The organism is Gordonia heveisoli, from assembly GCF_030315745.1.
Classification (GTDB): domain Bacteria; phylum Actinomycetota; class Actinomycetes; order Mycobacteriales; family Mycobacteriaceae; genus Gordonia.
Map to the genome: position 1 here is coordinate 1 of NZ_JASXSH010000016.1, position 110,392 is coordinate 110,392.

Consider the following 110,392-nt stretch of genomic DNA (forward strand, 5'->3'; position numbering starts at 1 on the left):
CCACCGGTGTGAAACCGGTGGTTCTGTCCAAAAGTGGTGGTTTTGCCGGATCACAGCACCCCGGCCGCACGCAGCCCCCTGAGCAGAACGGCTCGAAACCGGCGCGGGTCCATCAGATCGGCCCACGTCCAGCGGATCACCATGTACCCCGCGGCGCGCAGACGATCCTCGCGTTCCTTCTCCTTGACCACCACCGCCGACGGCGGGTCGTCGCCGAAGATGCCGCTGTACTTGACCATTCCGTCGAACTCGCCGACGACACGATCGGCGAACAGGAAATCAACTCGGGCGATGAAGCGTCCGGCCGCATCGTCGACGGCGACCTGCAGACGCGGGGCAGGAATGTCGGGCCATTCGGAGATCAATGCGCGGCTGAGGGATTCGCCGACACTCTCCGACCGAGCATCGGCCAGCGGCAGCGCCGCACGCAGAATTTCGACGCCCTTGCGGCGCGCCGACCCGTGCAGGATCGATTCCAGTTCGTCGGCGCCGACCCCAGCCCGCAACACGGCGTCGAGGATCACCAGAGCTTGACGATTGTCCCCGAGCCGCGCGACATCACCGGCGGTACGGGCGAGATCGGTGACCCAGAGTCCGTCGATGCAGGTGACCTCGTCGGGCCGCAGCACGCCGAAATGCCGAGCCACCCGCTTCGTTCGGCGGCTCTCGATCGGCATCGTGACGTGGACCCTGGACAGATCCGGGGACAGCATCGGCAGGCGGTGCACCACAGCCGCCGACGTATGGCTGATGACCCGGCCGGCGCTGGCCCGGCGCGCGGCGGCGACCACGGTCGACCGGTGCAACTCCACCGCGTCGAGCGACTCCAGATCGGCGAAGTCCGCGAACGCCCCCGGCCACAACCTCGCGAGCTTCTCAGCCTTGACCAGGCGTTGCAACTGCTTGTCGGTGCCACGGCGGCCGACCACCTCGGATCGATAGATCGTCATGCCAGAAATGACGCACCGACCCGCCACCCGGATCCCCCGTCAACCCAAAACCACCACAAATGGACAGAACCACCGGTTTGAAACCGGTGGTTCTGTCCAAAAGTGGTGGTTCTGCCGTTGAGCAGAGACCCAGATCAGCGACGATCGAGGTCGATGATGCCCGCGCGCGCGGCCTTGACGAGGCGACGCGGAATACGCTGCGACACGCCGTTCACTTTTTCTTCCTGGAGGGCGGGGTTGTCCGCCTTCCACTGCGCACGACGGCTACGGGTGTTCGCCCGCGACATCCGACGCTTCGGTACAGCCATGGTTGAGCCCTTCTCCTACGGTGGTCTGTAGAGTGCGCCTGCAGCCACCAGGCGCGGCACACAACCATGCCAGACTACCCGGCGACGACCTCAAGCTCCAAAACGAGCCGCCTGAGTCACATTCGAGCAGGTCGGACGCCGAGCCGCCACCCACCGACCCTTACCCTCGACGGGTGTCAGGCGTCATCTCCGGGTTCACCGTCATATTCATCGTGGTGGGTATCGGCTATCTCCTCGGACGCCTGCGAGTACTCGGCGACCACGCCCACGAAGTGCTGTCGCGGCTGGTGTTCTTCGTCTGCACACCCGCCCTGCTCTTCTATTCGCTGGTGACTTCCGACCTGGCCGTCATCTTCTCCTCGACCCTGGTCATCGCCGGTGGCAGCGCCGTCATCATCGGCGTCGCATATCTGCTGATCGCCCGCTTGTGGCTGCGTCGCGACGTCCCGGAACTGGTGATCGGCGCGTTGTCGTCGTCGTACGTCAACAGCGTCAACCTGGGGCTGCCGATCGCGATCTTCGTCCTCGACGACGCCACCTTCGTCGCGCCGCTACTGCTGTTCCAGATCCTCATCTATTCCCCGATGGCGCTGCTGGCGCTCGATCTCACCGCCCTAGACCGCAACTCGGGCCGATCGGTGCTGCGCGATGCCCTGATCACACCACTGACCAACCCGATCGTGCTCGGCGGTATCGCCGGTCTGGTCGTCTCGCTGATCGGCTGGCTACCGCCGAAGCCAGTCCTCGAACCACTCAAGATGCTGGGTAACGCGTCGGTGCCAGGTGCCCTGCTCGCCTTCGGCTTGTCACTGACCGGCGTCGCAGTGTTCAAGAAGGGCGAAAGCCCGCGCCGCGACATCGCGCTGGCCGCCGCCCTCAAGATGCTCGTGATGCCCCTGGTCGTCTACGCGATCGCCCGCTACGGCTTCGGCCAGACCGGCCACGCACTCTTCGCGCAGGTCGTCATCGCCGCGCTACCCACCGCACAGAACGTGCTCGTCTACGCCACCCGATATCGGCGCGGGCAGATCCTCGCGCGGGACACTGCACTCATCACCACCCTCGCCTCGATCCCGGCGATCATGGTCATCTCACTGCTGCTCGCCTGACGTCACTTCGCGTCGCGGGGCTTCGGTTTGGCATCCACCCCGCCCATCAGCGCCACCCCGACGACCCGCACCACCGGGGCACCCGGCCGTCCGACCTGTTCGCGCTGACGCGGGAAGCCGCCCATGATGCCCACGCCGTCGATCTCCAACGTCACATCATCGGGCACGATGATGTCGATCCCACCCATCAGTGCAAAGCACCGGATCGTGAGCTCCGCGGCAGTGAACTCGACCGAGCGCAGATCGATCTCGACCCCACCCATGACCGCGGTGGCAGTGAGGTGATCGCCGACCGCCGCGGTGGCACCGATGTCGGCCCCCGACAGCACCGCCACACACTGGCGGGTGACACGCCGACCCGACGCCGGGTTGACCCCGGTCCGGCCGACCCCGGTATCGGGGGCCGGTGGCCACGACGGCAGCACGACGTCGAGCTGGGCGACCGGCAAATCGTCGACGAGCTCGTCGAGATCGCCGAAAGTCTTTGCCATCACCGCTTTTTCCGAGCGCTCGGAGAACTCCGACGGCGAAAGACTGCCGTTGGTCATGGCCGCGGCCAGTATCGAGGCGACGAGTTCACGGTCGGCGTCGGCGGCCCGGAGACGAGCACGACGATCGTCGGGGACAGGGAGGTCGGCGGAGTTGGTCACATCTGCCGACACTAGTTCGTCGCCGCAGCACCGACTACCCCGAAATCCCCGATATTCGCCCCGATTTCTGGGCCTCGCCCACCCCGATCAGCGGGCGGTGCGCCGCCCGAATACCAGCCACATGAGTAGCCCGACGACGATCAGCAGCATCCCGAATCCACCACCGAAGATGGCCAGCAGAAGTCCGACGACGCCCATCAGGATCTGACCCGACTTCAGCGCAGGCGCGGCGAAGGCCGGACCGTCGCACACGATCGTGTACGTGCCCGCCACCGGGAATCGCACCACGTCGAAGGTGCGTAGCTGCCTGCCGTGGTAGCCGAAGCTGGTCTCCACGTTCGGTCCGGCCATCACCTGGCCGGGACCGCGGTAGGAACAGTGCGGATCCCGTGCGGCGTCGTCGAAGGTGAACATCTGCAACGAATCACCCGCCGCCACGACGTGCCGCGCCGTCGGATCGACGGGGAACAATTCGTCGACCTGCCCGGCGATCTTGCTGAACCCGATGATGGCCAGGGTCGCGCCGACGGCGACACAAACCACCAGCAGAGTCACCCCGATCCAGGTCATCCACTTACCCGCGTTGCGCAATCGGGTGCGATCACGCCGCTGCGGCGGCCCGGGCGGCGGATAGTGCCCCGGCGGCGACTGCGGCTCATACGAATACGGCTCATACGAATACGGCTGGGACGAATACGGATACGGCTGGGATGGGTACGGCTGGGCAGGCGCGGCCCCCGGGACCGCATCGGGCAGGCCGTCGCGATCGGATGCTCCCGGCGTGCTCATGACTCTCCTCGGCCGGCTCGTCGGCAATGTCTGGGTACGCCCCTGATTATGCCTGCGCGCACCGACATCGCAGCCGATCGCCGACATCGCGCCGCGAACCCTCACCACGACGCCGAGCCGACCGTCCGCCCGACGACGACGAGGGCGAAGGCGAAGGCGAAGGCGACAGCGACAGCGACGACTAGCGACGTTGGCCGCGCCGCGCACGGAGATAGTCGCCGACGACGGCGGCGCCGAGCCCGTCGATATCGGGTGCGACGACCCGCCCGCCGATCCGGCGGGCGATCTGGTCCATGAAGTGGGCCAGGCCCGGATCGTCGCCGAGCCGGAAGAACGTGACCTGCGCGCCGATGCGCGCCACATGGTCGAGTTCCCGGACGGTCAGCGCGATGGTCTGCGGATGCGGCGGATAGAAGAAGAACGGTTCGCCACTCGGGTCGAGGTGGGCGGTGGGCTCACCGTCGGTGACGACCAGCACCACCGGCTGTGCATTCGGGAATCGACGCAGATGACGCTGCGCCAGCAGTAGGGCGTGATGCAGGTTGGTGCCCTGCTCCATCCGCGGCTGCAGCCCGGTGAGTTCGGCGATATCGATGGCCCGCGCATACCGGCCGAAGGCGATCAGATGTAGTTCGTCGGTGCGGAAGCGGGTGGAGATCAGGTGGTTGAGGGCGATCGCGGTCCGCTTCATCGGGGTCCAGCGGCCCTCCATCTCCATCGAGAACGAGGTGTCGACGAGCAGCACGACGGCGGCCTGCGTCCGGCTCTCGGTCTCGGCGATCTCGACATCGCGGACGTCGATCCGCACCCCGTCGCGGGCCACTGCGGCCGCGGCCAACGACGGTTCAGCACTCTCGGAGACCGTGCGCAACACGGCATTCGACACCGTTCGGGTGACATCCCACGGGTCGGTGTCGCCGAACTCCCACTCCCGCGTCCCGCCGCTCGGCTCACCCAGCAGGCCGAGCCGCCGGGTCTGCCGGTTGCCGCTGCGGCCCGACAGTTGCTCGGCGATGTCCCGGAAGATCGACTGCCCCAACTGCCGCATCGCCTTGGGGCTCAACCGGAGTTGGCCGTCGGCGCTGCGATCGAAGAAGCCCTCTTCCGACAGCGCCCTCTCCAGCTCGGCCAGGGTGCGGGCATCGACTGCGGCCTGTTCGCCGAGTTGGCGGGCGAGCGCATCCAGATCGATGTCGTCCATCTGCGCACCCGCATACTGCTGTGACAGTTGTTCGGAGAGCTGGTCGAGTTCGGACAGATCCCGCAGCGCGGCCGCGCCGTCACCGAAACCCATCGGCTGGTCGCCGGTGAACTCGCGGCCACCGTCCCAGTCGAGCCCCGGACGGGCCTGCCGCAACGACGAATCCATCTGCGCCAGTTTGGCCATCAGGTCCGGTGAACCAAAGGCACGATCGGCGAGAGCGTCGAGTTCGGCCCGCTGTGCATCGGTGAGCGAGTTGTAGAACTGTTGCGCCGCGGCCGAGCGCTGGGCGAGCGAATCGATGAGTTCCTCGGTGTTGCGCGGGTTGTCGCCGAAGAAGTCGCCGTGCTTGTCCATGAACTCGTCGAACTGTGCACTGGTGTCCTCGCCGCGGTTGTGTGCGTCGAGAAGCGCGTTGAGATCGGAGAGCATCTCCGAAACCCGTTGCCGGTCCTCGTCGGTCGCTCCCTCCAGGGTCTGCTTGATGCCGGCGAACCGCTGCTCGAGCAACTCTCGTCCGAGGAGATCTTCGATCTTGTCGTAGTCCGCACGGGCCGCCGGGCTGCGCCAATCGTATTCGGCAAGCTCTTCGACCGCCTGCGCCGTCGACGCGGGTAGGTTGCCGATCTGCATCTCGGCGAAGCGCGCATCGTCGTCGAGATCGCGCGCGAGTTGCTTGCGCTCCTCGAGGACCGCCCGATCCAGCAGTTCCCGGATCTCGGCGAAGGTCCCGTCCAGATTGCGCCTGTTGAGCAGTTCCTGCCTGCGCCGGTTGACCTCTTCCCGCAGCTTGTCCAGGCCACGCATGTTCTGGGTGCCCCGGCGCAGCAGTTCGCGTAGCGCACTCTGCGGCGACGCCCCGGCCATCACGTCGTCGCCGATCTCGGCCAGCGCCTCGGCGAGGTCGACGGGCGGCGCCAACGGATCGGGTCCGCCGGTGTAGCGCTGGTAGCGCGAGCGATGAAAGGTGTTGCGCGCCATGTGTACGCCCCTACTCCAACGGCAGTCAGCCGTAGATCGTCTGGCCTTCTTCGTCGGCCTCCTTGCCGATCCGGCGGGCGAGGAACAGTCCCTCCAACGCCAGTTCGACGGCACTGGCCCGCTCACCGTCGACATCCGCTTCGAGGCGGGTCGAGATCTCTTCGATCACCTCGTCGGTGCCGGCCGGCAACGAACCCAGGAAGTCGGTCGCGGTGACCCGGTCCCCGGTGACGACCGGTTCGCCGTTCTCCAGCGCGTCCACCAGCGGAGCCATATCGATGCCGCCCAGGTGAGCGCGTACCGCGTCGGCCACGGATTTGCGGAGCAGATGTTCGAGGATCTCCAACTCGCGCCCCTCCTCCCCCGACTCGAATTCGATCTTGCCGCGCAGCACCTCGATGACCGACTCGAGATCGACGATCCGCGCCACCGGCACGTCCTCGCCGGTCACGGTCGCCCGGTGCAGGGCTGCCGCCGCGACGGTTTCGGCGCCGGCGATCGAGAACCGCGCGGAAACCCCCGACCGCTGATCGATCGAAGGATGGTCGCGCAGATAGCGGGTGAACCGCGCCAGGATCTCGGTGATGAATCCGGGCACCGTCGCGGTCAGGTCTGCCTCCTGCTCGATGACCGACACCTCGTCGTCGAGTTCCAGCGGGTAGTGGGTGCGGATCTCCGCCCCGAACCGATCCTTGAGCGGGGTGATGATGCGCCCGCGGTTGGTGTAGTCCTCCGGGTTGGCACTCGCCATGACGAGGACATCCAGCGGCAGACGCAGTGTGTAACCGCGGACCTGGATGTCGCGTTCCTCCATCACGTTGAGCATCGACACCTGGATCCGTTCGGCCAGGTCGGGCAACTCGTTGATCGCCACGATCCCGCGATGCGCACGCGGGATGAGGCCGAAGTGGATGGTCTCCGGGTCACCCAGGCTCCGTCCCTCCGCAACCTTCATCGGGTCGATGTCACCGACGAGGTCGGCCACCGAGGTGTCCGGGGTGGCCAGTTTCTCGCTGTACCGCTGGCTGCGGTGCCGCCACTCGATCGGCAGATCGTCGAGGAGGTTGGCTGCGCGCCGAATCGAGGCCGGGGTGATCGGCTCATAGGGATGTTCGCCGAGTTCGGAGCCGGCGATCACCGGGGTCCACTCGTCGAGCAGGCCGACCAGCGTGCGCAGGATGCGCGTCTTGCCCTGGCCGCGTTCGCCGAGCATCACCACGTCATGGCCGGCGATCAGCGCACGTTCCAGCTGCGGGATGACCGTGCCCGAGAAGCCGACGATGCCCGGCCACGGGTCTGCGCCCGCCCGCAGTGCGGTCAGCAGGTTGTGTCGGATCTCGTCGCGCACGGTGCGCTGGATATGGCCACTCGCGCGCAGCTCACCCACGGTTCGCGGGGAGGGATGGCGGGTTTCGGTGGTCTGCGAGGCGGGGTTGTCGAAGTTCTCCTCTGGCACCTGCTCCACGCTACTCCGTCATCGGCAGGTTGCGGACCCGCCGATCACCCTTCGAGACGTTCTTCGCGATCGCTCCGAACCACTCAGGGAGCCGCAGCCCGCCAGTTCGGGTCCCGGCCGATGAATCCGACGAGCCGGGTCACCGGATCGGCGTCGGCGGCCACCGGCACCGCCGGTCCGTACTGGCCCGAGGATCGCAGCAGTTCCTCGATCCCGGCCATCCCGTCGGCCAGTTCGGCGGCGAAGCCGGGATCGAGATCGGCTCGACGACCGGCCGCCGCGGCCAGGTCCCAGGTGTGCATGAAGACGTCGGCGGTGTAAAACTGGTCGACCGCGTCGGCCAGAACGTGGGTACCGGCCATCGGATGGCGAAACGACGTCTGCGCGGCATCCCCGTCGAGCAGTGCCTGCACCGCATCGGTCTGCGCCCGCCAGGCCCGCAGCGGATCGTCGGCGACCGGCGGCGATGCGGGCAGTGAGACACCACCGGCGGCGAGGAAGGCGGGAAACCAGTCGACGAGATGTCCGACGACGTCCCGCGCCACCCACCCGTCAACCGGCGTCGGCGCATCCCAATCGGTCACGGCGCCAACCTGTTCGGCGAATCCCTCGGCCACCACCCGGTGACGACGGGCCGGGTTCAGGCCGGTCAGTCCGGGCGGCATCTACAGTTCCCCGGCGCCGAGCAGGGTGTCGAGTTTGGCGTAGCCCTCGTTCACCCCGACCTCCATCCCCGACGCCAGCCAGCCGTCACGGGCCGCGAAGGAATCGCACAGGGATTGGGCTTGCAGGCGGGTGACGCCGTCACCGAGGTCCTCGAACCACAGCGTCTCCAGGGACACCGCATCCGGCATACCGTCGAAGGTGAAGGTCTGCACGATCCGGTCCGCGGACACCGTGTGGAAGCAACCGTGGAATCCGTAAACCGCACCGTCATGGGTGGATTCGTACCGCCAGCTACCGAGGTCCCGGGCGTCCCAATGGATCACGCGACTGCTGATGGCGTCCGGTCCGACCCAGCGGACGAACAGCTCGGGATCGGTGTGCGCCTTCATCAATTGAGCGGGCGTGCCCTGGAAGTCGCGGGTGATCCGGATGATCGGCACCTCGGCGTCGGCCTCGATGACGGCCTCCGAATAGCGGGTCTGCGTTGCGCTCATGACGCCCTTCCTTTCGTGTTCGAGTTGTCGCCGGCGACATCGTCGTCGGCCTCCGACTGCGGATTCATCTCTGCCAGCAGGTCATCCAGGCGCAGATATCGCGCCTGCGCCCGCTTCTGATACCGCTCGATCCACGCAGTCATGAGGTCGAACACCTCGGCCTCCAGGTGGACCGGCCGAGTCTGGGCCGCGCGGGTACGAGTCACCAGCCCGGCATCGCCGAGCACCTTCAGGTGTTTGGACACGGCCTGGATGCTCACGTCGTACGGTTCGGCGAGTTCCCCCACCGTCGCGTCACCGACCGCCAGCCGGGCGACGATGTCGCGCCGCGTGGGGTCCGCCAGCGCGGCGAACACCTTCGAGAGGCCGTCGTCGGTCATCACATCCGCCTTCCTCAACCTTCCGGTTGAATACGACGATCCTCGCCCCCGACGTCGTTGTCAACCCTTTGGTTGAATTACCTGGTGTAGCGGTTCCCCGACCGACGAAAGCACGACGCCACCGGCCGAGACCAGTGGCGTCGTGAGGGTGCGGCAGCGTTCGTGCGATGCCCAGGTCAGGCCGGCCCGACCGGGACATCGCCGCGCAGCGTGATGCGGTGCATCACGCGCCGGTTGTCCCCGTAGTCGCGGTTGGCGTAATGCAGCGTGTTCCGGTTGTCCCACAGCACCAGATCGCCCGGCCGCCAGCGATGCCGCACAATATGTTCGGGCTTGGTCAGATGCGCGTAGAGCAGGTCGAGGATGCCGCGGCTCTCCGCCTCCGACACCCCCTCGATGTGGGAGGTGAAACCCGGGTTGACGAAGAGCGACCGCCTGCCGGTCTCCGGATGCACCCGCACCACCGGGTGGGTGACCGGCGCCAGTTCGGTGACCTCGCGTCCGTCCCAGCGGTTCCCCGATCCCCCGCGCCGATGTTTGAGGTAATAGCCGAACTCGCGGTTGCCGTCGTGCACCGCGGTGAGCCGGTCAGCCAGTTCCCGAACCGGTTGGGACAAGGAGTCGTAGGCCAGTACGGCGTCGGCCCAATTGGTGTCACCGCCGTTGCGCGGCAACACCACCGGACGCAGGATCGATCCCAGCGGCGGCCGCGCCATGAAGGTGACATCGGTGTGCCAGACATCGGCGAATCCATTGTCGGCGCTGTCGAGTTCGTACACCTCGTCGGGGACGTCGCCACTGTCCCAGACCGGGTGTCCGGTGGTCAGTTCCCCGAGCCGCGCACCGAAGTCGATATGGGCGGCGTCATCGAGATGCTGATCGCGCAACACGATCACCTTGTAGTCGATCAACGCCCGGCGGATCGCCGCGACCTCGTCGTCAGAGGCCTGTGCGACCCGCAGACCCCGCAATTCGGCACCGAAGTGCGGGCCGAACTCCTCGACGTCGAGTTCAACGCCGGAGCGCAGCACACCGGCCATCGGTGCGGCCGGAGTTGTTGTCGCGGTGGACATGTGGTCACCTACCTTCTGATGGTCAGCCGCAGCGATGCTCAGTCCGCTGCGGCCTCTTTGACCGCGGCACCCACCTGGGCTCGCAGTTCGGCGAATTCGGTTGAGGCGCGCAGTTCGTCGGGGTCGACGCCCGACCGCGGGAGCGTGGAGCGGATGTCGAGGGCGATCCGGCCCGGTCGCCGACTCAGGACGATGATGCGTGATCCGAGAAAGGCAGCCTCCTCGGCACTGTGGGTCACGAAGACATTGGTACGGCCGAGATCGCCACTGACCGCACGTACATCGTCCTGGAGCCGCTCACGGGTCAGCGCGTCCAGCGCGGCGAAGGGTTCGTCGAGCAGGAGCAGGGATGTCGGCGCGGCCAGCGCGCGCGCGATCGCCACGCGTTGTTGCTGGCCGCCGGAGATCTCCCAGATCCGCCGCCCGGACGTGCCGGTCAGGCCGACGCGTTCCAGGAGATCGTCGCGCCGTCCCGCCCGCTCGGCACGCGGCACGCCCGCGTACTTCAGCGCGAGTTCGACGTTGCCGCCGACGGTCCGCCACGGAAACAGGCGCGGCTGCTGGAAGACGACCCCAGAACTCACCCCGGGTACCGGCGGCGCGCCGCCGACGAGCACCTCCCCCGTCGTCGGCGGTTCGAATCCGCCGATGAGTCGCAGGAGCGTCGACTTCCCGCAACCCGACGCCCCCACCAGGACAAGGAATTCCCCAGCCGGAGCCGTCAGGTCGATCGGTCCGACGGCGGTGATCTCCTCGGCACCGGCCCCGTAGCGACGGCTGACGTCACGCAGGACGATCGCCGCATCGTCACCGGCCGCCCCACCGGCGTCCGCCGGCGCCCGTTCAGGGCTGCGTAAGGACACCGGGCAAACCCTTCGTGTAGATCGCCGACTGGAAAGCCGACAGCGGCGGGGCCGACGGGATCTGTTGCTGCTCGGCGAGGAACACCGCGGCGCTGTGGAGATTCTCGGCGACGTTGCCGACCTTGCCGTCGACGCCGAGCCAGGTCGGCGACGTCAGTTCGTCAATCGTGAGGTAGGTGCCCTGGCTTAGTTGGTTAGCCGCATCCTCTTCCGAGGTATTCAGCTGCGCCGCAACAGCCTTCGCCGCTGCCGCCGGATCGTCGTGGATCAGGGTCAGCGCCCGGGCCTGCACCTGGCGCCAGATGTCGACGACCTCGGGATGCTGACCGGCGAAGGCGGTGGACACGACACCGAGATCGAGGGTGGGTTTGCCCGCGGTGGACAACTGACGGCTGGTGATCAGCGTCTTGCCGTCCTTGCGCAGCTGATCGAGCGTCGGCAGCCAGGTGTAGACGGCGTCGACGTCGCCACGCTGCCAGGCGGCGAGCGACGCCTGCGGCTGCAGGTCGATGATGTCGACATCCTTGGCCGCCACCCCGGCCTGCGCCAGCGCCGCGAGCAGACTGTAGTGCGCGGTCGAGGCGAAGGCGGTGGCCACGCGCTTGCCGCGCAGACCCGCGACCGACTCGATCCCGGTTCCGTTGCGCGCCACCAGCGCCTCGTTGTCGCCTGCGACGTCGAGGACGAAGGCCACCTGGTACTTGATGTTCAGCGGGCCGGACAGGCCGCGCGCAACGGGACTCGAGCCCAGCGCTCCGAAGTCGACCTCACCCGCCACGAAGGCGGTGTTCACATCGGCACCGGAATCGAATTTGGTCCACTTGATGTTGTAGTCCGGCAGAGCCTGCTCGAGCCACCCGTTGTTCTTGACGATCAGGTCACCACTCGGAAACGCCTGGTAGGCAAGACGGATCGTGGGTTTGGAGTCGTCCTGCCCGGAATGGTCCACCGAGCAGCCGGTCATCACGAGCACGAGCGCGATCAGTCCGGCCACGACGCCGGTGGCGCCCCGGATCAGCCGCAACAGCGCACCGACCGGAACCCCGGATGTATTCGCCTTCATCAATTCTCAGACCTTTCCTCGCCACGGCACCACACGATGCTCGATTACTCGCAGAACACCGTCGATGACCAGTCGGGAGAAGCCGATGAGGGCGATACCGACCAGGACGACGGGAGTGTTGTTGTAGTTGCTGGCATCTTTGACCACACCACCGATGCCGGGAATGCCGTTGAACAGTTCGGCGGCCACCACGGACGAATAGGCGATGCCAACCGAAAGCCTTATGCCGGTGAAAGTCTCGGGTAGAGCCGACGGGATGACCACGTCGGTGAGTACCTCGCGCCGGGAGGCGCCCAGCGCGCGAGCCGCCTCGGTCAGGGCAATCGGCGCGGCGCTCACCGCCGTCGTGGTCGCCACGGCAGCCGGCGGTAGCGCGGCGAGAGCCAGCAGAGTGACCTTCGGTGCCTCGTCGATGCCCAGCCAGATCACCAGCAGGAAGAAGTACGCCAGCGGCGGCAACGCCCGCAGGAAGGTGAGCCACGGCTCCAGAAGCCGTCGGAGCCAGCCGACCGTCCCCATCGCCAGACCCAGTGCCACCCCGAGCACGACGCCGATCAGCACACCGGCGAAGACCCGGCGCAGCGTCATGTACAGGTGTTCCCACCAGAAGTAGTCGGCGTAGCCGCGCACACCGTTGTGCACCGTCGACATGTCGACGAAGGCATCCCACACCGCCCCGAGCCGGGGCACGAACAGTTCGTCCCAGATCCCGCTGACCGCGGCGAGTTGCCACAGCACGAGGAAGCCGAGGAGCGACGCCAAGGGAAGGCCGATCTGCCCGGCCAGGCGTCGGGCCGTCGACCGGCGGGAAGCGGATGTGCGCGTGGGCGCCTCACCGCTGCGCGCGGGTGTCGGGTCGGTAGTCAAGCTCACCGCACAGATTTAGCCAGTATCGCGCCCGTACCGACAGACTTTGTCTCGCGACGATCGAAACCCGCCGCCCGCCGGAATCACTTCAGGGCCAGCCACAACGCCAGCCCGAGCCCACCGATTCCCACCACGATGCGGAGAGGATCGGCGGGTAGTCGTTTCACCACCGGCGGTCCGCACCAGCCGCCGAGTAGACAGCCGAGTCCCATCGCCAGGGCCGCCCACCAGTGCACCGGACCGAAGATCATGAAACCGATCGCGGCGACGACGTTGGCGATGCCCAGGAAGACCGACTTCGTCAGCGTTGCGCGCCACAGGGATTCGTTGGTGACCAAGAGCATCAGGGCCAGCACCATGATTCCGGCGCCTGCCCCGAAGTAGCCGCTGTACACCGAGATGACCAGCACCCCGACGATGAATGGTCCGGGCCGGTCGACATGACGGGTGGCCCAGGCACGCAGGAGCGGCTGGCCGAGCAGGGCGAGAGCGGCGATGGCGACGAGCACCGGCACGACGGCCTCGAAGCTCGACGCCGGTGAGATCAGCAGGATTGTCGCGCCGATCGCGCCACCGACGAGTGCGGCCACCGCCCCGACCGCCAACCGGCGACGATCACCGTCGAGCAGCACCCGCCCGGATTGTGCGGTACTCCCGACGCCGACCGCGACGAGGGCCACCGTGTTGGTGACGTTCGCCGCGACCGGACCCAGGCCGACCGCGAGCAGCGCCGGGAAACTGACAATCGAGGCCATCCCGGTGATGTAGCCGATCAGTCCGGCGCCGTACCCGGCGACGAACAGCAAGCCGAGGTCGGCCGGGGTCACCGGCCGACCGCCGGTAGCCGCGGCCGGTGACCGGTGGCAGTCGAATCAGTGGGCGAAATGCCGTGCACCGGTGAGGTACAGGGTCACACCGGCCTCGCTCGCGGCCGCGATGACCTCGTTGTCGCGGATCGAACCGCCCGGCTGCACCACGGCCTTCACGCCCGCGGCGAGCAGCACCTGCAGTCCGTCGGAGAACGGGAAGAACGCATCGGACGCACCCACGCTGCCCGCGGCACGATCACCTGCCCGGTTCACCGCCAGGTGCGCCGAGTCGACCCGGTTGACCTGGCCCATACCGACCCCGACGGAGGCGCCGTCAGAGGCCAGCAGGATCGCGTTCGACTTGACCGAACGGCAGGCCCGCCATGCGAATTCGAGGTCGGCGAGGGTCGCCTCGTCGGCGGGCTCACCGGCTGCGAGCGTCCAGTTCGCCGGGGTGTCGCCGTCGGCGTCGAGGACGTCGCGCTGCTGCAGGAGCAAACCGCCGGACACCGGCCGGGTCTCGATCCCGGCGCGCTGCGGTGCAACCGCACGCAGGATGCGAATATTCTTCTTGCGCTGTAGAACCGACAGTGCTCCGTCGGCATAACCGGGCGCGATGATCACCTCGGTGAAGATCTCGGCTACCTGCTCGGCCATCTCCAGCGTGACTTCCCGGTTGGCCGCGATGACGCCACCGTAGGCGCTGACCGGGTCACACGCGTGCGCCTTGCGGTGCGCCTGCGCGATATCCTCACCGACCGCGATGCCACAAGGGTTGGCGTGCTTGATGATCGCGACCGCCGGAGCGTCGAAGTCGAACGCACTGCGCCACGCGGCGTCGGAGTCGGTGTAGTTGTTGTAGCTCATCTCCTTGCCGTGCAGCTGCTCGGCCGAGGCCAGCCCACTCGGATCGGAGGTGGACAGGTACAGCGCCGCCGACTGATGCGGGTTCTCGCCGTAGCGCAGCACCGCCGAGCGGGTCCAGGTGGCTCCGGCCCACTCCGGGAACGTGGTCGGCGCCTCCCCCTCGGTCGCCTGCGGCGGCGCGACGACACTCGACATCCATGAGGCGACGGCCACGTCGTAGTCGGCGGTATGCCGGAATGCCTTGGCGGCCAGTTCCTGTCGCTGTGCGAGGGTGAAGCCGCCCGCCGTCGCGGCCGCCACGACCTGCGCATAGTCGGCCGGATTGACGACGACCGCGACCGTCGGGTGGTTCTTGGCGGCGCCGCGGACCATCGACGGCCCGCCGATGTCGATCTGCTCGATGCATTCATCCGGGCCGGCACCCGAGGCGACGGTCGCGGTGAACGGATAGAGGTTGACCACCACCAGATCGAAGGCCGCCACCCCGAGTTCGGCGAGCTGCTCGACGTGGGCAGGCTTGCGACTGTCCGCGAGGATGCCGGCATGCACCTTCGGGTGCAGGGTCTTCACGCGTCCATCGAGGCATTCGGGGAAGCCGGTCACCTCGGACACCTCGACGACCGGTACGCCTGCGGCCGCGATGGTCTTGGCCGTCGAACCGGTGGAGACGATCTCCACACCGGTCTCGTGCAGCGCGGTGGCCAGGTCCGCGAGTCCACTCTTGTCGTAGACACTGATCAGGGCACGACGGATGGGTCGAGTCGTTGCGTTCACGGAATACGGGCCTTTCGTCCGTCGATGACTACTCCTTGGGTGACGAGGGCCGTCACCACGTCGGCGAGCAACACACGCTCCACCGACTTGATTCGCTCATGCAACCCGGCGACGTCGTCGTCGGGTTCCACTGCGACGACTTGTTGCGCCAGGATCGGTCCGGTGTCCACCCCGGCGTCGACGAGATGCACCGTCGAACCGGTCACCTTGACCCCGTAGGCCAGTGCGTCGTCCACCCCGTGCGCGCCGGGGAAGGCGGGCAGCAGCGCGGGATGGCTGTTCACGACCCGGCCACCGAATCGGGACAGGAAAGCCGGACCGAGGATCTTCATGAAGCCGGCGGTCACCACCCACTCCGGGGCAATGGCGTCGACTGCGTCGGTCAGCGCCTGATCCCACGCGGCGCGGTCGGCGTGATCGCCCAACCGGCAGCGGATCAGCGGAATGTCGTTGGTGCGGGCGATCTCCTCGGCACGACACTCCCGGTCCACCACGATCGCGGCAACGGTGAACGGCGAGCCGGTACCGGTGGACCGCTCCAGCAGCGCCTCGAGCAGGGAACCAGTTCCCGACGCCATCACGACGATCGGGACACGGACGCCGGATACTCCGCCGGCAGGTACACCTGCGCGCGGCACGGTCGAATCCGGGTCGGTCGTCACGGTTAGAGGGTAATCGCCCGGCCGGTCGCGGTTTGCGTCAGGTCAGGAGGAATGTTCGTCCTCGTAGTCGATACGCGGGCTCGGCTGATTTCGTCGGCCACGTTCGTCGGTGTCGAGATCGTCGGTGTCGAGATCGTCGGTGGCATCCGCGCCATCGGCGTCGTACTCATCTGGGTCGTACTCATCTGGGTCGTACTCGTAGTCGGCACCGTCGTCCGCGTCGTCGTCGGCATAGCCGTAGTCGTCGAGTTCGGCGTCGGTGACGATGACGTAGTCGTCGTCCCAGTCGGCGTCGTCATCCCAGGCGTCGTCGGCGGTCTCGCGGGCCGCCCGCGACGACGGTGCGAAGGCGTAGATCAAGGTGCCGAGCAAGCCGACGACGACCACCCAGCCCAGGGTGTACACCGCCGTCGTGGACACCGCAATGCCGACCGTGCCGAATTCGCCGAGTTCACCACCCGCCATCGTGGTCAGCAGTGCCATCCCGGTCGCGGCCACCGCACCCGCGACCCCGATCGACCGGACCTGCGCCAGCAGGTCACGATTCCGGCTGCGCCACATCACGACCGCGGCCACCGCGACGGGCACCACAAAACCGAGCGCACCGATCCGCCCGGCTCCGGGGACGTCGGGCAGGATCGCCAGCACCGGCAGCGGCGGGAGCGGCCCGCCCTGCACGGTGAACAGATCCATCGTCGCCATCCCGATGTGCGCGTCCGAACCGACGAGCATGGCGGCGGCACCGACGATCAGGTTAGGGATGTAGAGCACCGACAGCAGGGTCAGGCCGAGGTAGCCGTCGAAGTCGTTGCCGGTGGCGATGAGTTCGCCGATCTGTCCGTGTCGCATGATCACCCGCACCACGACCAGCAGGGTGGCCGCAGCGAGCAGGCCGACGATCGCCGCGCACCCGAGGACCACGCCGCGGGTGTCGGCAGGCAGCCACCGGCGCCCGGTCCGACGACGCATCGTCCACGCCACCCCGGCGAACGCGGCACCGAGATGAATTCCGGCGGTGTATCCGAAGGCGGTCAGCGCATTCGGCGACTGGATCGGCAGCACCGTCGACCCGTCCATCACCACGGCCAGCGACATCGCGGTGATCAGCGTCGGGCCGGCCACCGCAGCACCGACGACCGGCAGCACGTCACCGGCCCCGGCCCCCGTCGAACGCGCCGCGCGGGCCGCCAGCCGAGCCGTCGCCACCGCCACGAGGAGGGTGGGCAGCAGGGGCAAGACCCCGATGGTCACCCCGGTGATGGTGACCGGTACCTGATGGATCGCCAGCCAGCAGGACGCGACCGCGGTCCCCACCCCGGACAGTCCGCTGTCGGCCATCAGCAGCACTGTCAGTACCACCACACTGCAGACGACCAGGGCCACGGCCGGAACCGCGAATGCCACCAGTACGAGCTGTCGGCCCGTCCCCTCCGGCGCCGACCGCTGGGCACGATGCGAACGCCGCAGCCTGCGCAGCTGCGACGCCAGGTTCTCGGTGGTCGGGGTTCCAGTGAAGGTGGGCATCGTCTACGAGCGTGGCACGCGGTGCGGCGTACCGGTCGGCGGCGCGCCGCCCACGACCGAGAATGCGCGCCCCACCACATGGCGAACCCCCGGCAGCGCGTCGTCGAAACGCGATGCCGGGGGCGGTGTCAGTGCGGTGGGCGGTCAGTTGCCCTGCGGCGGTTCCGGGATCTTGTGCACGGTGGTCTTCGATTCCGAGTCGGCGACGGATGCCTCACCCGCCGATGCCGAAGCACCCCCGGCGTAGCCCGACGGTGCCGCGCCCGCCCCGGCGCTGCCGGAGGCACCTGCGGATTCACCGGCCGACGGATAGGAGGCCGCGGCTTGTCCGTAGGACGGCTGCCCGTAGGAGCCGTACGAACCCGGCGCATAGGACGGCGACGCGTAGGACCCGCCCGTGGACGCCTGAGCCTCGGTGGCCGACTCCCCGGCCGACGACGCCGACTCCTGCGGGGTGGCGGTTGCAGCCGAGTAACCACCGGCCTGCGACGAGCCGTACGCATCGCCATAACCGGAAGCCTGGCCGTAGCCGCCTGCCTGCACACCCGCTGCCGGGGCAGCTGCGGCGGCCGAGTACCCGACCTGCTGCGGCGTGGCGGCGGGCTGGGCGACAGCGGCGGTCGCCGGTGCGGCCGGCGCGACCTTCACCAGACCGGCATCGATGACCAGCCAGAAGACCGACAGCAGCGCGATCAGGATGCCCACGATGAGCAGGATGTAGGCACCGGCACCCAGGTCACCGTCGATCGTCGAGACCTGGAAGATCGTCAGGAAAGCACCGGTCACCGATGCGGCGACCGCGATCGGTGCGGGACGGAAGTCGATGTTGGGTACCAACGACAGGAAGGCGAGCAGACCGGTGAAGACGAGCAGTGCCTGCGGGCCGACGAACTGGGCGTTCCAGACTTCGAGGTCGAGGCCGTCGACCACGGATCCGAAACCACCGAACAACGCCACCAGGCCGAGGACGCCGATGGCGGCCGAGACCACCAGCGGGGTGAAGGGCGGCAGACCCGCCGACGGCGTCGGCTGCGCGTAGCCGTACCCCTGCTGGCCGTACCCCTGCTGGCCGTAGCCCTGCTGCGGGTAGCCCTGCTGGTACCCCTGCTGCTGGTACCCCTGCTGGGCCGAACCGCCCTGGTTCGCATAGCCCTGCTGCCCCTGCTGCGGGTAGCTCTGGCCGTACTGTGCGCCGGTTGCCTGGCCGCTGGAATCCTGGCCGGCATCCGGCTGCTGTCCATAGCCCCCGGATTGGTAGGTCATGTGAGTTCACTCCTGATCGGGTGTCGGTGACGCACCGTCGAGCGGAGGTGGAAACCCGCCCCGGTGCGGCGTGCACCGCAGCGACGGTCAGCACACCTGCGACCACGCTACCGCCGCACCGCGCGACGAGCGAAGGACACTCCGCAGTTGCCGTCGGCCAATCGGTATAGCCCCTGGTCGTGGCCCCAGGTCACCAGCGGTGGTCGCGCCCACGTGTGGCATACCAATCGACGAGCGCATAATCGTCGACCGACTTCGGGTCGATGTTCACCTCAGCGTGCCCGGCCAAGATCGCCGTGACGGGCACTTCCAGCTTCTTTCCGGTCCGCGTGTGCGGAATCCCCGGTGCCTCGATGACCTCGTCGGGAACGTGGCGGGGCGACAGTCGCTGACGCACGTCGGCCGCGATCCTGGTGCGCAGGTCGTCGTCGAGATGATGACCGGGCACCAGCGTGACGAACAGCGGCATCCAGTACTTGCCGTCCGGACCGTCAACACCCAGGACGAACGCCTCCGCGACCGCGTCGATCGCCTCGACGATCTCGTAGATGTCCGCCGACCCCATCCGGATGCCGTGCCGGTTGAGGGTCGCGTCACTGCGGCCGTGGATGACCAGCGAACCGCGATCGGTGACGGTCACCCAGTCGCCGTGCCGCCACACCGCGCGACCCGGGTCGACATCCCACACGTGTTCGAAATATGCTGCGCGATAGCGTGATCCATCCGCATCGTCCCAGAACGCGACCGGCATCGACGGCATCGGCGCGGTGATGACCATCTCGCCGACGTCGCCGGTCAGCGACGTCGTATCCGACGCCCAGCTCTCCAGCGCCACACCGAGATAGCGCACCGACAGCTCACCGGCGACCACGGGTACGCCGACCGAACCGCCGGCGAAGGCAGTGACGACGTCGGTTCCGCCGCTGATCGACGAAATCGGAAGCCCCGCAGACACATTCTCGTCAACCCAGGTGAACAGATCGGCGGCCAGCGACGACCCGGTACTGCCGAGCGCACGCAATGCGGACAGGTCATGGTCACGGCCGGGCACCAGTCCGGCCTTGCGGGAGGACTGCAACTGGCCCGGGCTGGTGCCGAAGTAGGTGACGCCCTCATCGGCGAGGACCTGCCACAGCCGGTCGGCGTCGGGATACAGCGGAGATCCGCTGTAGCAGACGATCTCGGCGCCGACGAGCAGTCCGGCCAGCTGATAGTTCCACATCATCCAGCTCAGCGCGGTCTGCCAGAAGAACACATCGCCGGGCTGCAGGCAGGCGTGGAGACCGGCGGCCTTCAAATGTTCGACGAGGACACCGCCGTGACCATGCACAATGCCTTTGGGCCGTCCGGTGGTTCCCGAACTGAACAACACCCAGAGCGGATGGTCGAACGGAACCGGAATCGGCGCCGGCCCGGCGCCCTGCCCCTCGGGGGCACGGGCGGCCACCGCATCCGAATAGGCGATCAACGGCGGCGCCGCCGTGGGGTCGGTGGCCGGCTCGTCGGCGCCCGGTGCGCCGACGACGATCCGCGCCCGTATCCCAGGCAGCAGAGTGGCGAGCGCAGCACTGTCGGCCCGCTTGTCCACCGCTGTGCCGTTGTAGCGGTAGCCGTCCGCGGTGATCAGCACCTTGGGTCGCAGTTGCGCCAGCCGACCGGCTGCACCCTCCGGGGCGTAGTCCTGACCACATCCCGACCAGATCGCCCCCAGGCTCGCGGCGCCCAGGAAGGCGATGACCGCCTCCGGAATGTCGGGGAGGTAGGCGGCCACCACGTCGCCCGCACCGACGCCACATCCGGCGAGGGTGTGCGCCATGGCGGCCACCAGCTCCGGTATTCGCGCCCAGGAGATCTCGGTGCGCCGACCGTCCTCGTCGAGACCGACGATCGCGGGTCCGGGTTGGCCGGCATGCCGCAGCACCTGGTCGACATAGTTGAGCGCGATGCCAGGAAACCATCGGGCGCCGGGCATCTCGGTGCTCGCACACACCGCTTCGGGTCCGGCACCCAGCGGTTGTGTCGCAATGGCATCGAGATCGAAGAACTCCCACACCGCACGCCAGAAGGCGGCAGGCTCGTCGACCGACCACTGCCAGAGCTCCGGGTAGTCGTCGGTCGCCGGACCACCATGTGTCGCAACATGATCGGCGAAGGATCGGAATCGGGACGGTTCGCCGATGTGCGCCCCCATCTCAGCGCATCCCATCCAGGATCGAGATCGCCTCGTCGCGCATCGCCACCTTGCGCACCTTTCCGGTCACCGTCATCGGGAACTCCTCCACCACATGGACATAGCGCGGAATCTTGTGCCGGGCGATCTTGCCCTGCGCGAACTCCTGCACGTCGTCGGCGGTGAGGGTTTGGCCGGGATCCCGCAGCCGCACCCAGGCCATCAGTTCCTCACCGTATTTCTCGTCCGGCACGCCGATCACCTGCGCGTCCAGAATCGCCGGGTGGGTGTAGAGGAATTCTTCGATCTCGCGCGGATAGATGTTCTCGCCGCCGCGGATGACCATATCCTTGATCCGGCCGGTGATCTGCACGTATCCGTTGTCGGCCATGGCGGCCAGATCACCCGTGTGCATCCAGCCGTCGGCGTCGATGGCCTCGGCGGTCTTGTCCGGCTGGTCCCAGTACCCGGTCATCACCGAATAGCCGCGCGTACAGAATTCGCCGGTCTCGCCACGCCCGACGGTGTCGCCGCTGACCGGGTCGACGACCTTGATCTCCAGGTGCGGCCCCACCCGGCCGACGGTGGCGACCCGTAATTCCAGCGGGTCGTCGACGCGGGTCTGGGTGGACACCGGCGACGTCTCGGTCATGCCGTAGCAGATGGAGACCTCCGCCATGTGCATCCGCTCGATGACCTGCCGCATGGTGTGTTCGGGGCAGGGCGATCCGGCCATGACCCCGGTTCGCAAGGAGGAGAGGTCGTAACCACCGGCGGCAGAATCGGCTTCGTCGAGCAGGGCCAGCTCGGCGATGAACATCGTCGGCACCCCGTACAGGCTCGTACACCGATATTCCGAGACCGCCGCCAGCGTGGCCGCCGGGTCGAAGGCCGGCGCCGGAATCACCATCGCCGCACCGTGACTGGTGGCTGCCAGGTTGCCCATGACCATCCCGAAGCAGTGGTAGAAGGGCACCGGAAGGCAGATCCGGTCGGCGTTGGTGTAATTCAGCAACTCGCCCACCAGGTAGCCGTTGTTGCCGATGTTGCGGTGCGAGAGCGTTGCCCCCTTGGGGAATCCGGTGGTTCCCGAGGTGTATTGGATGTTGATCGGATCGTCCGGGTGCAACGATCTTCCGATCTCGTCCACCCCGGCGAGTTCGTCTGGGCCCGGATCGGCCAGCAGCGCATCCCATTCCGGGCTGTCGAACAGCACCACCGCCCCCAGCTGCGGGCAAGCGTCGCGGGCGGTGTCGAGCATCGCCGCATACGCCGAGTCCTTGAAGCTCGCCGCGGCGATGACTACCCCGATCCCCGCTTGGGTCAGTGCGTATTCGAGTTCGTTCTGCCGGTAGGCCGGGTTGAGGTTGACCAGAATGATGCCGACCTCGGCGGTGGCGTACTGGGTCAGCACCCATTCGAACCGGTTCGGCGACCACAGGCCGACCCGGTCTCCCGGCGCCAGCCCCATGCGCAACAACCCGGCTGCCAGCGCCCGCACCTCGCGATGGAATTCGGTGTAGGTCCACTGCCGCCGGATCGTGGCGTCGATGAGTGCGACGTCGTCGCCGTGAGCGGCCACGGTCGCTGCCAGGGTGGCGCCGATCGTCGTGGTCAGCAGCGCCGGGAAATCCTCGCCCTTACTGAATGCCGGTTCGCTCATCGTTGAACTCCGCTTTCTCCCAGTTGGTTACGGGTCGGACTGTCGGCTACCGGGCTCGTATGGCGAGTCGATCAGGCGTCGTCGGCGGGTGCCGGTGCGGTCGGGGTGACGCGCGCCAGAACGACCTCCGCCTGCCGGAGGACCGGGCCGTCGATCATCTTCCCGTCCACACTGAACACACCGGTGCCGGCTTGCGCGGCGGCATCGAGAAGACGACGCGCCCACGCCACCTCCTCGTCGGAGGGCCGGTACCCGTCCCGGATGTGTTCGACGTGAGATGGATGAATACACGCGGTCGCCGTGTATCCCAGCGCCACCGCGTCGCGGACCTCGGCTTTCAGCCCGGAGATGTCGGGGATGTCGAGGTGCACCGAGTCGACGGCGAACTTCCCGTGCGCGGCGGCGGCGATCCGGGTCAGCGACCGCACCCACCTGGCCACGTCGCGGTACTGCCCCGGACGATCCTCGTCGGGACCGAATCGGCTCGACTTGCCACCCAACCCGGCAACCAGATCCTCGGCACCCCACATCAACCCGATGCAGTTCACGGCGGCGGCGATCTCGTGGGCCCGGGTGGCGCCGAGCGGGGTCTCGATGAGCGCCACGGTCTGCAGTGCGGTGTCGATGATGGACTGCGGGTCCTCGGCCTTCGCCTGCATGACCACCCGGTAGTTAGTCTCGGCGATCGCGGCGAGATCACGCCGGTAGTCGCCGGTGCCGGCCGGGTTGATGCGCACGATGACCCGATCCGGATCGATCGGGTTGGCGATCAGCGATTCGCGGGCGGCGGCCCGCGATTCCGGTGCGACCGCGTCCTCGAGGTCGAGGATCACCACATCGGATCGTTCCAGGGCCTTCTGGTAGCGCTCGGGGCGGTCGGCCGGACAGAACAGCAATGCCGGTCCCGGCGGCATCCAGGCGTTGGTGAACTGCGGTTTGTCGGGATTCATCATCACTCCACTGGCTTCTTGCGCACCAGCGTGGCCCGCGCTGCCCGAGCGACGACCTCGCCGTGCTGGTTCCGTCCGATGTGGGTCAAGTTGACCACGCCCTCCCCCGGCCGCGACCTCGACTCACGCTTTCCGGTGCATTCGGTCTCGGCGTACAGGGTGTCACCGGCGAACAGCGGTGCCGGGAAGGCCACCTCGGAGAAGCCGAGATTGGCGACCAGCGTCCCCTGGGTCAGTTGCGACACCGACAATCCGACGATCGTCGACAGGGTGAACATCGAGTTGATGAGGCGCTGCCCGCCGAAGCCGGGCTGCTGGGACGACCACGCCGCGTCGAGGTGCAGTGCCTGCGTGTTCATCGTCAACGTGGTGAACAGGACGTTGTCGGCCTCGGTCACGGTGCGGCCGGGACGATGCTCGTAGATCGTGCCCTCGGCGAACTCCTCGAACCACAGTCCTCGTTGGACGACACGCACCGGCTCGCCGGTGCTCATGCGAACCCCAGCGACCGTGCGATCAGCATCAGCTGGACCTCGGTGGTGCCCTCGCCGATCTCCAGGATCTTCGAGTCGCGATAGTGGCGGGCCACCGGATACTCGTTCATGAAGCCGTATCCACCGTGGATCTGGGTGGCCGTGCGCGCGTTGTCCATCGCGGCCTCGCTCGCGACCAGCTTCGCGATCGCCGCCTCCTTCTTGAACGGTTTGCCCGCCAGCATTCTCGCCGCCGCGTCGTAGTAGGCGGTACGAGCCACGTGGGCGCGCGCCTCCATACGGGCGATGGCGAACGACACCGACTGGTACTCGCCGATCGCCTTGCCGAAGGACTTCCGCTCGGAGGCATACTTCACGCTCTCGTCGACGCAGCCCTGTGCGGCGCCGGTGGCCAGCGCCGCGATCGCGATCCGGCCCTCGTCGAGGATCGACAGGAAGTTGGCATAGCCGCGGCCGCGGTCGCCGAGCAGGTTCTCCTTCGGCACGCGCGCGCCGTCGAAACTCAGCGGATGGGTGTCCGAGGCGTTCCAGCCGACCTTGTTGTAGGCCGGTTCGGCGGTGAAACCGGTTGTGCCCGACGGAACCACGATGGTGGATATCTCCTTCTTGCCGCCGTCGCCGCGACCGGTCACCGCGGTGACGGTGACCAGCGAGGTGATGTCGGTGCCGGAGTTGGTGATGAATTGCTTGCTGCCGTTGATCACCCAGGTGTCGCCGTCGTCGGTGGCGGTGGTCGCGGTCGCGCCCGCATCCGATCCGGCACCCGGTTCGGTGAGACCGAACCCGGCGAGGGCGCGTCCGGCGGTCAGGTCGGGCAGCCAGCGCTGCTTCTGCTCCTCGGTGCCGAAGCGGTAGATCGGCATGGCACCGAGGCTCACCCCGGCCTCCAGCGTGATCGCCACCGACTGGTCGACCTTGCCGAGTTCTTCCAGCGCGAGAGCGAGGGTGAAATAGTCGCCACCCATGCCGCCGTATTCCTCCGGGAACGGTAGGCCGAACAAGCCCATCGCCCCCATCTGCTTGACGACCTCGTAGGGAAAGCTGTGCTCGGCATCGTGTTTCGCCGCCACCGGGGCGACCACCGACTGCGCGAAATCGCGCACGGTGGCGATCAGGTCGTGGTGGTCCTGCGTCAGTTCCATCAGTTCTCCTCTTGCACGTGGGCCAGGGCCTGACCGGCCGATACCCGATCGCCGACCCGCACCGCGACCGACACCACCCCGGCCAGCGGCGCGCTCAGCGAATGCTCCATCTTCATCGCCTCGACGACGACCACCGGACTACCCGCGGCGATCTGCTGGCCGTCGGCGGCGGGCACGGCGACCACGGTGCCCGGCATCGGCGCGACGATCTCACCGGCATTCTCGTCGGCCGCCTCGTCGAGTCGCGGCCGGGCCAGTTCGAGCTGCCAGGTGCCATGCGGTCCGGCGACCCACCAGTTGTCGCCGACCCTGGCCGACGACCAGGACTGACTGACGCCGTCGACGATGAGCCGCGCGGTGCGGTCACCGGACTGTCGCACCGGACGATACGCGATGTCGGCACTCCACCCCGGTGCGCGATCGCCGTGCGTCGGGTCGACCTCGCGCTCGACCCTGGCACGGCCGGTGATGGTGTGCTCGTCGGCATGTTCGACATCGATACCGACCGTGTAATGCGTTCCGTTACTGACGAATCGGCTCACCACCGGCACACGGCCACCGACCCGCCAGCCGACCGCCGACTGCCAGACGTCGCCACGGTCGCGGGTTCCCACCCGGTCCAGCGCGGCGAGCACCAGCGATTCGGGCACCGGCGGTCCGACCGCGTAGTCGACGACCAGCCGATCCAGCAGCGCGGTGTCCAGGTCGGCGGCGACCACCGCAGGTTGGGCCAGCACATGGCGACAGAAGTCGATGTTGGTGACGACACCGAGTACCCGGGTATGGGCAAGCGCCTGATCGAGCCGTTCCAGCGCCTCCGCCCGATCGGAACCGTGGGCGATCACCTTCGCCAGCATCGGGTCGTAGTCGCTGCCGACGACCAGTCCCGGCAGCATGGCCGAGTCGACACGAATCCCGTTGCCCGCGGTTACATCCGGATGGACCAGCACCTCGATGCGGCCACCGGTCGGCAGGAATCCGTTGGCCGGGTCCTCGGCGTAGACCCGCGCCTCGATGGCATGACCGGTCAGGACGATGTCGTCCTGGGTCAGCGACAACCGTTCACCGCGTGCTACGCGGATCTGCTGCTCCACCAGGTCGACGCCGGTCACCATCTCGGTCACCGGGTGCTCGACCTGCAGCCGGGTGTTCATCTCCATGAAGAAGAACTCGTCGGGGCGATGGGCGGAGACGATGAACTCCACCGTTCCCGCACCGGTGTAGCCGACGCTGCGCGCGGCATCGCAGGCCGCAGTACCGATGCGGGCACGGGTCGCCGCGTCGAGCAGCGCCGACGGCGCCTCCTCGATGACCTTCTGGTGCCGTCGTTGCAGAGAACATTCGCGCTCACCGAGGTGGACGACGTTCCCGTGGTCGTCGGCCAGGATCTGGACCTCGATATGGCGCGGCGTGTCCACGAAATGTTCGAGGAACAGCGCGTCGTCACCGAAGGCCGAACTCGCTTCCCGCCGGGCGCGGGCCAGGGCATCGGCGAGGTCGTCGGGATCCTCCACCCGATGCATACCCTTGCCGCCACCGCCCGCACTCGGCTTGATGAGTACCGGGAACCCGATCTCGGGTGCGGCGGCGATCAGGTCGTCGTCGGTGAGGCCGGGTCTCGACAGTCCCGGGACCACCGGCACATCGCGTTCGGTGACCGCGGCACGTGCGGTGATCTTGTCGCCCATGGTGGCGATGGCCTGCGCGGGGGGTCCGATGAAGACGATGTCCGCGTCGGCGAGTGCGGAGGCGAATTTCTGGTTCTCGGAGAGGAATCCATATCCGGGATGGACGGCGTCGGCACCGGTCTGCACGGCCGCCCGCACCACCGCGTCGATGTCGAGGTAGCTCTGGGTGGCGGCGGCCGGGCCGATCCGCACCGCGACGTCGGCCTCCCGGACGTGCCGTGCCGTGCTGTCGGCGTCGGAATACACCGCGATCGAGCGGATACCGAGGCGTCGGAGGGTGTCGATCACCCGGCAGGCGATCTCGCCTCGGTTGGCGATCAGCACACTGCGGATCGGCCGGGCGACCTGGGTAACCGTCTGGGAGGCAAGGGTTTCGGTCATATCGTCACATCCGGAAGACGCCGTAGCGCGGGTCGGTGAGCGGTGCATGGCGGCAGGTCTGCAGGGCCAGACCCAGGATCGTGCGGGTGTCGGCGGGGTCGATGATGCCGTCGTCCCACAGCCGGGCCGTCGAGTAGTAGGCGTCGGATTGCCGTTCGAACTGCGCACGAATCGGTTCCTTGAATGCCCCCTCGTCGTCGGTCGACCACTCCTGCCCAGACCTTTCGATCTGGTTGCGGCGCACGGTGGCCAACGTGTCGGCCGCCTGCGGCCCACCCATCACCGAGATCCGGGCGTTGGGCCACATCCACAGGAAGCGAGGCGAATAGGCGCGTCCGCACATGGAGTAGTTGCCCGCACCGAACGACCCGCCGATCATCACGGTCAGCTTGGGAACGCGGGCACAGGCCACGGCGTTGACCATCTTCGCGCCGTTCTTGGCGATGCCGCCCTCCTCGTAGGCACGCCCGACCATGAATCCGGTGATGTTCTGCAAGAACACCAGCGGGATGCGGCGCTGGTCGCACAGCTCGATGAAGTGTGCCCCCTTGAGCGCGGATTCACTGAACAGCACACCGTTGTTCGCGACGATGCCGACCGGATGGCCGTGGATCCGCGCGAAAGCGGTGACCAGGGTGGTTCCGTAGTTCTCCTTGAACTCGGTGTATTCGCCGCCGTCGCTGATGATCTCGATGACCGATCGCACATCGTAGGGGGTCCGCGGATCGGTGGGGACGACGTCGTAGATGTCGGTCTGCGCCCGGAGCGGGTCTCGGGCGGGCACCGTCTCCCACTGCGCCGGATCGCGCGGCCCGAGGGTCGCGACGATATCGCGAACCTTCGCCAGCGCCTGCTGGTCGTTGTCGACGAGATGGTCGGTGACGCCGGAGACCGACGAATGCATCGCGCCGCCACCGAGCTCCTCCGCGGTGACATCCTCCCCGGTCGCCGCCTTCACCAGCGGCGGTCCCGCCAGGAAGATGGTGCCCTGGTTGCGCACGATGACAGTTTCGTCGCTCATCGCCGGCACGTAGGCACCGCCTGCCGTGGAGGAGCCCAGCACCGCCGAGATCTGCGGGATACCGGCGGCACTCATGGTCGCCTGGTTGAAGAAGATCCGTCCGAAGTGGTCGCGGTCGGGGAAGACCTCATCCTGCGCGAGCAGCATCGCTCCCCCGGAATCCACCAGGTAGATACACGGCAGCCGGTTGTCGGCGGCGATCTCCTGCGCACGCAGGTGCTTCTTCACCGTGATCGGGTAATAGGTGCCTCCGGAGACGGTCGCGTCGTTGGCGACGATCATGCATTCGCGGCCGGCCACCTGCCCGACCCCGGCCACGACACCGGCCGCCGGCGCCTTGCCGTCGTACATCTCATAGGCCGCGAGCGGGGCCACCTCGAGGAACGGGGATCCGACGTCGAGCAGGCCGTCGACGCGTTCGCGTGGCAGGAGTTTTCCGCGGGCCGCGTGGCGTTCGCGTGCCTTGACACCCCCACCGATGGCAGCCTCCCCCAGCCGCCGCCGCAAGGTCGCGACGTTGTCCTCGTGCACCGCACGGAATCCGTTGAGGGTACCGGTCACCGTCGACCTCTCGTCCGAGTCTCAGTTAGTGTCCATTAACTGAAATGTGAGACTACACCAGCCGCCCGCCGATGTCATCGACATCACACCTACGGCCACGAATCGGCCGTCAGCCCCCGGTCACGCCACACCCAGCCGGAACGATCGACGTGACGCGGATCACCTTTGTCTCGTACTGTGGAGGCGAGTCCCCCGTACCCCTGGGGTCTCCCACACCGACGTCGCCCGACTGCCGCCACCCCTGGCCGTCGCCGACCGACACAAGAAGGCCAGGTAACCCCATGACCCTCGCAGACGACCGCGCCCACCGACTCGGTAGCGCACATCCCGATTCCGACCGTCCCGCCGTGACCCCACCGGCGGTGAACGTCACCGAAACCGACTTCTCCCTCGACGACCGCTACACGCGCGAATCGGGAACCATCTATCTCACCGGCATTCAGGCGCTGGTGCGCATGGTCCGCGACCGCGCGCTCGTCGACCGCAGGCAGAATCTGCGCACCGCCTCCTACATCTCCGGCTACGAGGGTTCACCCCTGGCCGGCTACGACCTTGAGATCGCCCGCCGACGCGACTACCTGACCCCGGTCGACGTCATGCACCGGCCGGGCCTGAACGAGGAGATCGCAGCCACCTCGGTGATGGGATCGCAGATGGCCGCCCAGGTCGCCGACCTCGGCCCGGACGCACAGGGGCATCCGCGCGACGGCATCGTCGGCTACTGGTACGGCAAGGCCCCGGGCCTCGACCGCGCGACCGACGCGCTGCGCCACGCGAACCTGATCGGCACCCACCCCAACGGCGGGGCGGTGGCCATCGTCGGCGACGACCCCGGTGCCAAGAGTTCGACGGTGCCCTGCGCGTCGGAGATGGCACTGGCCGACCTGTACGTACCCGTCCTCTACCCGGCCGACCCGCAGGACATCCTCGACTTCGGTGTCCACGCCGCGGTGATGAGCCGTGTCAGTGGATTGTGGACGTCGTTGAAGATCGCCGCCCACGTCGCCGACGGCGCGGCCACCGCGGTCGTCGACCCGCACCGGGTGCTACCGGTCTACGGAGATCTCGGCACCAGCCCGCATGTACCCAGCGGCCGGCTGCTCGGCGCCAGCCTGATGGAACTCGAACAGAATCAGCTGACCATCCGCACCCCGCGCGCTCTCACCTATGCACGACTCAACGGCCTCAACCGCATCGTCGCCTCCTCCCCCGACGACCGGATCGGCCTCGTCGCGGCCGGGAAGACCTACCTCGATCTTCGAGAGTCGTTGCGCCTGATGGGCATCACCGATGACGATCTCGCGCGGCTGGGCATCCGGATTCTGAAACTCGGCATGGTCTACCCGCTCGACACCGAGATCGTGGAGCGGTTCATCTCCGACACCGCCACCGGACATCTCGACGAGGTGATCGTGATCGAGGAGAAGCGCGACTTCATCGAGACGATGATGCGCGACGTCCTCTATCGGCACCCGCGAGCACCGCGGATCGTCGGCAAGGCCAACGAGGACGGTTCGACGCTGTTCTCCCGCTTCGGCGAACTCGACGTCGACGCGGTGTGCCGCGGCCTAGCCGCACGACTCGCGCGAGCCCATCACATCGATGCCGCACAGGACTGGCTGGACCGCAAGGCCGCGATCCGCACCCGCATCGAACTCCCGCTGGCGGTGCGCACCCCGTACTTCTGTTCGGGCTGCCCGCACAACAGCTCGACGAAGGTGGCCGACAACACGCTGGTCGGCGCCGGAATCGGTTGTCACGCCATGGTGCTGTTGATGGATCCGCGTCAGGTCGGTGACGTCGCGGGGATCACCCAGATGGGCGGCGAGGGTGCCCAGTGGCTGGGGATGGCACCCTTCGTGACCGCCGGACATTTCGTTCAGAACGTCGGCGACGGCACCTTCATGCACTCGGGTTCCCTCGCCTTGCGCGCGGCGGTTGCCTCCGGGGAGAACATCACCTACAAACTCCTCTACAACGGCACCGTCGCGATGACCGGCGGGCAAGATGCGGTCGGCGCCATGGATCTGGGCCGGCTGGTCGCCCTGCTGAAGGCCGAAGGGGTGGCCCGCATCGTGATCACCTCCGACGACGCCGCACGGACCCGGGCTGTCGCCGGCCGGGGCGTCGAGGTCCGCGCCCGCGACGACATGCTGTCGGTACAAACCGAACTCGCCGCGGTACCGGGCGTCACGGTGCTCATCCACGATCAGCACTGTGCGGCCGAGAAGCGGCGTAAGCGCAAGCGCGGCACCATGTCCACTCCCGACAAGCGGGTCATGATCAACGAGCGGATCTGTGAGGGCTGCGGCGATTGCGGGACCAAGTCGAACTGTCTGTCGGTACACCCCGTGGACACCGAGTTCGGGCGCAAGACCCGGATCGACCAGAGTTCCTGCAACCTCGACTTCTCCTGTCTCGCCGGGGATTGCCCGTCCTTCGTGACGGTGGTCCCGGGCAGCCCGGCGCGCGGGCACCGCGTCGCCGACATCGGGGCCGAGGACATCGCGGCGCCACATGTGCCCGCCATCGACGGTTCGTTCGCGATCCGGGTCACCGGGATCGGCGGCACCGGGGTGGTCACGGTGTCGCAGGTACTCGCCACCGCGGCCGTTCTCGACGGCCACGCCGCGCGCACCGTCGACATGACCGGGCTGGCGCAGAAGGGTGGCGCGGTCGTCGCCGACATCAAGCTCACCGCTACCCCCGTCGAGCAGGCCGCGAAGATCAGCACCGGCGGGTGCGACCTGTATCTCGCCTGTGACAGCCTCGTCGGCACCGATCCGACGCAACTCAAAGTCACCGATGCCAGGCGAACGACCGCGGTGGTCAGTACCACCCAAATCCCCACCGGCGCCATGGTCATCGACACCGCAGTCGGCTTCCCCAGCGCGGCCACCATCCACGATGCGATCGACTCGCGGGTCTCCCGCTCGGTCTATCTGGACCCCGGCATGCTCGCCACCGCGCTCTTCGGTGACGAGCAGTACGCCAACATGATGATGATCGGGGCGGCGTGCCAATCCGGTGCGCTGGCCATCTCCCCCGACGCCGTCGAACGGGCGATCTCACTCAACGGGGTGGCTGTCGAGCTGAATACGCAGGCCTTCCGCCGGGGCCGACAGGTGGTCGCCGACCCGCACGCGGTGACCGAGGCCCTGCCCGGCGCCGACCGCGCCGCCGAGACCCCGGTCAGCACTACCGCGCGGGCTGCGGTGGCCACCCTCGGGGCGCTCGACACCGAACTGGCGCACACCGTCGGACGACGCTACGACGAACTGACCGCCTACTCCTCCGAAACCTATGCGCGCGACTATCTCTCGGTGATCGCGCGGGTGCAGGAGGCCGGTGAGCGTGACCTGACCGACGTCATCGCCCGGAATCTGTACAAGTTGATGGCCTACAAGGACGAGTACGAGGTCGCGCGACTGTCCGCCGACCCAGGGTTCGCCGCGGACATCGCCGCCTCCTACGGCGCCGACGCGCAGGTGTCCATCCGGCTGCACCCGCCGATGCTGCGCGCACTGGGCAAGAAGGAGAAGACGTCGCTGGGGGCGTGGTCGCAGCGACCGATGCGCGCCCTGGCCGGAATGCGCAAGCTGCGTGGCACCCGCTGGGACCCGTTCGGACACACCGAGGTCCGTCGTACCGAGCGCGCGCTGGTCGTCGAGTATCGCGCACTCGTCGACGATCTGCTCGCCGCTCTCGCCGACGGCCGGGTGACCACCGCCCAGATGCCGACCGTAGTCGCACTCGCCGGACTGCCGGATATGGTGCGCGGCTACGAATCGGTGAAGATGGGCAATGTCGAGCGCTACCGCACCGAACTGACCCGGCTCCGCGGCGAACTCGGCATCTAGGGAGCGTGCCCAGCGTCGGCGCCTTCAGCGCGTCGTAGCCGGGCGACGACGGTCGTCTGATCGTCGTCGAGCGAGTCGGCGAGATATCCGCTGGTATCCAGCAGCGGGTACTGCGACCGGTTCATCTCGATCAGCAGGGTGCCGCCGGGCCGCAGCCAGAACCGGGCCTCGCGGACGAGCGCGCGGATCGGGTCCAGACCGTCGGGACCGCCCAGCAGGGCGTGGTGCGGTTCGTGATCACGGGCCTCCCGCGGCAGCTGGTCGAGCGCATCGTCGGGGACATAGGGCGGCACTGCGGCGATCACATCGATGCGACCCCGCAGTTCGGCATCGACACCCGACAGCACCGCGCTCTCGTGAACGCCGGCATCCGGCCCGAGGTTCGCCCGCGCCCAGATCAGCGCGACGGGATCGTCGTCGCAGGCGTGCACCCGGGCGTCGGGTATCTGGTCTCGCACCGATGCGGCGATCGGAGCCGCCCCGCAGAACGCCTCCAGCACGATCGGCGCGTGGCGTCCGCCTGCCGCCGCGATCGCGGCGCGGGCCAGCGACAGCGACCGCTGCCGGGGCACGAAAACGCCCGGGCCGACCCGCAACCGCAGATCCCCGAAGTCGACCCACCCGACGATGTGTTCCAGCGGATCACCGTCGAGTCGGCGCGCCACCCGCTCGGTGAGGTCGTCGGGACCGGTGGCCGCCTCCCGAAGCAGACTGGCCTCCTCCACCGCGAAAACGCTGCCCGACGCAACAAGCGCGCGAACCAACGGATCGGCATCCGTCGGTTTGCGCGCTTGCGGCGACATCGGGTCGATCAGAGCTGACCTGCGGTCGGCGCCACCGGGGCCGACGCAGAAGCCGGCTCGTCGTCGGGGGCCAGACCGAACATCGCGGCCGACCCGAACAGCAGGGCGACCTGGAGGAACCCGAAGATCAGCGCGACGATCGCCCCGGCACCGAGGTCGACGACGACCGGCAGCACCAACGCGGCCGCCAGCAGCGCCAGCCAGGCAGCCCCCGCGATCACTGCCAGGAACGGGATCGCCTTGCGGTACTTTGGGATCAACGCCAGCGCCGTGGCCAGCGCGACCGCACCCAGGAGGATGATGAACTTGCCCGGGTTGAGGAAGACCTCGTAGGAGAAGAACGCAGGCAGGCCGGTATCACCGTCGGCGAGCTTCTGGCTCCAGTCCTCGGCCTCCTCCTCGACCCCGGAGGCGACGGTCACCCAGCTGACAAAGCCCATGAAGTAGGTGATGATGCCGGCCACGATCGACGCCGCGGCCAACAACACCGGCGGACTCGGCTTGGGTCCGGCCGCCGCGGGCGGTGCACCCCAGAACTGCGCATTCGGATCATGGGGGTTGGGGGCATAGGCATTCGGGGGGTAGGCGTTCGGATCGCCGACACCCGCGATCGGGGTGAAGCCCGGTGCCGGCGCACCCCACTGCGGTTGAGCGGCAAAGGATCCGCTCGTCGGCGGGCCGGCGAAGGCACCGGAATCCTGCGCGCCGAACCCACTCTGCCCCGGATGGGCGCCGGGTGCAGCAGTCGACGTCCCGAGAATGGTCGTCGGATGCTCGCCCGTACCGGCGACACCACCCGGAGTCGGCCCGCCCGGGTTCACCGGCGTCGTACCCGGCAGGTCCGGTGACGGTACGGTCGACGGGTTCTGCCCCGACACATCGGCAGATTGGCTGGGTTCGCCTGGATTCACGTTGTTCTCCTTCGCCGCCACCGGGCGGGCCAGTACGTACGCACGATTGCGCACATCATCCGATGACCTTAAGGGTTGGACAAGTCGGACACCTAGACCTGACGCGGTTTTCCTCCGACCACACGACGTCCGCCGGGGGCGGGACGGTCGACCAGGAGTGGTCGAATCAGGACGGTCGAGTCAGGATGGGGGGACCGCAACCGTGGGGGCCGGACCGAGTAGCGCCGACGTCGCCATCTCGGTCAGCAACGGACGCAACCTCTGCTCGGGGAATGCGGGCAGCCGCGGTGACGAGTTGAGCAGCCCGAAGGTGGCATGGACACGCACGCGCGCCTCGTCGGCGTCGGCCGGGGCATCGGTTCGTCGGGCACGGCACGCGAGCACCACGTCGACCCATTGTTCGACGTAGCGTCGCTGCAGCGACCGCACCCGATGATTGGCGTCCGGGGTGAGCGAGGACAGGTCGCGGTCCTGCACCGCGATCAGATCCGGCCGGGTGACCAGGACGTCGATGTGGAACCGGATCAGGTCACGCAGGGTCTGGGCCGGCGACACCCCTGCGGCGACGACCTGCGCCCCGCCGTCGTGCAGCCGCTGGCTGATGTCGATGAGCATCTCGTCGAGCAGATCCGACTTCGACGAGAAATGCCGGTACATCGCCGGCCCGCTGATCCCGACCGCTCGGCCGATGTCTTCGAGCCGGACCGCGTTGAATCCGCGCGCGGCCATCTGCTGGGCGGCCGCGGTCAGCAGTTCGGTGCGGCGTGCGGCCTTGGCCTGGTCGCGCCGCGTCGGCGCGCGCCGGCCGTCGCCCGCGTCGGACGATCCGGCGACCGGATCGTCGGGGTCCGGACCGTCGAGCGTCACCGGATCACCAGCCGTCTATATGCAGAATGTCGTCCAGCGATTTCCGTCCGGCCGGGCGAAAGTCGGTGCCCTTGGTATAGGCCACCGGCAGCAGCACTCCCTGATGGACGTTGTCCGGAATGCCCAGGAGTTCGGCGATCTCCTTCTCGTACACCAGATGCAAAGTGGTGTACGAGGTTCCGAGCCCTCGCGCTCGCAGGGCCAATGCCAGACTCCACGCCGCGGGAAGCAGCGAGCCCCAGAACCCGGCCTGATTCCCCCGCGGAAGTTCGGTTCCGGCGGCCAGCGCTCCGATCACCAGGACCGGCACCTCACCCATGGTGTCGGCGAGGTACTGCGCACTCGACGCCACCCGTGCGGCCGTGTCGTCGGCGGCGGGGCGGCCCCCGTAGTACTTGGCGAAGGATTTCGCGTAGTAGTCGCCGACCTGGCGTTTGAGTTCGGGATCGGTGAGGACGATCCAATGCCAGCCCTGATTGTTGCCGCCACTGGGCGCCTGCAACGCGACCTCGAGCGCCTCGGTGACGATCTCCAGCGGGACCGGGCGGTCGTAGTCGAGTCGTTTGCGAACCGATCGTGTGGTGGTCAGCAGCTGGTCAGGATCCAGCGGCAACAGTTCGGTCATCGATACGTCCTTCTGTCAGGGTGGCCCGAAGTGTGCGATCAAGGCCGACACTATCAACGCGACCTCTTCAGTGAATCAGGATTCACTGAGATGTGGGTCGTCGTCGACGACGCCGACCTCGGCGAGAAAGTCGAGTAACCCCGACGTCAGCCGCATCGCGGGCAGGTCGTTCGGCGAGAACCAGCGGGCCCGGACCGCGTCGTCACCGGCCCGCAACTCCCCCGATCGCACGCTGGCACGGAAGTCGTGCACCACGAACACCCGACCATCGGCGGCCGAGATCTCGAAGGCCGAGATCTCCGCGCCGACGTCGACGACGAGCCCGGTCTCCTCGGCGACCTCCCGGGCCGCCGCCGCCACCAGTTCCTCGCCGGGCTGGACCTTGCCGCCGGGCAGACTCCAGTGCCCGGCCTGCGGAGGATTGCGGCGCAGCACCAACAGGATCCGGCCCGCGTCGTCGGTGATGACCGAACCGACGGCGACGATCCGCGTCGTCATCGGTGAACCCCGTTCGGTACGCGCGTTCTCCCCGCTCGGTCGGGCCGGGCGATCTCGCCAAGCATCTCTGCCACCCGCGCGGGCAACCCCGCGACCATGTCGTCGGCCGCGACCACCACGTCGACGATCCCCGCGTCGGCGAGATCGACGGCGGCGATCCCCTGCTGCTCGGCCACTTCCGCGGCGCGGTCGGTGGTGCGGTGCACGATCAGACTGGCACCTTCGGGCGGCAGCGGCGACAGCCATGCATCACTCACCGCGATGCGGCGGTCGGCGGGGAACAGCGCCAACGCGGCGCCGCCACCGCCCTGACCCAGCAGCACCGACACCGTCGGCACCGGCACGTCGATGAGTTCGGCCATGCAGCAAGCAATCTCGGCAGCCAGGCCACCTTCCTCGGCGGCGACCGACAGTTCCGCACCGGGCGTGTCGACGAGGGTGACGATCGGCAGATGTAACGACCGCGCCATCGCGATCGCCCGACGCGCCCGCACCAATGCGGCCGGCCCGATCAGCTCACCGGCAGCCTGCGCCCGCCGATCCTGACCGATCACCACCGCCACCCGATCACCGAACCGACTCAGCCCCAAGCGAATCGGACCGCTCTCGCTGATCCACACCCCGCCCGCGGCCGTCAGGAACTCCTCCACCCCGGCGCGCGATCCGGCGCGGGTCGCGAGCACCGACTCCCATACCGGCGGCCGATCTTCCGGCGCGGTCGAGGCGGCCGGACCGCCGACCGCAGGCAGTGCCCACGGTGCCACGCTGCCGACGACGGGCGGACCGGCATCGGCGAGCAGTCCCAGCACCGACCCCAGTCGCGTACGCAAGTCAGAAGCGTCGAGCACCCCGTCTAGCACATACACCCTGGTCAGGTTCTCCGCCGTCTGCACCCCGTCTGGAAACTGATCACCGTACAGTCCCGCATAGACCCGCGGACCCAGAAAGCCCACCAGCGCACCGGGTTCGGCCCAGCACAGATGACCCAGCGAACCCCACGACGCGAAGACCCCACCGGTGGTCGGGTGCCGGAGATAGACCAGATACGGCAGTCCGGCCGACCGATGCTCGACGACGGCGCCGGTGATCGCGGCCATCTGCAGGAAGGCCGCGGTGCCCTCCTGCATCCGGGTGCCGCCCGAGGCGGGCAGCGCCAGCACCGGATGACGTGCAGCGGTGGCACGTCGCAGCGCCGCCACCACACGCGCACCGGCCGCGGCCCCGATCGACCCACCGAGAAAAGCGAATTCACTGACGATCAGCACGACCGGCACACCGTCGATCCGTCCGAGACCGGTGATTACCGACTCGTCGATGCCTGCGCGTTCACGGGCCCGCCGCAGGTCGTCGGCATAGCCGGCGTCGACGACGCCGGGGTCGGGAAGCCCAACTTCGGCGTCCCAGGATTCCCACGATCCGGCATCGATGATCAGGTCACGCACATCCACCGCGGTGGATCGTCTGCCGTCAGCCACCCACCCAAACTAGTCCGCGCGAACCCGCTGTGGTGCGACTCAACCCTCGCTGGCCGTCTTGAGCCGGGCCAGCCCCTTCTCGAAGTCCTTGCCGAGTAGGCGGTCGAAGAGCCCGAACGGCGCAGTCACCCGGCTGAACAACGAATGGGGACCCGTCATCGTCCACTCGACCTCGGTCGATCCGTCGTTCTCGGACAGCGTGAAACTGCTGGTACTGGTGGATTTCATCGGCTTCTCGAAGACGACGTCGACGTCGACGCGGGTGGGTGTCTGCACCGCGACGATCTCGATCGTCCCCTTGCCAGCCTTGCGGTTACCCGACCACGCATACTTCGCGCCGACCCCGGCGTCTGCCCCGGAGTAGGTGCGCTCGAGGTCGGGGTCGAGGCCCTCCCACGGCGACCAGTCGCGCCACCGGTGCAGATCGGCGATCCGGGCGTGAATCTCGGTGGCGGGCGCGGAGATCGTCGTGGTGCGGGTGATGGCGTAGGTCGCGGACATCGGAACTCCTCGGCGGATGGGAATGGACATTGTTTCATCGGCGACGGCCCGTCACCGGGTCAACGCGAATAGATGACCCGGGTACGCAGGATGAGGTCGGCGACCGACCGACGACGTGAATCGACGACCACCCAGGCCAGTCCGACCGCGAAGAAGGTGCACAGCAGGGCCCGTAGCAGGGCGACGCCCGGACGGAGCCGATTGCCTTTGCGGTTGACGACACGCAGACCCATGGTCACCGAGCCGATGGTGCGACCGGACACCGCCCAACACCCGCCGAGATAGATCACCGAGGTGGCCAGAAAGCCGGTCGCGGTGAAGATGATCTGGATATGCGGAAAACTGAAGTCGCGCACGCTCAGCAGGAGTTGGGCGAGCACCAGCCCGAGGTATCCGGCGCCGAGGATCGCCACCACCACCAACAGGTCGATGAACGACCCGATTCCGCGGCTGACGATGCCGGCATTCTTGTCGCGGTCGTGGACCCCGTGTGTCGAATCCTCATGTGGCGCATGATGAGCGGCCGGACTGGCGGCGTCAGGGGCAGTTCCGGGGACCAATTCACTCATCGTCGGACGCCTTCCGCTTACGTCGCAGCAACCGATCGACCGCATTGGCGACGACATCGTCGGCCCGCTCGCTGGTACCCCGCACATCGGTCATCACATCTGCGGTGACCGTGCTGCTGGCGTCCCGGATGATGCCGGTCAGGTCGACCCCGGCGATGATCTCGTCGGCCAGCCCGATCAGGTCGACACGGCCGAGGATCGCATCGATGTCGACCCGAGCGACGAGGGCATCGAGGTCCATCGATCCCAGGACCGCATCGATCAGGCGCTCCAGATCGACGTTCTGCACGACCAGATCGGTGAGATCGACCTCGGTGGTGAGGATGTCGACAATCTCCCGCACCACCGCCCCGACAACGGCCCGCACACGGGTGATCAACGCGGTGCGTGCGGTGTCGATCGCGTCGTGAGTGGCCGACCGCGCCGACCCGATGAAGCCGCCGACGAACGGAAGCGTCTGCGCGACATCGGCGATCGACGAGACGATCAGCTGTGGGACGGCCAGCACGGAATCGCTTCCGTCACGCGCCGCGGCGTTGTTCACCTGGGGATTATCGCACGGTGACGCGTCGGCGAATACGCAAAACTCCCGCCCGCACACCTGAAATCGGCGTGCGGACGGGAGTCCGGTGAAGCGGTGAGACCTACAGGGCCTCGTACAGCTCCCGGGCGAGCTTGGCGGTCTCGCTCGGCGTCTTGCCGACCTTCACGCCCGCAGCCTCGAGGGCTTCCTTCTTGGCCTGCGCGGTGCCCGAGCTGCCGGACACGATCGCACCGGCGTGACCCATCGTCTTGCCCTCCGGCGCGGTGAAGCCCGCGACGTAGCCGACGACCGGCTTGGTGACGTTGGCCTTGATGTAATCGGCGGCACGTTCCTCGGCGTCGCCACCGATCTCACCGATCATCACGATCAGCTTGGTCTCGGGGTCCTTCTCGAAGGCCTCGATGGCGTCGATGTGCGTGGTGCCGATGACCGGGTCGCCGCCGATACCGATGGCGGTCGAGAAGCCGAGGTCACGCAGTTCGTACATCATCTGGTAGGTCAAGGTGCCCGACTTCGAGACGAGACCGATCGGGCCCTTGCCGGTGATGTTGTTCGGCGTGATGCCGACCAGCGCCTCACCCGGCGTGATGATGCCCGGGCAGTTCGGCCCGATGATGCGGGTCTTCTCACCCTTCTCCACGTTGTAGGCCCATGCGTAGGCGGAGTCCTGCACCGGGATGCCCTCGGTGATGACCACGAGCAGCGGGATCTCCGCGTCGATGGCCTCGATGATGGCGTCCTTGGAGAAGGCCGGCGGCACGAAGGCGATCGAGGTGTCGGCCCCGGTCTCCTTGATGGCCTCTTCGACCGAACCGAAGACGGGCAGTTCGACGGCGTTGCCGTCGGCGTCCACATGCGACACGGTGGTGCCGGCCTTGCGGGCGTTGACGCCACCGACGACGTTGGTGCCCGCCTTCAGCATCAGCGCGGTGTGCTTGGTGCCCTCGCCGCCGGTGATGCCCTGGACGATGACCTTGTTGCTCTTGTTCAGAAAGATCGACATGTTTTCGCGGCTCCTACTTGTTCGCCAGCTCAGCGGCCTTGTCGGCGCCTGCGTCCATGGTGTCGGCCAGGGTCACCAACGGGTGGTTGGCGTCGGCCAGAATCTTGCGTCCCTCTTCGACGTTGTTTCCGTCCAGGCGGACGACGAGGGGCTTGTTCGCCTCGGCACCCAGCTTGTCCAGCGCGCCCACGATGCCGTTCGCAACCGCGTCACACGCGGTGATGCCGCCGAAGACGTTGACGAATACGCTCTTGACCTGCGAGTCGCCCAGGATGACGTCCAGACCCGCTGCCATCACGTCAGCCGACGCGCCGCCACCGATGTCGAGGAAGTTGGCCGGCTTGACCCCGCCGTGGTTCTCACCGGCGTAGGCGACGACGTCGAGGGTCGACATGACCAGTCCGGCACCGTTACCGATGACACCGACCGAACCGTCGAGCTTGACGTAGTTGAGGTCGTTCTCCTTGGCCTTGAGCTCGAGGGGATCGGTCGCATCCTTGTCCTCGAACGCCTCGTGCCCGGGCTGCCGGAAGTCGGCGTTGGCATCGAGGGTCACCTTGCCGTCGAGGGCGAGGATCTGATCGTCGGGGGTACGGACGAGGGGGTTGACCTCAACCAGGAGTGCGTCTTCCTTGATGAAGACCTCCCACAACTTCTGGATCGTGACGGCCGCGGCGTCGAGAACCTCGGCGGGCAGCTTGCCTGCCGCGGCGATCTCGCGAGCGAACGCGAGGTCGACACCCTTGACGGCGTCGACGGGGATCTTGGCCAGTGCGTCAGGGTTCTCTTCGGCGGTGACCTCGATCTCGACGCCACCCTCGACCGAGCACATGGCCAGGTAAGTGCGGTTGGTGCGGTCGAGCAGGAAGGAGATGTAGTACTCCTCAGCGATGTCACTCGCCTCTGCGACCAGCAGCTTCTTGACAACATGGCCCTTGATGTCGAGGCCGAGGATTGCTTCGGCGTTCGCCACAGCAGCATCGACGTCGGCGGAGTACTTCACACCGCCTGCCTTGCCACGGCCGCCGACCTTGACCTGCGCCTTGACCATCACGGGCTTGCCGATTTCTTCGGCGATTTCACGTGCGCCGGCAACCGTGTCGGTAACACGTCCTGCCGAGGTCGGCACCTCATGCTTGGCGAAGAGTTCCTTCGCCTGGTATTCGAAGAGATCCATTCAGCTCACCATCTCGTAGGTTTTGCCCGCGGAGGTGTATTACCGCAGTGGTGTAACGCGGGCCATATCGGACTCTAAACCTGACCGACATGACTTCCGTGACCGCATCCTCCGCTTGTGCGACAGATCACTCGCTCGGTCGGTGAAACGGGGGTGGGTGCCGACGTGCCCACCGCCGCATGGTGAACTACCTTGACACCATTCGACCTCGTAGGACACGAATCCAGAGCGGCAAACCGGCTCTTTTCTATCCTGCAGGTCGTCGGGGGTGATTGTGACCCAACTCACAGAGGCGCACCCAATGACGCGCGAACGTTGGACTTGTCGCAATCATTTCGTTACCGTCGGCAAGCAGGTCGATGATCACGAAAGGATCACGGAGCACACTCCGGAGGTCCTTCGCAGGGGAAGAGATGAGGTGGACGATTTGGCGGGATCTGGTGCGCCACGCGGATCGGCCAGCCCGCGATCGGGTGGCTACCCGGTTCGCTCGGGAAACACACTGATCCGCGACGATCTCGCCGCCGAAGAGATGACCACGATCATCCCGGTCGACGACACCGACATCGACACCCACACCTGGACTCCCTCGACCTGGGACGGTTACTACCGACCCAGCCACGCCGAGATCACCCAAGACATCCTGATCCCGGAACACGAGTTCGATGAATTTCTGCACGACGAGCCCTTCGAGGTCGACGGTGCACGTCTGGACAGCTTCGACGAGCACGAACGGGGCAGCGTCGAGTCCGACGAACTCCCCTTCCGCTCCAACCCTGACGGTCAGCGCGCCAAGCGCGGCGGCAAGCACCGCATCAGCGCCCCGCCCACCGCTCTGCGTGGTGGACGCGCAGCGCTCTTCGCGATGGCGGCCGGGGCCACCGTCGCCGCCATCACCACCGGCAACAGCACCGGTGACACCGCCAACGGCCCGGTCAACGCCGCCACGGTCACCGACACCGGCGCCACCGTCGATCTTGGTCCGGGCGTCGCCAGCTCGGCCACCACGCCGGATATGGATGTCTACAGCGCGCAGCTGAAGGTCGGCGCCGCGCTGCATGACGCCGCGGACCGCGCGGAAGCGGCCGCCCGCCGACCGTTGTTCATGTCGCCGATCAACTTCGGCGCCGGGGGATGCTCGTTCACCTCGACATATGCCAACCGTTGGGGCTCCCTGCACGGCGGCATCGATCTGGCCTGCCCGCTGGGCACCCCGATCCACGCGGCCACCGACGGCGTCGTCATCGCCGCCGAACCGGCGTCGGGTTACGGCCACTGGGTGCAGATCCAGGCCGCAGACGGCACCGTGACCATGTACGGCCACATGTCCTCGTCGGGTGTCCTGGTCCGCGCCGGACAACACGTCACCGCCGGCGATGTGATCGCACTTGTCGGCAGCGAAGGCTTCTCCACCGGACCGCACCTGCATTTCGAGGTGTGGAAGAACGGTCACACCAAGATCGATCCGGCCCCCTGGCTCGCTTCCAAGGGCATCCGCCTGCCCAATTACTCCGGCTGAACCGCCCGCGAGGAACGACCCCACATAGCCGGCCGAGTGGCCCGCGAGGAACGACCGCGCGTATCGACGCCCCCCGACCAGCTCACAGCTTGTCGCCGGGGATCCCACCGGCCGTCAGCAGCGTGACACGTCCGGCGTTGCCGCCGTAGTCGATGGTGATCCGCTCGGTGGCACCGCTTCCCTCCTTGGCGACCACCTTGCCCATCCCGTACTTGGGGTGGTTGTGCCGATCCCCGACGTCGTAGCTGACGTACTTGTTGCGGCTGCGCACCGGATCCGGTGAATACGAAGACCGACCTCGACTGCCACCGGAGAATCCTCCGTCGCGTCCGAAGACACCCCCGCCCGACCCTCCGAAGCCACTCGCGGATCGGCGCGGCTCGGTCCGCCGCCACTCGAGTAGGTGCTGCGGGATCTCTTGTAGGAAGCGCGATTCCGGATTCGACACCGGCTGGCCCCAGGAGGCACGCATCACCGCGCGGGTCAGGTACAGGCGCTGCTTGGCCCGGGTGATGCCGACGTAGGCGAGGCGGCGTTCCTCGCTCAGCTCGGCCGGATCGCCCAGCGCGCGCAGATGCGGGAAATGCCCGTCCTCCCAGCCGGTGACGAAGACGACCGGGAACTCCAGACCCTTGGCGGTGTGCAGGGTCATCATGGTGACCACGCCGTCACCCTCGTCGGGCACCTGGTCCGCATCCGCCACCAACGACACCCGCTCCAGGAAGGCGGCAAGGGATCCCGGTTCGGGTTCGCCCTCGGTGTCACGGCCGAGTTCCGCAGCCTCATCCGCGTCGGGTTCAGCCTCCGCCGCAGCCGCTGCATCGGCACTGAATTCCCTTGCCACCGCGACGAGTTCGTTGATGTTGTCCAGCCGCGCACCATCCTGCGGGTCGTTCGACGCCTCCAGTTCGGATCGATACCCGGTGCGTTCGACGATGGCGTCGACCAGTTCGCCGATGTCGGCTCCCTCGGTGGCCGCATCGATGAAGGCCACCGATTCGTCACCGGGCTCGGCTTCGGAGAAGGCGGCCAGGTAGTCGGTGCGCAGCCCCTCGATGAGGTCGACGAACCCGCCGATCTGTTTGACCGCACGGGTGTTGAGCAGCGCCACCTTCCCGTCGGCCGCGTCGATCAGCGCCTCGTAGAAGCTGCGACCGGTGTTCTCGGCGTGGACCGCGACACACGCCTCGGCGCGGTCACCGATGCCGCGTCGCGGCGTGTTCAGGATGCGTCGCAGGCTGACCGAATCGTCCGGGTTGGCCACGACCCGCAGGTAGGCGACGATGTCGCGAACCTCTTTGCGCTCGTAGAAGCGTGTCCCACCGACCACCTTGTAGGGGATGCCGTGGCGAACGAAAACCTCTTCGAGCGCCCGGGATCCGGTATTGGTGCGGTAGAAGACCGCGACGTCGGCGTAACTGTGACTACTGGAACCACCGATGGAGTAATCGGTGAGCGACTCGATCTCCTTGGCGATGAACTGCGCCTCGTCGCGGTCCGAGTCCGCCACGTACCCGACGATCAGCTCACCATCGCCGGAGTCGGTCCACAGGCGCTTCTCGCGGCGACCGGAGTTGCGTGCGATCACCGCGTTGGCGGCCGACAGAATCGTCTGGGTCGATCGGTAATTCTGTTCCAGCAGAATCGTTTCCGCATTCGGGAAGTCGCGTTCGAACTCCTCGATGTTGCGAATGGTTGCGCCGCGGAAGGCGTAGATCGACTGGTCGGCGTCACCCACCACACACAGTTCGGACGGTTCCAGCCCCGAGGCGGTGGGACGCTCGCCCACCAATTCCCGAATCAGCACGTACTGGGCGTGGTTGGTGTCCTGATACTCGTCGACCAGTACATGCCGGAACCGGCGCCGGTAGTACTCGGCGACCTCGGGATGACGCTGCAGCAGTGCGACCGTCTCCCCGATCAGATCGTCGAAGTCGAAGGCGTTCGCGGTCCGAAGGCGTCGCTGATACTCGGCGTAGATGGACGCGATCGTCTGCGCCGACGGCTCGTCCTCGGCGGCGGCGGCCTTCGCCTCGTCGGGTCCGACGAGTTCGTTCTTGAAATTCGAGATCGCCACCGCGACACCGCGCGGCGCGAATTTCTTCGGATCCAGGTCGAGATCGCGGATGACCATCCCCAGCAGACGTTTGGAATCGTCGGAGTCGTAGATGGAGAAGTTCGAGTTCATATCCCCCAACAGCGCCGACTGTGCCCGCAGGATGCGCACGCACGTCGAGTGGAAGGTGGAGACCCACATGTAGGCCGCTCGCGGTCCGACCAGGTCGATGACCCGCTCACGCATCTCGGCGGCCGCCTTGTTGGTGAAGGTGATGGCCAGCACCTGCCCCGGCGTCACGTCACGCGCCGCGAGCAGGTACGCGATCCGGCGGGTGAGCACCGCAGTCTTACCCGACCCGGCGCCCGCGACGATCAGCAGCGGCACACCGCTGTGCAGCACCGCGGCCCGCTGCTGCGGATTGAGCCCGTCAATCAAACGTCCGACTGCGTCGTCGGAGGTTGTGGCGGCGGCCGGGCGGCGGGTGGCGGGAGAGGCAGAATCAGTGCTTGTCATCGGTATTTCAGGCTACCCGGCGACCCCGACATCGCTGTAGCGAGCCATCCCCGACCTCGGACTCGGGCACGGCGACGAGACGATGCTCTCGAATCGTCGGGTCTGCCGGTTAGGATGTGCTTCGCAGATCCGGCATTTCCTTGCACCCGGTGTTTGTCCAGATGGAGGACCGTCGATGAAGAGCAAGTCCAAGGTTCCGGCCGCGATCGTCCTGGCGGTCGGGGTCGTCGCCGCGGTGGTCGCGGTGATCGTGGCCCTGATCCCGATGGGCAAGTCCGGGGCGGCCGAACCGACGGCCGCCTTCCGCGCCCAGGCGAGCCTCGACGAGGTGATGTTCAAGCTCTTGAACGCCCCCGCGGTGAAGTACACCGGCAAATTCGATTACCAGACCGGTCAGGGGACGAGCGGCGCCGTCGAGTTCACCGATCTGACCGCGACCGCCTCCAACAGCGTGCAGGGCACCGTCCGGATCGCCGGACAGCAAGGTGAGTACCGGCAGCTTGGCAACGTCGAATATCTCAGCGCGCCGGTCGCACTGTGGAATTCGCTGCTCAGCGATAACCAGAGGAACTCCCTGGACACCACCCCCCTCAACAACAAGTGGGCCAGCCCGACCTATACCTCGTTGCCGTCGATCGGGGTGCAGCTGTCGTCGAACAATGTCGCGGGCAACGTCCTGAACACCGAACGCTCCCTGCCCGCCGACCAGCAGCCCGAGTTGCCCGCGTCGCTGGAGTTGCCCGCCCCCAACAAGGGTCTTCCCGACGCCCGATTCTGGCCGACGTCCGATCCCCCGGTCACCTTCGTCGGCGACAACGTCGTCCGCGTCGGCGACGCCGAGGTCACCTTCAACCCGGAGACCAAGGACGTCACCCACATCAAGAACAAGTACAAGTGGTTCTCCTACACGATCACGCTCGACACCGACGTCACGCTCCTCAAGTCGGAACAGGCGAAGACCCTCTTCGCCAACCAGGAGGCGATCCTCAACGACCTCGTCAGCGTTCCCGCTCCCGGACTCGTCCCCAGCGGCGGCGTGAACAGCGCGGTGCGTCTGAACGCGGCAGGCTGCGACGGGCTGCGCTGCACGTGGAACGTGACCGCCAACGGCGCACAGACCGCCACCGGCTCGTCGACGGCGGGACATTTCAACTTCGGTCTCACCGCCACCTACACCCTCAACGGCCGTCCGATCCCCGGAACCTGCAACCTCGTCCTGCGTGCCGACTTCGGCACTGTCGCACGCAACCGATGTGTCGTCAGCGTTCCCGGCGCAGGCACGGTCCGCATCATGCCGACCAACACCTATCTCGGTTTCCTCGACCAGTCCGCCGAGGAACTGCGCAAGTACCTCACCGAAACCGAGGAACGGACCAATTCGCGCAACGAGTTCGTCCGCACCGGTTACAAGAAACTCGACGCCGCGCTGTACGGGTCGATCAACGTGAATGTCCTGCCCAGCTTCATCGCCATCGACAAGGGCGGCTACCTCTTCGACGGCGTCAGCCCACGTGGATCGCTCACCATCACCTTCGCCAACGGCTACGCCTCGCATGTCACCGGTGGCCGCTTCGACCCCAACTGGCCGGGCACCGACACCCTCAAACGCCAACTCGGCGAACAGGTCAAGGCGGCGAACGGAACCAAGGTGATCTACTTCGCCGCCGAACGTGACACCGCCACCGCGCTGCAGGCCATGGTGCGCGATGTCTACCCCTCGACCGAAGAGGACAAGTCACCGGTCCTGGTCGGCTACCAGCCGCCCTCGGCGAGCTGATCCATTCGCCAGCGGTCCGTTTCAGTTGCCGAACAGACCAGCCTGCACCACTTCGCCGACCCGACCCTGACCGGTGTGCATCGCGAGTCCGGGAGTGATCGGGGCCAGGTTGAGGTGGCGCCCCTGGCCACCGAGCTGGACGTAGACCATATGGAGTCCCGCCCGGACCGGGACGCTGAGCGCGGCACCGCCGTCGAACCACATCCGCATTCGGCCATCCCGGTCGGCGCAATAGCTGAGCGCGATCGTCCACGGCCACCGGATCAGCGGCCCATCCAGCGAAAGCCGTGCGGGACCGGTCAGTTCGGGCCGATTACATGCTCCCGAACCCGCCGCGATGGTGCGTGCCGCGGTCACCGCCCCGGGAACCAGCCGCCCCGCGGTGTCCAGTACCCGCAGTTGATCTGTGACCACACCGAAGTCGGGCCGCGCACGCACCCGGCCGAAGGTCCGGCTGATCTGGTTGTACGGATAGGCGATGGGTAGCAACACCTCCAGTGGCAGAGCCTGATCGAACATCGCGTGGCTGGTGTCCTCGGCGAGCGCAGCGGTCGCGGTATCGAGATAATCGCCGGTGGGGTTGTCTCGCCATGCCCGCCCGAAGGCGCTCAACGACACCGTCGACGACACGATCAGGGCACCCACCACAACCACACCCACCACAACCGGGCGCGTCCGCGCGGCCTGCCGCACATCCGTCGGAGGATCGGTGTCGTCAGCGGCCCCGAACGCGGCGTCGGTGCGCCCGGTCGGGGACCCGTCACCAGCCCCGGTCCGTCCCGGCGCGGCCAGCACCAGTGCGATCGCGATCGTCACCACCAGCGCCGTATCGGGCAGATAGCGCATGGTCTGCGCCAGTTCCAGGGCGGTATTGCCGCTGGAGCGGTTCCACATCACCGGCACCTGCGCCAGCACCACATACGCCCCCAGCAGCCCGATCACCCACCCGGCTCCCTGGCGTCGGATCACCGCCCAGGCGGCCGCACCGGCGACGACGAGCCAGCCTGCGATCACCATCCACGTCGGTGCGATACCCATCGGCGGACTCGGATTCCAGCGGTCCCACTGCCACGGACCACCGACCACCGACGGGACGACGGCGTCGTTGACCGACCGCCACATCAGCTGCGCGGTCTGCGACGCGGAGTGGATGCCGGCTGTCGCACCGGATACCGACAGGAAAAGCACCGCCCAGATCGCGGCGAGCACGGCGAGCGCGGCCCACAGTGGCCGGGCCGACACCACCGCGGTGGCCAGCGGACTGATCCGATGGCGCACCCGCACCGGTACCCCGTCCGGGGCGTCGGATCCGCTGCTGAAACGCACCGCGAGCGTCGCCGCCGCCAACGCCACCGGCGCGATGTAGAGCGACTTCTCGAAGAAGGTCAACGCGATCAGGAAGATGATCGCCGACCGGACCGCGATCACGCGCAGGCGTCGAGGATCCCGGGTGCGACAGGCCAGGACCGCATCGCCGACGATCCAGGCCATCGCGGCCTGCATCGGCAGCGTGTTCAGCCCCGACGACCACCACACGAATGCCGGCATCGTCATCGGGTTGAACAGGTAGAAGGCGAAGACGAGCAACGCACCCGCCTCCGCGCGGGGCGCCAGAATACGGATCATCCGCCACACCGCCAGCGACGCGACCACCTGCCCGGCGATCAACGTCGCCGCTGGTAGCGCCCAGTTCAGCGGAGCGAGGATCGTTGTCACTCCGGCGGCGAGGAAGGCGGCAGGCATGAAGTGGCCGTCATGACTGTGCCCGAGGAAGTCCCACGACAACAGCCCGAACTCCGACGACCGGCCGATGAGAATGAGATCGTCCCAGTAGAAGCTGCCGGTGACCACCAGCCAGCCACGCATCGCCAGCGCCCCAACCATCAGCATCAGCGCGATCGCCGACACCCTCCGACTCTTGAGCATGAGTCCATCCTCCCCGGGCGCACACGAGCCGGGTACATCCGGTCACGTCAGCCGGGCGTGGCAAGATCAGCACCGTGACCGACGACAGCCCAACCAGCCGCGGCGACGACGACGAGCCCCAAAAGTCAGCCCCCGCGCCCTTCGATCAGACGATCGACTTGGCGCACTACCAGCTGTCCTCCCAGGTCGACGCGCTGCCCGACGACATCGATGAACTGCGTCGCGAGATCGATCGCCTGGACGCGATCATCCTCGGCGCGGTCAAGCGACGGTCGGCGGTGTCGAAGAAGATCGGCGCCGCGCGGATGGCGTCGGGCGGCACCCGGCTCGTGCACAGCCGCGAGGTCAAGGTCCTCGAACGTTTCGCCGACCTCGGACAAGAGGGCCACACCCTGGCGATGCTGCTGCTGCGGCTGGGACGCGGTCCGCTCGGCCGGTAGCGCCGGCCACAGCACCGCACCCGGCGTATCGGACATCACAGCGTCGCACGGTTCGGGCTCAGCACATAGGGTGGTGAGTCATGAGCAGCGATGTGGCGGGCGGCGAGTTCACGGCGAGCGATCACGAGGACATCACCGCCACGCAATCCTGGCAGGCGCTGGCTGCGCACCAGCCGCATGTGTACGCGATGCATCTGCGCGAGGTCTTTGCTGTCGACCCCGCCCGCGGGCATGAGCTGACCGTCGACGTCGGCGACCTACACATCGACTATTCCAAACATCGGGTGCTGCGCGAGACCCTGGAGTTGCTGGCCAGCCTGGCCCGCGAGGTCGGACTCGAGGACCGCCGCGACGACATGTTCGCCGGCGCGCACATCAACACCACGGAGAACCGGGCCGTACTGCACACCGCCTTGCGGCTACCGGCCGATGCGACGCTCGTCGTCGACGGTCAGGATGTGGTCGCCGACGTACACGCCGTGCTGACCGCGATGGGCACCTTCACCGATCGGTTGCGCAGCGGAGAATGGAAGGGCCACACCGGGAAAGCGATCACCGACGTCGTCAACATCGGCATCGGCGGTTCCGATCTCGGCCCGGTCATGGTCTACGAGGCACTGCGCCACTACGCCGACGGCGGCATCCGCTGTCACTTCGTGTCCAACGTCGACCCGGCCGACCTGGTCGCCACCCTCGCCGACCTCGATGCCGAGACAACACTGTTCATCATCGCGTCCAAGACCTTCACCACACTGGAGACCCTGACGAATGCGAGCGCTGCCCGCACCTGGCTGTTGCGGGCGCTCGGCGCAGACGCCGAAGCCGTGGCGAAACATTTTGTGGCAGTGAGCACCAACGCCGACGAGGTCTCGGCCTTCGGGATCGACACCACCAACATGTTCGGATTCTGGGACTGGGTCGGGGGACGCTACTCCGTCGACTCGGCTATCGGGTTGTCGGTGATGGCCGCGATCGGCAAGGAACGCTTCGCCGAATTCCTCGACGGATTCCGGATCGTCGACGAACATTTCCGCACCCAGCCACTGGAGCGCAATGCGCCGGTGATCCTCGGCCTGATCGGTCTCTGGTACTCCAACTTCTGGGATGCGGCCACCCGCGCGGTACTTCCGTACGCCAACGACATGGGACGTTTCGCCGCTTACCTCCAGCAGCTCACGATGGAGTCGAACGGCAAGTCCGTCACCCAATCCGGCCATCACGTCACCACCGACACCGGCGAGGTGTTCTGGGGCGAACCGGGCACCAACGGACAGCACGCCTTCTACCAGTTGCTGCATCAGGGCACGCGGATGATCCCGGCCGATTTCATCGGATTCGCCGAATCGACCGACGATCTGCCCACCGGAGCGGACGGGTCGGGTTCGATGCAGGATCTGCTGATGAGCAATTTCTTCGCGCAGACCAAGGTGCTCGCCTTCGGCAAGACGGCCGACGAGATCGCCGCCGAGGGCGTGCCGCCGAATGTGGTGGCGCACAAGGTGATGCCCGGAAATCGTCCGACCACCTCGATCCTCGCCCCCAAACTGACCCCGTCGGTACTCGGCCAGCTCATCGCACTCTACGAACACCAGGTCTTCGTCGAAGGCATGATCTGGGGTATCAATCCGTTCGATCAGTGGGGTGTCGAACTCGGCAAGACGCAGGCGAAGGAACTGCTCGGCGTCATCACCGATGCCGCGGCACCGTCGGCCGCCGACGACTCATCCACCGACGACCTGGTCCGCTGGTACCGCACGCACCGCGGCCGGGCGATCTAAGGATATTATGTAGTGCCCCAGCGACTTTCGTCGAATACCTCGTCGGGAACCGCATCGCCGGGTTGCACACCCAGTTCGGCCATCCGTCCCATCAGCGCGGCCCCAACCGCGATGAACGTCAGCAGATCCTGCGTCTGCACCGAGCGCTCCGCCGCGTCACCGCCGAGGAACTCGTAGGTGGCCGGCGGCACACAGGAACCCATGTCGATGGCGCGGGTCCCGGTGGCCTCCCGCCACGCGTCGAAGCTCTCCACGTCGACGGCTTCGGCGATGGTTCCGTTACGGACCGCGACCAGCACCTCGTCGAAGGTGGCCAATTCCCCCGAACTGCCGCTGGACGCGTCGAACCCGAAGACGACGTCATCGGCGAACTCCTCGTCGTCGGCGAGGGTGAAATACACGATCCCGCGCCAGTCCGAGCCGAGCGCCACCACGTCGGTCCGGCCGAAAACGTCGTCGAGAAGGTCGGCAACCTCCGCGCCACGCCGGTCGGAGAACAGCTGAAACGCACCGTTGGCCACCACTTGCCCCTGCTTGGTCGTCACATCGGTTACCTTACGCAGGGTGAGATGCGATCGTTGGTTCCGCCGGGCCGCCATCCTGTCCGCATGCGCCGGACTGGCCGTCACACTCGGGGCATGTTCATCCGCCGACGATCCGGACGGCACCACTGCCAGACATGATCCGACGCCGGTACCGATGTCGGCGTCGGTGACCGTCGCCCCTGGTGCGCATCCACGCACCGACCCGGGTACGACGCTCGACTTCGGCGAGACGGCAACCCTTCCGGCCCAGGCCTTCACCGCCGGCGGCGCGCTCGCCCAGTTCACCGTCACCGGGATCACCCCGGCCCGCGATGTCCCCGACACCGTCACCCACGGTGGTGAACCGTATTTCGTCTACGTGACCGTGACCTCGCTGGCAAGCCATGCGTCGCCGGGTCCCGGCGTGGTCGGATTGGCGGGTTCCGCCGACGGCCGGGCACCCGCCCTGACCATCTCGCCGACGGTCGGGGTGCCCGGCTGTACGGCCACCACCCCACCGGCGACGATGCGGCGCGGCGAGTCGTATGCGACCTGCCTACTGGCGATCGCCGAGACCGGCCAGGATCTACCGCAGGTCATTTACTGGGCCGACACCACCGGTGACGACGCGCTCGACTATCAGCGGGCGCCGGTCGTCTGGCGTGCGCCGACTCCACCAGCGCCCCCGACCTCGTAGCCCACCCCGACCCGACCGCCACCCCACCCGAAACTAGGGGACGAACATTCCTCCCCCACTTTCGCGTTCATCCCCCAACTACAACTAGCCGAACAACCCACACCTAGGGGACGAACTCGTCCCCTACTTTCAGGACCCACCCCGCCCGAAACTAGGGGACGAACATTCCTCCCCCACTTTCACGTTCATCCCCCAACTACAACTAGCCGAACAACCCACACCTAGGGGACGAACTCGTCCCCTACTTTCGGCCGGGGGGCTAGGTGAGGCGCCGGGAGATCGCCGGCGGGAGGTGACGTAAGGCCGCCGCGATCGGCAACCAAGGCCAGGCGGGCACCGGCGCCCACGACTTCTCCGCCTCGATCGCCTTGACCATCGCGTCCACCCCGACGTCGGTCCCGGCCATCAGCGAAGTCTTCACCCCACGATTGATGTCGGTCTCGATGTAGCCGGGCAGGATCACCGACACGGTGATCGGTGACTTCGCGAACTCGGTCTGCAACCCTTCCCCGAGCGCCGACAGACCTGCCTTCGACGCTGAATACGCGGCCTGTGCCTTCGGCAGCCCCCGGATCGAACTCATCGAGCTGATCAGCACCAGGTGACCGGAGTTCTGCTCGCGGAAGATCTCCAGCGCGGCCTCGATCTGCGCGAGCGCACCGATCAGGTTGGTTTGGATGGTCTCGATGTTGGCGTGTGCCTTACCAGTTCCCAGCGGGGCTCCCTTGCCCAGGCCCGCGTTGACGATGACGCGGTCGAGACCGCCCAGCTCGTCGCGGAGCCTGCCGAAGGCGACCGGGACGGCGTCGGTGTCGGTGACGTCGAGTGCGGCGAGGGCGACCTGTGCAGCCGACGGACGCAGTTCGGCGGCCAGTTCCTCCAGACGTTCGACGCGCCGCGCGGCCAGCGCCAGGGAACGACCCTGCGCGGCGAACCGGCGGGCCATCCCCTCGCCCAGTCCGGAGCTGGCACCGGTGATCAGGATCTTGTCTCGCGTCCGCATGGCGGACAGCCTACTGGGCCGCGAATCGGCCCGTCACGCCGTCCAAGCCGTCAGTCGGAGTGCGTCGATGAGGGTGTCGGTCGACTCGGCGTCGCCGACGGTGAGCCGCAGCCCGTACTTCCCGCATCGCTTGCCGATCACCCCGACGCTGGCCAGCAGTCGCCCGACCTGCAGGCCGTCGTCGCCGGGTAGGAACACGAAGTTGCCCTGCCCGGGCAGCGGCGGCGATCCGATCTCGGTCAGTCGTCGTGCCAATCGATCACGTTCGGCGCGAATCGCTTTGACGCGTTCATCCAATTCCGCGCGGGCGGCCAGAGCCACCGGGACCGCGGCGGTGGCCGCGGGGGCGATCCCGAACGGGATCTCCCAGGTCCGCAGTGCCGCCGCGATCACCGGGTCGGCGATCGCGTAGCCCACGCGCAACGCCGCCAGGCCGTAGGCCTTCGAGAATGTGCGTATCGCGATCAGATTCCGATGGCGGCGCAACAGTGCCACCACGTCGATCGGATCGTCGCAGAACTCCCGGTACGCCTCGTCGAAGAGCACCGGCACGCTCGGCGGCACGTCGTCGAGGAAGTCCCGCAGCTCGACGTCGGCGATCACCGCCCCGGTCGGATTGTGCGGCGAACACAGGACCACCGCCGCGGTATCCGGCCCGACGGACCGTGCGAGCCCGTCGAGATCGACGCCCCCGGCGGGGGTGAGTGCGACCTCAGCCACTCCCATCCGCAGCATCCCGGCCAGGATCGGATAACCGTCGAAGGTCGGGATCGCAGTCGCCAGCTCTGGAACCTCGACGCCGCGGGCGCGCGCACGCCGCCGTGCCTCGGACAGAATCATCCCGGCTACGCCGGTCGCACCGGCCCCGATGCTCAGCCAGTGCGCCGGCAACCCGAGATGTGCGGCGATCATCTCGCGCAGCCGATCCGGCAGGAAGTCGGGGTAGCGGTTGACCCGGCTGATGTCGCTTGCCAGTGCGTCCTCGACCGCGGGCAGCGGCCCGAACGGGGATTCGTTGAGATCCAACCGGATCCGGCGATCGCGGGTTCGGGAAGGGGTGACCGCTTGCGGCGGGACCAGCAACGTCATCGGCCCATCCATCTGATCGCGGCCGCACCCGCGAAATCTCCGGCGTGGGCGAAGGCCGCGGTCATCACCACATCGCCGGGGGCGATCCGCCAGTCCTCGATCGCCGCGTCCAGGGTGACCGGGATGCCGACACCGAACAGGTTTCCGCATTCGTCGAAGGTGTCCGGATGACGTTCGGCGGGCAGTTCCAGCGCTTCGCGCCAGTTGCGCAGGAAGATCCGGTTGGGCTGGTTGGTGATCAGCCAGTCCAGATCGGGTGGGGCAATCCCCACCTCGTCGGCCACCTCGATCGCCGTCTCCGGGACCATCCGGTTCCCACGGGCGAGAACCTTGATGATCTTGGCGTCGGTGAATCCGATGTGGATCTGCCCCGAACCCGCCTCCCAGTACTTGCGGTCGGGTTCGGCGGCGGCCACCACTGTCGCCCGAGTACTGACCGTAGGAGTGGCAGCGTGAGCCCAGAACGGGGCTACCCCTGGACATGTCGGCGGTCACCACGGCCATGGCCGCACCATCTCCGGGTATCGCGGCCTGCGGCTTGCCCCGAACCCGACTCTGGGTGAACACCTGCGACGCACTGTTCTGCGCCAGTGCGATGATCGCCCGGCGACCGGCTCCGCCGTGTATCAGCGCGGCAGCCAGCTCGATCATGTACACGAAAGCCGCACACCCGCCGTTGTGGACGTCGAGCACCACATTCGGGCGTAGACCGAGGCGATGGGCGAGTTCACCACCGCATCCGCGCACCGGGACCTCCGGCAATTGACTGTGCGTGAGCACGATGTCGGCGGAGTCGAGGAAGTCGTCGCCGTGCCTGCTCTGCAACCTGCGCGCCGCGGCGAGCATCATGTCCGCCGACGTTTCTCCCTCGGCGGCATGGTGACGGAATGCGGGCGGGGCGAACATCGGGTTGCCGCTCAGCCGATCGTCCTCCGCGAACTCGGCGAAATATGATGCGGGGACCCGTTTTTCCGGTAGATATCCGGCGACGTCGAGTAGTGCGACAGGTGCGACGCCGATCATCGGCTCATCCATTCTGGTGTCAGGGGCAGGCCGTGGGAGTGCCGGTACTCGGCGATCGCGGTGATGTTGTCGAGTTCGATCTGGTGGCCGATGTTGAACATCCCCCAGTGGTCGCCGACCCACTCCTCGCGTGCGGGTGGGGCGAGTTCGGGAAAGGGGTTCTCGTCGTAGAACGGGTGACGGCAGTTGTTCCACAGCACCACCGATCCCGGCTTGTTCAACACGATCTGCGCGTCGACGACCCGCATCAGATAGATCATCCAGAGGTGTTGGCCCTGATCCCACGCACAGTGATAGTCGACGGTCATCACATGCGGATCGCATTCGGTGCGAACATAGATTTCGGTGTCCTCGCCGAGGCGGTCGTACGCGTGCCACAGGCCGGGTTCGTCGGTGGTCGTGAAATCGCGCAATCCGTATGTCCACTCGCTCAGGGCGCGGGTATCGGCCAGCCATTCGTACAACGGACGCGGTGGTGCGTCGACGTAGCCCTGGACCGGACAGAAGTCGCCGTAGATCGCGTCATGCGGATAGACGGATCGGATCCGTTCGGCGACAATCGGTTCCGCCACCGGTCTGGGGTGGGTCTCGATCCTGGTCAGCCCGGGTAGCGTGGCCGCGTCGTCGCCGAGGTCGTTCAGCATGGGATAGACGGTGGTCATCAGGTCACCTCTCGTTGAGAAACGGTGCGAATGGGGGGATCTCGTCGGGATCGACGTCGATGACGAGACAGTTGGGGCCGTCGGCGGTCAGCAGATCCGCACTCGCGGCCCGCAGTAGCAGCGGATCGTGACTGGTGCGAACGTCCAGGCCGGGGAACATGGCCGCGAGGCCGGGTGCGAAATCGGTGTGCCCGAAACGGTTCAGGCTCGGGGTGCCAGGGAAGAACTGCTTCTCCCGCGTGATGCACATACCGTGCGCATCGTTGTTCAGGATCACCAGCGTCACCGGCGCGGAGTACTCGATCGCGGTGTGGATCTCCATGCCGTGCATGAAGAATGCGCCGTCGCCGGCGATCACGACGGTGCGTCGTGGCTGTCGCCGATGGGCGACGCTGGCCGAGATGGCATATCCGACCCCGGCGGCGATGGCGTATCCCATCCCGCCCATCCCGAGCGCGACGGTGAAACGTCCAGGACCGAACGGCAAGTGATGGGTGGCGGCGGCGCCGGCGTTGCCCGCGTCGGCGAAGACCGCACATCCCGGCGGCATCGACGCACCGACGATCTCGATCGCCCGACGCAGCGACAGTCGGGTACCGGTGTCGTGGCTCGGTACGGCCAAGGAGGTGCGGACGGCTGCCGGTCGACGCCCTGGTTCCAGACCGGAGTCACGCAACGCCTCCGACAACCGGTGCAGCGCGGCAGGCAGATCCGGGCATTCGATCGACGACGACCCCTCCCCGCCGGTGCCCTCGGGTGGACGCGGGGCCGCCCGGCCGAGATGGACGACCGGCCGCTCGGCGAGCAGGTCGTCGAGGCCGAACCGGTCGGTCACCGACATCCGGCACCCGATCGACAGGACCACGTCGGCCTCGGCAATCGCCCGCCGCGCCGACGGATGTCCCATCACGCCGGTCACACCGGCACAGGACCGGACGTCCCCGACCGCATCCCGGCCACCGGGGGACGCCACCGTTTGTGCACCGAGTTGGGCTGCCAGTAGGTCGATCTCGTTGCCGAGACGTCCGACGGAAGCCTCCTCGCCGACCCACACACAGATGGTCCGCCCTCTTCCACGCAGTCGGGCGAGTTCGGCGGCCAGCGCCCCGATCTCCCGGTCCGGGAAGGGTTCCGGTGTCGTCATCCACTCGTGCGCAGCCGCGCCGATGACCGCATCGGACGCCTGGACATCGCGCGGGATCGCCAGTGCTGCCGGATATCCCGAAGCCAGTGTGGCTGCCGCCCTGCACATCGCAGCATCGACCTCGCGCGCGTCACGGATGATCTCGCAGGACCCGACCACCCCCGACAGGGTGGTGAGGAAATCGATGGTGTCCGGCGGCGTGAGCATGTCCTGGAAGGCACCCGCACCGGTCAGCGCGCACGGCGGCATCCCGATCAGCGCGAGCACCGGGACCCGGCTGTCGTAGGACTCGGCCAGCGCCGGCAGCACATTCATCGCACCGCCACCCGACGTGGTGATCACCGCACCATATCCGCCGGTGATCCGGGCGGTGCCGTCGGCCATGGCACCGGCGGCGAATTCGTGTTTGGCCACCACCGGGGCCATCCCCGGCGCTCGGACCGCGGCGTCGTAGATGTGCTCGATGTTTGCGCCGTGGACCCCGAAGATGACCGGGATGTCGAGCCCGCGGAGGAGGTCGACCAGGTGGTCGGCCACCGACCGGGTGGTGTCCGCCTCGGCAACACCCCGTCGGGGTACGTCCCGCGTGGGGGCACGCTGCCGTCTGACGCTCTGGTGGGAGGCAATCGCTGTCATGTGCCCACAGTGCGCCCACACACCTGAAGGTTCACTGAAGCGGCCATTCGCCCAGGCTCTTTCGGCTCCTCGATGATCGGCTTACGATGACCCCAGGGGTGTCACAACCGTCTTCGGTCGGTGATGCCACGCGAGGAGTCACATGAGCGGATCATCGTCCGGCGCTTCGGCGTCGCGGTCGGCGGGATTCCGAAAGCTGTTCCGCCGCAACCAGGGTGTGCGCGCGCGATCGACGATCGTGGGTACCGTCCTGCTCACGGTGGCGCTGGCGATCGGCGCGGCGGTGATGCTGGTCATGCTCGATCGCACCAACAACCGCACCATGTACAACGCGACCAACTACCACGCGTACGAGCTGGCCGAGATGATCCGCAGCGGCGGCGTCGCCTCCATTCCGGCCAACGAACTCGTCGCCGGCAGTGGCGGCGCGGACATGATTCAGGTGGTCGACGCGCACGGCCGGATCGTCGCGGCCTCACCCAACGCGCCCGCCGTCCCCCTCTCCGACGCGAACCCGGCGGGCGGTGGGGCATCCTCGATCTCCGGGCCGATGGTTCCCGGCGACGACACCACCTATTGCGGCACCGTCGTCACCGCGGTGTTCGGGGATCAGCAGTATCGCGTGATCGCCGTCATCTCCGCCGAACCCTTTCGTCAGTCGCTGCTCAATACGGCCATCATCCTGGCCATCGAATTGCCGATCCTGATCGGCCTCGCGGCCATCGCCATCTACTATTTCGCCGGTCGCGCGATGCGCCCGGTCGGGCGAATCACCTCCCAGGTCAACGCGATCACCTCGTCGGATCTCTCCCGCCGGGTCCCGGTACCCACCACCGACGACGAGATCACCCGGCTGGCGACGACGATGAACGAGATGCTCGACCGCCTCGACCGCGGTCGGCATGCGCAGCTGCGGTTCATCGGCGACGCCTCCCACGAGATGCGCAGTCCGCTCACCACGATCGTCGGGATGCTCGATCTCGCCGACTGCACGGACTCGGCCATCGACCTCGACACCGTCCGCACGATCCTGCTGCCCGAGGCGCAGCGGATGCAGAAGATGGTCGAAGACCTGCTACTGCTCGCACGTGCCGACGAGTCCGGCCTCGGTCTGACGATCCGCGACGTGGATCTCGACGATCTGGTCACCGCGGAGGTCCGGCGGATCCGATCGCTCGGCCTGGCGACGGTCACCGCGACGATCATGCCGATCCGCGTGTCGGGTGACCCGGAGAAGTTGGGCCGCGCCCTGCGCAACCTCACCGAGAACGCCATCGCGCACGCCTCGACGACGGTCGGTGTGCACATGTCGGTCGACCCCGAAGGCGGGCTGGCCCGCATCTCCGTCGCCGACGACGGCCCCGGAATCCCGCTCGCGTCCCGAACCGCCGTCTTCGAGCGATTCACCCGGCTCCGCCCCGATCGTCGTACCGCCGACGGTTGCGGGCTGGGACTCTCGATCGTGCACGAGATCGTTCGCGCACACGGTGGCACGGTCGAGGTCGTCGGTCCGTCGCCCGGATTCACCCACGGTGCCACCTTCGTCATCACCCTCGACGTGCCCGACGCACCGTCCGATGAATCGACCGACACATCCACGGCGGGGCGCCCGGCCTCCGAGAGTTCGACTCAGATGGCGCGCAGGCGATAGCCCGCACCACGCACGGTCTCGATGGACCGGACCCCGAACGGTGCGTCGATCCGCTTGCGCAGATAGCCGACATACACCTCGACGATGTTGGGGTCGCCCTCGAAGTTCTGATCCCACACCGAATGCAGGATCTCAGTCTTGGAGACCACCGTGTCGTGGTTACGGATCAGAAACTCAAGGACTGCGAATTCCCTTGGGGTCAGCTCGATCTGGCGGCCGTCTCGGGTGACGGTGTGATTGGCCGGGTCGACGACCAGTCCACCGGCGACCAACTGCGCAGGCCGCTCCGGCGCACCGCGTCGCAACAGTGCACGCAGCCGCGCCATCAGCACGACCACGGAGAAGGGTTTGACGAGGTAGTCGTCGGCGCCACAATCGAGGGCCTCCGCCTGATCGTATTCGCCGTCCTTGGCGGTCAGCATCAGCACCGGGGTCCAGATCTCGCGGGAGCGCATCTCGTCGAGCACCCGATAGCCGTTGAGCCGGGGCAACATGATGTCGAGGACGATGACGTCGAACTCACCCTCCGTGGCCCGCCACAACCCGTCGACCCCGTTGTCGGACAACGTGACCGCCCAACCGTCGGCGGTCAGTGCCCGACGCACGGTCTCGGCGACCCGCGGGTCGTCGTCGACGACGAGTGCGTGCACGCGATCACCTCATTTCAGCAACCGGGACATCCGTCGATCTGCCAGGACCTTTCCGCCGGTCTGGCAGGTCGGGCAGTACTGGAAGGACCGGTCGGTGAAGGACACCTCGCGGACGGTATCCCCGCAGACCGGACACGGCAGCCCGGTGCGGGCATGGACGCGCAGACCGGTGCGCTTCTCCGATTTCAGGCGCGCCACCTCCTGACCGTCGAGACGCGCGATGGCGTCACCGAGCACGGCGCGGATCGCGTCGTGCAGGGTTGCCACCTGCTCGGCGGACAGCGACTTCGCGGTCGCGAACGGCGACAGTCGCGCGACGTGCAGGATCTCGTCCGAGTAGGCGTTACCGATGCCTCCCATGATGCGCTGATCGGTCAGGACGTTCTTGATCCGACCTGCGTGTCCGGCCAGGATCGTCGCGAAGGCGGCTTCGTCGAGGGCGAGGACGTCGGGGCCCAGGGTCGCCACCCGATCGATCTCGGCCAGGTCGCGCACCACCCACACCGCGAGCCGCTCCTGCGTGCCCGCCTCGGTGACATCGAAGCCCTCGCCGGGCAGCCCGCAGTGCACCCGCAACGCGATCGGCGACCGACCGCCCGGACGCAACGGCTTCGGGGACAGGTCCTCACTCCAGCGCAGCCAGCCCGCCCGGGACAGGTGGATGACGACCGAAATCGTCGGATCGTCGGCGGACTCCGATCCGGGCACGGTGTGGATGACCAGGTATTTTCCGACGCGTCCCACGGATTCGATGATCCGGCCGGGCAGCGCGGTGACGGGCGGATCAGCGGTCTTGAGCACCGACAACGATGCGACGTCGACCCGCCGGATCGGGAGTCCGGCTGCTCGTCCGTCGACATAGTCGGCGATGGCAGTCACCTCGGGAAGCTCGGGCATGACTCCAGTGTGCTCTAGTAAGGGGATGAACTCCCGCCTTTCCGACGCCGAGCTGGCCGCGCGGATCGCCGAGGGGGCCGGGCAGATCCTGCTCGGGGTCCGGCACGGCAACCTGATCGACGGGCGACTGCTCGGCGACGTCGGCGATCAGATGGCGCAGGCCTGGATCGGCACGGTGCTCGCCCGGCATCGCCCCCATGACGCGGTGCTCTCCGAAGAGGCGGCCGACGTTGGCAATCGGGCGAGCGCCGATCGTGTCTGGATCATCGACCCGCTCGACGGCACAAGGGAATTCGCATCGGGCACCGACGACTGGGCGGTGCACGTCGCGCTCACCGAGAACGGGACGGTGACCGAGGCCGCGGTCTCGTTGCCGGCCACCGGCGAGGTATTCCGCGCCGACAGTGTCGACGCACCGACCGGACCGCTGACGCACCGGCTGGCGACCTCGCGCTGGGGCGGCTCGTATGAGACGAGTTGGGTCGCCACCCGCCTGCATCTGAACATGGTGGCGATCGGCTCGGCCGGGGCCAAGGCGATGGCGGTGGTCCGCGGCGACGCCGATGCCTATGTGCACGCGGGTGGCCAGTACGAATGGGACAACGCGGCCCCGGTCGGGGTCGCGCTCGCCGCGGGCCTGCATTGCAGCAGGCTCGACGGCGCCGAGATCATCTACAACCAGCCACACCCCTACATGCCCGACTTCGTCATCTGCCGACCGGAGATTCGCGACGAGATGCTGGCCGCACTGGCCCAGATCTGGTGACCGACACCGCGATTGCGTAGCCGCACGTCACGGAGACCGCGGCGTCGGCCTACGAATTCGAGGGTTTACGGAGCAGGTAGATGTCCATGATCCAGCCGATGCGGGCGCGCGCCTCGGCGCGCACGGCGGCGATCTCGTCGGCGACGTCGCCGACCCGACCGCTGATCAGCACCTGATCGTCGGTGCCCAGGTAGGCGCCCCACCAGATGTGATCGTCGGCGTCGGCGGTCTGCCGAAAAGCCAACTCGCCGTCGAGCATCACCATCTGATTGGAGTCGGCGCCTGCCGGGGTATCCGCCAACCGGCGGCCGGTGGTGATGTGGATGGGCTCACCGATCCGATTGGCAGTGATCGCGTGAGCGGCGGTCAGGGCACTGGCACTGGTGACACCCGGGATCACCTCGACGTCGAGGTCCAGGCCGGGGCGTCGTGCCAGATCGTCGACGATCCGCAGTGTCGAGTCGTACAGGGCCGGGTCACCCCACACCAGAAAGGCGGCGACCCCGCCATCGGTGAGCGAGTCGGTGAGTGCGGCGGCGATGAGTTCGGCCCGCGCCTCGTGCCAGCGGCGGACCTCGGCGTCATAGTCGGCCGGATGACGATCGCGAGGCGGATCGACGAGTTCGATGACGTTGCGCCCGGGTGCGTACCGGTCGACGATGTCGCGGCGCGCCTGCCGCAGATCGTCTTTCGCCGTGCCCTTGTCGAGCACCACGAAGGCGTCGACGTCGGCCATCGCGTCAATCGCCTCCAGCGTGATCTGACGCGGCCCACCGGGACCGATGCCGATGACCCGCACCGTGATCCGCATCCGGCTACACCTTGACCTTGGGCAGTCCGTGCTTACGCGCGGTCATGTCCAGGATGAACTGACGAGGCAGCAGACGGCGCAACGCGAAGACGACTGCAGCGTTGTTTCCCCTGGCATAGAAGGGCTTCGGGTGTACGGCAAGGGCCGCTTCGACGATCTGATCGGCCATCGAATCGGCACTGATCCCAGCCTGCTCGTTGCGGCCGGTGGCGGCGGCGACGGTCTCGTACTCCGCCCGATACGGCGACTGGTCGCCGATGTGGATGCTGCGCCGGTCGCCGATACCTGTCGCGATCGTGCCGGGCTCGACGCTGATCATCCGAATACCGTAGGGGGCCAGTTCACGTCGGGATGCGAGGGCGAATGCCTTGAGGGCCGACTTGGTCGCCGCATAGTTGGACCGGAAGGCGACCGGAAAACTCGACAGCATCGAGCCGACCATGATGATGGTGCCGCGCCGGCGCTCACGCATACCGGGCAACACCGCCTTGGTGATCGCGACCGGACCGAAGACATTCACCCGAAACAGGTTCTCGATCGCCTCCATCGAGGTGTCCTCGAGTGCACCAGCCTGGGATTCACCGGCATTGTTGACCAGAATGTCGACGGCACCGACCTGCTCGGCACATGCCGACGCCGATGCGTAGTCGGCGTTGTCCAGTCTGACGTAGGTCACGCCAGGCACGGGCGCGCGGAGGGCGTCGGGATTGCGGCTGGTGCCGAACACCCGATGCCCGCGGTCGACGAAACGGCGCGCGACCTCGGCACCGATACCGCTGCCGGCACCGGTCACCAGCACGGTCAGGGGCGTTGTGTTCGACGCAGATGAGGTGGCCACGCCGCCCACGGTAGCGCAGCCCACAGACCCCGCTACCGCTCGACGTCCGCCTTGGCGAATCCGCCCGCGATCGCGGTGCCCTCGGAGGCGAACCACACCGTCGCGGCAGCCTCCGCGAAGGACGGCATATCCGCGGTGTGGAACAGGCCGGTGGCGGCGTCACCCTTGATCGGATAGCCCTCGGGCGCGGCGCCGGCGGTATCGACCGGGAGGTGCGCCCCCAGCGGCACCGGTACCTGCTCGTCATGAAAGAGGAAGTGGCCGACGCCGTCGCCGGAACCAACGTCGTCGGTGTCGAAGACCGGATCGGAGCCGTCGGTGAGGTCATCGAGGACATGCGTCTCGAAGACCGGCTCGTCAAGCGAGAAATCCGTGCCAGGTTCGTCTTCCGGTTCCACCTCCTCTACGACGGCCTCGGGGGTATCGGTCTCGGATCGACCCTCCGCGTCTGCGGCACCGATAGCGGCCACCCCCGCTCCCGCCGCCCCGGCCAGCCCCGCACCGACGGCGGCGGCAGCTACGCCGGAATCGTCGGGTTCGATACCTTCGGGTGCTTCGGCTTCGGTTTCGGCGCCTTCGGTTTCGACGCCTTCGGCGTGCGCGCCGTCTGCCTCGACCTCGCCGTCGCCGGTTCGGATCCCGTCGACGGCGTCCGAACCAGACTGCCCGAGTGCACCTCCCGTCGAGGCCGCGTGTCCGCGTGTGAGGACTTTGAACAGCCACCACACGACCAGCGCGCCGAGAACGATGAGTAGCGGCACCAGCAGCCACCACCAGTTCCCCGAGCTACCCCCGGAATCTGTCTGTCGTGCAGTTACATTCGGCGTCGCGCCAGCCGGGACGACGCTCGTCGGAGTGGTCATCGTCCCGGTCGCAGCCGACGGATTCGGGCCGGTCGGGGCGGGAGTCCCGACCCCTGGGGACGGCCGACCCGGAATGGCGACCGTATCGAGTCCATCGGCCAAGGACGCGGGATCCCCGGCCCATTCGCCGCTGGCGGTATTGAAGGTCAGCGATCCGTTCACGAAGGTCTGGCGCTGCTCGTCACCTGTCACCGTCTGATCCTCGGTCGGCGGGCCCAGGGTCTGCCCGAGTTTCGTCGTCGCCGCGGTGAATGGCCCGCGGACCACCCAGGCGTTGTGGGCGGGGGTGAAGAAGATGATCGGGCGATCAGCGGCAGCGAATTCGGCTTTACGACTACCGGATCCGTAGGGGCCGCTGGTTTCGCTCGTCGTCGGGAAACCCAACGACCCGGTCGGCCCACCCTCGTAGGTGTACTTCTTCAGCACCCGGCCGTAGAGAACGGTCGCACCGGTCGGTGTCGACCAGTAGATCGTCGCTCCGGAGAACTCCTGCTGGAACCCGGCGCCCACCGGGGTTACCCCGCCCTGCGGGTCGCCAAGTCCGGCACCGGTCAAGCCGCGGTCGGCTTCACCACGCTGGATCCGTCCGACGAGTTGATCGATCGCCGCAGTCGCATCCGATTGTGGATCCGCAGCCGCCTGCGGGGCCAGCAACAGTGCCAACGCCAGCGCACACACCCCACCGATCCCGGTTGCACCAAGACGCGCTTTCGTCTTCTCCATCTCCGACATCCTCGTCTTCTCGTGAAGAGAAACATGCTCCGCCATATGCCAATGTGCTATTGCCGAGCCGGGTTTGCCCACGTTTTTGCCGAAATCGCGGTCGAATTGTTGAGTTTCGCCGAGTATCCGCACCGGGATCGCCGATGCGTCAGCCAAAACGGCATGTGCGACAAAGGAACAACACGATATCGCCGAATTCGTTCCGCGCACCGATGGGCCAGCAGTAGCGCGAGTCCACCAACTAGCTGAAAATTGTTGCCGGACAGCCACTCTCCACGGCTTCGGCACATACGGACGCAGCGGCGGCGCCCATATCCTACGCGGTGCGCGTGCATGAATCTCTCTCAAACAGAGGAAGCGCACACCGGGTCGGAGCCCGGCAAGGATGTCACCGTGCCCTCGGTAGGATTCGAACCTACGACCTACCCTTTAGGAGAGGGTTGCTCTATCCCCTGAGCTACGAAGGCGCACCGAACCGACCCAGCGGGCCGATCGGACGCCGATGAGTCTACGTCACCGCACACAGCACCCGTGGCCGCGCCATACGACAGTTCCCGACACGACAGTTCCGAGACCGGACCACCCCCACGCGAGGAGACGAACCCGCCGCCGACGGCGGCAGGCCGGACCGACGCACCGACAGCTCCCAATCAATCCTCACTGGTGAAGATTCGTCACCAGCGAGATTCGTGAGCCTCGCAAACGAGTGACCAATCTCACCCATCAGCAATTCGTTGAGGTTGTTGCCAGGTTCATTCAGTAACCTTTCGATAACGCACGTACGTCACTCGATGGCACACAGACCTCGGTGTCGCAAGTACTGGGCGTAGAGAGCGCAAAACCATCGGCCGTTGCGTGAGGACCACCGCATACGCCGGAGATCTCTGGAGGACAGCAGGCTTGGCGATGATCGCGGGCACCAGCCAGTCCACTCGATCCGGTGACACCGGACCGAGTGGTGCATCGGCATCCGCGCCTGCCAACCGCGCCCCCCGCGCCCTGACCGCAGATTTCGTCCGGGTGTCCCTGTTCACGCTGGTCGTCGTGACCCACAGCGTCAACGCGATCAGCTGGTCACCCGACGTCATCCGTGAATCGAACCTGGTCGGCACCCTTCTGCATATGACCCGGTACGGATTCGTGGCGGTCACCCTGTTCGTACTCGTCCTCAGCATGCGAGGTCGGACGATGTCCGCGCGCCAGTTCTGGCGCCGCCGTTTCGGTCTGGTCGTCGCCCCGTACCTGATCTGGTCGGTGATCTACGCCGCGGCCGATCACGTGATCATCAAGGACAACCCGTTCCCGGACCCCGCCACCTTCTTCACCACGCTTGCGCACGACATCGCGACCGGTGAGGCGAAGTATCAGCTGTACTTCCTGCTGATCTCGATGCAGATCTACCTACTGTTCCCGTTGCTGTCGAAACTGCTGGACCGCTTCGGCGACCGCCCGTGGCAATTCCTGGCCGTCGCCGCCGCCATCCAATTGACGATGTCGGTCGTATTCCAGTATCTGCCGCGCCCCAGTGGCTGGGACCTCGTCTACGCCGTCGGGTGGAAGACGCTGCCGATGTACACACTGTTCATGGCGATGGGTTTGCTGGCCGCCCATCACAAGGAAGCCGTCGAACAGTGGCTGCGCGACCACGCGTTCACCGTCGTCGCCGTCGCCGGGTGCTGCGCCGCCTTCTCGATCACCGCCTACCTGCTCAATTCGACGCCGGGCCTGTTCCCCGAGTCCGCGACCACCGCATGGAATCCGGCCACGCTGCCGTGGCTGGTCAGCGGCTTCGCGCTGCTGTGGCTGATCGCGCTGCTGTGGAACGACCGGGCCACCGCCGTACCCGGACGATCGGCGGCCGCGGTGTCGTGGGCGACGTTGCGGGCCTTCGGCGTCTTCGCGGTGCACCCGTTGATCCTGGACATCCTCGCCCGCGCCGGATTCTTCGACCTGCTCTTCGCCGAACGATTCCCGGGTTCACATGCCATCCGGGCGATCGTGCTGGTCGTGACACTGCTGACGCTGGCGCTGCTGACCGTCGAACTACTACTCCGGCTGCCGTTCAGTAAATATCTCGTCGCCCGGGACCGCATCCCGGTCCCCATCGACCCGATTCGCGAGCTGGTTGCGAAGCTGCGGACCCGCGGCGACGACGAGCAGAACGGCGTGCCGGCACCGAATCACGCACGCCGACACATCGATACACAATCGGAGAAAGTCACCGCTCAGCCGTAGTGCGGGTTGTTGTGCGCCGGAATCGTGATGTTGATCGGCATCCGCAATTCCGACATGTAGAACAACACGAATTGGCGCAGGAATTCATCGAAGAGCCAATACGCCTCGCGTGGCATCCCGACATTCAGCAGCCCCTCGCGCACCAGGACATACGGTCCCCATGCGGTTTCCAGCAACGGTGACCAGACCGGTTCACGCGGAATGTGCAGCCAGTCCGCGATCCGGTCGCCACACATGAATCGGGTGATCGCCCCCAGGACACCGCGCGACAGCAGGGTGAGATCCAGGTTCATACCGAGGTCGAGCAGGATGTCGGCGAGCTTGATCCCCTCGGGAGTGGGCGCCTGGATAGGATCGAGCACCTGCTGGGCCTGCGATTCGGCCGCGCCCCAGGAACTCGGGATGTACTGGTCCTGGACACCGAGCATGTGGGCGGTGATCTGCCAGGAGTGCAGGAATCCCGACGACTCGTCGGCCGCGATCGGCACCCGCCACTTGCGCAGATTCCGCATCACCGTGGTGGGCAGGCTGTGCCAGGTGACCATGATATCGGCCTGGCTGATCGGCACCTTCTCGCTGGCCGCATGCGTCCACCACGACGAGTTCGGCAGGATGTGCCGGACCGCGGCATGCGCCATACGGGTCTTGAGGCAGGTCACGATCATCTCGCCGTCGGGGTTATAGGCGTTGAGCGAGCCGATGTCGTAGCCGAGCTTCGCGGTCTTGGTGATGCGGTCCTTCATGTCCGCGCCACCCTGCGAGTAGTAGACCGCGCGGGCCTCCTTCGGGATGACCGTACTCATCATGCCGCTGGCGAATCCGTAGATCACGCCGAGGTAGGTCCCGCGCTTCTGGTTGAATCGCACGGCCGCGGCGAGCTTGTCACGGTCGGTCCACGACGGTAGCTGCCGCGCGTGTTCCATGAAGTCGCGCAACTCCGAGGGCAGACCTGCGGGCAAGGGCTGGCCGTTCTTGGTCCAGCCCCGCAGAATCTCATTGACCTTGGGGATCTCGCCCCGATCGAGCAACTTGGCGATAACGGGATCTGCCTCGTCGTCCCAGACGTCGTGTGGATCGGCGCCGCTGCCGGCACCGGGTACCGAATGGGCCGGCGACCAGGTCCACGGTGTGGACGGTGCGACGACGGCCGCCGCCGCACCCAAGGCGCCGACCGTACCGGTCGTTCGCAGAAGTTGTCGTCTGTTCAGATCATTCATGGCAGATCCCCGTCCCTCACTGATGGTGCAATGTGACAATTTCTGTCACACTGTATCAGGCCTACCACCATGTGACCCGCAACACACGAAAATCGTCGGGTTTTGCGAACGTAATCCGGACGCTGCCTATCGTGGAACCACCGCCTACCGTTTCGCGCGGCCCAGCAGACCAGGAGGGATATGAGCAGCGCACCGTCCGAGCAGCCTGCCCCCACCGGGGATTCGCTGCTCGAACGCGCCTATCTGCGCGCCATCGGCCGAACCGACACCGACATCGACCCGACGGCCGAGAAACTCCTCGACGCCGCCTTCGAACTGTTCTGCCGGTCCGGCATCCAGCGCACATCGATGGAACGGGTCGCGCAGTGCGCCGGCGTCACCCGGGTGACGCTGTACCGGAAGTTCGCCACCAAGGACGTACTCGTCGAGGAGGTCGTGCTGCGGGAGTTCCGCAGCTACTTCGACGACTTCCTGACCGACATCCGCGACGCCACGACGGTCGCCGACCGAGTGGTCCTGGGCTTCGTCCGCTCGTTGCGCGCGCTGTCGGGCAATCCCCTGATCAGCGGCATGTTCGCCACCGAACCCGAGATGCTCATCGGGTCCATGATCGGCGACGACGGTCGGCTGTTTGCAACGGTGCGCGGATTCGTCGCCGGCCAGCTTCGCCGCGAACAGCACGCAGGCAACGTCGACGCCGACATCGACGTCGACCTGATCGCCGAGATGATGGTCCGCATCTCGGCTTCCTTCCTCACCGTCCCCAGCCGCATCGTCGACATCACCGACGAGGACGAACTCGCCACCATCGCCCGAATGTTCGTCGTACCGATGCTGAACAAGGCCGACGACATCTGACCCTCGGTCAGCCCCGCTGCGCGGCCACGTGGGCTGCGATCTTCGAATCTGTGTGGCGGACAGCCTGATTGGCGAATGGACCGATGATTGCGCCGAGTGCCTTGCCTGCCAGACCGCCGGGCAGCTGATACGCGAACTCGACGTTCACCGCGGTACCACCGTCGACATCGGCGAATCGCCATGTGGTGTCCGCCTTGAACCCCTCGACCGCGACCAGCGCGATGAGCTCACCCGCCACCCACTCGGTGCATTCGACAACCGACTTGAGCGTCTTGGGTCCGGCGTCGATGGACACCGCGAACCTGGACCCGAGTCCGGAGGTCACCTCGGTCAACGGTTCGAACTTCTTCACCCCGAACATGTACTCGGGCACATTCTGATACCCGTTGACGTAGTCGAAGATCAGGTCCCGAGATCCGTCGATGACAGCCTCATGACGTACGACAGCCATGCAAACCCCTCCCACTGTTGACTCGGCACCCACCAATCATCGGGAGTGCCGGACTGCCTGCAGTCTGCCTCATCGCCGACCACGCCGACCGGATCGACCCGCGATCATTCCCCCGGCGGCAGCAATACCGTGTGCAGCAGGCCGGCCAGGTCGTCCCCCAGCGTGGTGATCGACGCCGCGCTCGGCATCGTCGTCGAGACGACCTCGCCGTAGAGTGTCGGGGTGACCGACGTCGACACCCCTGGGCCGCCACGGCACGGGCGCACCCGCCGTGCGCTGGCGGCCCTCGGGCATGCCGCACGTCCGAGCGTCTGGCGGGCAGCGCTCACCCTCGACACCGGTCGGATCGGTTATGCGGTGCCCCTGCGCGTCGGGCTGGCTGCCGGGTTGGTCCTGATCGTCGGTGGCCTTACCGGGCAGACCGAACTGGCCGGCTTCGCCGCCCTCGGTGCACTGATCTCCGCCTTCGGCAGGCCCGATCCCTATCGCGCCCGGTGGGGCAAGCTCATCGCCCTCGGGGTCGGGATGACCGCATCGACCGCGATCGGCGGTCTCATCGGCCTGACGGACAGTTCCATGGCGGTCGAGATCATCGTCATCTCCGTACTCGCCGGTGTGGCGGCACTATTCGTCGACGCCCTACGAGTGGCCGGCCCGGGCGCCGTCGTCTTCGTGTTCTCCGCGGCTGCCGCCGCCGGCTACGTCCACGACGCCCACGCGCTCGGCGCCGCCACCGTCGCCACCGCCCTCGGCGCCGCCTGCGGTGCGATCGCCTCGCTACTGCCGTGGCTGCGCGCCCTGTGGACAGCAGACACGGCCCCGCAGGTGCGTCACGAGGGCACCCTCCGTTCACTGCGGCGATGTGGAGATCCCGACCTGCTCCGATCGGCTTCCCGGATCACCGCAGCGGCCGCGATCGCCGCCGTCGTCGCCGCGAGCGCCGGACTGTCGCATCCGATGTGGGCCGCGATGGGCGCGACCGCCGCATTACAGGGAGTGTCCTATCACCACGCCGTCACCCGAGGAGTGGCTCGCCTGGTCGGCAACATCACCGGGGGCCTACTCGCGGCTGTCCTCCTCGCCGTACCGTTGGGCTATTGGGGCATCGTGGTGGCGGTCGTCATCTTCCAGACCCTCGCCGAGATCACCGCGACGATCAACTACGCGCTCTGCTCGACCTGGGTGACGCCGATGGCACTGCTGCTCACCGCGATGTCGGCCGGGCTGACACCGGCGGCCGCGATCGACCGTGTGCTCGACACCCTGATCGGGGTCGCGGTCGGTATCGTCGTCGGAGCACTCACCATCGCCGCCGACGACCCGCTCCCCAGCCTCACCCGACGCCACCGACACCACTGATTTCGGTTCGGCTGCCTGTTTTCCTGCCTGTCACACATGCGAAACGGCCCGCATACACCTCGCTCATAGCGTCGAGTCGCTCGCATGCACCACCCCCGGCGAGCACTCAGCAGCAACACGTGCGGCGCCCCGGACCCGGATCGGCGCACGGAGCAGACTTCAGGAGACGCTATGAGCGGCAGCATGTCCCGACGCCAGGCAATCAAGGCAGTCACCACCTACGAGGTGGAGACCGACGGCTTCCCCGAACCGTTGGCGGACACCTTCGGTCGCAACGTGTTCAGCCTGTCGGTGATGAAGAAGCGGCTGCCGAAACATGTCTTCAAGGCGGTGGCGGCGACCATCGACACCGGTGCCCCGCTCGACCCGACGCTGGCCGACTACGTCGCGGTCGCCATGAAGGACTGGGCGATCGAGAAGGGTGCCACCCACTACGCTCACGTCTTCTACCCGCTGACCGGGTTCACCGCCGAGAAGCACGACTCCTTCCTGGAACCGGACTCGACCGGTGCATCGCTCGCCGAATTCGCCGGAAAGACGTTGATGCAGGGCGAACCCGATGCGTCGAGCTTCCCCAACGGCGGTCTGCGCGGCACCTTCGAGGCCCGTGGCTACACCGGCTGGGATGTGACCAGCCCGGCGTACATCTTGGAGAACCCCAACGGCAACACCCTGTGCATCCCGACGATCTTCATCTCGTGGACCGGTGAGGCGCTGGACAAGAAGACGCCGCTGCTGCGCAGCCAACAGGCGATGAGCAAGCAGGCGATGCGGCTGCTCAAGCTGTTCGGCCACGACAACGTCGACACCGTGGTGTCCTTCGCGGGCGCCGAGCAGGAATACTTCCTCATCGACGAACACTTCTTCTACGCCCGCCCCGACCTGATGACCTCCAGCCGAACCCTCTTCGGCGCCAAGCCCTCCAAGGGGCAGGAGTTCGACGACCACTACTTCGGCGCGATCCCCGACCGTGTGCTGGCGTTCATGATCGAACTCGACCGGGAACTGTTCAAGCAGGGCATCCCGGCCAAGACCCGCCACAACGAGGTCGCCCCCGGACAGTTCGAGATCGCCCCGGTCTTCGAGCGTTCGGTGCTCGCCCACGACCACCAACAGCTGATGATGACCACCATGAAGCGGGTGGCCGAGAAGTACGGCATGAAATGCCTGCTGCACGAGAAGCCCTTCGCCGGGGTGAACGGTTCGGGCAAGCATGTGAACTTCTCCCTGGGCAACGGCAATCAGGGCAATCTGCTCAACCCGGGCGACACCCCGCATGAGAACATGCAGTTCCTGACCTTCTGCGGAGCCATCATCCGCGGCGTGCACAAGCACGGCGGGTTGCTGCGTGCGGCCGTGGCGTCGGCCTCCAACGACCACCGGCTCGGCGCCAATGAGGCTCCGCCCGCGATCATCTCGATCTTCCTCGGCGAACAGCTGATGGATGTGTTCGAACAGATCGCCAAGGGGGGTGCCACCGGGTCGAAGTCCGCGGGCGTCATCGAACTCGGCGTCGACACCCTCCCACCGCTGAAGGCCGATCCCGGAGACCGAAACCGCACCAGCCCGTTCGCCTTCACCGGCAACCGCTTCGAGTACCGCGCACCCGGATCCAACCAGTCGATCTCCGACCCGATGGTCGCCATCAACACCATCCTCGCCGACTCCATCGACTTCGTCGCCGGCGAACTGGAGACACTGCTCGCCGACGGCGCCGACCTCAACGACGCCGTTCAGAAGGTGTTGCAGGAACTCTTCATCCAGCACGGTGCGGTGGTGTTCAACGGCAACGGTTACGCCGACGAATGGCAGGAGGAAGCGGCCGCGCGCGGACTGAAGAACCTCCGCACCACCGTCGACGCCATCCCCGAGTACACCTCGGCGGAGACGATCGAGATCTTCGAACGCTACGGCGTACTGTCGGCTCGCGAACTCAAGGCACGCGAGGACGTCAACTTCGAGTACTACGCCCTCACCCTGCTGGTCGAGGCGAAGGAGACCTCGGAGATCGCCACCACGATGATCCTGCCCGCCGCCATCCGGTACCAAGGCGAACTGGCGGGCACGGCCGCATCCCTCAAGGCCGCCGGGATCGACGCGCCGACGCCGTTCCTCGGCGAGGTCACCGAACTGATCGGTGCCCTGCACACCGCGACCGTCGCCCTCGACGCGGCCATCGCCGGCCTGCACGGCGACGATGGACAGGCTGAATCCGCATGTGCGTTGGCGACTCTGGTGCCTGGGATGGCCGCGGTCCGCGAGGTCGCCGACCAGCTCGAAGGGGTGGTGGCCGACGATCTGTGGCCGCTGCCCACCTACAACGAGATGCTCACCATTCTCTGAGCCGGACGTCGGTCACCGGAAGTCATCCGGTGGCCGACGTCTTGTCCTGGCGGGGCGCGCGCAGCGACAGGGCGACGACGAGCCGTGCGGCCGGGTCGTCGAGGTCGATGCCGGTCAGGGCCTGCAGCCGACGGATTCGGTGACGCAAGGTGTTCGGGTGTACGTGCAGTTCGTCGGCCGCGGCGGCGACATCGCCGAAGCGATCGAGGTAGACCCGTAACGACTCGGTGAAGGCACTGCCCGTCCGGGCGTCGAGGTCGGCAAGCGCGACGACCCGAGGGTCTACGAGATCCGGTTTGTCGGCGAGTAATCCGACGATCTCACCGAGCAGTACCCCGGTCCGGGAAGCCTCGATCGTGGTGACGTCGTCGATCAGCCCGTGCTGGTGCCCAGCGGCGTCGAGGACCCGGTCGGCCTGTCCGCGCAGTCCGGGCAGTTGCGCGAGCCCCGGCCCCGGACCTGCCACCACGGCGCGCACCCGGATCCCGAACTGCCGCTCGGTGGCCGCGACGGTGCCCCGCGCCCACCCGACCGCAGCCTCCGCCTCGGCGCCCGGGGCGATCACATACGCCCGGTCGTCGACGATGGTCGTCACCGACCGTGGGCTGAACGCGCTGGCGTGCAGGGTCAGCGCGGCAACCTGGGTGGCCACGGACTCCGGCGCACGAGCCACCGCGGTCGGCATCCCGAAAGCGACGACCACCGACGACGCGGCGGCGTCGAGCCCCAGCTGACCGGCCAGATAGTCGACGTCGACGACCGGCCCGCGCACGCCGAGTAGACGTTGCACCAGGTCGTCGTGCTCGGTACCCGCGGCGCGTCGTCGGGTGATGACGCGCGCCGCGACCGATGCCGCACCGATCAACGCGTCGTCGGTGTCGGCGGCCAGCGGCTCACGCCCCTGCTGCAGCCACACCACCCCGAGAAACTCGCCGACCCCCGGTCCAGGCGTGCGGATGGCGATCGCGCGACGCGGCCGCAACCCGAGGTCGGCGTGCTCATCGACGGAGATCACCTCCGACGAGGTCCGCAACGCATCCAGCACACCCCACCGGCGCAGCCACGCCAGCATGCGCGGCGGCCCCTCACGCCCCAGGATGGACAGCCGCCGCAATTCGTCGGCCGCATCCCCGGCCGGCGAATAGGCCAGCACATGCGAGCGTTCGTCCTCGATACTGACCAGCCCGCCGGTGCGCTGGGCCAGCGCACCGGCGAGCTCGAACAGGTCGCCGGTCGAACCCGCTCGCATCGACTCGCCCGCAACCGGACCGGTGTCGAGGACGCGCAGGATGAGGTTGTAGATGCGTTCGGTGCGGGCATGCGGGTCGATGGCGATCACCGCGACACCCAGCCGCCGCGCCGCATCGACGAGCCGCGCAGTGGGCGACTTCAGCAGCACCGCCGCCGGAGGATGCGGCGCCAGACCTGTCAGCAGGTCGAGCGCCACCTCATCGGGCAGCCCCAACAGCAGATGCAGATCGGCCGCACGCCCGGCACGCCCCAAGCCGTAGTGCACATCGTCGAGGTCGACCAGTGCGATCGAGGTGACCGGCAGATCCAGCCCGCGCGGCGCATCGACCAGGGTTGCGAGGGTGCGATCCAGTGCCAGCAGCAGCCGCCCCAGCGTCACACCTTCGGAATTGTCCATATCGACAACATTAGGTATCCACCGTTGGCGAATTCACCATCGTCGCCAAACCGAAACGAGGGTGCACTGGAAGGTATGGATGCCGTCACCACTCCGCCCCGGCCGGTGAACGAACCGGTCCACACCTACGCCCCCGGCACGCCCGAACGCGCGCGGCTGCTCGCCGAACTGGCCGCCCAGTCGAACGCGGGACCGCGCGAACTGCCCCACCTGATCGGCGGTGCCGCCCGTACCGGCGACGGCGAGCCGATCGACGTGGTCGAACCACACGCCCACCACCGAGTGCTCGGCACCATCGCCAACGCCACCCACGACGACGTGCGCGCCGCCATCGACGCAGCCCGTGCCGCCGCACCCGGCTGGGCCGACACCAGCTTCGACGACCGGGCCGCGGTGCTGCTGCGCGCCGCCGACCTACTCGCCGGACCGTGGCGCGAACGGATCGCGGTGGCCACCATGCTCGGCCAGTCGAAGTCGGTGCAGCAGGCCGAAATCGACGCACCCTGCGAGCTCGTCGACTTCTGGCGGTTCAACGTCGCCTTCGCCCGAGCGATCCTCGCCGAACAGCCGGAGTCGTCACCCGGCGTATGGAACCGGCTCGACCATCGTCCGCTCGACGGTTTCGTGCTGGCCATCACCCCGTTCAACTTCACCGCGATCGCCGCGAACATCCCGACCGCACCGATGCTCATGGGTAACACGGTGGTCTGGAAACCATCACCGACGCAGGCCTATTCGGCCCAGCTGACCTTTGACCTACTCCGCGCTGCCGGACTTCCCGACGGAGTGATCAACCTCGTCCACGGCGACGGCACCGCGGTCTCCGACGTCGCGCTCTCCGATCCCGATCTGGCCGGCATCCATTTCACCGGGTCGACCCGCACCTTCCGGCACCTGTGGCACGAGGTCGGCAGTCACCTCGACACCTATCGCAACTATCCGCGGCTCGTCGGCGAGACCGGCGGCAAGGACTTCATCGTCGCGCATGCATCGGCCGACCCGGATGTTTTGCGCACCACACTGATCCGAGGCGCCTTCGAATATCAGGGCCAGAAATGCTCGGCCGCATCCCGCGCCTACGTCGCGCGGTCGGTGTGGGAGCGCATGGGCGACGACTTCCTCGGCGAGGCCGCGGACCTCGCGTACGGCGATGTCCGGGATCTGCGCAACTTCGGCGGGGCGCTCATCGATCGGCGCGCCTTCGACAAGCAGGTGGCCGCACTCGACCGCGCCAAATCCACCCCGGCACTGACCATCGCGGTCGGCGGTGAATGCGACGACAGCGTCGGCTATTTCGTCCGCCCGACCGTGCTGATCTCCGACGATCCCACCGACGACTGTTTCGCCACCGAATATTTCGGCCCCCTGCTCTCGGTCTACATATACGACGACGCCGATTTCGAATCGACACTGGCGCTGGTGGACTCGACGGCCCGCTACGCGCTGACCGGATCGGTGATCGCTACCGACCTGTCGGCGATCGCGACCGCGTCGTCGACGCTGCGGCAGGCGGCGGGCAACTTCTACATCAACGACAAACCGACCGGCGCCGTCGTCGGACAGCAGCCCTTCGGTGGCGCGCGCGCCTCCGGCACCAACGACAAGGCCGGTTCCAAGGCCAACCTGATGCGCTGGACGTCGACCCGCACCATCAAACAGACCTTCGTCCCACCGACATCGTCGGGGTATCCGCACATGCTGCCCGACCGAACCGACGGAACCTCGCCGTGAGCAGAGTCTTCGACGCCGCACTACGGCCGGCGATCGCCGCCGCCGCCCGCAGCGAGCGCATCCGACGCGACCTGACGCGGTTACCCCTCACCGAGCGGGTGGTGCGCCGGTTCATTCCCGGCGAAACCCTCGACGACGTCGGTGTGGCCATCGACGACCGGCTCCGGAACTCGATGGCGGTGAGCGTCGACGTCCTGGGCGAGGACACCGCCACCGAGACGCAGGCCGATCACATGGTCGAGGCGTATCTCGCGCTGCTGGAATCGATGTCGCGGATCGCCCAACCGGCACCGGGCGCACTCGAGGTGTCGGTGAAATTGACCGCGCTCGGTCTTCGACTACCCGAGCACGGACCCAAGATCGCCGAGGCCAACACCCGCCGCATCGCCGAGACCGCCGCCGACATGGGGGTTCTGGTGACCGTCGACGCCGAGGACCATCACAGCATCGCCGACCGGCTGCGGATCGTGCGCGCGCTACGCGGAGACTTCCCAGATCTCGGTACCGTGTTGCAGGCAGGTCTGCGACGCACCGAGGACGACTGCGCCGAGTTCGCCGCGACCGGGGCGCGGATTCGGCTGTGCAAGGGCGCCTACGCCGAACCGGCGACCGTCGCCTTCGCCGACCGCGACCAGATCGACGAATCATATCTACGGTGTCTGCGCATCCTGATGAAAGGCAACGGATATCCGATGGTGGCCAGCCACGACCCACTGATCATCGGCGCCGCGACAGCCATCGCCACCGACACCGAACGCGCAGCCGGCACCTGGGAGTACCAGATGCTCTACGGCATCCGCACCGACGAACAAGCGCGTATCGCACAGTCGGCCAACCGGATCCGGGTGTATCTACCCTATGGACCAGAGTGGTACGGCTACTTCATGCGCCGACTCGCCGAGAAGCCGGCCAACCTGCGCCTGTTTCTCCGTGCGCTGGCCGGCTGACAACGACCCGACCCGGGTCAACGACCGGCGGCCTCCACACGGGCCGCGATGGCGTTGACGAACACCGACCGGATATCGGCGGCGGTCCTGGCGACATAGGTCGTACCGCCGGTGGCATCGGCGATCGCCGCGAGCGACTCCGAGTCGGCGTCCTTGGAGATACCGATCGTCAGCACCAACACCGGTCGGGCCGGATCCTCGAGTTCCTTGAGCTGACTGAGCAGTTCCTGCAGCGAGATGCTGCCCGGATCCTCGTTGCGTCCGTCGGTCATGATGATGACGCTGTTGGAATAGTTCGGGTCGTAGGTGTCCTGAACGCGTTTGAAAGCTGCGAGGGTGGTGTCGTACAGGCCGGTACCGCCGCCGAGGTTGCCCGGCGACAACTCCGACCGCAGCACCTTGATGATGTCGTCGCGGTGGGTCTCACCGCTGGAGCCGGGCGCATCCAGCCGCCGGATCGGCACCATCTCCGACCAGTCCTGACCGTCGCCGCCCTTGTCGATACTGAAGGCCCAACCGCCGATCTGCGCATTGTTCGGGAACAGTTTGAGTCCGGCCAACGACGCCTGGTAGAGCAACTCGGCCCGCGTCGTACCACCCTCGGAGGCTTCCATCGACCCCGACGTGTCCTCGACGACCAGCGTCCGGATGGGCACACCGAGTACCTGCCACTGGCGCAGCGCCCGGTCGACGGCATTCGGATCCTTGAGTTCGAGCACCTTGACCTCGCCGATACCGCCCTCGGGGGGACTCTCGGCCTTCGGCTGTCGGTACCCGGCATTCGAGAGCGCCGCGCGGCCCGCATCGCTGCCGATCGCATCGACGAGCGCCTTCCCCGCCATCGCCGCCTGCTCCTTACGGGCCGTCGACGCGGTGTTCACCAACGGGTAATCGAGCAGGACGGTGCCGTCGGTGGGCGTGACCGCCTTCAGCTTCGAGCCCGGATGGGTGCGGGTGAACAGCAGGAACTGCTGTTCGGTGGTCACCACCGGCACCGGCGAGGTGTTCGCCAGGTTGAGCCGGGTGCCTTCGTTGTCGTTGGCCAGACGCGCGTTGTTCTGCTGCACCGCCATCGTCGTCATGGCACCGGTCAGCTCCTGCTGGGTGAGGGTGCCTGCGTCGACCTCGGCGAGGGCACCGATGATCGGCGCGTCGCCGGTCGAGGTATCGACCGGAGAACCCGTACGCAGGTCCGGAAGCTTCATCACCTCGACCCAGGTCTTGAGTTCGGGCACATCCTGTCCCGCCACGACGGTCGGTGACGACGCGGTCGAAGGTGAGACGAGGTCGAGGTCGCGACGCACCTGGGTGGTGACGCGGCGGGCCTGAACCTGGGAATCTGCCAGCCACAGGTCAGGGGCCTGGTCGCCCTGGGTCAACAGGCCGGGCACCTCCGCACCGGCCGCCGTCTGCACGTCGTAGTCGTAGCAGGAGTCCTCGGAGGCCTGCTTGGCGATGTCTCGCAGGGCCCCGGTCATCGCGGTGTCGGAGGCCACCGCGACCTTCGTCCGGCCATCACAGTCCGACGACGTCGAGGCTCGCCACAGGATGAATCCGGTGACCAGCGCCGCGACGACGACCAGCGCGGCGACCAGCCAGCCCCAGCTGATGCGACGCCCGGTCCGGACCTTGCGGTGTTCGAAACCGAAGTCGTCGGCTCCCGTGTTCGGACGTGCCGACGCTGCGGCCGTCTTCGGAGCTGCGGCCGTCTTCGGAGCTGCGGCCGCCTTCGGAGCTGCCGCCGCCTTCGGACGGGCCGGCCCGCGGTCCTCGGCACTGCCCGAACCGTTGTCCGGGCGATCGCCACCAGAGCTATGACGCCCCATCTACTTCATTCCCCTCATGCGCATCCCCGGAGGTCACCGGAGATGTGTCTCGCCGACGGTCGACCCGACGGCGAGGTATGGGCTGATTATTACCTCAGCCGAAGACCTCGCGAAATCTGGTCAGCGATTTGTGCAGATCCCCCGACACCGCCATCGCGGCCGCCTTACCTGCCGGCCCGATGAGCGGCAGCCCACCCAGTTCAACCGTAAAGGTTACTGCCGAACCGGTGGCGATGGGCGAAATCCCCAGGTCAAGCTTGGCTTTGACGCCACCTTTGCCGCTGCCTTTCAACCGCACCCGACGCTGCGGTTCGAAGTTCTCGATAACCCAGTCGAAGCGCACGCGGGTACCTTTGACCTTCACCACCGACGTGATCTTGGTGCCCACCGCCAGTTCAGCGGCGCTCGGCACCGGACTGCGCCAGCCGTCGTGCAGCAGTAGCCAATCGTCGAACCTCGACAGATCTGACGCCGCCGACCAGGTATCTTCCGGGGACAGGTCTACGTCGATGGAGTCGCTTGTCTTGGCCATGGTCACCGAGCCTAGCGTTTGTGAATACGCGCGTTCGCTACTGGGCAATCAACTCGTCGGGCACGGTGTGACGATCGTGATCACCGAGGTCGAGGCGTATGCGGGTCCCGACGATCCGGCGTCGCACGCCTACACCCGGACGACGCGTTCGGAGATCATGTACGGCCCGCCCGGCCGGCTCTATGTCTATCGCATCCACGGGCATCACTGCGCGAACATCGTGTTCGGCCCCGACGGGCGAGCCGCCGCGGTGCTGCTGCGCGCGGGTCGGGTGATCGACGGCCACGACCTCGCGGCGCGGCGCCGACGGCCGACGGCCGGTCCCATCGCGGAGTCCGCGTTGGCGCGGGGACCGGGGAATCTGACTCGCGCGCTGGGAATCACGATCGCCGATCTGGGCACCGACGTGCTTGCGCCGGACCCCGTTCCGGGAGTCCCGGGTCCCGACCGGGTGTCGTTGCGGCCGGGAATTCGGGTCCCGCCCGCCGCCATCGCGTGCGGCCCGCGAGTGGGCGTCCGGCGTTTCGCCGACCAGCCGTGGCGGTATTGGATCGCCGACGACGAGTCGGTGTCGCCCTATCGCCGCCACCCCCGTGCCGACCCCAGCCAAACGTAAAGGCGATCACCCATGACGGGTGATCGCCTCTACGTGACGTTTCTCGAAGCCTACTGCTGCGGCTGCCCCGGGTTCTCCGGGGTTTCCGGGTTCTCCGCGGGCTTGTCCTCCGCGCCGACAGCCTTCTTCGCCGCATCCTGTGCCTTGTCGACCTGCGCGGCGTACTTGCCACCGGTCGCCTTGTCGATGGCGTCACCACCCTTGTCGATGAGGCTGGGGTTGCCCTTCAGCGCAGCCTTGGCCTTGTCCACGAGTCCTTTGAGGTCCATCACATCTCCTGATCGACGAGCCGGACGGCCTCCGGCAGCCCGGTAATTCTACCCATCACCGAGCGACCGCTTCCAGGTGACCGTCGGCGTGTGCACGAGCAACATCGCGCCGCGCAGTAACCCGCGGCACGATCCGCGACACCAGTTCCACGCAGACGATGCCGATCGCGGCCGCACCGAAGGCGACCGAATTCATCTCCCAATTCGTGGAATCGAGTTTGAACATATCCTGGGTGAACGGCCACGCGAAGATGAGCACATACATCAGCACCGACACCGCCAGCAGCACGATCTTCCACCACGTGTACGGACGCGCGACGACGGCCAGCACATAGACGGCCACCGCGATCAGCGCGATGAGCGTCGCGGTCGCCGCCTGCGTCTGCGCCGGGGACAGATCCACCGAGTCGCCACCCACCTCGACACCGGCGCCGCCCGGGTTGACGATCACGTAGGTGATGAAGGCGGTGAGGCCGACGATGATGCCGTTGGGGACCGCCATGAGCAGCACCCGGCGCACGAACCCGCTGCGTGCCCGTTCATTGTTCGGGGCCAGCGACAGGACGAAGGCGGGGACCCCGATGGTGAACCAGGCCGAGATCGTCACATGGATCGGCTGGAACGGATAGCTCAGTGGATCGGATCCCGCGATGTGCGCGATGAGACCGCCGATACCGACCAGCAGCGCCAGCAACACCGCGTACACCGTCTTGGTGAGAAACAGATTCGACACCCGCTCGATGTTGCCGATGACCCGCCGCCCCTCGCCGACGACATAGGGCAGCGTGGCGAACTTGTTGTCCAGCAACACGATCTGGGCCACCGACCGGGCAGCGGAACTACCCGACCCCATCGCCACGCCGATGTCGGCATCTTTGAGGGCGAGGACGTCGTTGACGCCGTCACCGGTCATCGCGACCGTGTTGTCACGTGACTGCAGCGCCTTGACCATGGCGCGCTTCTGGTCGGGACGCACCCGGCCGAAGGTCACCCCGGACTCCACCACGTCGGCGAGTTCGTCGTTGTCACTGGGCAGTTCCCGCGCATCCACCGAGGTTTCCGGCGAACCGAGCCCGAGGGACTGCGCCACCGCACCCACCGACCTGGCGTTGTCGCCCGAGATGACCTTGACGTCGACCTTCTGTTCGGCGAAGTACTCCAGGGTGCCGCGGGCGTCGGGACGGACCTTCTGTTCGAGCACGACCAGCGCCACCGGCACCACGTCACCGGGCACGACGGTGCCCGCGGCCGGCTCGGTGTCGACGGCGACGTCGGTGCGCGCCAGCAGCAGCACACGCAACCCGGTCGATCCGATATCGCCGGCTCGCGCGGCAGGTTCGCTGCCCGGGTCGAGGAGTACGTCGGGAGCGCCGATCACCCAGTTGCCGGCATCCTCGCCGGACCGGGTGCGGAACGACATCCCGCTCCACTTCTTGGCGGAGGTGAACGGTTCGATCGCGGACGCTTCCCAGTCCGGCGCGGCCGGAACCCCTTCGGCTACGGCGATCATGCTGGCATTCGGGCGCGGGTCATGGGCGGCGAGCGCCGCGAGCACCTGCTCGGGATCGCGCGGCGGCTGCGCGTCGAGGACCTCTATCTGTGCCAGCCGCATCCCGTTCTCGGTGAGCGTGCCGGTCTTGTCCGCACACACCACATTCACCCGCGCCAGCCCTTCGATGGCGGGGAGCTCGTTGACCAGACACTGACGTTGACCGAGCCGCACCACACCGACCGCGAATGCGATCGAAGTCATCAGGACCAGCCCTTCGGGCACCATCGGCACCAGCGCGGCGACCATCCCCAGCAACGACGACCGGATGCCGTTCTGACTGATGAACAGCTGGTTGACGATGGTCAGGATGCCGGCCGGGATCAGCAGCCAGGTGATCACGCGCAGAATCTGGTCGATGCCCGACCTCAGTTCTGAGGACACCAGGGTGAACTTCGACGCCTCCGCCGCCAACTGCGCGGCATAGGCGTCGGCACCGACCTTGGTGGCTCGATACGCGCCGCCGCCGGCCACCACGAAGCTGCCCGAGAGCACCTGATCGCCAGGGTTCTTGTCGACCGCGTCGGCCTCACCGGTGAGCAGTGATTCATCGACGTCGAGGGCGACGGCCTCGATCATCTCGCCGTCGACGACGATCTGGTCGCCTGCGCCGATCTCGATGATGTCGTCGAGCACGACCTCGTCGGGCGGCAATTCGGCGACCTGCCCGTCGCGGCGCACCCGCGGCCGCGTCTGGCCGACGATGGCCAGTTTGTCCAGCGTCCGCTTGGCGCGGATCTCCTGGATGATGCCGATACCGCTGTTGGCGATGATCAGCAGGCCGAACAGGCCGTTGATCAGTGACCCGGTGAACGCGACGATCGCGAACAACACGCCCAGGATCGCGTTGATCCGGGTGAACACGTTGGCGCGCACGATGTCGCGGACCGACCGGCCGGACCGGTCGGGCATCGAGTTGACCTGACCGGCGGCCACCCGCTCGGCAACCTGCTCGGCACTGAGACCACGTGCGTCGGTAACAGATTCGGTTGTCGTCATGCGGACGCCTCCCACCACGTCGGACGAGTGACGCCGGTACCTGCGCGTCGCTCCAGATCGATCGTGCCGCCGGGCTGCGGCACCAGCACCGTCGTCGCGTTGCGTTCGGCGTGCGGCAGCAACCGGACGATCGGGTCGCTCCAGGAATGTCTGGCCAAGTTGAAGGTCCCCCAATGGATCGGGATCAGCACCGAGTCGGTACCGGCCGACCCGGACAGCATCCGGTGGATGGCGACCGCCTCCTCCGGATTGACGTGGATGTCGGGCCACAGCGGATCGTAGGCGCCGACCGCGATGAGGGTGACGTCGAAGGGGCCCAGTGCGGCGCCGAGGTCGGCGAAGCGTTCGGTGTAGCCGGTGTCGCCGGAGAAGAAGATCCGGTGCGCCGGACCGCACACCGCCCAGCTCGCCCACTGGGTCAGGTTGCGGGCCAGCCAGCGCCCGGAGAAATGCCGGGCCGGGCCACAGGTGAAGTCCAGGGTGGCGCCGGGTGCGCGCACACTCACCGTGTCCCCCCAGTCGGCCTGCCGGATCCGCTCGGCGGCGATCCCCCAGGAGACGAGATGCGCGCCAACACCGACCGGTGCGACGAACACCGCCTCCGGCTGCCGTGCGGCGATGTCCACAACCGTCGCCATGTCGAGGTGGTCGTAGTGGTCGTGGCTGATCAGCACCACGTCGACCGGGGGCAGTTGGCCTGCTTCCAACGGGGCGCGATGCATCCGGCCCGGACCGACCAGTTGGCTCGGCGAGCAGCGGCGGCTCAGCACCGGATCGGTCAGCACCCGCACACCGTCGATGTCGACGAGCGCGGTGGCGTGACCGAGCCAGGTCACCGCCAGCGCGGCCGGCGCGTCGAAGGTGGGCACGGTCACCATGATCGGTTTGCGCGGCCGCCCTGGACTGCGCAGCATGTCGGCGAAGGCGGAGAGATCCGGCGCGACATCACTCTGCGGTTCGGGATTGGCGAACGCACCGTCGTTGCGGTGTGGCGACAAATCCACGTGGGGCTCGATCTGCTCGCGGCTGGCGCCCAGCGCACGAGCGGGTCGGAGCCCGCCCGCCGCGAGCCGTCCGACCGCCGCGTCGGCCATCGCCACCCCGAAGGTGGTGACCCGGCCGGGCGCACGCGCAGCCCGGTCCCGACCCTCGTTCTCGCTCATCGACGTCACGTTCTCACCCTAGTGCGCCGGAGTCGGACAAGCTCGGAGCACGCCGACGGGGGTGCGTCGACCATCCGACACCGACGATCGACGGCGGTATGCACCTCACGCGGTTCACGGTTGGTCCGCCAACCCGACGCGGCGACACCGTGCGCGCTGATAAGCTGCCGAATCAGTTGTTCACGCATATGCGCGGGTCGCATATCCGCTGTAGAGGTAGATCAATTCAGTGGCAAGGATGTCGGTCGACGAGCGCCGAAGCGCACTCATCGAAGCTGCTTTCCGGGTGATCGCGGATCATGGTGTCGAGGGGGCGACCACCAGACAGATCTGCGCGCACGCCGATATGCCCTTGGCGAGTTTCCATTACGCCTTCGAAAGCCGTACCGCACTGCTGGGTGCGGTCATGGAGACCGCGGTCCCCAATGACCTGGCCGACCTGCTTGCTTCGGTCCTGCACGAGACGGACGACGATGCCCCGGCGATCGGGATGGAGGAGAGCATCGAGCAGTTGTTCGCGGCGTTCTACGACCATCTCAAGGCCGATCCCGGACGTCTGCAGGCGACGATCTCCCTCGGCATCTACGGGCACAACCATCCGGAACTCGATACCTTCGGGCGGCGGATGTACGAGCGCCAGTTCGAGGTGGCGTCGATCGTCATGCGGGTGGCCGCCGAACGAGCCGGGGTGACGTGGTCGGAGCCCGTGGAGAATCTTGGCCCCATCGTGATCGCGGCGACGAACTCGATCACCCTCATCTATTTGAGTACCGCCGACGACAAGGCGATCAGGACCGTCATCGGGTCGGCCACACGTTCGCTGATGACGTATGTCGTCAGCGTATGACCAATCGTGGTGGGCCGGAATCGCCGACGCCGTCCGCACCGCGGGGCTCGACGCACCGATCCTGACCCTCGACATGGCCGCATTCGCGGCCAATGTCGCTGATCTGCGCCGCCGTGCGGCAGGCACCCCGATACGGGTGGCGTCCAAATCGTTGCGGGTACGGTCGATCATCGAGAACACCCTCGGCCACCCCGGCTACGCAGGTGTGCTCGCCTACGATCTGGCCGAGGCGCACTGGCTGGCAACCCAATCCGGCATCACCGACGTCCTGATGGGCTATCCGACGGTGCGACGCGAGGCGCTGACCGCCTTCGCCACCGACGAGATCGCCGTCAGCCGGGTCACCCTGCTCGTCGACTCGGCCGATCAGCTCGACCTCATCGACTCCGTCGTCGAACCCGATCGCCGCCCGGCGCTGCGCGTGGCCATCGACATCGATGCCTCCTACCGTCCGCTGGGCGGCCTGGTGCACATCGGGGTGCGGCGCTCCCCCGTCCACGGCGTCGCCGACGCGGTCGCACTGGCCCGGACCATCACCGCGCGTGCGGGATTCACCCTCGTGGGCGCCATGTCGTATGAGGCGCAGGTGGCCGGGGTCGCCGACGATGTCGACGGGCGGGCGCTGCAGAACCTTGCGGTACGGCTGATGCAGCAGCGGTCGATGCGCGAGTTGCGCCGCCGCCGTGGGGCCATCGTCGCGGCGCTGCGGGAGATCGCCGACCTGGAGATCGTCAACGCCGGCGGTACCGGATCGCTGGAGGAATCGGCCGCGGACTCGTCGGTCACCGACATCGCCGCTGGCAGCGGACTGTTCGGCGGCCATCTGTTCGACGGGTACCGCCGGTTCCGGCCCGCGCCGGCGTTGTCCTTCGGCCTCGACGTCGTCCGTAAGCCGGGCGACGACATCGCGACGTGTGCCGGGGGTGGCTGGATCGCGTCGGGGCCGCCCGCCGCGGACCGGCTGCCGATCCCGGTGTGGCCGGACGGGTTGTCCTATGTGGGGACCGAGGCGGCGGGCGAGGTGCAGACACCATTGCGCGGTGACGCCGCCCGCGACCTGCGCGCCGGAGATCGAATATGGTTCCGGCACACCAAATCCGGTGAGGTCTGCGAACGGTCGGCCCGGGTCGCCCTGATCGAGCGCGACGCGACCGGCGATCCACGGGTGCGCGAGGTGGTACCCACTTACCGAGGCGAAGGACGGTGCTTTCTGTGACGGCTGCGACGATCGGGTGGCGCAATTGGGGTGGCACCCAACGGTGCACCCCGGCCCGGGTGGAGTCGCCCACCGACGCGGTGCAGATCGCCGAACTCGTCGGCCGCGCACGCGCCGAGGGTCGTCGGATCAAAGCGGTCGGTGCCGGACACAGCTTCTCGGCGATCGCCGTCGCCGACGACATCCAGCTCGACCTCACCAGGATGCGCGGGCTGATCGCCACCGATGTCGAGACCGACCGCGCCACCCTGCGCGGCGGCACCCATCTCCACGAGATCCCACGTCTGCTGGCACCTTTCGGACTGGCGATGACCAACCTCGGCGACGTCGACCGGCAGACCATCAGCGGCGCGACCTCCACCGGCACCCATGGCACCGGCGCCGCCTTCGGCGGGATCAGTACCCAGATCGTCGGCGCCACCATCATCACCGGCACCGGCGAGGTGCGCGTCGTCGACGAACACGATCCCGATCTCGCCGCCGTCGCGCTCGGACTCGGATCGCTCGGCGTCCTGGCGGATCTGACCCTCGCCCTGGTGCCCGCCTTCCACATGCGGGCGCAGGAGACACCGATGTCCGCCGACGACGCGATCGCCGGATTCGCCGAGCGGACCGAGAAGTACGACCATCACGAGTTCTACTGGTTCCCGCACACCAATCGGGCGCTGGCCAAGATGAATACGCGGCTCGGTGTCGAGGAACCGTGCCACGGTCCAGGGCATGTGCGCCGCTGGGTGGATGACGAACTGTTGAGCAACAAGCTGTTCGGCGCGCTGTGTGCGGTGGGCGCGCGGGTGCCCGCCACGGTTCCGCCGATCGCCCAGATCGCCGGCCGAGCATTGTCCGCACGCACGTTCACCGACACCTCTACCGGTGTGTTCATCTCCGCCCGTGACGTGCGCTTCCGGGAGATGGAGTACGCCGTCCCCCTCGACACCATTCCCGAGGTACTCGACGAATTGCGCACCATGATCGACCGGCGGCGCTACCGCATCAGCTTCCCGGTCGAGGTGCGGGCGGCCGCCGAGGACGATCTGATGCTGTCCACCGCCGCCGGACGAACCAGTGGGTATGTCGCCGTCCACCGCTATCACCGTGACGACCCGGCCGATTCGGCGTCGTACTTCGCCGACGTCGAGGCCATCATGAGCGACTACGACGGGCGGCCGCACTGGGGGAAGATGCACAACCGCGATGCCGGGTATCTACGGACCGTCTACCCCCGCTTCGACGAGTTCCGGGCCGTCCGCGACCGGTACGACCCGGACCGGGTCTTCGCCAATCCATACCTGGAGCAGATTCTCGGACCGTGACTTCCTCCGACTGGCGCGACGCGGGTGGGTTGACGAGACTGGGGGCATGCGTGAGCTGTTGCCCGATCTGCTGAGTCTGCTCGCGGCCCGGGACGCCCGGCCGGTCGCGCTGGCGCGCGTCATCGGGGTGACCGGGGCGGCGCCGCGTGCGCCGGGAGCGGCCATGCTGGTCACCGGTGACGGGCAGATCGTGGGCTCGGTGTCGGGCGGATGCGTGGAGTCGACCCTGCATCACACCGCCGGGCAGGTGCTCGCCGACGGGGTCGCCGTCGTCGAGCGGTTCGCCGATCAGGACGCTCTGGGCCTCGCCGGCGCGGGACTGACCTGCGGCGGCGAGATCGAGGTGTTCGTCGAGCCGGTCGGACCCGAACGCCTCGACGACCTGCATCGGTTGTCCACCGCCGTCGCCCACCGGCAGCCGGTGGCGCTGGCCACGACCCTCGCCGCCCATCCTCGCTGGCATGTGCGCACCCCTACCGACCAGCAGCCGTGGCTCCGGCTCGATCACGACGTCGCCGATCTGCTCGCCACCGGCCGTAGTTCGATCATCGGGGTCGACGACTGCGATGCCGACGACCCGGCATCGCACTACCGGCCGCGCACCTTCGTGCAGTCGTTCGCACCGCCCGCCCGGCTGATCCTGGTGGGCGCCAACGACTTCGTCCGAGAGCTGGCCGCCATCGGTAGCCGCCTGGGGTTTCGGGTGACCGTCGTCGACGCCCGGCCGGTATTCGCCACCCGGGCACGATTTCCCGAGGCCGACGAGGTGGTCGTCGGATGGCCGGACAACTATCTCTCCGCCGAACTCGAGGCCGGCCGACTCCCGGCATCGTCGGCGGTCTGCGTGATGACCCACGACGCCAAATTCGATGTACCCGCACTGCGCGTCGCATTGTCGGGTGCGCCACTGTCATTCGTCGGCGCTCTGGGTTCGCGCCGGACTGTCGCCGACCGCCGCACCCGTCTGCTGGACGCCGGGGTCACCCCCGACCAACTGGCCCGGCTCCGTTCCCCGCTGGGTCTGGACCTCGGCGGACACACTCCCGCCGAGGTGGCGATTTCGATTGCCGCCCAGCTGATTGCCGAACGCAACAGCGGATCGGCCCGGCCGCTGACACACGGTCGCGGGCCGATCCACCGACACCGCGGATAGTCAGCCCGTGGTGGCGTCACCATCCTTCACGGCGATATCGGTCGTCTCCGCGGTGCCGGCCGACTTCTGTTCGGGCAGTATGTGTTCGCCACTGCGGTCGCACGACAACGCGAGCGAACTGATGTACTGCTTCTCCCCGTCGGGCCCCGGCTTGGCGGAGGCGATCATGTCCGGACGTTCGAAATCGATCCCGGTGACGCAGCAAGTGAGTCGCTCGTCGGAGGGGTTGCCGTGTTCGTCATACATCGGCAGATCGATGCCGTCGTCGGTACGGCGCAGGTAGTAGCGCCCCTTGGTGGCCAGCGCAATGATCGGCGGAAGCACCAGCGCCAGAACCAGAGCCACCAGCGGTGAGTACGGCTGGATGGCGTCGCCGAAGACGTGGAAGTACACGAGGATCGACGCACCCCCGGCGACGATCACCGACCCGAATCCGACCGGGTTCACGGCATAGAGCATGCCGCGCCGGAACTCTGGCTTCTTGGGTGAGATGCCGAGCAGATACTTGTTGATCGCGATGTCGGAGGCGACCGTCACGATCCACGCGATACCGCAGTTGGCGTAGAAGTTCAGCAGGTTGTTGAGGAAGCTGAACATGTCTGCCTCCATCAACACGATCGCGATCGCGACGTTGAACACCAAGAACACCAACCGGCCCGGGTAAGTCTTGGTCACGCGGGTGAAGCTGTTGGTCCAGGCCAGCGACCCCGAGTAGGCGTTGGTGACGTTGATCTTGATCTGGCTGATCACCACGAGGATGACCGCCAGCGTCAGTGCCAGCCAATGCGGGACGAACTCTTCGTACACCTCGACGAACTGGTGAACCGGCTGGTTGGCGATGCCGGCGTTGTCCATCGTGATGCCGATCAGGTAGACCGCCAAGAACAGGCCGACGACCTGCTTGATCGCACCGAAGATGACCCAGCCCGGACCGGCGGTCAGCATTGCCAGCCACCACTTGCGGGAGTTCTCCGGGGTGCGCGGCGGCATGAAGCGGAGATAGTCGATCTGCTCGGCGATCTGGGCGATCAGCGAGAGACAGACACCCGCGGCGAGCATGGTGCCCGCGAAGCTGACACCCTTGTTAAGCGGTTCACCGGTCGCGGTGTCGATACCGCCGAAGGCGAAGAAGTCGCCTACTGCGTCGGGGTGCTTGAACACCAGGTAGGCGAACGGCAACACCATCATGACCAGCCATAGCGGCGTCGTCCACACCTGCAGTTTGGCGAGCGTGTTCATGCCGTAGATCACCAGCGGGATGATCAGCACCGAGCTGAGCAGATACCCCAGCCACAGCGGGATGTTGAGGCCCAAGAGCAGGCCTTGGGCCATGATCGACCCTTCAAGGGCGAAGAAGATGAAGGTGAACGACGCGAAGATGACGTTGGTCAGCACCGAGCCGTAGTAGCCGAATCCGCTACCGCGGGTGATCAGGTCGAGGTCGATGTTGTAGCGGGCCGCGTAGTAGGACAGCGGGTAGCCGGTCAGGATGATGACGATCGCGAAGAATCCGATGCCCAGCAAGGCATTTCCGGTGCCGTTGGCGATGCCGATGTTGGCACCGATGGCAAAGTCCGCCAGGTAGGCGATACCACCGAGGGCCGACACGGCGACGACGCCCGGACCCCATTTGCGGTAGCTGCGCGGCGCGAACCGAAGGGTGTAGTCCTCCAGACTCTCGCGGGCGGCCGCGGCGGCGGCGCCGGTGGTGATGATGCTGTGTTCGGCGTTCTCGATCTCACCGACATCCTCGGTGAACTCCGCGACCTCGTCGCGAAAAGACTCTTTCGACATGCTGCGTGCGTCTCCCATTGCGTTCGGGGGGCAAGTGCTTTCGAACGACGCCACGACATCGGGGTCGGCGCCGACACGGACGCTATGGACAGCACGTTTCGATCGCTTGATCGAAATGTTTCCCGGAGGAAAAATCGTTGCACTCCGGTTGCAACGATCCTCGGGTCAGGAGCCGGTGAACACCGGGGCGCGTTTCTCCGCGCGTGCGGCCCGACCTTCGGCGAGATCGGCACTCTCCCAAGCCCGCATCATCGCCGCCCGTCGCTGCGCCGGTGCGTCGTCGCGTGCGCCGTCACCGTTGAGAACCAGCTTGTAGTGCTGCAGGGTCAGCGGTGCGAGCGCAGCGATGGTCTGCGCCCAATGCTGGGCGTCGGCGAGGTCACCGATCCGGTTGGCGAAACCGAGATCGTGTGCGCGGTCGGCGGTCAGCGGGTCGCAGCCGATCAGCATGCCGCGCGCCTGGCCGGCCCCGACCAGCGACACCAGCCGACGGATCGTCCACTCATCCACGGCGACACCGATTTTCGCGGCCGGGATGCCAGCGATCGCATCGGGCGCCATCACCCGGAGGTCGGCGGCCATGGCCAATTGCAGGCCGGCACCGAGGGCCGCACCGTTGAGTGCCGCGATCACCGGTACCGGCACCGACTCGATCTCGGCGAGGGTGGCGATCAGCCCGTCCAGAAAGTCCTTGTCGTAGACCGGTCCCGACAGGTCGGCCCCGGCGGAGAAGACACTGCCCCGACCGGTGAGCACGATCGCGCGTGCCCCCTGGTCGACGGCGTTCGCGAACGCTTCCGACAAACCGGACACCATTGACTCATCGAGTGCGTTGCGTTTGTCGGCGCGATCAAGCTCGATCGTGACCACCGCACCATCTGTACTGGAGTGAATCATGTGCGGAAGCCTACCCAGCGCGCACCGACGGCGGGTCAGGCGCGGCCGAAGTATCCCTGTCATGTCAGGGTGGTGGACGTGAACAGCCAGCCTGAGACCGTGCCGACGATCGACGACCACAGTGACGTCCTGATCATCGGTGGCGGCCAGGCCGGCTTGTCGGCCGCCTACTTCCTGCACCGTTTCGGCCTGGCCGAGCGCTACCAGTTGCTCGATGGCGCGCCGGGCCCCGGCGGCGCCTGGCAGTTCCGCTGGCCGACGCTCACGCTCGCCGCCGCCAACAGGGTCCACGACCTCCCCGGCCTCGGCATCGTCGAGGCGCTCGGCGCCGACTGCGACAGCTTTCCGGCCGCGACCGCGGTTCCCGACTACTACCGCCGCTATGAGCACGACTTCGGCCTGCGGATCCGGCGCCCGGTACGAGTGCGGTCAATACAGGCCGAGGACCCCGGCTTCCGCGCCACCCTCACCGACGGCCGCGAGATCACCGCGCGGCTGATCGTCAACGCCACCGGCACCTGGGATCGGCCGTTCATCCCGTACATCCCGGGCGCGGCGGACTTCGGTGGGCGCCAGCTGCACACCCACGACTATGTCGGCCCCGACGAGTTTGCTGGTAAGCGGATACTCGTCGTCGGCGCCGGCATCTCGGCGATCCAGCTACTGATCGAGATCGCCCGCAATGCCGAAGGCGTACAGACATTTTGGTGTTCACGCACCGAGCCGGAGTTCAATCCGAAACCGTTCACGCCCGAACAGGGCCGCGCGGCGGTGGCCAGGGTCGAGCAGCGTGTACGAGCTGGTCTGCCGCCGCGGTCGGTGGTATCGGTGACCGGCCTCGCGTTGACGCCGACGATCGCCGCCGCCCGTGCGGACGGAATTCTGCAGTGGCGACCGATGTTCACCCGTATCACCGAATCGGGGGTGTGCTGGGACTGCGGCACCGGCTCGCCGACCGCCCCACCCGACCACCTCGACGTCGACGTCATCTTCTGGAACACCGGATTCCGCAGTGCCCTCGACCATCTCGCACCGCTGCATCTGCGCTCTGCCGGTGGCGGCATCACCATGACCGGGCGGCTGGCGACCGTGGTGGCCGCCGATCCGCGCATCCAGCTGCTGGGTTACGGCCCGTCGGCATCGACGATCGGGGCCAATCGCGCGGGCCGCGAAGCTGCCCGGGTCGTCCGCGATCAGCTGGCCGAACTCGGTTGAGCCCGATCGGAGCACGCTGGAACCCCACCCTCGTCCCCGACCTTCAGATTCCTCCCCGCGATACTTCCCGAGGACGAATCCGAAAGTCGGGGAAGAACACTCGTCCCCGACTTTCGGCAGAGATTCGGTGTCACAGGGACCGGTAGCGGCGCAGGGCCTCGGCACGCTCGGTCTTGTGGTCGACGATCGGATCCGGATAGTCGTCGGTGTCGAGTTCGGGGATCCAGCGATGGACGTACCGTTCGTCAGGGTCGAACCGAGCGGCTTGTGTCTGCGGGTTGAACACCCGAAAGTACGGTGCCGCATCGGTTCCCGTCCCGGCAGCCCACTGCCAGCCGTGCTGGTTGGAGGCCATGTCGCCGTCCACCAGCTGATCGAGGAACCACCGCGCCCCCCACCACCACGGCAGGTGCAGATCCTTGACCAGAAAGGAGGCGACCAGCATCCGCACCCGGTTGTGCATATATCCCGTCTCCGCCAGCTGCCGCATCCCGGCGTCGACCAACGGGAAGCCGGTATGCCCAGACCGCCACGCGTCGAACCGTGCCCGCGCCTCGTCACCGGTGTCCAGCTCAATGTTGTCGAATCCGCGATTCCAGTTGCGCCACAGGCTTTCCGGCCAATGGAAGAGTACGTCGGCGTAGAAGTCACGGAAGGCGAGCTCACGCAAGTAGGCCTGCGGTCCCGGCCCCGACCCCAGATCGGCGGCCATGGTGCGCGGATGAATGTTGCCGAACTTCAGATAGGCCGACATCTGGCTGCCTGCGTCACGATCGGGCCGATCGCGGAGCTCGTGATAGTCGGCGAGGTGCCCGTCGGCGAACTCCGCCCACCGCCCGCGTGCGGCGGTCTCACCGGCCGGCAAGGTGAGCGTCGTCGGCGATGCCGGGATCTCGATCCGGTTCGGGACGCGGACCTCGTCGGGATCGACGACCGTCGCATCCTCGACCGCGGATTGGGCGGGAGCACGCCAGCCGTGGTCGAGCCACTGCCGGAAGTAGGGGGTGAAGACCTTGTACGGGTCACCGTCGGCCTTCTGGACCCGCCCAGGCGACACGAGGTAGGGCGATCCCACCTCTTCCCAGGCGATGCGCCCCAACGCCTGCCGAACCCGGTCATCGCGACGCCGTCCGAAAGGCGTGTAGTCGGCACTCACATGTACGGTGCCGGCGTCGACGCTACGAGCCAACCGAACGATCTCGACCTCCGGACGGCCGCGCAGGACGACCAGTCGGCCGCCCAGGGCGGCGTCGACATCGCGCAGCGAGTCGTAGAGAAACGCTAGTCGGCGCGCCCCCGAGGAGGCTTCCAGTCGCGGATCGAGTACAAAACAGACCGTCACCGGCCCGCCGTCGTCGATCGCCGCACCCAACGACGGCAGGTCGGCGATCCGCAGATCCCGCCGCAACCACACCACCGACGCTTCGGGCATGTCGCCTCCCAACAGTCGCCTAACGCAACGTAGTCCGTGCCCGCCGGAATCGGCGGGCACGGACTACGAGACTTGTTGGCCGATCACGCTATGCGGCCAGGATCAGTTGGCACCCAGCAGGTCGATCACGAAGACCAGGGTACGACCGGAAAGCCGATGACCGGCACCGGCCGGGCCGTAGGCCAGCTCCGGCGGAACGGTCAGCTGGCGTCGGCCGCCGACCTTCATGCCGGGGATGCCTTCCTGCCAGCCCGGGATCAGACGCTCGAGCGGGAAATTCGCGGACTGACCACGGTCCCACGACGAGTCGAACTCCTCGCCCGTCTCATAGTCGACGCCGACGTAGTGCACGTCGACGATGCCACCACGCTGGGCTTCGGCACCCTCGCCGACGATCAGGTCCTTGATCGTCAGCTCAGCGGGCGCCGGCCCCTCCTGGAATTCGACTTCGGGCTTCTCGGTGCTGGTCACAGGACTCTCCTTTGAGTCGGTGTCGATCAGTGGTCGTCGAGATCGGACGGTGTCGCGATCGGTCAGCGACTACCGATGTTGACGTAGTCACGCTCGGTGTAGCCGGTGTACAGCTGGCGCGGACGGCCGATCTTGGTAGCCGGATCGGCGTGCATCTCGCGCCAATGGGCGATCCAGCCGGGCAGGCGGCCCAACGCGAACAGGACGGTGAACATGCGCGTCGGGAAGCCCATCGCACGGTAGATGACACCGGTGTAGAAGTCCACGTTCGGGTACAGCTTCCGCTGGATGAAGTAGTCGTCGGACAGCGCGACCTCTTCGAGACCCTTGGCGATGTCGAGGAGTTCGTCCTGCACTCCGAGCGACTCCAGGATCGAGTCGGCGGTCTTCTTCACGATGGCCGCGCGCGGATCGTAATTCTTGTAGACGCGGTGTCCGAAGCCCATGAGCTTCACGCCGTCTTCCTTGTTCTTGACCCTGGTCATGAACGCCTTGGTGTCGCCACCGGAAGCCTTGATGTCCTCCAGCATTTCCAGCACCGCCTGGTTGGCACCGCCGTGCAGCGGACCCCACAGCGCGTTGATGCCACCGGAGATCGAGGTGAACAGGTTGGCCTGCGACGATCCGACCAGCCGCACCGTCGACGTCGAACAGTTCTGCTCGTGGTCGGCGTGCAGGATGAAGAGCATGTCGAGGGCCTTGGCGACCTTCGGGTCGACCTCGTAGGGCTCGGCCGGGAAACCGAACGTCATCCGCAGGAAGTTCTCCACCAGGCTCAGCGAGTTGTCCGGGTAGAGGAACGGCTGACCGGCCGACTTCTTGTAGGCGTAGGCCGCGATCGTCGGCAGCTTGGCCAGCAGGCGGATGGTCGAGAGTTCGACCTGCTCGGGATCCTTGGGGTCCAACGAATCCTGGTAGTACGCCGACAACGCGTTGACCGCACTGGACAGCACCGGCATCGGATGAGCGTTGCGCGGGAAGCCGTCGAAGAACCGCTTGAGGTCCTCGTGCAGCAGGGTGTGGCGCTGAATCTTGGTGGTGAAGTCTTCCAGCTGCGCCGGAGTCGGCAGCTCACCGTAGATCAGGAGATAGCTGACCTCGATGAAGGTCGACTTCTCCGCGAGCTGATCGATCGGGATGCCGCGGTAGCGCAGGATACCCGCGTCGCCGTCGATGTAGGTGATGGCCGACTTGGTCGACGCCGTGTTGACGAAACCGCCGTCGAAGGTCGTCAGATTCGTCTCGGCGAGGAATTTGCCGAGTTCGACCGAATCGGTGCCCTCGGTGGCCTTCAGAATCGGAAGCTCCAGCTGTCCACCGGGGTAGGTGAAAGTCGCTGAGGCTGTGTCGGACGCCTGGTCGGCTGGGACTGTTTCAGCAGACACACGAACCCCTTTGCTCAGGTCAGAGATTTTGCAGATGTCCGGTTGGGACATATCTGACTTACAAACTAGTCGCTTCGACACTCACTCGCCCACGGAGGGTCCGCCCCGGGCCTCGTCACGGCCACCGCAGCGACCTGAACTGCGAATTCGGCAACTGACTCCCATTGCGGGAGGCTGAGCTCACGAACGGCGGCCGGGCACAGTGAGGATAACTGGTCCAATCGGCTCAACACCCCGCCCAGCGCGGCGTCCCCCGCACCGATGGTGTCCACGACCTCCACCGCAGGGGCACTGACCTGCACAGATCCAGCCCTGGTGTGCACCAGGATGCCCGCGGCACCAGCGGTGACGACGACCGCTGTCACCCCGTCCGAAAGCCAGTCCGCGGGCGCTGAACCGCACGGTCCGACAGCCAGCCAGGCGGCATCCTCGTCGGAGACTTTCACCACATCCGTCGACGGCATCCAGGACCGGAATCGCTGCCGATAGCCGTCGGCGTCGGCGATGACCGTCGGCCGGATGTTGGGATCGAGCACCGTGAGTCGGCCGTCGGCGTGGCTGCGGTGCAACAGCGCCTCGTAGACCGACGCGCCCGGCTCCAGCACCAGCGACAACGTGCCGAAACACATCGCGGTGACCGTCGCAGGCAGACGCCCAGGATCGGCGACCAGACGGTCGGCGGTGCCGTCGACGTAGAACGTGTAGTGCGCACCCCCGTCGGCCGCCACGGTGGCCAGCGCCAGCGAGGTCGGCTGGTCACAGCGCTGCACCAAGCCGACGCCAACCCCGTTGGCGCGCAACGTGTTCACGATCGCGTCGCCGTAGTCGTCGGTGGAGACCGACGAGAGAAAAGACACCGCAGACCCCAACCGCCCCAGGGCGACCGCCACATTGAACGGGCCGCCGCCCAGCGCCGGCCGCAACGTCGGGAGCGGGCCGCTACCACCGGATTTCGGTGCGGCATCGGCGACGACGTCGACGAGCGCCTCGCCGCAGACCACGATCTCTCTCATCGGCCTGCTCTCACGTCGATTCCGGTCGGCCCACCCGCCCAGTGTGCCACCCGCCAGGGATGGGCCCGGGAAGTTCGGGGCGGTAGATTGCGGTGTCATGCGCGTGTTGCCCGCCGGCGCCGATGCGGTGGTGCTCGACTTCTCCGACGTCCCCGACGCCGCGGACGCGGTGCTGGGCGCGTGCGCCGCGGTGCAGGCCGCGATCACGTCGGGTCTGCTGACCGGTGTCACCGATCTGATCCCCAGTGCGCACACCCTGCTCGTCCAGGCCGAAACCGGCCGCGGTATCGACATCCTCGGCGTGCGCCGTGCCCTACGCACCAGGCAGGACGCCGAGTCCCCCACCACCCGAACCACTGCGGCGGTCACCATTCCGGTCGTCTACGACGGTGCCGACCTCGACGCCGTCGCCACCCAATTGCAGATGACGGTCGACGAGGTCATCGCAGCACACCGCGATACCCGCTGGACGGTGCAATTCATGGGGTTCGCCCCCGGTTTCGGCTATCTGGTCCCGACCGGCGCCGCACCGAATCCGTTGACCGGTGTCGCACGCCGCACCGATCCGCGCACCCAGGTGCCGTGTGGGTCGGTCGCGATCGCGGCAGGCTACAGCGCGATCTACCCCCGCGACTCCCCCGGCGGCTGGCAGCTGTTGGGCCACACCACAATCGGCCTGTGGGATGAGAATGCACAGCCGCCCGCGCTGCTCGCACCGGGCACCATCGTGACGTTCACCGACGAAGGGCGCCGACGATGACGGCGCTACAGGTGCTCTCGACCGGCCCATTGGCCACCGTGCAGGACTCCGGCCGCCCGGGCTTCGCCCACCTCGGGGTGCCGCATTCGGGCGCCGCCGACCGCACCTCCTTCGGCCTGGCCAACCGGCTGGTCGGCAACCGCGAATCCGCGGCAGCCATCGAAGTGACACTCGGCGGCCTGCGCCTGCGGGCCGACGCCGACATCCTGGTGGCGGTGACCGGCGCGCTGACGACGGTGTCGGTCAACGGGTCTCCGGTCGGACTGGCCGTGGGCACCACACTGCGCGCAGGTGATGAACTGAGCGTCGGGACCCCGCGCCAGGGCTGCCGCAACTATGTCGCCATCCGCGGCGGTGTCGACGTGCCCCCTACCCTGGGATCGCGCTCCACCGACACCCTCTCCGGCCTCGGCCCCATGCCACTGCGTGCGGGCGACGAACTGCCCGTCGGCGCCGAGGTCGACGACTGGCCGGCCATCGCCGCCGCGCCCGCCGACGGCACGATCCATCAGGTCACGGTGCTGCGCTACTCCCCGGGCCCGCGAGCCGGCCACGCCGACGACCCCGAGTTGCTGCGCCGCGGCCTGTGGCAGGTCGGCGCTGACAGCAACCGGGTGGGCATCCGACTAGCGCGGCGGGCCGACTCCGAGTTCGGTGCACTGCGCCATCGCCTGGACGCCGCTGAACTGCGTTCGGAAGGAATCGCCCACGGGTCGGTGCAACTACCACCCGGTGGCAACCCGGTGATCTTTCTCGCCGATCATCCGGTGACCGGCGGCTATCCGGTGATCGCTGTACTCGATGCGGCAGCGGCCGACCTCGCCGCCCAGCTCACCCCAGGGTCGACGGTGCGATTCCGAAACCGCTGAGCGATGGCCGAGTCCATTGACAGCCGGTTGAGACGAACATAGTATTCCGTCTCATGAGCGAGCTCGTCGACGACATCGCGGCCACCTGCCCCGTCCACCCGACCACGCCCGATGCGTCCACCGGCACCGACCTCGCCGCAACCGGATGCCCCCACGCCGACGGCCCCACCGCCCCTGCGGCGGTCGGATCCAAGGGTGCCGCCACCTACGCGCCGCTCGGACCGGATTCACTCACCTGGCAGATCTGGGGTACCTGGACCGGTATGTTCCAGGGGCTGTGGGCCGGTTCGATGCAGAACATGCATCCGAAGCTCGGCGCCGCGGTGTGGGATCACTCCGACTTCTTCGGCGAACGCTGGCAGCGCCTGATGCGCTCGCTGTACCCGATCAGCGGGGTCGTCTTCGACAGCGTCGCGGGGGCGCAGACCGGACTCGAGGTCCGCGACTACCACCGCGACATCAAGGGCACCATGCCCGACGGCTCCCGCTATCACGCGCTGGACCCCGACGTCTTCTACTGGGCACATGCCACCTTCTGGTACGGCAACGTCCGGTTGTGTGAGCGCTTCGGGCCGTGGCTCTCCGAGGCCGACAAACGTCAGCTGTTCGAGGAGTCCAAGGCCTGGTACGCCCAATACGGGGTCAGCATGCGACCTGTACCGGACACCTACGAGGACTTCCTCGCATACTGGGATCACATGTGCCGCAACGTCCTCCGTGACCACGAGTCGGTTCGGGTGGTGCTCGACATCTCCCAGCTGCCGCCACCGCCGTTCCTGTCCTTCATCCCGGAGAAGGTCTGGTTCAAGTACATGGCGGCCAACAACCAGCGGGTGTTCACCTGGCTGACCACCGGCTTCTACGACGAACCCATCCGCGAGATGTTGGGCCTGCGCTGGACCGAGAAGGACGAACGACGCTTCCGACTCCTGGGCCGCGGCATCAACCTGGTGATGCACCGACTCACCCCGAAACGCTTTCTGCGCCATCCGCGTCCGCGGGATGCATGGGATCGGGTCAACGGCCGGGTCGCCCCCGGTGCACCGCTGGTGCAGACCCCGGATCGCAACCTGCCGCCGCAATCCGAACGCGACAACCCGATGCACTACTGCCCGGTGGGTGCGGCCCGCAAGGCCACCTACCCCGGCATGGTCTCGACCCGGTGATGGACGCGGGTCCGGCGGCGACATTCGACGGTCAGCGCCTCGACCACCTCACCCACCCACCGCTCGGGCCGGACTCGCTCACCTGGAACTTCTTCGGCGACTGGCGCGGGATGATGTCCGGATTGTGGTCGGGATCCATGCAGAATATGCACCCCAAACTCGGTGCGGCCGTGTGGGATCACTCCGACTTCTTCGGCGAACGCTGGCAGCGGCTGTTCCGCTCGCTGTATCCGATCATGGGCACCGTCTTCGACGGTACCGACGCCACCGGCCACGAGGTCCGCGACTATCACCTGACCGTCAAGGGCACGATGGCCGACGGTTCCCGCTATCACGCACTGGATCCCGACGTCTTCTACTGGGCGCACGCCACCTTCTGGTACGGAGCGGTCCGCAGCGCCGAGATCTTCGGGCCGCCCATCACCGAAGCCGACAAACGCCGGCTGTTCGCCGAATCACAGACGTGGTACGCGATGTACGGAATCAGCATGCGGCCCTGTCCCGATACCTACGAGGACTTCCTCGAGTATTGGGATCACATGTGCCGCAACGTGCTCCGCGACCACGAATCGGTCCGCGTGGTACTCGACCTCGGACAGTTACCGCCCCCGCCCGGGCTGACATGGATACCCCGCGGACTGTGGCAACGTCTGAGCGCACCGGGCACCCGGTTCATGATGTGGGTGACCACCGGACTCTACGACGAGCCGGTACGCGAGATGATGGGGCTGAGGTGGTCCGACCGCGATCAACGCTGGTTTGTCCGCTTCGGCAAACTGGTCCAGTTCGTCATGAACGTGACGCCCAAGCGCTACCGCTGGCATCCGCGTTCCCGCGATGCCTGGGATCGCGCGTACGGGCGGGTCGCGGACGACGCGCCGCTCGTTCAGAGCCCGATCCGGAATCTCCCGCCAGAATCCGAACGCGACAACCCGATGCACTATTGCCCGGTGCATGCCGCCCGACGCGCCAGCCTGCCCGGCGTCGTCGTAGGGAGCTGAGTCGTCGGGAGCTGAGCCGTCGGGAGTTGGTGCGCGGCCGGGCTACTGCTGGCCGAGTCCGCGGCGCATCGCCATCCGAAGTCGCTCGGCCTCCCGTTTGGCATAAGGATTGGCGTGGCCGGCACGGGAACCCGCGAGTTTCGCGCCGATGTGTTCGCCGACCGTGATCGGCGAATAACGCGATCCGGCGCCCACACATGAGGGCAGCGTGGCGATGGTGGCGTCGATGTTGCCGTCATGGAAGTAGGCCGCCGACCGACGCCGTTCGATGGTGCCGCCGACGATCGGGGGTTTCACTCGATGCAATGTCGACAGCCACCGCTCATTGGTCCAGCGCGCCATCAGGTCACCGAGGTTGATCAGCAGTGCCCCGTCGGCGGGAGTGACGTCATGCCAGTAGCCCGCCCGGTCGAGCACCTGCAGACCACTCACCTGGTCGGCCCACAGCACGGTGACGATGCCGTAATCGGTGTGCTCCCCCATGCCCGTCAGGTCTCCCAACCCGGCCAGTTCGCCTTCGATCGCGCCGGGCGGCAGGGCATAGTTGTTCATCCGCAGGACGTCGAGCGAATGATCGGTGTACCCGTCGAAGTAGTCCGGCGGCAGATCAAGTGCATCGGCGAAGATGCGCGTCAAGGTGTGCGCGACGCGTCGGGCCTCGGCGAAGTAGCCGTCGACCGCGGCCTGGAAATGATCGACCTGCGGCCACGTGTTGGTCGCGTACTGGTCGGCCGGGAGATCCAGATCCGGATACTCGCCTGCCTCCACCCCCACGTTGAACGCCTCGAAGAAGTCGTTCATCCGGGCCGGCGATTCCACACCCAGGCTCAACGACAACGACTCCGACTTCGGCGGCGCATATCCGCGATTGATCTCCGGTGGGGTCCGGTACCGCTTCTTGGCCTCCAAGGGCAGTGCGAAGAAGTCGTCGAGGGCCGCGGTGAACTCGTCGATCACCACCGCGGGGATCTGATGCCCGACGATCTGCATGAATCCGACCGAGCTGCACGCGTCGTCGATCTGCGCGGCGACGACCGCCCGCTGTGCCGCGTCACCCCCGGCGGTATACGGCGAGATGTCGATGGTCGGCACCACGAATCCGGCCGTGACCTGGTCGTCGTCTGCCGACTGCATGGACCCATGGTGCACGACATGCGGTGATCTCGCTGAGTGGTGGAGCGCGCCGATCCCGCAACTCAGACGGGCTGGTCCCCCACCCGGACCGCACGATAGCGGACGAAAGCCGGGATCATCAGTGCGGCAACAACTGTCAGCACCATGGTGGCGATACCCCCACCGGCGGTGGTGACCGCGGTACCCACCAGCGCAGCCGAGGCACCGTGCGCGACGTCGGCGATGCGGGGTCCACCCGCCACGACGACGATGAACACCCCCTGCAGTCGGCCACGCACCTCGTCGGCCGCGGCCGCCTGCAGCATCGTCTGGCGGAACGCCGCGGACGCCATGTCGGCGGCGCCACCGATCATCAGCGCCACCACCACGATCGGCAGCATCGGAAAGGGGTTGCCGTCGGCGAAGAACAACGCGCAGCCGGCCACCGTGATCGACGCACCCCAGATCAGGATGCACACGATCACCGCCAGTCCCTGCCTGCTGATCCGGGTGACCCAGCCGGAGAACACACCGCCGATAACCGCACCGGCGGGGATCGCGGCGAACAGCAACGCGAAGGCCAAACCACCGTTGTTGGGTCCGCCGAAGTCTTCATGGGCCATCTGCGGAAACAGTGCACGTGGCATACCGAAGATCATGGCGATGAGATCCACCAGGAAACTGGCCATCAGCACCTTGTGGGCGCCGAGATAGACGAAGCCGTCGACGACCGACCGCAATCCGGCGGTCGGCCGCGGCTGCCCGTCGGTGTGTTCGGGCCGCAGCGCAGGCAGTCGGATGACCGCCCAGAGTGTGGCCAGCAGTCCGACCGTGTCGACCAGATACAGCAGCGCATACCCGAGTACGGGGATCAGCGCCCCACCCACCAGCGGACCGGCGATCGCGCCGGCCTGCATGACCGTCATATTCAGCGAGTTCGCCGCCGGTAGTTCACGTGACGGCAGCAGCCGAGGTAGCACCGCGCTCCGCGTGGGCTGGTTGACCGCGAAGAAGCCCTGCTGGACGGAGAACGTGACCAGCAGCACCCACACGTTGTCCCAGCCCAGATAAGCCTGCAACCAGAACACGGCACTCGTGCCGATCAGTCCGAGCGTGGTGACGATCAGGATCAGGCGCCGGTCGAACACATCGGCCAGCGCGCCGCCCCACAACCCGAACACGATGAGTGGGACCAGCCCGAACAAGCCGGTCAACCCCACATAGGCGGAGTTGTCGGTGATCGCGTAGATCTGTGCCGGAACCGCGACGACGGTCAGCTGCGCGCCGATGACGGTGACAATGTTCGCCGACCACAACCGCCGGAAGTACTCGTTGCGCAGCGGCGTCGTATCGGCGAGGAGTCGAGACACCCGGTAGACGATAGGTCAGGGCTGGAGACGCTCCGCGCGCCACCCGTCGTCGAAATGGGTCAGCCGTACCCGATTGTGCAGCCGATTTGCCCGCCCCTGCCAGAATTCAACCACCGTCGGCAAAATCCGGTAGCCGCCCCAGGTGGGTGGGACCGGGATCTCGGCGCCGCCGTCGAACCCGCCGAACTGGTGCGCAACCCGCGCGGTGTGGGCCTCGAGTTCGGTACGTGAATCGACGGGCCGGGACTGTGCGGAGGCGTATGCCGAGATCTGCGAGCCGCGTGGCCGGCTGTACCAGTAGGCCTCGGTCTCCTCCATCGAGACGTGTTCGACGGGGCCGCGGAAGTGCACTTGACGTTCGAGGCCGATCCACGGGAAGGTCACCGACGCGTAGGGGTGCGCGGCGATGTCACGTCCTTTGTCGGAGTCGTAGCCGGTGAAGAAGACGACGCCGGTGGCGTCTATCCCCTTGCAGAGCACCGTGCGCGTGGCCGGGTATCCGTCGGCGTCGACCGTACCGAGCACCATGGCGTTGGGTTCGGCAATCCGGGCGTCGACAGCCTCGTGCAGCCACACCTCGAAGAGGTCGAGCCATGGCGGGTCGCCCCGCAACCAACTCGGGTCGAGGTTCTCCCGAATACCGTCAGCTCCCGCCGCGCGATCACCTTCTCCGATATTCGGTGGGATGCCGCCACCGTAGCCGACCCGCATGTTCGGAAGGTCTATCCGTTGATCTGCCACCCTTGGAAAGGCTACTCCCCGGTACACGGGCGATGCCCGCGCTCTAGAGTTCTTGGTGTTGGTATCAACTCGCACACGACGACGTGTCGACGGATGGGTGGTTCACCATGGCTAACACGGTCCCCGCGGATTTTGTCCCAGGTCTCGAGGGCGTGGTCGCCTTCACCTCCGAGATCGCCGAACCGGACAAGGACGGCGGCAATCTGCGTTATCGCGGAGTCGACATCGAGGACCTGGTGGAGAATCGGGTGACCTTCGGCGACGTGTGGGCGCTGCTCGTCGACGGCCGCTTCGGTGATGGGCTGCCGCCCGCCGAACCCTTCCCGCTGCCCGTGCATTCCGGTGACGTTCGCGTCGACGTGCAGGCGGCGCTGCCGATGCTGGCCCCGATCTGGGGATACCAGCCACTGCTCGACATCGACGACGCCACCGCCCGCGACAACCTGGCCCGCGCCTCGGTGATGGCCCTGTCCTATGTCGCGCAGTCCGCGCGCGGGTTGTCGCAGCCCGAGGTTCCGCAGCGCATCGTCGACCAGTGCGAGACCGTCACCGCCCGGTTCATGACGCGGTGGAAGGGAGATCCCGATCCCCGACACATCGCGGCGATCGACGCCTACTGGGTCAGCGCCGCGGAACACGGCATGAACGCCTCGACGTTCACCGCGCGGGTCATCGCCTCCACCGGCGCCGACGTCGCCGCCGCACTGTCGGGTGCCATCGGCGCGATGTCCGGGCCGCTGCACGGAGGTGCACCGGCACGGGTGCTACCGATGATCGAGGAGGTCGAACGCACCGGCGACGCCCGCGGCCTGGTCAAGGGCATCCTGGACCGCAAGGAGAAGCTCATGGGCTTCGGTCACCGCGTCTACCGCGCCGAGGATCCGCGTGCCCGGGTGTTGCGCCACACTGCCCAGCAGCTCGGTGTGCCGCGCTTCGAAGTCGCCGCCGCATTGGAACAAGCCGCACTCGCCGAGTTGCGCGAGCGCCGTCCCGACCGGGCCATCGAGACCAACGTCGAGTTCTGGGCGGCGGTCATGCTCGACTTCGCCGAGGTACCGCCGCACATGATGCCTGCAATGTTCACCTGCGGCCGGACCGCAGGCTGGTGCGCACACATCCTCGAGCAGAAGCGGCTGGGCAAGCTGATCCGCCCGAACGCCATCTACATCGGACCCGGCCCCCGCCGGCCCGAGGATGTCGAGGGCTGGGACAAGGTCACCCCGGCCCCCGGACTCTGAACTCCCCCGCAACCCCCCGGGCAAAAGCGCCACTTCCGACGACAGGCGCCACATCTAACATGCGCCGCTGCGTCGAAAGTGGCGCTTTTGCGGGGCGTCCCGGGGTCCTGTGGACAATCGCAGCTCGACGTCGACGCGGAACGGCATCCTCAAGCGATGACCGACGACTCGTCCCTCATCCGCCGCGCGACACTTCGTACGGTCCTTGACGCCGGCGAGATTCGCGAACGCGAACGCGACGGCACCCTGACGTCGGTGTGGCGCGGTGTGGTCCACGAGGGCACGGTCCCCGACGACGAACTCGACCGGTACCGCCTGACGGTCCTCGGGGCCGCACTGACCGGTGGCCCGCAGCGGGTGGTCAGTCACGTCTCCGCGGCTGTGCTGCACCGGATTCCACTCCTCCGGCCGGATCTGTCACGCGTTCATTTCACGACCGGCTCGACGGGACGTCGCAGCACCAAGATTCACCTCCATCGCGGAACCCTGCCAGAAAGGGACACGACCGTCATCGACGACGTTCGAGTGACGACGCCGGCGCGAACCGTCGCCGATGTCGCGCGGGGAGTCACGTTCGAACAGGCGGTGTGCTGCCTGGACAGCGGACTCCGTCTCGGTGCGTCTCATGACGACATCACCCACCTGGCCCGCGCCTGCGCGGGGCACAAAGGAGCCGGTCGGCTTCGGCAGGCATTGGCGGTGGCCGACGGGCGATCGGAGTCGGTAGGCGAATCCTACAGTCGTGCGCTCATGATCCGCCTCGGCATTCCGATGCCCGATCTGCAGGTGGAGATCGTGGACACGCGCGGCCAATTCATCGCTCGGGCAGACTTCGGTTGGGGTGATGCCGTCGTCGGCGAGTTCGATGGCCGCGTCAAGTATTCAGGCGCCTTCGGGCAGCGTCCCGAGGACACCGTGTTTGCGGAGAAGCGGCGCGAGGATGCCATCCGGCGGACCGGCCGCATCGTGGTGCGCTGGACGTGGCAGGACTTGCTCGACCCACCGCACTTTCGTCGGTTGATCATGACCGCGTTGCGTGACGCCGGGCTGGTGTGAGCGCCGCCCCGCACACGCGCCACTTCGGACAGCACGCGCCACTTCTAACTAGCGCCGCTGCGTCGAAAGTGGCGCTTCTGCCGGGACGGCCTCAGCCGACGTCGCGCCTGGCGAACACCGCCTGCGCGAGGGCGACCAACGCCGCCGCGAGGCAGGCCATCACGACGACGGGCAGCCAGCGCATCGGTTCGACGGGCACCAACGGCGTGTGGGTGTACGGCGAGAGATCCTTCACCCATTGCGGCAGGTCGAACATCCCCGACATCGGCCCGAGGAACAGCGCGACGAGCACGATGAACCACCCGAGCATCACCAGCCTCGACCGAATTCCATAGAGCGCCAGCACGAGTGAGGACACCACCAGGGCGGCGGGCAATTGCGCGAGCGCTGCCTGCACCAGGTCGGCACCGGCCCGCCCCGCATCACCGCCCGCGAGCGCGTTGCCGACGATGATCGAGACGACCGCCGACGCCAGGATCGCCACGACACCCAGCATTGCCATCTCGATGTAGGCGAACAGGAACCTGCTGCGTGACGCCGGTGTCGCCAACAGCACCTCGGTGCGCGCGGCGTGTTCCTCGCCGTGCATTCGGGTCGTCAGGTTCACCGTCCACGCACCGGCCGCGATGGCGAAGAAGGTCATCATCGTCATCCCGAACAGGGTTTCCAGATCGGCAGGCGTCGTGGTCTGGCGAATAATCTCGTCGAATTTCGAATTGCCTTCGGCCAGTTGACTCACCGAAGGCTGCATGAACCCGACGACCAGCCCGTAAACGATCACGCCGCCCACCCACGAACCCAGCAACGGCGCACTCAGTCGTGCGACGATCACCTCGATCGACCCCATGTGCCGGGCATCGGCCGGCCCCGGGCGGGGTGCGATGAGCCCGCCACCGAGGTCGCGTCGGTTGGTGACCGCGGCGGCCAGCGACCAGCCGGCCGCGAATACCACGACCGAGGTCAGGGCGAACCAGAGGTTGTTGTCGCCGAACGGGTCGATGAGTTGCGCCCAGCCCATCGGGGTCAGCCAGCGTAACCACCCCCAGCCGCCGGTCGAGTCGGCGACGCCGCGCAGCAGGTAGCCGACCAGCACCACCGACGCTGCTGTCATATTCGCAATATGCGAGGTCTTGGCAACCTGCGCGGTCACCAGCGCGGCGCCCGCCGCCGCCATCCCGGTTGACGCGTATTGTGCGAACACCGCCGCCACATCTGCGGCCTCGGCCCCGAGTGGAAACAGCATGAGCGACATGGCCAGCGCCACCACGATGCTGAACACGGATGCGGCGATCGCGGCGGCCGACAGTGGCGCGAGCGGCCCGACGACTCCCGACCGGACGAGTTCGGCCCGCCCGAGCTCTTCTTCCTTCCGTGTCTGACGCACCACCTGGAGGACGACGCAGACACCGAGCGCCGCAACCATGAAGAGCCCGGCACGCCACACGGTCATCGAGGCGGCCGAGTCGGTGTGGTCGAGCGGACCGAGGAGGAAACGGAAAGCCGAGTTCGCGCCGAGGCCGGCACGCGCCGCCTGCCGCTCGGCCGCCCCGGGATACATGCTGTTGATCGACGCTGCCGTCGACACATTGAGCAGCAGAAAGACTGCCAACGTGATGGTTATCGTCAGCCACTCGCGACGCAACATGAGCCGCAACATCATCGCGGTGCCGGCGAATCGGTCCGAGGTTCGTGGAAGGACCGGGCTCGTCGTCATCGACGATCCCCGGCATCGGAGTATGCGTGCAGGAACAGCTCTTCCAGGCTCGGCGGCTCGACCGCGAGTTGGGCCACGTCGTGCGAAGCGAGCGCACGGGTCACCGCGGCCAGGCCGGTGTCGTCGACGGTGAAGGTGACCGCTGACCCATCGACGGCGAAGTCGAAGACACCGTCGATGTTCCGCAGATCGCCCGGGTCACCCGCGAGGGTCGCGGTCACCCGCGATCGTCGAAGGTGGCGGAGCTGTGTCAGCGTGCCGGACTGGACAGTTCGGCCGGCCCGGATGATCGTCACCGTCTCGCAGAGTTGCTCCACTTCGGCCAGGAGGTGACTCGACATCAGCACTGCCGCACCCGCCTCAGCACGTTCACGAACGCAGGTGACGAATTCACGGGTCATCAGCGGGTCCAGACCTGATGTCGGTTCATCGAGGATCAGCAACTCGGTATCGGCGGCCAACGCAGCCACCAGCGCCACCTTTTGCCGGTTGCCCTTGGAGTACGTGGAGGCCTTCTTGGTCGGGTCCAGCTCGAATCGCTCGATGAGTTCGGCTCGACGCGTCGCAGATTCGACGCGCACTCCTCGCAGCGACAGCAGCAGGTCGACGCACTGTCCCCCGGTCAGTTGGGGCCAGAGGTTCACATCGCCCGGGACATAGGCCAGCCGCCGATGAATCGCGACGGCATCAGCGTGCGGGTCAGCCCCGAATACGCGGACCGTGCCGGCGTCATACCGGTACAGCCCCAGCAGGATTCGGATGGTCGTCGACTTTCCGGACCCATTCGGTCCGAGGAACCCTGCCACCTCCCCACGACCGACGGTGAGGTCCAACCCGTCCAGCGCCCGGAACCGGCCGAACTTCTTGATCAGTCCCGACACCTCGATAATCTGGTCTGCCCGGTTCATCGATGCCCCAATCTCCCGTGCACGTTCCACATTCTCCACCTCGAGTGGACCAGCTTCATGGCCGACGCGGCATCGATTCCACCGGATCGGCGTCACCGTGACGCCCCCATCCCGCCACAGGCCGCAGGGCCTTAGACCTCTCACACTATGGAGTTGTCAACGAACACAGCACCTCACGGGAGGTAACACTCGGGGGCAGGGGCGGGTTAGGCGGCGGCGAGTTCGGTATCTGACAGGCGCATCGTGCGCCGGTTGTAGGCCGGTAACGGCCGACACCGCGCATCGACGGTGGCGGGTGGGATCAGCCACGGATGGCGATCGGCACCGAGGAACACC

General features: G+C 67.2%; 95 protein-coding genes, 1 tRNA gene and 1 pseudogene. 27 read left to right on the forward strand and 70 right to left on the reverse strand.

Features of this window, described 5'->3' with window-relative positions:
• Positions 1 to 50: 50 nt before the first annotated feature.
• Together QSJ18_RS14380 and rpmF are read right to left on the reverse strand one after the other, a co-directional pair.
• Positions 51 to 950: a hypothetical protein gene (locus tag QSJ18_RS14380; protein ID WP_286327225.1), complete on the reverse strand. Its 900-nt coding sequence runs from the start codon at positions 948 to 950 to the stop codon at positions 51 to 53.
• A gap of 134 nt (positions 951 to 1,084) precedes the next feature.
• Complete coding sequence (gene rpmF, locus QSJ18_RS14385; RefSeq protein WP_286327226.1) at positions 1,085 to 1,258, reverse strand: 50S ribosomal protein L32; 174 nt, start codon at positions 1,256 to 1,258, stop codon at positions 1,085 to 1,087.
• 173 nt (positions 1,259 to 1,431) lie between these two features.
• Between rpmF and QSJ18_RS14390 the strand changes: the two genes are divergently transcribed.
• Entirely contained in the window at positions 1,432 to 2,367 is a 936-nt protein-coding gene (locus tag QSJ18_RS14390) for an AEC family transporter (protein ID WP_286327227.1), read from the forward strand.
• A 2-nt stretch (positions 2,368 to 2,369) separates the two neighbouring features.
• Here the strand turns inward: QSJ18_RS14390 and QSJ18_RS14395 are convergent, their stop codons facing one another.
• From QSJ18_RS14395 to QSJ18_RS14505, 23 genes are all read right to left on the reverse strand, one after another.
• On the reverse strand, positions 2,370 to 3,017 hold the full coding sequence (locus tag QSJ18_RS14395; protein ID WP_286327228.1) for a DUF1707 SHOCT-like domain-containing protein: 648 nt from the start codon (positions 3,015 to 3,017) through the stop codon (positions 2,370 to 2,372).
• 87 nt (positions 3,018 to 3,104) lie between these two features.
• On the reverse strand, positions 3,105 to 3,806 hold the full coding sequence (locus tag QSJ18_RS14400) for a hypothetical protein (RefSeq protein ID WP_286327230.1): 702 nt from the start codon (positions 3,804 to 3,806) through the stop codon (positions 3,105 to 3,107).
• A gap of 181 nt (positions 3,807 to 3,987) precedes the next feature.
• Positions 3,988 to 5,988, reverse strand: coding sequence for a vWA domain-containing protein (locus tag QSJ18_RS14405; RefSeq protein WP_286327231.1), 2,001 nt, complete (start codon positions 5,986 to 5,988; stop codon positions 3,988 to 3,990).
• A gap of 25 nt (positions 5,989 to 6,013) precedes the next feature.
• A complete protein-coding gene (locus QSJ18_RS14410) occupies positions 6,014 to 7,453 on the reverse strand; it encodes a sigma 54-interacting transcriptional regulator (protein WP_286327232.1) in 1,440 nt (479 codons plus the stop codon).
• Positions 7,454 to 7,527: 74 nt separating this feature from the next.
• A complete protein-coding gene (locus QSJ18_RS14415; protein ID WP_286327234.1) occupies positions 7,528 to 8,109 on the reverse strand; it encodes a maleylpyruvate isomerase family mycothiol-dependent enzyme in 582 nt (193 codons plus the stop codon).
• Positions 8,110 to 8,604, reverse strand: a complete 495-nt coding sequence (locus QSJ18_RS14420; protein WP_286327235.1) for an SRPBCC family protein — start codon at positions 8,602 to 8,604, stop codon at positions 8,110 to 8,112.
• Entirely contained in the window at positions 8,601 to 8,984 is a 384-nt protein-coding gene (locus QSJ18_RS14425; RefSeq protein WP_286327236.1) for an ArsR/SmtB family transcription factor, read from the reverse strand. The genes QSJ18_RS14420 and QSJ18_RS14425 overlap by 4 nt, the downstream gene beginning before the upstream one ends.
• 176 nt (positions 8,985 to 9,160) lie before the next feature.
• The gene (locus tag QSJ18_RS14430; RefSeq protein WP_286327237.1) at positions 9,161 to 10,057 is read right to left on the reverse strand and encodes a TauD/TfdA dioxygenase family protein; all 897 of its coding nucleotides are present in this window, start codon (positions 10,055 to 10,057) and stop codon (positions 9,161 to 9,163) included.
• A 38-nt stretch (positions 10,058 to 10,095) separates the two neighbouring features.
• Positions 10,096 to 10,920 (reverse strand): ABC transporter ATP-binding protein, encoded by an 825-nt coding sequence (locus QSJ18_RS14435; protein WP_286327239.1) that lies wholly within the window; start codon positions 10,918 to 10,920, stop codon positions 10,096 to 10,098.
• Positions 10,901 to 11,884, reverse strand: coding sequence for a taurine ABC transporter substrate-binding protein (locus QSJ18_RS14440; RefSeq protein ID WP_286327327.1), 984 nt, complete (start codon positions 11,882 to 11,884; stop codon positions 10,901 to 10,903). The genes QSJ18_RS14435 and QSJ18_RS14440 overlap by 20 nt, the downstream gene beginning before the upstream one ends.
• 105 nt (positions 11,885 to 11,989) lie before the next feature.
• Entirely contained in the window at positions 11,990 to 12,856 is an 867-nt protein-coding gene (locus QSJ18_RS14445; RefSeq protein ID WP_462476086.1) for an ABC transporter permease, read from the reverse strand.
• A gap of 77 nt (positions 12,857 to 12,933) precedes the next feature.
• Positions 12,934 to 13,677 (reverse strand): sulfite exporter TauE/SafE family protein, encoded by a 744-nt coding sequence (locus QSJ18_RS14450; RefSeq protein WP_286327241.1) that lies wholly within the window; start codon positions 13,675 to 13,677, stop codon positions 12,934 to 12,936.
• Positions 13,678 to 13,722: 45 nt separating this feature from the next.
• A complete protein-coding gene (gene purH, locus QSJ18_RS14455; RefSeq protein ID WP_286327243.1) occupies positions 13,723 to 15,300 on the reverse strand; it encodes a bifunctional phosphoribosylaminoimidazolecarboxamide formyltransferase/IMP cyclohydrolase in 1,578 nt (525 codons plus the stop codon).
• A complete protein-coding gene (purN, locus tag QSJ18_RS14460; RefSeq protein WP_286327329.1) occupies positions 15,297 to 15,878 on the reverse strand; it encodes a phosphoribosylglycinamide formyltransferase in 582 nt (193 codons plus the stop codon). The genes purH and purN overlap by 4 nt, the downstream gene beginning before the upstream one ends.
• Before the next feature lie 126 nt (positions 15,879 to 16,004).
• Positions 16,005 to 17,486, reverse strand: coding sequence for a cell division protein PerM (locus QSJ18_RS14465; protein ID WP_286327244.1), 1,482 nt, complete (start codon positions 17,484 to 17,486; stop codon positions 16,005 to 16,007).
• Positions 17,487 to 17,630: 144 nt separating this feature from the next.
• Positions 17,631 to 18,749 carry a DUF5336 domain-containing protein gene (locus tag QSJ18_RS14470; protein ID WP_286327246.1) on the reverse strand — a complete coding sequence of 373 codons (1,119 nt, stop codon included), beginning with the start codon at positions 18,747 to 18,749 and terminating at the stop codon, positions 17,631 to 17,633.
• A 190-nt stretch (positions 18,750 to 18,939) separates the two neighbouring features.
• Positions 18,940 to 20,940, reverse strand: a complete 2,001-nt coding sequence (locus QSJ18_RS14475; protein WP_286327248.1) for an acetoacetate--CoA ligase — start codon at positions 20,938 to 20,940, stop codon at positions 18,940 to 18,942.
• A 1-nt stretch (position 20,941) separates the two neighbouring features.
• Entirely contained in the window at positions 20,942 to 22,582 is a 1,641-nt protein-coding gene (locus QSJ18_RS14480; RefSeq protein ID WP_286327249.1) for an AMP-binding protein, read from the reverse strand.
• 71 nt (positions 22,583 to 22,653) lie between these two features.
• A complete protein-coding gene (locus QSJ18_RS14485) occupies positions 22,654 to 23,532 on the reverse strand; it encodes an HpcH/HpaI aldolase/citrate lyase family protein (protein ID WP_286327251.1) in 879 nt (292 codons plus the stop codon).
• Between the two features lie 2 nt (positions 23,533 to 23,534).
• Entirely contained in the window at positions 23,535 to 24,026 is a 492-nt protein-coding gene (locus QSJ18_RS14490) for a MaoC family dehydratase (protein WP_286327252.1), read from the reverse strand.
• Positions 24,023 to 25,168: an acyl-CoA dehydrogenase family protein gene (locus QSJ18_RS14495; protein WP_286327254.1), complete on the reverse strand. Its 1,146-nt coding sequence runs from the start codon at positions 25,166 to 25,168 to the stop codon at positions 24,023 to 24,025. The genes QSJ18_RS14490 and QSJ18_RS14495 overlap by 4 nt, the downstream gene beginning before the upstream one ends.
• Positions 25,168 to 27,237 carry an acetyl/propionyl/methylcrotonyl-CoA carboxylase subunit alpha gene (locus tag QSJ18_RS14500; RefSeq protein WP_286327255.1) on the reverse strand — a complete coding sequence of 690 codons (2,070 nt, stop codon included), beginning with the start codon at positions 27,235 to 27,237 and terminating at the stop codon, positions 25,168 to 25,170. Before QSJ18_RS14500 ends, QSJ18_RS14495 begins: the two co-directional genes overlap by 1 nt.
• A gap of 4 nt (positions 27,238 to 27,241) precedes the next feature.
• Entirely contained in the window at positions 27,242 to 28,819 is a 1,578-nt protein-coding gene (locus QSJ18_RS14505) for a carboxyl transferase domain-containing protein (protein ID WP_286327256.1), read from the reverse strand.
• Between the two features lie 281 nt (positions 28,820 to 29,100).
• Between QSJ18_RS14505 and QSJ18_RS14510 the strand changes: the two genes are divergently transcribed.
• A complete protein-coding gene (locus QSJ18_RS14510; protein WP_286327257.1) occupies positions 29,101 to 32,679 on the forward strand; it encodes an indolepyruvate ferredoxin oxidoreductase family protein in 3,579 nt (1,192 codons plus the stop codon).
• Here the strand turns inward: QSJ18_RS14510 and QSJ18_RS14515 are convergent.
• The 11 genes from QSJ18_RS14515 to sucC form a co-directional block, all read right to left on the reverse strand.
• Positions 32,676 to 33,482, reverse strand: a complete 807-nt coding sequence (locus QSJ18_RS14515; protein WP_286327258.1) for a N5-glutamine methyltransferase family protein — start codon at positions 33,480 to 33,482, stop codon at positions 32,676 to 32,678. The genes QSJ18_RS14510 and QSJ18_RS14515 overlap by 4 nt on opposite strands.
• An 8-nt stretch (positions 33,483 to 33,490) precedes the next feature.
• Entirely contained in the window at positions 33,491 to 34,447 is a 957-nt protein-coding gene (locus tag QSJ18_RS14520) for a DUF5336 domain-containing protein (RefSeq protein WP_286327259.1), read from the reverse strand.
• Positions 34,448 to 34,573: 126 nt separating this feature from the next.
• On the reverse strand, positions 34,574 to 35,260 hold the full coding sequence (locus QSJ18_RS14525; RefSeq protein WP_286327260.1) for a TetR/AcrR family transcriptional regulator: 687 nt from the start codon (positions 35,258 to 35,260) through the stop codon (positions 34,574 to 34,576).
• A gap of 4 nt (positions 35,261 to 35,264) precedes the next feature.
• Entirely contained in the window at positions 35,265 to 35,885 is a 621-nt protein-coding gene (locus QSJ18_RS14530; protein WP_286327261.1) for a nitroreductase family protein, read from the reverse strand.
• A 75-nt stretch (positions 35,886 to 35,960) separates the two neighbouring features.
• On the reverse strand, positions 35,961 to 36,383 hold the full coding sequence (locus QSJ18_RS14535) for an NUDIX hydrolase (protein WP_286327262.1): 423 nt from the start codon (positions 36,381 to 36,383) through the stop codon (positions 35,961 to 35,963).
• On the reverse strand, positions 36,380 to 37,858 hold the full coding sequence (locus QSJ18_RS14540) for a carboxyl transferase domain-containing protein (RefSeq protein ID WP_286327263.1): 1,479 nt from the start codon (positions 37,856 to 37,858) through the stop codon (positions 36,380 to 36,382). The genes QSJ18_RS14535 and QSJ18_RS14540 overlap by 4 nt, the downstream gene beginning before the upstream one ends.
• Positions 37,859 to 37,897: 39 nt before the next feature.
• Complete coding sequence (locus QSJ18_RS14545; protein ID WP_286327264.1) at positions 37,898 to 38,359, reverse strand: SRPBCC family protein; 462 nt, start codon at positions 38,357 to 38,359, stop codon at positions 37,898 to 37,900.
• A 59-nt stretch (positions 38,360 to 38,418) separates the two neighbouring features.
• Positions 38,419 to 38,928: an RDD family protein gene (locus QSJ18_RS14550; protein ID WP_286327265.1), complete on the reverse strand. Its 510-nt coding sequence runs from the start codon at positions 38,926 to 38,928 to the stop codon at positions 38,419 to 38,421.
• Positions 38,921 to 39,472, reverse strand: a complete 552-nt coding sequence (locus QSJ18_RS14555) for a hypothetical protein (protein WP_462476087.1) — start codon at positions 39,470 to 39,472, stop codon at positions 38,921 to 38,923. The genes QSJ18_RS14550 and QSJ18_RS14555 overlap by 8 nt, the downstream gene beginning before the upstream one ends.
• A 100-nt stretch (positions 39,473 to 39,572) precedes the next feature.
• A complete protein-coding gene (sucD, locus tag QSJ18_RS14560) occupies positions 39,573 to 40,475 on the reverse strand; it encodes a succinate--CoA ligase subunit alpha (RefSeq protein WP_286327266.1) in 903 nt (300 codons plus the stop codon).
• A 13-nt stretch (positions 40,476 to 40,488) separates the two neighbouring features.
• A complete protein-coding gene (sucC, locus tag QSJ18_RS14565; protein WP_286327267.1) occupies positions 40,489 to 41,652 on the reverse strand; it encodes an ADP-forming succinate--CoA ligase subunit beta in 1,164 nt (387 codons plus the stop codon).
• A gap of 418 nt (positions 41,653 to 42,070) precedes the next feature.
• Here sucC and QSJ18_RS14570 point away from each other — a divergent pair, with 418 nt between their 5' ends.
• The gene (locus tag QSJ18_RS14570; protein WP_286327268.1) at positions 42,071 to 43,171 is read left to right on the forward strand and encodes a M23 family metallopeptidase; all 1,101 of its coding nucleotides are present in this window, start codon (positions 42,071 to 42,073) and stop codon (positions 43,169 to 43,171) included.
• 82 nt (positions 43,172 to 43,253) lie between these two features.
• On the opposite strand, the gene QSJ18_RS14575 is transcribed toward QSJ18_RS14570, so the two are convergent.
• Positions 43,254 to 45,743 carry a UvrD-helicase domain-containing protein gene (locus tag QSJ18_RS14575; protein WP_286327269.1) on the reverse strand — a complete coding sequence of 830 codons (2,490 nt, stop codon included), beginning with the start codon at positions 45,741 to 45,743 and terminating at the stop codon, positions 43,254 to 43,256.
• Positions 45,744 to 45,918: 175 nt separating this feature from the next.
• Between QSJ18_RS14575 and QSJ18_RS14580 the strand changes: the two genes are divergently transcribed.
• Positions 45,919 to 47,520: a hypothetical protein gene (locus QSJ18_RS14580; protein ID WP_286327271.1), complete on the forward strand. Its 1,602-nt coding sequence runs from the start codon at positions 45,919 to 45,921 to the stop codon at positions 47,518 to 47,520.
• 21 nt (positions 47,521 to 47,541) lie between these two features.
• Here QSJ18_RS14580 and QSJ18_RS14585 read toward each other — a convergent pair whose 3' ends face one another.
• Positions 47,542 to 49,446 (reverse strand): hypothetical protein, encoded by a 1,905-nt coding sequence (locus QSJ18_RS14585; protein ID WP_286327275.1) that lies wholly within the window; start codon positions 49,444 to 49,446, stop codon positions 47,542 to 47,544.
• A gap of 74 nt (positions 49,447 to 49,520) precedes the next feature.
• Between QSJ18_RS14585 and QSJ18_RS14590 the strand changes: the two genes are divergently transcribed.
• Together QSJ18_RS14590 and pgi are read left to right on the forward strand one after the other, a co-directional pair.
• Entirely contained in the window at positions 49,521 to 49,886 is a 366-nt protein-coding gene (locus QSJ18_RS14590; RefSeq protein WP_286327277.1) for a chorismate mutase, read from the forward strand.
• 80 nt (positions 49,887 to 49,966) lie between these two features.
• The gene (gene pgi, locus QSJ18_RS14595; RefSeq protein ID WP_286327278.1) at positions 49,967 to 51,664 is read left to right on the forward strand and encodes a glucose-6-phosphate isomerase; all 1,698 of its coding nucleotides are present in this window, start codon (positions 49,967 to 49,969) and stop codon (positions 51,662 to 51,664) included.
• A 5-nt stretch (positions 51,665 to 51,669) separates the two neighbouring features.
• Here pgi and QSJ18_RS14600 read toward each other — a convergent pair whose 3' ends face one another.
• Positions 51,670 to 52,209: a hypothetical protein gene (locus QSJ18_RS14600; RefSeq protein WP_286327279.1), complete on the reverse strand. Its 540-nt coding sequence runs from the start codon at positions 52,207 to 52,209 to the stop codon at positions 51,670 to 51,672.
• 19 nt (positions 52,210 to 52,228) lie between these two features.
• Here QSJ18_RS14600 and QSJ18_RS14605 point away from each other — a divergent pair, with 19 nt between their 5' ends.
• A complete protein-coding gene (locus QSJ18_RS14605) occupies positions 52,229 to 52,885 on the forward strand; it encodes a hypothetical protein (protein WP_286327280.1) in 657 nt (218 codons plus the stop codon).
• Between the two features lie 259 nt (positions 52,886 to 53,144).
• Here QSJ18_RS14605 and QSJ18_RS14610 read toward each other — a convergent pair whose 3' ends face one another.
• The 5 genes and pseudogenes from QSJ18_RS14610 to QSJ18_RS14630 all read right to left on the reverse strand — a co-directional run bounded on the left by QSJ18_RS14610 (position 53,145) and on the right by QSJ18_RS14630 (position 58,442).
• A complete protein-coding gene (locus QSJ18_RS14610; RefSeq protein WP_286327281.1) occupies positions 53,145 to 53,888 on the reverse strand; it encodes an SDR family oxidoreductase in 744 nt (247 codons plus the stop codon).
• A gap of 33 nt (positions 53,889 to 53,921) precedes the next feature.
• Positions 53,922 to 54,977: a pyridoxal phosphate-dependent aminotransferase gene (locus QSJ18_RS14615; RefSeq protein ID WP_286327282.1), complete on the reverse strand. Its 1,056-nt coding sequence runs from the start codon at positions 54,975 to 54,977 to the stop codon at positions 53,922 to 53,924.
• Positions 54,974 to 56,000, reverse strand: a pseudogene (locus QSJ18_RS14620) (3-oxoacyl-ACP synthase III family protein). Before QSJ18_RS14620 ends, QSJ18_RS14615 begins: the two are co-directional and overlap by 4 nt.
• Positions 55,997 to 56,662, reverse strand: coding sequence for an SRPBCC family protein (locus QSJ18_RS14625; RefSeq protein ID WP_286327283.1), 666 nt, complete (start codon positions 56,660 to 56,662; stop codon positions 55,997 to 55,999). Before QSJ18_RS14625 ends, QSJ18_RS14620 begins: the two are co-directional and overlap by 4 nt.
• Before the next feature lie 4 nt (positions 56,663 to 56,666).
• Positions 56,667 to 58,442, reverse strand: coding sequence for a thiamine pyrophosphate-binding protein (locus tag QSJ18_RS14630; RefSeq protein WP_286327284.1), 1,776 nt, complete (start codon positions 58,440 to 58,442; stop codon positions 56,667 to 56,669).
• 142 nt (positions 58,443 to 58,584) lie between these two features.
• On the opposite strand from QSJ18_RS14630, the gene QSJ18_RS14635 reads away from it, so the two are divergent.
• The gene (locus tag QSJ18_RS14635; RefSeq protein ID WP_286327285.1) at positions 58,585 to 60,093 is read left to right on the forward strand and encodes a sensor histidine kinase; all 1,509 of its coding nucleotides are present in this window, start codon (positions 58,585 to 58,587) and stop codon (positions 60,091 to 60,093) included.
• Here QSJ18_RS14635 and QSJ18_RS14640 read toward each other — a convergent pair.
• A complete protein-coding gene (locus QSJ18_RS14640; protein WP_286327286.1) occupies positions 60,072 to 60,743 on the reverse strand; it encodes a response regulator transcription factor in 672 nt (223 codons plus the stop codon). The two genes, QSJ18_RS14635 and QSJ18_RS14640, sit on opposite strands and share 22 nt — an antisense overlap.
• A gap of 9 nt (positions 60,744 to 60,752) precedes the next feature.
• Positions 60,753 to 61,640 (reverse strand): Fpg/Nei family DNA glycosylase, encoded by an 888-nt coding sequence (locus tag QSJ18_RS14645; RefSeq protein WP_286327287.1) that lies wholly within the window; start codon positions 61,638 to 61,640, stop codon positions 60,753 to 60,755.
• 25 nt (positions 61,641 to 61,665) lie between these two features.
• Here QSJ18_RS14645 and QSJ18_RS14650 point away from each other — a divergent pair, with 25 nt between their 5' ends.
• A complete protein-coding gene (locus QSJ18_RS14650) occupies positions 61,666 to 62,406 on the forward strand; it encodes a 3'(2'),5'-bisphosphate nucleotidase CysQ (protein WP_286327288.1) in 741 nt (246 codons plus the stop codon).
• Between the two features lie 49 nt (positions 62,407 to 62,455).
• Here QSJ18_RS14650 and cobF read toward each other — a convergent pair whose 3' ends face one another.
• From cobF to QSJ18_RS14670, 4 genes are all read right to left on the reverse strand, one after another.
• Entirely contained in the window at positions 62,456 to 63,217 is a 762-nt protein-coding gene (gene cobF / locus QSJ18_RS14655; protein ID WP_286327289.1) for a precorrin-6A synthase (deacetylating), read from the reverse strand.
• Positions 63,218 to 63,221: 4 nt separating this feature from the next.
• Positions 63,222 to 64,055: an SDR family oxidoreductase gene (locus tag QSJ18_RS14660; RefSeq protein ID WP_286327290.1), complete on the reverse strand. Its 834-nt coding sequence runs from the start codon at positions 64,053 to 64,055 to the stop codon at positions 63,222 to 63,224.
• Between the two features lie 32 nt (positions 64,056 to 64,087).
• Positions 64,088 to 65,641, reverse strand: coding sequence for an LGFP repeat-containing protein (locus QSJ18_RS14665; protein WP_286327291.1), 1,554 nt, complete (start codon positions 65,639 to 65,641; stop codon positions 64,088 to 64,090).
• Positions 65,642 to 66,035: 394 nt separating this feature from the next.
• A tRNA-Arg gene (locus QSJ18_RS14670) sits at positions 66,036 to 66,108 on the reverse strand.
• A gap of 439 nt (positions 66,109 to 66,547) precedes the next feature.
• Between QSJ18_RS14670 and QSJ18_RS14675 the strand changes: the two genes are divergently transcribed.
• Complete coding sequence (locus QSJ18_RS14675) at positions 66,548 to 67,876, forward strand: acyltransferase family protein (RefSeq protein WP_286327331.1); 1,329 nt, start codon at positions 66,548 to 66,550, stop codon at positions 67,874 to 67,876.
• On the opposite strand, the gene QSJ18_RS14680 is transcribed toward QSJ18_RS14675, so the two are convergent.
• A complete protein-coding gene (locus QSJ18_RS14680) occupies positions 67,867 to 69,093 on the reverse strand; it encodes an oxygenase MpaB family protein (RefSeq protein ID WP_286327292.1) in 1,227 nt (408 codons plus the stop codon). The genes QSJ18_RS14675 and QSJ18_RS14680 overlap by 10 nt on opposite strands.
• Positions 69,094 to 69,273: 180 nt before the next feature.
• Between QSJ18_RS14680 and QSJ18_RS14685 the strand changes: the two genes are divergently transcribed.
• Positions 69,274 to 69,951 (forward strand): TetR/AcrR family transcriptional regulator, encoded by a 678-nt coding sequence (locus QSJ18_RS14685; RefSeq protein WP_286327293.1) that lies wholly within the window; start codon positions 69,274 to 69,276, stop codon positions 69,949 to 69,951.
• A 7-nt stretch (positions 69,952 to 69,958) separates the two neighbouring features.
• Here QSJ18_RS14685 and QSJ18_RS14690 read toward each other — a convergent pair whose 3' ends face one another.
• Together QSJ18_RS14690 and QSJ18_RS14695 are read right to left on the reverse strand one after the other, a co-directional pair.
• Positions 69,959 to 70,402, reverse strand: coding sequence for an SRPBCC family protein (locus tag QSJ18_RS14690; RefSeq protein WP_286327294.1), 444 nt, complete (start codon positions 70,400 to 70,402; stop codon positions 69,959 to 69,961).
• Between the two features lie 104 nt (positions 70,403 to 70,506).
• Entirely contained in the window at positions 70,507 to 70,641 is a 135-nt protein-coding gene (locus QSJ18_RS14695; protein ID WP_286327295.1) for a hypothetical protein, read from the reverse strand.
• Here QSJ18_RS14695 and QSJ18_RS14700 point away from each other — a divergent pair.
• Positions 70,625 to 71,761 carry an FUSC family protein gene (locus QSJ18_RS14700; protein ID WP_286327296.1) on the forward strand — a complete coding sequence of 379 codons (1,137 nt, stop codon included), beginning with the start codon at positions 70,625 to 70,627 and terminating at the stop codon, positions 71,759 to 71,761. The genes QSJ18_RS14695 and QSJ18_RS14700 overlap by 17 nt on opposite strands.
• Positions 71,762 to 71,932: 171 nt before the next feature.
• Positions 71,933 to 74,104: a glutamine synthetase III family protein gene (locus QSJ18_RS14705; protein ID WP_286327297.1), complete on the forward strand. Its 2,172-nt coding sequence runs from the start codon at positions 71,933 to 71,935 to the stop codon at positions 74,102 to 74,104.
• 22 nt (positions 74,105 to 74,126) lie between these two features.
• On the opposite strand, the gene QSJ18_RS14710 is transcribed toward QSJ18_RS14705, so the two are convergent.
• On the reverse strand, positions 74,127 to 75,752 hold the full coding sequence (locus tag QSJ18_RS14710; RefSeq protein WP_286327298.1) for a PucR family transcriptional regulator: 1,626 nt from the start codon (positions 75,750 to 75,752) through the stop codon (positions 74,127 to 74,129).
• A gap of 75 nt (positions 75,753 to 75,827) precedes the next feature.
• Here QSJ18_RS14710 and pruA point away from each other — a divergent pair, with 75 nt between their 5' ends.
• Together pruA and QSJ18_RS14720 are read left to right on the forward strand one after the other, a co-directional pair.
• Positions 75,828 to 77,483, forward strand: a complete 1,656-nt coding sequence (gene pruA / locus QSJ18_RS14715) for an L-glutamate gamma-semialdehyde dehydrogenase (RefSeq protein WP_286327299.1) — start codon at positions 75,828 to 75,830, stop codon at positions 77,481 to 77,483.
• On the forward strand, positions 77,480 to 78,430 hold the full coding sequence (locus QSJ18_RS14720; protein ID WP_286327300.1) for a proline dehydrogenase family protein: 951 nt from the start codon (positions 77,480 to 77,482) through the stop codon (positions 78,428 to 78,430). Before pruA ends, QSJ18_RS14720 begins: the two co-directional genes overlap by 4 nt.
• Before the next feature lie 17 nt (positions 78,431 to 78,447).
• Here QSJ18_RS14720 and QSJ18_RS14725 read toward each other — a convergent pair whose 3' ends face one another.
• The gene (locus QSJ18_RS14725) at positions 78,448 to 80,256 is read right to left on the reverse strand and encodes a substrate-binding domain-containing protein (RefSeq protein ID WP_286327301.1); all 1,809 of its coding nucleotides are present in this window, start codon (positions 80,254 to 80,256) and stop codon (positions 78,448 to 78,450) included.
• A gap of 94 nt (positions 80,257 to 80,350) precedes the next feature.
• A complete protein-coding gene (locus QSJ18_RS14730) occupies positions 80,351 to 80,788 on the reverse strand; it encodes a type II toxin-antitoxin system Rv0910 family toxin (protein ID WP_286327332.1) in 438 nt (145 codons plus the stop codon).
• On the opposite strand from QSJ18_RS14730, the gene QSJ18_RS14735 reads away from it, so the two are divergent.
• The gene (locus QSJ18_RS14735) at positions 80,766 to 81,404 is read left to right on the forward strand and encodes a DNA-3-methyladenine glycosylase (RefSeq protein WP_286327302.1); all 639 of its coding nucleotides are present in this window, start codon (positions 80,766 to 80,768) and stop codon (positions 81,402 to 81,404) included. The two genes, QSJ18_RS14730 and QSJ18_RS14735, sit on opposite strands and share 23 nt — an antisense overlap.
• Before the next feature lie 50 nt (positions 81,405 to 81,454).
• Here QSJ18_RS14735 and QSJ18_RS14740 read toward each other — a convergent pair whose 3' ends face one another.
• Genes QSJ18_RS14740 through QSJ18_RS14750 form a run of 3 tightly spaced genes read right to left on the reverse strand, consistent with a single transcriptional unit; the run spans position 81,455 to position 85,384 of the window.
• The gene (locus QSJ18_RS14740) at positions 81,455 to 81,673 is read right to left on the reverse strand and encodes an antitoxin (protein ID WP_286327303.1); all 219 of its coding nucleotides are present in this window, start codon (positions 81,671 to 81,673) and stop codon (positions 81,455 to 81,457) included.
• 55 nt (positions 81,674 to 81,728) lie between these two features.
• Positions 81,729 to 84,221, reverse strand: coding sequence for an HAD-IC family P-type ATPase (locus QSJ18_RS14745; RefSeq protein WP_286327304.1), 2,493 nt, complete (start codon positions 84,219 to 84,221; stop codon positions 81,729 to 81,731).
• Entirely contained in the window at positions 84,218 to 85,384 is a 1,167-nt protein-coding gene (locus tag QSJ18_RS14750; RefSeq protein WP_286327305.1) for an MBL fold metallo-hydrolase, read from the reverse strand. The genes QSJ18_RS14745 and QSJ18_RS14750 overlap by 4 nt, the downstream gene beginning before the upstream one ends.
• A 238-nt stretch (positions 85,385 to 85,622) precedes the next feature.
• Between QSJ18_RS14750 and QSJ18_RS14755 the strand changes: the two genes are divergently transcribed.
• From QSJ18_RS14755 to QSJ18_RS14770, 4 genes are read left to right on the forward strand one after another with little or no spacing between them, the layout of a single operon-like run.
• Positions 85,623 to 86,231 carry a TetR/AcrR family transcriptional regulator gene (locus QSJ18_RS14755; protein WP_286327306.1) on the forward strand — a complete coding sequence of 203 codons (609 nt, stop codon included), beginning with the start codon at positions 85,623 to 85,625 and terminating at the stop codon, positions 86,229 to 86,231.
• The gene (locus QSJ18_RS14760) at positions 86,215 to 87,447 is read left to right on the forward strand and encodes a type III PLP-dependent enzyme domain-containing protein (RefSeq protein ID WP_286327307.1); all 1,233 of its coding nucleotides are present in this window, start codon (positions 86,215 to 86,217) and stop codon (positions 87,445 to 87,447) included. Before QSJ18_RS14755 ends, QSJ18_RS14760 begins: the two co-directional genes overlap by 17 nt.
• Positions 87,435 to 88,760, forward strand: coding sequence for a D-arabinono-1,4-lactone oxidase (locus QSJ18_RS14765; RefSeq protein WP_462476088.1), 1,326 nt, complete (start codon positions 87,435 to 87,437; stop codon positions 88,758 to 88,760). Before QSJ18_RS14760 ends, QSJ18_RS14765 begins: the two co-directional genes overlap by 13 nt.
• Before the next feature lie 46 nt (positions 88,761 to 88,806).
• Entirely contained in the window at positions 88,807 to 89,913 is a 1,107-nt protein-coding gene (locus tag QSJ18_RS14770) for an XdhC family protein (protein WP_286327309.1), read from the forward strand.
• Here QSJ18_RS14770 and QSJ18_RS14775 read toward each other — a convergent pair whose 3' ends face one another.
• Both QSJ18_RS14775 and QSJ18_RS14780 read right to left on the reverse strand, forming a co-directional pair.
• The gene (locus tag QSJ18_RS14775; RefSeq protein ID WP_286327310.1) at positions 89,914 to 91,707 is read right to left on the reverse strand and encodes a purine-cytosine permease family protein; all 1,794 of its coding nucleotides are present in this window, start codon (positions 91,705 to 91,707) and stop codon (positions 89,914 to 89,916) included.
• 165 nt (positions 91,708 to 91,872) lie between these two features.
• Entirely contained in the window at positions 91,873 to 92,604 is a 732-nt protein-coding gene (locus tag QSJ18_RS14780; protein ID WP_286327311.1) for an enoyl-CoA hydratase, read from the reverse strand.
• A 78-nt stretch (positions 92,605 to 92,682) separates the two neighbouring features.
• Between QSJ18_RS14780 and QSJ18_RS14785 the strand changes: the two genes are divergently transcribed.
• Positions 92,683 to 93,819, forward strand: a complete 1,137-nt coding sequence (locus QSJ18_RS14785; RefSeq protein ID WP_462476089.1) for an NAD(P)-binding domain-containing protein — start codon at positions 92,683 to 92,685, stop codon at positions 93,817 to 93,819.
• 130 nt (positions 93,820 to 93,949) lie between these two features.
• Here the strand turns inward: QSJ18_RS14785 and QSJ18_RS14790 are convergent, their stop codons facing one another.
• From QSJ18_RS14790 to QSJ18_RS14805, 4 genes are all read right to left on the reverse strand, one after another.
• Complete coding sequence (locus tag QSJ18_RS14790; RefSeq protein ID WP_286327312.1) at positions 93,950 to 95,251, reverse strand: cryptochrome/photolyase family protein; 1,302 nt, start codon at positions 95,249 to 95,251, stop codon at positions 93,950 to 93,952.
• Between the two features lie 102 nt (positions 95,252 to 95,353).
• Positions 95,354 to 95,722: an FKBP-type peptidyl-prolyl cis-trans isomerase gene (locus QSJ18_RS14795; RefSeq protein ID WP_286327313.1), complete on the reverse strand. Its 369-nt coding sequence runs from the start codon at positions 95,720 to 95,722 to the stop codon at positions 95,354 to 95,356.
• 62 nt (positions 95,723 to 95,784) lie between these two features.
• Entirely contained in the window at positions 95,785 to 97,107 is a 1,323-nt protein-coding gene (locus QSJ18_RS14800; protein ID WP_286327314.1) for a citrate synthase, read from the reverse strand.
• A gap of 65 nt (positions 97,108 to 97,172) precedes the next feature.
• Entirely contained in the window at positions 97,173 to 98,120 is a 948-nt protein-coding gene (locus QSJ18_RS14805; protein ID WP_286327315.1) for a carbohydrate kinase family protein, read from the reverse strand.
• 97 nt (positions 98,121 to 98,217) lie between these two features.
• On the opposite strand from QSJ18_RS14805, the gene QSJ18_RS14810 reads away from it, so the two are divergent.
• Genes QSJ18_RS14810 through QSJ18_RS14825 form a run of 4 tightly spaced genes read left to right on the forward strand, consistent with a single transcriptional unit; the run spans position 98,218 to position 101,916 of the window.
• On the forward strand, positions 98,218 to 98,880 hold the full coding sequence (locus QSJ18_RS14810) for a 5-oxoprolinase subunit B family protein (RefSeq protein ID WP_286327316.1): 663 nt from the start codon (positions 98,218 to 98,220) through the stop codon (positions 98,878 to 98,880).
• The gene (locus QSJ18_RS14815) at positions 98,877 to 99,749 is read left to right on the forward strand and encodes a 5-oxoprolinase subunit C family protein (RefSeq protein ID WP_286327317.1); all 873 of its coding nucleotides are present in this window, start codon (positions 98,877 to 98,879) and stop codon (positions 99,747 to 99,749) included. Before QSJ18_RS14810 ends, QSJ18_RS14815 begins: the two co-directional genes overlap by 4 nt.
• 53 nt (positions 99,750 to 99,802) lie before the next feature.
• Entirely contained in the window at positions 99,803 to 100,915 is a 1,113-nt protein-coding gene (locus QSJ18_RS14820) for an oxygenase MpaB family protein (RefSeq protein ID WP_286327319.1), read from the forward strand.
• On the forward strand, positions 100,915 to 101,916 hold the full coding sequence (locus tag QSJ18_RS14825) for an oxygenase MpaB family protein (protein WP_286327320.1): 1,002 nt from the start codon (positions 100,915 to 100,917) through the stop codon (positions 101,914 to 101,916). The genes QSJ18_RS14820 and QSJ18_RS14825 overlap by 1 nt, the downstream gene beginning before the upstream one ends.
• Before the next feature lie 42 nt (positions 101,917 to 101,958).
• Here QSJ18_RS14825 and QSJ18_RS14830 read toward each other — a convergent pair whose 3' ends face one another.
• From QSJ18_RS14830 to pdxH, 3 genes are all read right to left on the reverse strand, one after another.
• Positions 101,959 to 103,050: an isopenicillin N synthase family dioxygenase gene (locus tag QSJ18_RS14830; RefSeq protein ID WP_286327321.1), complete on the reverse strand. Its 1,092-nt coding sequence runs from the start codon at positions 103,048 to 103,050 to the stop codon at positions 101,959 to 101,961.
• Positions 103,051 to 103,112: 62 nt separating this feature from the next.
• Positions 103,113 to 104,399 carry an MFS transporter gene (locus QSJ18_RS14835; protein ID WP_286327322.1) on the reverse strand — a complete coding sequence of 429 codons (1,287 nt, stop codon included), beginning with the start codon at positions 104,397 to 104,399 and terminating at the stop codon, positions 103,113 to 103,115.
• 15 nt (positions 104,400 to 104,414) lie between these two features.
• A complete protein-coding gene (pdxH, locus tag QSJ18_RS14840) occupies positions 104,415 to 105,110 on the reverse strand; it encodes a pyridoxamine 5'-phosphate oxidase (RefSeq protein WP_286327334.1) in 696 nt (231 codons plus the stop codon).
• Between the two features lie 137 nt (positions 105,111 to 105,247).
• On the opposite strand from pdxH, the gene QSJ18_RS14845 reads away from it, so the two are divergent.
• Positions 105,248 to 106,378: a citrate synthase 2 gene (locus QSJ18_RS14845; RefSeq protein WP_286327323.1), complete on the forward strand. Its 1,131-nt coding sequence runs from the start codon at positions 105,248 to 105,250 to the stop codon at positions 106,376 to 106,378.
• Positions 106,379 to 106,534: 156 nt separating this feature from the next.
• The gene (locus tag QSJ18_RS14850; protein ID WP_286327324.1) at positions 106,535 to 107,434 is read left to right on the forward strand and encodes a hypothetical protein; all 900 of its coding nucleotides are present in this window, start codon (positions 106,535 to 106,537) and stop codon (positions 107,432 to 107,434) included.
• A 91-nt stretch (positions 107,435 to 107,525) separates the two neighbouring features.
• On the opposite strand, the gene QSJ18_RS14855 is transcribed toward QSJ18_RS14850, so the two are convergent.
• Together QSJ18_RS14855 and QSJ18_RS14860 are read right to left on the reverse strand one after the other, a co-directional pair.
• Positions 107,526 to 109,148, reverse strand: coding sequence for an ABC transporter permease (locus tag QSJ18_RS14855; protein ID WP_286327325.1), 1,623 nt, complete (start codon positions 109,146 to 109,148; stop codon positions 107,526 to 107,528).
• Positions 109,145 to 110,056 carry an ABC transporter ATP-binding protein gene (locus QSJ18_RS14860; protein ID WP_286327326.1) on the reverse strand — a complete coding sequence of 304 codons (912 nt, stop codon included), beginning with the start codon at positions 110,054 to 110,056 and terminating at the stop codon, positions 109,145 to 109,147. The genes QSJ18_RS14855 and QSJ18_RS14860 overlap by 4 nt, the downstream gene beginning before the upstream one ends.
• Between the last annotated feature and the right edge of the window lie 336 nt (positions 110,057 to 110,392).

Bases quoted from the DNA above. Each gene is read 5' to 3' on its own strand.
- QSJ18_RS14380 (WP_286327225.1), bottom strand. From the start codon at position 950: ATGACGATCTATCGATCCGAGGTGGTCGGCCGCCGTGGCACCGACAAG.
- rpmF (WP_286327226.1), bottom strand. From the start codon at position 1,258: ATGGCTGTACCGAAGCGTCGGATGTCGCGGGCGAACACCCGTAGCCGT.
- QSJ18_RS14400 (WP_286327230.1), bottom strand. From the start codon at position 3,806: ATGAGCACGCCGGGAGCATCCGATCGCGACGGCCTGCCCGATGCGGTC.
- QSJ18_RS14405 (WP_286327231.1), bottom strand. From the start codon at position 5,988: ATGGCGCGCAACACCTTTCATCGCTCGCGCTACCAGCGCTACACCGGC.
- QSJ18_RS14415 (WP_286327234.1), bottom strand. From the start codon at position 8,109: ATGCCGCCCGGACTGACCGGCCTGAACCCGGCCCGTCGTCACCGGGTG.
- QSJ18_RS14420 (WP_286327235.1), bottom strand. From the start codon at position 8,604: ATGAGCGCAACGCAGACCCGCTATTCGGAGGCCGTCATCGAGGCCGAC.
- QSJ18_RS14425 (WP_286327236.1), bottom strand. From the start codon at position 8,984: ATGACCGACGACGGCCTCTCGAAGGTGTTCGCCGCGCTGGCGGACCCC.
- QSJ18_RS14430 (WP_286327237.1), bottom strand. From the start codon at position 10,057: ATGTCCACCGCGACAACAACTCCGGCCGCACCGATGGCCGGTGTGCTG.
- QSJ18_RS14440 (WP_286327327.1), bottom strand. From the start codon at position 11,884: ATGACCGGCTGCTCGGTGGACCATTCCGGGCAGGACGACTCCAAACCC.
- purN (WP_286327329.1), bottom strand. From the start codon at position 15,878: ATGGCGTCGGGAACTGGTTCCCTGCTCGAGGCGCTGCTGGAGCGGTCC.
- QSJ18_RS14465 (WP_286327244.1), bottom strand. From the start codon at position 17,486: ATGCCCACCTTCACTGGAACCCCGACCACCGAGAACCTGGCGTCGCAG.
- QSJ18_RS14470 (WP_286327246.1), bottom strand. From the start codon at position 18,749: ATGACCTACCAATCCGGGGGCTATGGACAGCAGCCGGATGCCGGCCAG.
- QSJ18_RS14475 (WP_286327248.1), bottom strand. From the start codon at position 20,940: ATGGGGGCGCACATCGGCGAACCGTCCCGATTCCGATCCTTCGCCGAT.
- QSJ18_RS14480 (WP_286327249.1), bottom strand. From the start codon at position 22,582: ATGAGCGAACCGGCATTCAGTAAGGGCGAGGATTTCCCGGCGCTGCTG.
- QSJ18_RS14485 (WP_286327251.1), bottom strand. From the start codon at position 23,532: ATGAATCCCGACAAACCGCAGTTCACCAACGCCTGGATGCCGCCGGGA.
- QSJ18_RS14490 (WP_286327252.1), bottom strand. From the start codon at position 24,026: ATGAGCACCGGCGAGCCGGTGCGTGTCGTCCAACGAGGACTGTGGTTC.
- QSJ18_RS14495 (WP_286327254.1), bottom strand. From the start codon at position 25,168: ATGGAACTGACGCAGGACCACCACGACCTGATCGCCACCGTGCGCGAT.
- QSJ18_RS14500 (WP_286327255.1), bottom strand. From the start codon at position 27,237: ATGACCGAAACCCTTGCCTCCCAGACGGTTACCCAGGTCGCCCGGCCG.
- QSJ18_RS14510 (WP_286327257.1), top strand. From the start codon at position 29,101: ATGACCCTCGCAGACGACCGCGCCCACCGACTCGGTAGCGCACATCCC.
- QSJ18_RS14515 (WP_286327258.1), bottom strand. From the start codon at position 33,482: ATGTCGCCGCAAGCGCGCAAACCGACGGATGCCGATCCGTTGGTTCGC.
- QSJ18_RS14530 (WP_286327261.1), bottom strand. From the start codon at position 35,885: ATGACCGAACTGTTGCCGCTGGATCCTGACCAGCTGCTGACCACCACA.
- QSJ18_RS14535 (WP_286327262.1), bottom strand. From the start codon at position 36,383: ATGACGACGCGGATCGTCGCCGTCGGTTCGGTCATCACCGACGACGCG.
- QSJ18_RS14545 (WP_286327264.1), bottom strand. From the start codon at position 38,359: ATGTCCGCGACCTACGCCATCACCCGCACCACGACGATCTCCGCGCCC.
- QSJ18_RS14550 (WP_286327265.1), bottom strand. From the start codon at position 38,928: ATGAGTGAATTGGTCCCCGGAACTGCCCCTGACGCCGCCAGTCCGGCC.
- sucD (WP_286327266.1), bottom strand. From the start codon at position 40,475: ATGTCGATCTTTCTGAACAAGAGCAACAAGGTCATCGTCCAGGGCATC.
- sucC (WP_286327267.1), bottom strand. From the start codon at position 41,652: ATGGATCTCTTCGAATACCAGGCGAAGGAACTCTTCGCCAAGCATGAG.
- QSJ18_RS14575 (WP_286327269.1), bottom strand. From the start codon at position 45,743: ATGACAAGCACTGATTCTGCCTCTCCCGCCACCCGCCGCCCGGCCGCC.
- QSJ18_RS14580 (WP_286327271.1), top strand. From the start codon at position 45,919: ATGAAGAGCAAGTCCAAGGTTCCGGCCGCGATCGTCCTGGCGGTCGGG.
- QSJ18_RS14585 (WP_286327275.1), bottom strand. From the start codon at position 49,446: ATGCTCAAGAGTCGGAGGGTGTCGGCGATCGCGCTGATGCTGATGGTT.
- pgi (WP_286327278.1), top strand. From the start codon at position 49,967: ATGAGCAGCGATGTGGCGGGCGGCGAGTTCACGGCGAGCGATCACGAG.
- QSJ18_RS14610 (WP_286327281.1), bottom strand. From the start codon at position 53,888: ATGCGGACGCGAGACAAGATCCTGATCACCGGTGCCAGCTCCGGACTG.
- QSJ18_RS14615 (WP_286327282.1), bottom strand. From the start codon at position 54,977: ATGACGTTGCTGGTCCCGCCGCAAGCGGTCACCCCTTCCCGAACCCGC.
- QSJ18_RS14625 (WP_286327283.1), bottom strand. From the start codon at position 56,662: ATGACCACCGTCTATCCCATGCTGAACGACCTCGGCGACGACGCGGCC.
- QSJ18_RS14630 (WP_286327284.1), bottom strand. From the start codon at position 58,442: ATGACAGCGATTGCCTCCCACCAGAGCGTCAGACGGCAGCGTGCCCCC.
- QSJ18_RS14635 (WP_286327285.1), top strand. From the start codon at position 58,585: ATGAGCGGATCATCGTCCGGCGCTTCGGCGTCGCGGTCGGCGGGATTC.
- QSJ18_RS14645 (WP_286327287.1), bottom strand. From the start codon at position 61,640: ATGCCCGAGCTTCCCGAGGTGACTGCCATCGCCGACTATGTCGACGGA.
- QSJ18_RS14650 (WP_286327288.1), top strand. From the start codon at position 61,666: ATGAACTCCCGCCTTTCCGACGCCGAGCTGGCCGCGCGGATCGCCGAG.
- cobF (WP_286327289.1), bottom strand. From the start codon at position 63,217: ATGCGGATCACGGTGCGGGTCATCGGCATCGGTCCCGGTGGGCCGCGT.
- QSJ18_RS14665 (WP_286327291.1), bottom strand. From the start codon at position 65,641: ATGGAGAAGACGAAAGCGCGTCTTGGTGCAACCGGGATCGGTGGGGTG.
- QSJ18_RS14675 (WP_286327331.1), top strand. From the start codon at position 66,548: ATGATCGCGGGCACCAGCCAGTCCACTCGATCCGGTGACACCGGACCG.
- QSJ18_RS14680 (WP_286327292.1), bottom strand. From the start codon at position 69,093: ATGAATGATCTGAACAGACGACAACTTCTGCGAACGACCGGTACGGTC.
- QSJ18_RS14685 (WP_286327293.1), top strand. From the start codon at position 69,274: ATGAGCAGCGCACCGTCCGAGCAGCCTGCCCCCACCGGGGATTCGCTG.
- QSJ18_RS14690 (WP_286327294.1), bottom strand. From the start codon at position 70,402: ATGGCTGTCGTACGTCATGAGGCTGTCATCGACGGATCTCGGGACCTG.
- QSJ18_RS14705 (WP_286327297.1), top strand. From the start codon at position 71,933: ATGAGCGGCAGCATGTCCCGACGCCAGGCAATCAAGGCAGTCACCACC.
- QSJ18_RS14710 (WP_286327298.1), bottom strand. From the start codon at position 75,752: ATGGACAATTCCGAAGGTGTGACGCTGGGGCGGCTGCTGCTGGCACTG.
- pruA (WP_286327299.1), top strand. From the start codon at position 75,828: ATGGATGCCGTCACCACTCCGCCCCGGCCGGTGAACGAACCGGTCCAC.
- QSJ18_RS14725 (WP_286327301.1), bottom strand. From the start codon at position 80,256: ATGGGGCGTCATAGCTCTGGTGGCGATCGCCCGGACAACGGTTCGGGC.
- QSJ18_RS14735 (WP_286327302.1), top strand. From the start codon at position 80,766: ATGGAGTCGCTTGTCTTGGCCATGGTCACCGAGCCTAGCGTTTGTGAA.
- QSJ18_RS14730 (WP_286327332.1), bottom strand. From the start codon at position 80,788: ATGGCCAAGACAAGCGACTCCATCGACGTAGACCTGTCCCCGGAAGAT.
- QSJ18_RS14740 (WP_286327303.1), bottom strand. From the start codon at position 81,673: ATGGACCTCAAAGGACTCGTGGACAAGGCCAAGGCTGCGCTGAAGGGC.
- QSJ18_RS14745 (WP_286327304.1), bottom strand. From the start codon at position 84,221: ATGACGACAACCGAATCTGTTACCGACGCACGTGGTCTCAGTGCCGAG.
- QSJ18_RS14750 (WP_286327305.1), bottom strand. From the start codon at position 85,384: ATGAGCGAGAACGAGGGTCGGGACCGGGCTGCGCGTGCGCCCGGCCGG.
- QSJ18_RS14755 (WP_286327306.1), top strand. From the start codon at position 85,623: ATGTCGGTCGACGAGCGCCGAAGCGCACTCATCGAAGCTGCTTTCCGG.
- QSJ18_RS14760 (WP_286327307.1), top strand. From the start codon at position 86,215: ATGTCGTCAGCGTATGACCAATCGTGGTGGGCCGGAATCGCCGACGCC.
- QSJ18_RS14770 (WP_286327309.1), top strand. From the start codon at position 88,807: ATGCGTGAGCTGTTGCCCGATCTGCTGAGTCTGCTCGCGGCCCGGGAC.
- QSJ18_RS14775 (WP_286327310.1), bottom strand. From the start codon at position 91,707: ATGTCGAAAGAGTCTTTTCGCGACGAGGTCGCGGAGTTCACCGAGGAT.
- QSJ18_RS14780 (WP_286327311.1), bottom strand. From the start codon at position 92,604: ATGATTCACTCCAGTACAGATGGTGCGGTGGTCACGATCGAGCTTGAT.
- QSJ18_RS14790 (WP_286327312.1), bottom strand. From the start codon at position 95,251: ATGCCCGAAGCGTCGGTGGTGTGGTTGCGGCGGGATCTGCGGATCGCC.
- QSJ18_RS14805 (WP_286327315.1), bottom strand. From the start codon at position 98,120: ATGAGAGAGATCGTGGTCTGCGGCGAGGCGCTCGTCGACGTCGTCGCC.
- QSJ18_RS14810 (WP_286327316.1), top strand. From the start codon at position 98,218: ATGCGCGTGTTGCCCGCCGGCGCCGATGCGGTGGTGCTCGACTTCTCC.
- QSJ18_RS14815 (WP_286327317.1), top strand. From the start codon at position 98,877: ATGACGGCGCTACAGGTGCTCTCGACCGGCCCATTGGCCACCGTGCAG.
- QSJ18_RS14820 (WP_286327319.1), top strand. From the start codon at position 99,803: ATGAGCGAGCTCGTCGACGACATCGCGGCCACCTGCCCCGTCCACCCG.
- QSJ18_RS14825 (WP_286327320.1), top strand. From the start codon at position 100,915: ATGGACGCGGGTCCGGCGGCGACATTCGACGGTCAGCGCCTCGACCAC.
- QSJ18_RS14830 (WP_286327321.1), bottom strand. From the start codon at position 103,050: ATGCAGTCGGCAGACGACGACCAGGTCACGGCCGGATTCGTGGTGCCG.
- pdxH (WP_286327334.1), bottom strand. From the start codon at position 105,110: ATGCGGGTCGGCTACGGTGGCGGCATCCCACCGAATATCGGAGAAGGT.
- QSJ18_RS14845 (WP_286327323.1), top strand. From the start codon at position 105,248: ATGGCTAACACGGTCCCCGCGGATTTTGTCCCAGGTCTCGAGGGCGTG.
- QSJ18_RS14850 (WP_286327324.1), top strand. From the start codon at position 106,535: ATGACCGACGACTCGTCCCTCATCCGCCGCGCGACACTTCGTACGGTC.
- QSJ18_RS14855 (WP_286327325.1), bottom strand. From the start codon at position 109,148: ATGACGACGAGCCCGGTCCTTCCACGAACCTCGGACCGATTCGCCGGC.
- QSJ18_RS14860 (WP_286327326.1), bottom strand. From the start codon at position 110,056: ATGAACCGGGCAGACCAGATTATCGAGGTGTCGGGACTGATCAAGAAG.